The sequence below is a fragment of the Roseofilum capinflatum BLCC-M114 genome, assembly GCF_030068505.1.
Taxonomy (GTDB): domain Bacteria; phylum Cyanobacteriota; class Cyanobacteriia; order Cyanobacteriales; family Desertifilaceae; genus Roseofilum; species Roseofilum capinflatum.
Window position 1 is genome coordinate 73829 of record NZ_JAQOSO010000084.1, and the last position, 99012, is coordinate 172840.

The window sequence follows — 99012 nt, forward strand, 5'->3', positions numbered from 1 at the left end:
TTCCCCGGATTGGAGTTGGGTTAAAATGTCTTCTTCGTTCTGAGTTTCTCCTAAGAGAAAAGATTCGGCAGCGTCTAGGGAAATTTCCCCGGATTGGAGTTGGGTTAAAATGTCTTCTTCGTTCTGAGTTTCTCCTAAGGGAAAAGATTCGGCAGCGTCTAGGGAGAGTTCCCCGGATTGGAGTTGGGTTAAAATGTCTTCTTCATCCGATGTTTTTTCCTGAACCAAGGATGCAGCGCTCGATTGATTTCCTTCCCCAAATCTGATATTAATCAACTCGGCAACTTCCGGTTGATGGAAGGTAATCTCATGCATGGCAACTTCTTGGGCAATGAGTGGGGGGAGTTTGCCGCGAAGTTCTGCGGTGAGATGTTCTTTGAGGGTGATGAGGGATAAACGGGGTTTTTCGGCGATCGCCTGCGCCATTTTTTGTGCATAATTTAATACTTTCTTTCGGGGCAAGACCGGAAACCCAATTCCGCGCTCTGCCAACTGCTTACCCCGATAATTCTCGGCCGTATACATCAGTTCTGCACCCAAACCCCCGCCCAATTTGTGGGGGACAATCAAGGTACATCCCATGCCTGGGGTAAACCCATATTTCATAAAATTGGTGGTATAAATACTTTCTTCACTCAACACCACCAAATCGGCATATAATCCCAACACAAAACCGCCGCCAATGCCATGACCTTGCATGGCTGAAATAACGGGCAATTTACAATCGAGAGCAATTCTAAAAAAATCTAAGTCATCAAACTTAATTTCCCGTCGATGAATACGAATGAGTTCTTCCTTTGTACCTCCAGAACAAAAATAGTTATCATAACCAGTTAAAATAACGACCTTGTAGGTTTCATTTTGGGCAATTGCACCAAAACACTCATAGAGTCCGTTAATCAAGCCGTGGGAAAAGGTATTGCGGTACTCCTGGTCTCTCATGGTGATTTGAACAACACCATTGCCCAATTCGGAGAGTTGAACGACTCCTGAATTTAGGTTTGCCATGGAAACACCCCCTCTTTAACATAGCGTCTAATGGTTTCTTGAATCTGGCGATCGCTCACTAACCCGGAAATCGTATTTACGGCTAGATCCTTGGTTTCATCATCCATAATCCACAGCTTTTGAGTATACTGCTTTAACCGTTGAATTCCCTCAGTCGGCAAATATTTCAATCGGCGAAAATATTGGCGTACATTCTTTTCAGCATCGGGGCTATATTCATCCACCAAACCCCATTGATGAGCCTCTGAGCTAGAAATTTCCTGGGTCGTTAATGCCAAACGATAGGCTTTATGAAATCCGACTCTGCGAATCAGAAAAGGCAACACACAAGCGGGTAATAGACCAAATAATAATTCAGATAACACAAACGTGGCAGTTTCATCGGCAATCACCAGATCGCTGGCTGCCACAAAACCCACTCCACCGGCTTGTACTTTTCCCCGTACCAATGAAATTACAACCTTACTATTTTCGGTCATGTAGCGGCAAATATTATAGTAGTTTTCGGAACTTTCCTTGGGGTCATCAGTTGGGTTTTCTGCAACCTCTTGGAAATCCATTCCAGTACAAAAAACATCTGGTAAGCCTTCCAAAACAATAATCTTAATCGACTCTTCTTGTTCCGTGGCTTGCAGAGCAGATAATAATTCTTCAGTCAGTTGGCTATTAATCGTATTTTGAGCTTCGGGACGGTAAAGCTGAATGCGCTTCACCGCCGGTTGATACTTGATTTTTAGGGTTTGGTAGTTCATGATTACACCCACTCATATTCCCGGTGAAACTCTTTAATTTGTTTGAGGACTAAGCGACCTGTGCCCTCAAAATTTTGCCAAACTTCTGGGAATAATTGATAATCTAACTGTACATTCCGAGTGCCAAACGCAACTAAACCACTATCGCGCAATAACTTTTCATATTGGTCAATATTTAAAGCGTATCGGTCAGATAAATGGGCCGCCATCCCCCGTTTAGATTGCAATTGTTGAGCTTCAGGGGTTACCACACCACTATAAAACTCGGAACAACATCCGGAACCATAGGAAAATAACCCAATGCGCTTAGGACTATGAAATTCTCCATTGTCAATGGTGCTGGCTAGGGATAACAAAATGGTGGCAGCAAGGATATTTCCCACCTGTTGACAATAGATTAAGCCCGGCATCACCCGACGTTGAAAATCGGCTTCAATAGCGGGTGGTTTTGCTCTTTTAAACTTCCGCATCATGCTCCGATGCGCTCCTTTAACCATTCCCCCAAAGGGAGCATGAAAACTGAGATAGCCAAAGCTGTTTTCATAATCCACATCTTCGACCCGTTCTTGATATTGAAGATAGGCATTTTCACAGCAATCTAAAAAGGAAAGGAGAGATAAATCTGCATCTCCGGCTTCTGAATCTGGGGTGGGTCTACAGGTGTCCATGACTTCATAACCATAGTAGCCATTACAGCCTATATCGACTTGAAAAACTTTGGGGTTATCGCTCACTAAAATAGCAACCGCGCCAGAGCCATTACTCGGTTCTGCATAGGAAGCATCATCACTAAGTCCTTCTCCTCCTTCTTCGATAATAAATCGGGAGAGGTCTGTGGCGATCACTAAGGCTTTGGCTCCGGGAGAAGTTTGGGCTAAAATAAAGTTTAAAGCCATCTGAAATCCAGCCGTACTGGAATAACAGGCTTGCTTGAGTTCAAACATGCGACAATTGCGATTGAGTCCTAGATAATCGTGGATGTAGGTACTCATGGATTTACCGAAATCAATCCCGGATTCGCTGCAAGTAATGACTAATTCGATCCGTTTTTTTTCTGAGTCTGTTAACTCATCAATAATGGGTTTGGCGGCATTGACGGCAAAGGAAACTGGGTCTTCATAGGGCATGGCCACACTCTTTTCTTTCATGAGTAAATTCTCGAACCGAGTGGGGTCTAAATCTCTAGCTTTCGCTAAAATTGCTACATCTAATTGAGCGGCTCCTCCATAGATATTTAGAGCTTCAATACCAACTGATTTCATGGGTTTTCCTAGGACTTTTGCAATGATTATACTATATCGTTTGTACTTAGTGAAGATGATATTAGTCAGTTAACGATCGCCCAAATTTCTACTATTGAATATTCATAATCTCCTATTTCACCTCCTTGTGGCCAAAAACGATCGCCGCATTCATGCCGCCAAAGGCAAAACTGTTACTGATGGCGTACTTGATTTCCGCAGGTATAGCAGCCTCGGTTACCCAATTCAAATTGGGGTCAATGGGATGAATCAGATTGTGAGTACCATGACAGCGCTGTGCTTTCAGTTGTAGCAGAGTGGCGATCGCCTCAACAACCCCTGCACCGGTTAAACAATGGCCGGTTAAGGACTTAGTGGAATTCACTAAAGCATGGGATAAACCAACACCTTTTAGGGCGGCTGCCTCCGTTCTATCTCCCAGGGGAGAACTGGTTCCATGGGTATTTACATAATCAATTTGTTCGGGTTGCAAATTTGCCATCGTTAACGCTGCCTGCATCGCTCTTTCTTCTCCCGCTTGGGAGGGGTCAGTGGCGCGATTGCCATCTAGGGCTAATCCCCAGCCTAAGAGGGTTCCATGCACCTTACAGCAGTTGTCAAGATCCCCCCAACCCTTACTAAGGGGGGCAGTCGTGAAAGTCCCCCTTTCTAAGGGGGATTTAGGGGGATCGGCGCTCGCAATCTCCTCTGCTGTAATCTCCCGCAGATTCGCCCGCTCTAGCACCAACACGCCGCAGCCTTCTCCATAAATAAATCCATCATGGTCTTGGTCAAAAGGGCGACAGGCTAACTCTGGCCGATCGCTAAACTTATCGCTGCCCATGGCTCCCAAATTTCTCAATCCCTGACATTCCCAGGATGACAAATCAAACAGCGCTCCCACAGCAATACTGACATCGGTTTCCCCCGTGAGAATCTGACGGGCGGCGTGGATAATGGCTAAGGCTCCACTGGCTGAAGCGCAACCGACGGTATAGCCTTCGCCTCGGATGGGAAAACATTGGGACAAAATGCCCACCATATCCGTATCCCACACCGTTAAGCCATAAGTGGGGCGGATAAATTGAGGTTTAGATTGATACTTTTGCCAGAGTTCCTGCTGCGATCGCTGCTGAAAATTGGAGCCACCCACCACCAAGCCGATCCGTTCCGGGTTCACGATTCCAGAACTAATAGCTGTCTCTAATTTCGCATCCTGCCAAGCCTCAGAGAGCGCCAACGTTGCCACCTGGGAACTCCAACTCGCTGTTCGCAACAGTCCCCGATGCTCCGGGAGCTTGGACTGGATATCGAGATCCGGCAATTCCGCCCCCAAAAACGGCTCTGCTCCTTCCCTTCCAGGGCGTTTCAGATAGCCAAACGCCGTTTTCTGTTCAAACAGAGCTTGAGTAAAATCGGGAATGGTTTGGGCGATCGCCGTTAAAACCCCCATTCCCGTAACATTTATTCGAGTCGGCAACTGCACCATTAGATCAATTAAAAATTAAAAATTAAAAATTAAAAAATTTCAGGTCGGCGACAGCCGAAGAAATTAGATCAAATTTGGTTAAACCCTTGTCATTGCGACCGAAGGGAAGCAATCGCTAAGATTCGGAGATAATCGAGATTGCTTCATTCCGCTTTGCTCCATTCGCAATGACATTGACAACACCCTACAACTTCGCCACAAACAAATCAGCCAACTCACCAATATTCTTAGCGCCAGCCAACTCCACACGCGGAATATTCAGATCCAAATCCTCCATCACCATCATCAAAATTTCCGCCCGATTCACCGAATCCACCCCTAAACTTTTCAAGCTATCCGTCGGCTCTAGGGGCGCATCTTCCAATTCTGGAGCCACTTCGCGGGTATACTTTCTAATCAAACTTAAAATTTTATCCTTATCCATAATCATCTCCTAAAGTTTAGCCTCTTGTTTTAAGGTTTGAATCATTTGATTGGCCACAGCAACTGATAGCTCTTTTCGAGCCACCTGATTTAAGATTGCTCGCAATTTCTGCCGCGCTTCTTCTGGAGAAGGTTTAGCCGCTACCGGAGCAGTTGCAGTAGCTATCGGCTTGACCTCTACTTGCGGTTGAGAAGGAGTCGGAGCAGGTTGGCTCGGCATCGGAGAAACCCTTGCTGCACTAGCCGAACCCGATCGCGAAATTTCTCCCCCAATATAAGTTGAAAAATCGAGCAAAGTAGGATAATCATACAACTTCGTGGCCTTGATATCCAAATTGTAAGTTTTATTAATCGTGTTAATCCATTCCACACCCACAATGGAATCTAAACCCAAATCAATAAACTTCTGATCTTCCCCAATTTCATCCAATTCCAGATACAGAGCCTCCGCTAACTGGGCTTTCAGCGTCTGCATAATTTCCCCACTATTCACTTGCACCGTAGGCGCGGGAGCCGTTGCTGGAATTGCTGGGGTTTCCGGAGTTGCCGGGGTTGCTGGGGTTTCCGTGGGAGCAACTCCCGTCTTGCCTAATTCCTGGCCAATATAAGCCGTAAAGTCGCGCAAGTTGGGATAATCATAAAGCTTAGTGGCCTTAATATTTAAGCCGTAGGTTTTATTAATTGTATTAATCCATTCCACACCCACAATCGAATCTAAACCCAAATCAATAAAGGTTTGATCCTCTTCAATTTCTTCCGGCTCTAGATAGAGCGCTTCCGCTAATTGGTGTTTCAGTTTTTCTTTTAATTCAGTCATATCAATAGAAGGTTGGGGAACAGCAGGAACAGCAAGAGTTACCGGTTTAACCGTTTCCTCAGAAGCCGGTTTCGGCTCTAGATCTTGTGAGCTTATCGGCAGTAGAGATAACTTGATTTTGCGAGAAACCGGCGCTTCTTCGGGAGAATTTCTTTGCCATGAAGCCACCGTTTCCGGAGCAATTAACCGCAGTTTTCCCTTCTCCGATTTAGCCGCTAGAACCGGTTCGGGTTTGGGTTTGGGTGCAGGTTTGGGTGTGGTTTTCGCTTCAGCTACCGGTTCAGAAACTACTCTATCTTTAAACTCTTGTAAATCTGTAATCCAATAGCGCCGTCTTGTCCAAGCATAGGTAGGTAAGGTCACTTTCTGATAACCATAACCTTGGTCAAAAGTCAACCAATCGACCTTAAATCCTTGTACATACAATTGGGCTAAACTTTGCAGCAACTGCACCCAATCCGGTTTACCGGGACGCAAACTAGGCAGCCAAGTTTTTTTCGACCCCATTAAACATTCCCGACCCATGCCCAATAAAATCGGTTTGGGGCCAATTTCTAGGAAGATTTCCACCTCCTGTTCTGCTAACACTTTCATGCTGGGATAAAACTGCACCGGTTGGCGAATATGATCGACCCAATATTGAGCAGTGGTAATACTAGAGTCCGCTAATTGTCCCGTGAGATTAGAAACCATGGGAATGCGCGGGGTTTGATAATTAATGCCTTTTGCCACCGCTTCAAATTCCCCTAACATGGGTTCCATTAGAGCCGAGTGGAAGGCGTGGGAAACTTGCAGCGCTTTGGTTTTAATTCCTTCCGCTTCTAGTTTAGAACTGATGGATTCTAAGGCTTCTTTTTCTCCCGAAATAACCGTACTTTCCGGGCCATTGAGAGCGGCAATACTGACTTTTTCCCCAAACGACTCCACTAAGGGACGGACGTTCTCCTGGGAAGCCATCACCGACACCATGCCACCTCCAGCCGGGAGTTGCTGCATCAGTCGTCCTCGTGCCGAAATGAGCTTGAGTCCTTCTTCTAAACTCCAGACTCCGGCAAGGGTTGCGGCTACATATTCTCCCACACTGTGACCCATGACCACATCGGGTTCAATGCCCCAAGATTGCCAGAGTTTGGCTAAGGCATATTCGATGGCAAATAATACGGGTTGAGTGTAGGCGGTTTGATTGATTTCTTCCCCGGTTTCGGTGTCTGGATAGAGAATGGAAAGTAGGGGTTTTTCCAATTCAGAATTTAATAGCTCATTGCATTCTTGAATTACCTGCTGAAATACGGGAGAGGTTTCATAGAGTTCCCGTCCCATATTGATATATTGGGAACCTTGTCCGGTGAATAAAAAGGCGATTTTTGGGCCGCGTGTAATGTTGCCTAACTGATTACGATAAACTCCGGGAAGATCGTCTTCACCGGACTGTAATTTGTGCAGTTTTTTCACACAGTCTTCTTCACTTTTGACCACTAACGCCAAGCGATGATTAAATTCGGTGCGTCCGGTGTTGGCGGTATGGCAAACATCGCCTAATTTAAACTCTCGATTCGCTAAATCTTGGTGATAGCGGCTGATGAGCGCGTCTAGGGATTTTTCGCTTCTGGCGGATAGGGTTAAAACTTGAGTGGGGCGCTTAAAGGGTGGTTCTTTCCCTTCGACTTTACCTCGACTCCGCTCGGTAACCACGCTCAGGGAACTGAGTTGGGGGGCTTCCGAGAGAATTACATGGGCATTGGTTCCGCTCATGCCAAAGCCACTAATTCCGGCAATTCTTTCCTGTTCTCCGCGTGCCCAAGGAACTGATTTTGCTAATACTTTGAGGGGCATTTTATTCCACTCAATCCGGGGATTGGGTTGCTTAAAATGGAGGTTGGCGGGGATTTCTCCGTGTTGTAGAGAGAGGATAATTTTAATCAGTCCAGCCACGCCAGCAGCCGCTTCTAAGTGGCCCACATTGGTTTTAACTGCTCCCAACATCAGGGGGTTGTCTTTGTCGCGATTTTGACAGTAAACTTCATCTAATGCCTTGACCTCTAAGGGGTCACCGAGGGAGGTTCCTGTACCGTGACATTCCACATAACTGACCTGTGAGGGGTCAAGTTTGGCACTTTTCAGCGCTTGGCGAATCACCTTTTTCTGCGCTTGTTGGTTGGGAACGGTGAGGCCGCTACTGGGGCCATCATGGTTGATGGCGGAACCGCGAACTAGGGCTAAAATGCGATCGCCATCCCGAACCGCATCCCTCACTCGTTTTAATACCAACATCCCGCAGCCTTCTCCGCGAGCATATCCATCTGCACTCGCGTCAAACGTCTTGCAGCGACTATCGGCAGCTAAAGCCCGTCCCTTACAAAATCCATGGGTTACGGAGGGATGGAGCATCAGATTCACCCCTCCCGCCAGGGCCAAGTTACATTCCCCTAGGCGTAAACTTTGGGCCGCCAAATGTACCGTAACCAAAGACGATGAACAAGTGGTATCGAGGCAGAACGTCGGCCCTTGCAGTCCCAAAACATAGGCAATGCGACCGGCAGTAATATTCATGGCCGTCCCAGTTCCGAGATAAAAATCCGGTAACTGATTCACGGAGATATCCGAGCCGACTCTAGCGTAGTCATTAAAACATTGACCCACATAAACCCCGGTCTCCGTATTTTTCAGGCTTCTGGGGGCAATTCCCGCATGTTCTAAGGCTTCCCAACTCACTTCCAAGAGCAGGCGCTGGGAAGGGTCCATTTTCGCCGCTTCTAATCCGGAAATCCCGAAAAAGGCGGGTTCAAATTGATCTACCTTTTGCTCTAGGAAATACCCTTGACGGACATACATTTTCCCCGGTACTTCTGGGTCTTCGTCATAGTAGCGGTCAATATCCCATCGGTCTTTAGGAATCTCACACCGGGCATCTTTGCCAGTTTTGAGCATGTCCCAATAGGCTTCTGGACTCTCTCCCCCTCCCGGAAATCGGCATCCCATGCCTATAATGGCGATCGCCTCGCTTTTGGATTCTTCAATTTGATTCAGTTTGGCGATCGCCTGGCGAACCGCTACGAGAAGGCGTTGTTCTTTAGAAAGTTGACTGTCCATAAATTTTTAATTTTTAATTTTTAATTTTTAATTGATAAGTTGATAGAGTTCGGTTAGGGCTTGGTCAATTGAGCGGTCTAGATCTTCTCCTGATAATTGGCTAATTTCTAGCATTAACTGCTCCGTGTCAATCTCAGAAACCGCTTCTTCGGATTGAGTTTCCACCGCTTCGAGTTTGGGAATCACCCCATCCACATAACCGGCCAATTCTTGAATATTGGGATACTCAAATGTGGCCGTTGAGGACAGGGAAATGCCTAAATCGTTTTGGATTTTTTGGGCTAAATCAATGGTCATCAGGGAATCTAGACCCAGGTTAAAGAAGCCCTCTTCCGGGTCGGGCAAATCTTTGGGTCGCCTCAAAACCTTGGCCACCGTGGTGGTGAGATAGTCCAGAAGCATCAGGTGGCGGCGATCGCCCGATGCGGCTTTTACCTGCTCTAAAAATTCCCGTAACCTCGGGCCAGAGGACGTGCCCAGATTTGCCAGATCGAATTGACCCGCAATTTCAGCCAGCATCGGAGGCAATTGATTAATCCCCATTTGGGTCAGGAATTGGGGCCAGTTCACCGGGAAAACAGCCATCTGCGTAGGTGCAGGTGTAAGGGCGGGTTCACTCAATTTTTGGTCTTCCGTAGGGGCGGGTTCACCCAATTTTCGGTCTTCCAAGCGAGATCCTTGTGTTTCATGTCGCGAAGCGAAACCCGCCCTTACAGAACCCATTCCTAATAATTCCTCAAATGCTTGCAGACCTTGTTCCGAGGGAATCATTTGAATCCCTTGATCTGCCAAACGATTTTGTTGCTGGGCCCCCATGCGAGCGGCCAGACCAATATTGGCCCACGGCCCCCAGTTAATACTCAGTCCCGGTAATCCTAGACTACGACGATAGGCGGCGATCGCATCTAGAAAGCCATTGGCAGCCGCATAATTCCCTTGACCGGGGGAACCCAACAGGGACGTAATAGACGAGAAACAGACAAAGAAATCTAACGGCAGATCTTTAGTAAATTGATGTAAATACCAAGCTCCCGCCACTTTCGGAGCCAACACTTGGGTAAACCGCTCCCAAGTCATTTGTTGCAACACCCCATCATCCAATAATCCAGCCGCGTGAATCACACCCTTGAGTGGGGGCAACTTTTTAATCTGCTTAAATAGATCGGCCACATCGGATTCTTGGCCCATATCGCCTAAGATTACGGAGACCGTGACCCCGGTTTCTTCTATGTTCTGAATCGTTTCCTGGGCAAGGTTGGAAGGGTTGGAGCGTCCGGTTAAGATCAGGTGTCCTGCTCCGTTGCTGGCTAACCATTGAGCCAGTTCTAAACCCAGCGATCCTAATCCTCCCGTAATCAGATAAGACGATTCTGCGGCCTCCGTAGGGGCGGGTTCACCCAATTTTTGGTCTTCCAAGCGAGATCCTGGTGTTTCATGTCGCGAAGCGAAACCCGCCCCTACAGAACCCGCCCTTACACCAAACGATAATTGGGTGAAACCGCCCGTACTGTCTACCTGTCCCCTCACCATCCGCATCACCTGACGCTCTCCATTGCGATAGGCGACCTGATTTTCTCCATCTGCGCTTCCTGAGCGGAGTCGAAGGGCGGATAACAGCTCTGTAATTAAATCCGTTTCTGGACTCTTGGCACTGGGATCTAAATCCACACAGCGACAATTGAGTTCTGGATGTTCCATGGGAATGACCTTACCCAGACCCCACAACAGCGAAGATAAGGGAGCGACTAGAGATTCTTCTCCCACCTGCTGCGCTCCTTGGGTGATCAGCCAGAGGGGGGGCAAGTCATTGACTGATGGGGAACTTTGCAACAGGTGCAGAATACTGGCACAGGTTAGCTCTTGCATCTGAGCCATCCCAGGAGATGGAGATTTACCGCGCTTTTTCTTCTTCGGCAGTCCATGGGTTTCGGCTAAACTCCACAGATGCAGGATGCCCAGTAGGTTCTCCTCCTGAGCGCGAACCCCATCCAACCATTGGCGAAAGTCTTCTACTGCTGTTGGTTGCAGTTGATAATGATGGTCGTCGATTTGCTGATAGCTGTCTCCGGGATAGGCGAGAATGGCGCTGTATCCGTTTTCGCTGAGGACTTTCGAGAGGCGATCGCCCCAAGTCTGATTGGGCGCTAACACCAAATAGGTTCCCGTTTTCTCCTGTGTCTCCACAGCCGGTTCCGTTACATCGGGGAGCGCCGCACTGAGCGCAGCCGAAGTGTCGGAGGGTTGCCATTGCACCTGATAGTACCACTCATCCAAATCCAAGCCGAAACTCTTCAACAGCAACTTACGGCTCAGTTCCCGGAAGTCAATACCGATATACTCCGCCACCACTTCACCGGTTGAAGTGAGTAAAACCGTGTTGCCGCGCAATTGTCCCGGACTCAGAAACTCATCAATTTTGGTGTAATACCACAATTGTTCATTTTTGTCAATAGTCCGCAAAAAACGAAAGCTGTCAGCACTTGTAAACGCATAGGCAGCCGGTTGCGTGGACTCTGAACCATTCTCAGACTCTTTAGAAACCGAAAGCAGCGCCACGGGCACAATTCCCGCATCCACCATTCCCGGATGGGGCCAATATTCATCCATCTCCGGATGACTCGATGGGGATTTGAGCTTAATTAACCCTTCTCCATCACCCAGATAAGCCTCTTCTGTCCATTGGAAGGTTGTGCCTAATGTAAACTGTCCGTCTAAGGGGTCAAGGACAGCCGAGTAATACTCACTACTGGACAAATGGCGCGGACATCGGGATTTAATCGCCTCTAAATCCATCGCTTCCCGGTTTAATTCTGAGGGTTTAGGCGCTCTGATCTTAGCTTTGGTATGCACAATCCAATCGGCGGACGGGTCACTTTCACTACCCGCAATGCAACTAATTAATTGATACTCATATTCACCAGGGTTACCTTGCAAGGCGACTTGCAGCGATCGCTCGTCATCTCCTCCCAAAATCTGCATAAACTCAATGTCATCTAAAACACAGGCTTCGCGCTTCAGAGAGTCTTGACCTGCCAACAAACCCATGACAATATGGGAGGCTCCCGCAACCACCACTTTGCCATAGTAGCGGTGATCTTTGACATAGGAGGGAAACTCCGGACTAAAGTAAGTTTGAAAACGCACCTGATCCGTCAACGGTAAGGGGAACTTTTGACCTAGGAGAGTGGGGGAATGGGGGAATGGGGGGATGGGGGAATGGGGGGATGGGGAGATATTGGGTAAACCCGCCCCATTATTTCCTCGGCTGGCGAAGGGTTCGATCCAATACCGTTCCCGTTGGAAGGGATAGGTGGGAAGTACGAGCTTTTTCCGGCTGTATTCGGCATCGAATTCTACCCAATCAATGTTTACGCCTTGCCCATAGAGTTCGCCTAAACTGGATAGCATCTGCTCCCAGTCCTCGACTCCCGAACGCAGAGAGGGCAACCAAGTCCTGTTCCTTCGACTCCGCTCAGGAACCTCTGGGGGTAAACATTTACGCCCCATGCCCAGGAGAATGGGTTGCGGCCCCACTTCGAGAAACAGGTCATATCCTTGTCGGTGCAAGGTTTGCATACTTTGGGCAAACCGCACCGGTTGACGCACATGATTGACCCAATATTGAGCAGTGGTAATACTGGCATCGGCTAGGGTTCCGGTGACGTTGGAGATTAAGGTAAGCTGCGGTTGCTCGTAGGTGAGTTCTTTCGCCACGGCTTCAAACTCGGCTAACATCGGTTCCATCAGGGGAGAGTGGAAGGCGTGGGAGACTTGCAGCGCTTTGGTTTTAATGCCTTCCGCTTCGAGTTTGGCGCTAATTTCGGCTAATGCGCCGTTGTCTCCAGAGATGACCGTACTTTCTGGGCCGTTGATGGCGGCGATCGCCACTTTCTCCCCATATCCACTCAACAATGGCTCAATCTTCACCGTGGAAGCCATGACAGAAACCATACCACCGCCCGCAGGCAACTGTTGCATCAACTGACCCCGCGCTTGAATCAGTTTTAACCCATCTTCCAGGCTGAACACGCCCGCAATGACCGCAGCCACATATTCTCCTACGCTGTGACCCATAACAGCAGAGGGTTCAACCCCCCAAGACTGCCAGAGTTTAGCGAGGGCATATTCCACCGCAAACAGGGCGGGTTGGGTATAAGCGGTTTCATCTATTGCAGATTTCTTGGGCTTTCTCCCCCGTTTTTTCTTATACAGATCGGGATACAGAACTTCGAGTAATGAGGGTTTTAGGTCGAGCAGTTCATTGCACTCATCCAGAGCATCCCGGAATACGGGAGAATTTTGGTAGAGTTGCAACCCCATATTTTCTGCTTGCGACCCTTGTCCGGTAAACAAAAAGGCGATTTTGGGGGCGGTAGGGGCGGGTTTCAAACCCTCCCCTACACCATCATCGAGGGATAATTTTTCCGCTAACTCTTGGGTGTTGGTTGCAGTCACAGCCAAACGATAGGGGAAAGGAGCGCGTCCCGTATTGGCGCTATAGCAAACATCGGCTAGATTGACATCCGGGTTCTGTTGCAGATAATTCTGATAATTGGCGGCTGCATCTATCAAGGCTTGCGGAGTCTTTGCAGAAAGAGCCAGGAGATGTGCCGGTCTGTCGAGTTCATTCTCTTCTTTCTCCACGGGTGGCGGTTCTTGCAGCACCAGATGGGCGTTGGTTCCCCCGACTCCGAACGAACTTACCCCAGCGCGACGGGGAAGCTGTTCGGTTTCCCAGGGAGACAAAGCAGTATGGACATAAAAGGGACTATTGTCAAAGTCAATTTGGGGATTGGGGCGATCGAAGTTTAGACTGGGGACTAGGGTCTGATGCTTGAGACACAACGCTGTTTTAATCAACGAGACTACACCAGCAGCCGTGTTTAAGTGTCCCACATTGGTCTTCACTGAACCAATGGCACAAAACTGTTTTTCGTCGGTTTCCGCAGAGAACACGCGGGTGAGTGCTTCTACTTCAATAGGGTCGCCGAGCTTGGTTCCCGTACCATGGCTTTCTAGATAGGATATCGTACTGGGATCGATATCGGCGATCGCCTGCGCTTCAGAAATGACGGCGGCTTGTCCTTCTACACTGGGCGCAGTATAGCCCAATTTTAACGAACCATCATTATTAATCGCCGATCCTTTAATCACCGCATAGATCGGATCGCCATCATCAATAGCATCTTGTAACCCTTTCAACAGAACGACTCCAACCCCATTGGCAAACACCGTTCCTTGTGCCTTCTCGTCAAAAGCACGACAATGGCCATCGGGAGATAACACCATCCCCTCTTGATACAGATAGCCCACTTCTTGGGGCACTTGAATCGAAACGCCCCCCGCTAAAGCCATGTCACATTCCCCATTGAGAATACTTTGACAGGCTAGATGAACCGCGACGAGGGAGGTGGAGCAAGCGGTTTGCACATTAATGGCCGGCCCGGTTAAATTCAGTTTATAGGCGACTCTAGTGGCCAAATAGTCCTTATCATTAGCCACCATCTGCTCAAAGGAACGACTGCTGAGGACAATAAAATCCTTTTCTCCTAAGTGGGACATCAGATAAGTCGGCAGTCCACTCCCCGCATACACCCCAATCGAGCCATCATAGACTTCTGGATTATACCCCGCACTTTCGATCGCCTCCCAAGAACATTCCAGAAACAATCTCTGCTGGGGGTCGAGTTCTTCCGCTTCCCTGGGAGAATAGTTAAAAAACTGGGCATCAAAGCGATCGATATCTTCAATTGAACCACTCGCTTTAACATAGTTTGGGTTACTGAGCAAGTCTTTTTCAATGCCCGATTTTAACAGTTGAGATTCCGATAAAAAGGAAATCCCCTCTACGCCATGTTTTAAGTTGTGCCAAAACTCATCGATAGTTTTGGCCCCCGGAAACCGCCCCGACATGCCAATAATGGCTATATCATTTTCATCAATGGGATAGTCTTCAGTTTGATTTAAGTCGCTGGTCATTTTAGTTTTTCTTTATATTTTTTCTATTGGTAGTTAGTAATTTTGGAATGGGGAGAAACCGGGTTTCTAGCAAGTTTGGCTCCTATCCGAGATTCTGGAAGAAACCCGGTTTCTAGTCTCCCCATCCCCCCATCAGGTCTATTCCCTTGCAGAAGCCCGGTGTTTCTTCCTGGCGCTGCTGCGATCTTTTTTGGCTTTGGCTTTTTCTAACCGTTTGGTTAACCGTTTTTCGTTGCTCACTTTTGCAGTTTTAGCCGCCGTTTTTTCTGATCCACTGCTGCTCATATATTCGCTTAGAGCATGGATGGTGGGATAGGCTAAAAGATCGACGACTTTTAAGTTCAGATTGAATTGCTCTTGCAATTTACTATAGACCTGAACCAACAACACCGATTTACCGCCCAATTCAAAGAAGTTATCATGAATACCCACGGTTTCCAACTGAAGCACTTCGCACCAAATTTTAGCAATGGTTTGCTCGATTTCATTGCCCTCTAGGGCGGCCGGACTGCTGGATTCTGGGGTTAGAGTTGCCAGGTTGCGGAGTTTCTTGCGGTCAATTTCGCCACTCTGGGTTAAGGGCAATTCCGGTAACTGAATGAGAGCGGAGGGGCTGATAAACGTGGGATGACCAAGGAGGTCGGGCACGTTCAAACCCTGTAAATGTAAGTCGGGAGTCTTAGACGTAAAATAAGCTGCCAACTGATGCAAGGTGTAACATTCCCCATGGTCATCCTGGGGTTGATGCTCCGGTGTCTCTAAAATATACGTGCCGTCGCCTTTCTCCGTGGCGATGAAGGTATGGGGGGCATCCTTGGCATTTTCCGGCATCTCTGGCAGTCCCAAGCGCTTACCCAGTCCAATGCGGGCGGGTTTGCCGGTGGCTCCTTTGGGAATCGATTCCATCCACACCAAACACTCCGGCAACCACTGGAACTCAATCTCTTTTTGTTGCAAAACAAACTGACGCAGAGCGGCTAAGGAAGGGCGCTTGGTTTCACCGGGAGCCAGGACAATGGCCGCGCCAACGACTTCTCCCCACAGTTCATGGGGTGCAGCAAACACCACCACCTGACCGACAGCCGGATGTTGTTGCACAATATCTTCAATCATCATCGGGCTGATCTTCTCGCCACCCCGGTTAATGATTTCCTTGAAGCGACCGACGAGATACACATAGCCGTCTTCATCGATGTAGCCCTTATCGCCCGTTCGCAGCCAACCGTCAATAAAGGCTTCTTCATTGGGGTTATAGTCCATCCAGTCGCGCAACTCGTACCCGGAGGTGACACAAGCGCCGCGTACCATGACTTCCCCTTCGGCGAAGGGGGGCAGGATCTTCAGTTTGGGTTTACCTTTGCCAGTTTCGTCTACTTCCCCGATAATCAGTTTTGGCCCAGCCGCTTGACCCACGGAACCCCGCCGAGACAAGCCCTTACCCACTTGGGGACTGCAAATGGGCATGGATTCGGTCATGGCGTAGGTGGGCAGAATTTCGCAGTTGAAAACCTCGGCCATGCGTTCGGCAATGGTAGGCAGGAGAGCCGCCGAACAGTTGCGGATCAGTTTCAGGGAATTGGGGGGAGGGCTGCCAGTTTTGGCGATCGCCTCTTCTGCATACTCTAAAATAGCCTGGTGCATGGTGGGAACGGCTGAATACCAGGTGGGTGCGGGTCTGCCATCCCCTGGCTTGAGCCACTCAAAGAAGCCTTCAACGCCGTTATCTGCGCCATAGAGTCCAGGGGTGCAAATGACACTCGCTCCCGCCAAGAAGGTGGCCAAAATATTCACGGATAAGCCATGAATATGGAACAGGGGCATAACGTTGATACAGGTGTCTTCTGGGGTAATGGCGATCGTGCGGCTGATGGTGAGCGAGCCTGCGGTGAGGTTGCCATGGGTGAGGGGGACGGTTTTGGGCCGTTTGGTTGTGCCACTGGTGTGCAAGACGAGGGCAACATCATCCCGGCTCGGTTTTTTCGGTGTGACGGGTTTGACTTTGGTCTTTTTGCTGGTGACTTCTTCTAGGGTATAAAGTCCGCAAACGTCGGGGTCGGGAATGAGTTCGATGACGCGCACATTCACGCTTTCGGCACAGGCTTTGAGTTTGTCGTTCTCAGTTTCTCCCCGTTTGAGAATCAGGGCAACGGCGCTTAGGTCTTCTAGTTCAAAGAGGACATGCTTTTCGGTTAAGGCGGGGTTGATGGGGGCAAAGACGCATTCTTGAGCCATGGAGAGGAAGGCTAGAGCGGCTTCCGGCCCGTTGGGGAGGGCAGAACAGACGCGATCGCCTAATTTAATCCCCAATGCACTCAGACTGGCATTTTCGGGCCGCTTCTGCACAAAGCTCTTGAGTTCTGCATGGGTGAGAGGCTGGCGGTTATCCGTGCTGAAAATGGCAGGGTTTTCTGTTCCGGGCAGTAAGTCCACCCAGGTGTCAAACTCCGTTGATTCAGCAATCTCATCAACTTCGCAGGTTTTGGGGGGGAGGGCGGGTTCACCAAGATCTCGTTTAGGAGACGAAGATGTGGGTAAACCCGCCCCTACATCCCCCGCGTCTTCACGGGCGACGGTGTAGGTGGTGCGGGGTTGGGTAATGACGGCAACTTGTTCGATGTCGGGATGCGATCGCAACTGTTCTTCCCAGCGAGCGATCACCTCAGCATCCAGGATTTCCAGTTGGCTTAAAGCGGCTTCATCTAAATCCCCAGATGGGGCTTTCGGTAGCGTAGAAACCGGCACATAGGCATCGGGCAGTAAAGTGAGAGCGGATTGATTCAGCGTAGAGCGGAGTTTATCCACCACAAACGGGTCATCGACGACTACATAGGCAATTTTCTGGTTATCTTGGAATAAAACCGCACATTCTTTAACCTCCGGTTGGGCAGTTAATGCGGTTTCTAGGAGCGATCGCACCTTCTCTTGACTATGAATTTCCCCTTTATGAGTCTCTAGTGCTGGAGAGAGGAGGAAGTTTTTCAGAGCAGTTTCTGGTGCATTGAGGGCCGTTTCCAACATGAGGAGATAGGAATCAATGAAACCAGAAATAGTCTCTTCAGTAAATAACTCAGAGCTATAGGTCAATGACCCTCTCAACTCCCCTTCAATCTTAATAAGTGTAAAAAATAAATCAATATCAGCCGGTAATTTCTCCTCAATAGATGTGGTCGTAATATTGTTATAAGTGGGCGCTTCTTCACCCACATCAATATAGTCAAAAAACAGTTGAAATAAGTTCTTATAGCTTTGATTTCCTGCTGGCTGAATGAATTCGCTCACATAATTGAGAGGAATATGTTGATGGGTATAACCTTCTAAAGTGGTCTCTTTAATATGAGCGAGTAAATTCTTAAAGGTCAACTTATCTTCAAGCTTGGCCCGCAATACCATGATGTCGGCAAAAAAACCGATCGCTTTTTGGGTTTTTGCTTGGGAACGACCTGATACTGGAAAACCGACAACAATATCTTTTTGCAGAGAATATTGATAAATAAGGAGATAAAAAACCGAGAGTAAAACAACAACCGGGGTAACATTATTCTCTTGAGCAAAATCCTGGAGTGAATTCGCAATTGAGGAGGGAGCTTGAAAATATTTTTGAATTCCTCTGGTTTGCACAATGGTGGGTTGAAACACATCGATCGGAACCGGATAGAAGCTAGGAGGATCGGTAAGTTTTTGCTGCCAATAGGCTAATCCTTTCTCTAAAACTTCTCCCTGTAACCATTCTCGTTGCCAACTTGCATAATCAGCATATTGAATTTCTAATTCAGGAAGAGGGTTGGCTTCTTTTGATAAGGTAGCATCATAGAGTTTCAACAACTCTTGAGAGAATAAATCTTGAGATAAACCATCGGTAATAATGTGATGAAATACGCAAATTAATACCGCTTCTTTTTTGCCCAATTGCAACAGAGTAACGCAAAACAGAGGCGCTTGGGACACATCAAACGATTGACGAATTGCCCGATCGACTTGCTCTTGAATAACCGCTTGCTTCTTCGACTTGCTTAGTTTTTCATAGGTTTCGATGACCAGATTGACCTCTAGACTCGGTAAAATATCTTGCACCAAACTCCCTTCAACCCAGGCAAACTGGGTTCTCAGGGTCTCGTGGCGTTCCACCATTTGATCTAAGCTATACTGAAGTTTATCGGCATCAATTTTACCTTCAATCCGCAGGGCTTGGCAAAGGTTCAGCGCTGCACTATCGCTCATGAGCTGGCTAACCATCCACAACCGCTCCTGCTGATAGGAGACGGGAAGTTTACCCTGCCTCTCCCTGGGAACCAGGGGAAGGGAATTTTCTGTGGATTTCTTTTGCAGAAGTTTTAACAGATCTGGCTTATTTTCCGAGAGCAGTTCTCGCATTTCGGCTGTTAAGGCTCCTTTGGGGGCGCGGATTTTCAGCTCATCCCCTTCGCAAGAGAGTTTGATGCCCGCACTGTTCGCTTTTGATAAAATTTCTGTGAGATTCATAGAGTGATTTCCTCCATATCTTCTTCTGGGCTATCTTCAGTGAGCGAATGGTCTACAGCGCTAAGTTGCTCTAATAATAAGTGCTGAGTGACCCATTGGGCAATCTCAAGAATACTAATTCCTTCAATCAGTTTAGGAATGGGAATATCGACCTCCAGTTGTCGCTGGAGTAGGTTGCGTAATTCCACCGCCATCAGGGAATCAAGTCCCAACATGGTGAGGGGTTTTTCAGGATCGATTTTTCCGTCTTTCATGCCTAAAAGATGGGCAATTTTCGGTTCGAGTAGACTTAAGAGCAGATCCTCTCTTTCCGCGCTGGGGACAGCTTGGAGTTGGTCGAGTAAGCGGTTTTCTTCGGCTTGGTTTTCTGCCTCGGTTTCCTCCTGACTTTCTTCATGGACGCGAGAGCTAAATTTCTCGAAGGTGGCGTGTTTTTGCTGCTCAGGCAGTTGGCGCAGGAAGTTGGGCCACTCCACGGGAACGACGGCCATTTGCGCTTCGCTGGCTGATAGGAGTTCGGATATGGCTCGCATTCCTTCTTCGGGGTCGAGCGATCGCAGTCCACTCTCTTCTAAACGCTGTTGCAGTTCTGCGCTTAAATTCGCGGCCATGCCCACTTTACCCCAGGGGCCCCAGTTAATGGTAAGCGCAGGTAACCCTAATCCTCGCCGATAATGGGCGATCGCATCCATAAAGCTGTTAGCGGCTGCATAATTACTTTGTCCGGCCGATCCAAACAGGGAAGCAATAGAGGAGAAGCAGATAAAGAAATCTAGGGGTAATTCTTGGGTGAGTTGGTGTAAATGCCAGGTTCCCAGGACTTTGGGAGCCATGACTTTGGTAAATTGCTCCCAAGTCAGGCTTTGCAGTAGTCCGTCGTCTAAAACTCCGGCTGCATGGATAATGCCTTTGAGTGGGGGTAAGATTTGGGCAATTTGCTCTAGGAGTTGGCTGTTATCTTTGGCTGTGGAAATATCCGCCGCCACGGTGGTAATGGATGCGCCCATATTTTCAAGTTGGGCAATTTTCGCTTGAGCCGTTTCCGACGGTGAACGACGGGAGGTTAACACCAGGTGGGTGGCTCCTTCCTTAACCATCCACTCGGCAATTTCTAAGCCTAATGCTCCTAACCCCCCGGTAATGAGATAGGTGGCTTGGGGTTTGATCGTCACTTCCCTGGGTTGTTCGGGTAGGGAAATGACCACTTTGCCGATATGCTTGGCCTGTTGCATATGGCGGAAGGCTTCTTTAATGTCTGTGCTGGCAAAGGTTTGGTGAGGCAGGGGGTTGAGGGTTCCGTTTTCCCATTGGGGAGCCAGAGCGTTGCCCAGTTGAGTGACAATATCCGGTTGCGCTGTCGCCACTTCTCCCAAGTCAAAGGGGAAGTATTGCACATCGGGGCGTTTGGCTTTGACTTCTTCGGCACTCCAAATGCCGATTTTACCAATTTCTACAAAGCGCCCCTTGGGGGCTAGGATCTCTAGACTTTTATCGATGAAGTCCCCATTCAGGCTATTGAGGACGACGTTAACCCCTTTGCCTTGGGTTTTGTCCTGGATCTGTTGGGCAAAGTCGAGGGTACGGGAGTTCATAATGTGGTGAATGCCCAAAGATTTGAGGAAGTCCCATTTTCCAGGGCTGGCGGTGGCGAAAATTTCGGCTCCGGCAGCTTGGGCAATTTGTACGGCGGCTTGACCGACTCCTCCGGCAGCAGAATGGATTAAGATCTTATCCCCAGCTTTGAGTTTTGCCAATTCCTGCAAGCCATAGTAGGCGGTGAGGAAGGTTAAGGGCAGGGTCGCCGCTTGGGTGAAGTTCAGGGGTTTGGGTAGGGGTATCACCCGGTTAGCGGGGGTGGTCAAGTAGCTACTAAAGCCATCATTGAGTAAGGTGGCCATGACGCGATCGCCGATTTTCCATTCGCTCACCCCTTCCCCTACGGCAACAATGGTTCCCGCACATTCAAAGCCAAAGGTCAATTCATCGGCATGGGTGATGCCCAAATGTTCAGCATAGTAGTCTTTGAGCATTCCCAAGGCGTTGAGAACATCGCGGAAATTCAGTCCGACGGCTTTCACTTCAATTTCGACTTCTCCCGCGACTGGGGCACGACGTTCTAGGGTTTCCCAGGTGAGGTTGTCGATGGAGCCGTATTCAGAGAGTTTCAGTTGTACCGGTTGCCTGTCGTGGCTCTCTGGCGTTTTCCGGTGTTCCAACCGCGCCACATAGCGCTGTCCCTGACGCAGGGCAATTTGATCGTCGGGGTTCTCACTGAGCAACTCGGCCGCTAAACCGGGAATACTGGACTCGATGGCGGTATTGGGATCGAGGTCAATGCGCCGACAGTTGAGTTTGGGCTGTTCGAGAACGAGCGATCGCCCCAAACCCCACACTGTTGCATACTGAGGTTGAGTAACTTCCGTAGCATCAAGAACGTTTTGAGTTCCTTGGGTAACCAGCGACAGCAGGGGGTTGATTTTCGCTTGATTGAGAGCTTGCACCAGATGGAGGATACTAGCGAGATGGGTAAGGGCGGGTTCACCCATTTTTTGGTCTTCCAAGCGAGATCTTGGTGAACCCGCCCCTACGCGGACTTCTGCTGTTGCCCACAAATGGACAATACCGGTCACATCGGGATGATCCTGGAGCAATTTTTGATAGTGTTCCTTCTCCGTCGGGTTGATTTGATAGTGGGGGGTTTTGAACTTGCGGAATTTTTTACCCGCCGAGATCCAAATACAGGTTTGTTCCTGGGGTTTGAGTGCTTTTTCTACGGCTTCGGCTAGTTGTCCATTGGGAGCAAAGACGAGCCATTTACCCGGTTGCGCTTCCGGTTGATATCTTAAGGGCATCTCTTCCCAACTGAGCCGGTAATAAATTTCGCCTAAACCGGGTTGCAAGCTCCGCAGGAGTGCTGAGGCCGTGGTGGCGACCAGGGTGAGTCCTTTGATCTCGACTAAGAGGGTTCCTTGGTCATCTGCTAGGTTAATGTTGCCTTTTCCGGTTTGAGGATCGAGTTCGGCGATCGCCCAGACCTTCGCCCCAGGACGATGATAGAGGGTAAGCTGGTCAATACCGATGGGTAGATAGGTAACATCGGGTTGGCTGCTCTCCATGGCTTGCCCCAGAACTTGGAAGGCCGCATCGAGCAGAGCCGGATGAAGATGATACTCTTTCAGGTCTTCGGTCACTTCCCCCGCCAGTTCAAGCTTGGCGCGGATTTTGCCGTCTCCTGTCCAGAGTTGCCGCACCCCTTGGAAGCTTTCGCCGTAGTCTAGACCCCTCTGTTGATACTGGTGGTAATGGTCTTGACAGGTGATTTCTGTGGTGCAAGTTTTTTCCAGTTCCTTGAGATCAACTTGACATTGAGAGGCTGATGTGCTATGCAGCAATTTCCCCTCGGTGTGCAATGTCCAGGTGGGATCATCTCGATCGGCCGAGGTGCTGTAGATCTGGAACTGGTAGCGCTGTTTGCTGATCGGGGTAACAAGGGTTTGTACCCGCTTAACCTCGTTTTCCGGGAGTAGTAAGCCCTGTCTGATGGTCACTTCTTCGACGACTAAGTGATGGGCATTGAAGAGTTCTTTGGCGCAGGCGATCGCCATTTCCAGGTAACCGGTAGCGGGAAAAATGGCGCGATCGAACACTCGGTGATCTTTGAGATACCCTGGAGAAGTTTCTGCCAGGTAAGATTCAAAGCGCTGTTGATGGTCAATTCCTGCTAACAGAAGTTTCTCCCCCAGCAAGGGATGGAGGACTTTACCGGTAATGAGGTTTTGTTTGGGTTGGATGGGTTGGGATTCGATCCAATACCGTTGGCGATCGAAGGGATAGGTGGGTAAAGAGATTTTTGTATACTGGTGTTCTGAGTAAAAGCTCGACCAATTCACGGAGCATCCTTGCACATAGAGTTCCCCTAAACTGGCGAGAATTTGCTCTTCTTCAGCAACTTGCGGACGCAGAGACGGCAGCCAACTGCCCACTCCATCGGCTACGCACTGCCGCCCCATGCCCAGTAAGATGGGTTTGGGCCCAATTTCCAGGAAGGTTTTACACCCCTGTTGCTCTAAGGTTGCCATGCTTTGGGCAAAGTAGACGGGTTGGCGAATGTGGGTGAGCCAGTAGTCGGCGCTGGCAATTTCTTGGGCGATCGCTTCCCCGGTAACATTAGAGATCAGGGGAATATTGGGTGAATGAAAGTCAATTTCTTCAGCAACTGCCCTAAATTCTGCCAACATCGGTTCCATGAGGACAGAGTGGAAGGCATGGGACACTTGCAGTTGTTTGGTTTTGATGCCCATTTTCTCACAGTGGGCAATAACTGCTTGCACAGCTTTTTGTTCCCCAGAAAGCACGATACTATTGGGGCCGTTGTAGGCAGCAATTTCTACCGGTTTTTTGGTCTTCACTTGCGCCAGCAGTTCGCTTACCTCCGACTCTGTGGCTAACAAGGAAACCATTTCGCCCCCAGGGGGAAGTTGCTGCATTAACCGCCCCCGCGCAGCGATCAGTTTCAGTCCATCTTCCAGGCTAAAGACTCCGGCGATACAGGCGGCCACGTATTCTCCCACACTATGACCCATGACCCAATCCGGTTGAATTCCCCAGGATTCCCACAGTTTAGCTAGGGCATATTCCACAGAGAACAAAGCAGGTTGAGTGTATTCGGTTTCGTGAAGTGTCTCCGCATACTTGGGGTTGTAAAGCAGGTCGAGTAAGGAGGGTTTTAGATAGGGTTTGAGGAGTTTGTTGCAGGTCTCTAAAGTATCTTTGAATACGGGTTGACTTTCGTAGAGTTCTTTACCCATGTTGGGGTACTGAGAGCCTTGTCCGGTGAAGAGGAAGGCGATCTTTGGGGCTTCGCCAAAAGCTTTCCCCCGAATAACGGCGCTATTATCGGGCTGTTTGAGGAAGAGGTTGAGTTGCTGTTGTAGTTCTTGGGGGGTTTTAGTGGCGATCGCCAATCGTTCCGGAAAGTTAGATTCCCGCCCTTGATGCAGGCTATAACAGAGGTCGGCTAAAGATGTTTTCGGATTCTTTTTCAGATAAGTTTGATAGCTTTTAACCAGGTTCTCTAGGGACGTTTTGCTGTGGGTCGATAAATTGAAAAGATGATAACCCGATGAAGGTTTTACCAAATGTTTTAAGGGGTTTCTCGCCCGACGAGGAGCTTCTTCGACGATCACATGGGCATTAACTCCACCAATGCCAAAGGAACTGACTCCGGCTCGACGGGGGATTTTTTTACCGGATTCAGTTTTCAGTTTCTTCCACTTCTGGGTTTTGTCAATGATATAAAATGGACTATCTTGAATTTTGATGCGAGGGTTGAGTCCATTGAAGTTGACAATTTTAGTTAGTTTCTTATGTTGAAGCGATAGCAGAATTTTGATAAATCCGGCGATTCCTGATGCTCCTTCTAAATGGCCAATATTGCTTTTAACCGCTCCTAAGCCACAGTAGAACTTTTGGGCTGGTACTTTATATTCCTGGTACAGTTGCCGAAAGCTGCGTTTGAGGGCATTGATTTCAATGGGGTCTCCTAACGGGGTTCCTGTACCATGGGATTCGATGTAGGAAATGGTGTCTGGGGAAATATTGGCTTTACTATAGGCAGTACGCAGGACTTGGGCTTGGGCGTAGACGTTGGGCGAGGTGAGTGTCCGCGCTTTGCCTCCATGGTTAACTGCACTACCTTTGATGACCCCATAAATACGGTCTCCATCGGCGATCGCCTTATCCAAGGGTTTCAATAAGACCATCCCGGCCCCTTCTCCCCGTACATATCCATCAGCGTCTTGGTCGAAGGTTTTGCATTGACCTGTAGGAGACAACATGCCTTGTTGACTCATTTGTACATAGGTGGTTGGAGTAAACAACACACTAATTCCACCTACCAGAGCCATTTCACATTCTGACTCTTTAATGGCATTCATCGCATAATGAATGGCCACTAAAGAACTGGAACAGGCGGTATCTATCGGTATGCTTGGCCCATGAAAATTAAAGAAGGACGAAATCCGATTGGGAATCATACAACTCCAAGTGCCTGTTCCACTATGTCCCTCAATTTTTTCTTGGTTCTGATTCATTAAGAGGATTGAATCATAGTTACAAGCACCAATAAAAACACCGGTCTGACTTCCCGATAACTCTCTAGCCGAATAGCCAGCATCTTCTAGACAAGACCAGCTTAATTCTAATAACAGTCTCTGCTGTGGATCGACGTTCTTGGCTTCCCTAGGCGAAATGCTAAAAAATTGAGTATCAAAGTCTTCAATCCCTTCTACAAACCCCCCCCATCGACTGATCGTTTTATTCGGCTCTTGCGGCGTAGGAGAATAATATTGATCGACATCCCACCTTTGCTTTGGAACTTCAGTAATGCTGTTAATTCCTTTCTCTAAATTTCGCCAAAACTGATTGTAGTCGTTGGCTCCTGGAAATCTACAGCTCATACCAATGACAGCAATTTCAGCAGACTTTCTATTTTTTCTATATTTCATCTGTTTTGGGGTGAACACGATACAAGATCAGACCAACAAAATCAATCAAAGCCTCATCCTAGAATAGTAGAGATTAAGTTTAATCCAGGATGAGGTTGACGTTAGTTATAGAATAAGAAAATATAGATGAATGTATTTTTTCATTTTGATATACCCTGATTTTTGATTCCATAAAACCCTAATTCCATTCGATCGATTAATCGTAGAGAATTTGATTTTACTCTCTAGAATTTAATTCTTGATCGATTGGGATTTTAGTGTACCATCTTATTATCAAGTATGGACTTCAGAACGCCGGGAGTAAAACCGTTTATGCTTGTCTTCTTTCTATACTTTGACTTTCTCCATAGATGGGTACTTGCTTGAGTGCCAAGCTCAAGGGCTAATCTATCATAAACATTAGGATTTTGCAAGAACATGAAAATTGTATTGGTTTGTACAGAAAAATTACCTGTACCTTGTGTTCGTGGTGGGGCAATTCAAACGTATATTGATGGTATCTTGCCTTATTTAAGCAAAGAACATGACATCACTGTTTTTTCCGTAACCGATCCGAATTTACCGGAACGAGAAGTCAAAAATGGTATTCGATATGAACGATATGCACCAGGGGATTCTGAGGCATATTACCAAGCAGTCGCTAACTTTGTGGCTAAAGAAACTTTTGATTGGGTTATCTTTTACAACCGACCGAAGTATTTACCCTTAGTTGCCGATGCCGCACCTCAAAGTCGCTTTCTTTTGAGTATGCATAATGAGATGTTTCATGCTAAGAAAATCACACCTGAACTGGCTCATCGCTGTTTAAGTCGAGTAGAGTCAGTGGTTACAGTAAGTCAATTTATTGCTGATGGAATTGCGGATTTATTTCCCGATTATCAGCATAAGCTCAAACCTGTTTATGCGGGAGTGGATCTCAACCGCTTTCAACCGCGATGGTCATCCGGACTGCAAGAGCGTCGGTCAAGTTTGTTAGCTCAACACGGCCTAGAAGATAGAAAAGTAGTGCTTTGTGTCGGTCGTTTAACGGATAAAAAAGGGCCGCATATTTTACTCAATGCTTTTCCAAAAGTCTTAGAACAACATCCTTCTGCTGTGCTTTTACTCGTTGGTAGTAAGTGGTACGGTAAAAATGAGGAGAATGGCTATGTCCGCGATCTGAAAAAGCAGGCAGGAAAATTGGGTGATGCAGTCCGTTTAACGGGTTTTATTTCACCAGATCGAGTTCAAGATTATTTCCTTTTAGGTGATATTTTTGTCTGTGCTTCTCAGTGGCAAGAACCCTTGGCTCGCGTTCATTATGAAGCGATGGCGACGGGGTTATGTATTCTAACGACAGTGCGGGGTGGAAATGCAGAAGTGATCATTCCGGAAAAAAATGGCTTACTGGTGACGGATTACGAAAATCCCGATGCTTTTGCCCAGCCGATTAATTACCTGTTATCCAATCTGGATTTAGCGGAAGATATGGGGCGTAATGGCCGGCATTTAAGTGAGATTAATTACAGTTGGTCTAGGGTTTCCTCGGATATTTTGCACGTCCTAGAAAAGCCTTTTGTATAAACTCATTTTAATCAAGTTCTGTACATTGGAGACCATTCTATCGACGATATCTTGTAGGGGTTTTCTCCGGAAAGCCCCTACAGCTTGGAAAGAGCTTTGGCAAAATCGTTGTAAACATTCCGAACCCATTTTATGGTTTGTTTTTGTTCGGATTTTTTTTGCTTCTTTTTGGCTTTTCGACTGTAAATAATTTCTGGTTCTCCACCCAGTCCTTTCTTGCTTCTCAAGACTATAATTTGAGTAATTTCCCTGGGAATTTTGAGTTTAGGGTTTAATTTTAACTTGGGTTTGTTTTTTGACTGGATCTCGATTAGGGGAATATCGGGGGATCGAGAAGGTTCAGGGGGTATCCAAGTGGCTCCTTGGATGGTTCCAGGGTTGCTGTTTTCTGTGAGGTCTTGAATCTGAGTTCCTGATCCTTCATTCAGGGGCCAATACCCGATTAATCCGGGTTCATTACCGAGCAAACGGTGCTGACATTGGGTTTTAATTTCTGGGTGGGTTCGGGGTTGATTCCAAATGCGAATGTCGGCGATGTATCCTTTCAATCGGGTTTTACCAAAGAGTCGTCCGATTTGGAAGGGGACATCACTGGGGGGGTTGATGGGATCGGATAGGGGTTGGGAACCTTGGGGTTGAGCATCGATATAGAGTTCAACTTGCTGACGATCGATGACTAAGGCAAGATGATGAAATTGGCGATCGCCAATCTTCATCGAAGGTTGCCAAACGGCGGGAGATTCTGAGTATAAAAACTTGATTTGCTCGCGATTCCCTTTTAAGTTCTGATAGAGCAGGCCATAATTATAGTTATACTGACGAGTTCCTCGACCGAGAATATAATATCGGCTGCCTTCTTGCGGATCGGTGAGTTTCAACCAACATTCGATCGCCATCGGTTCAGTCAGATTTAACTGACTGCTATTACCACAGTCAATATAATCGTCTTTGCCGTCAAACTCTAGGATGCTTTCAGTGGGGTAAGGATAGTCCAAATTTTGGGTCATGAAATGGGTGGGTGAGGTTGAATGGGAAAAAGGTAATAGGGAACAGACCTTTGTGTACCTATTACCTTATTACAGCTCAGGGACTAGAGAAAGGGACTAGAACAGTTTTTCCCAACTCTTAGTTGTGTTTTTAACTAAATCCTTGATCCAACCATTCTTTTTCTTGCGATTCGATCGCTTATGCCGTTCAACGTAAGTGTGAGTGGCTTTATCTTGCCGTTTAGCGACCTTACGCACGACTTTCTCGACAGGAGAAAGATATTTGTTTTGCTTTTTGCGTTTCTTGCGTTTTTTCTTCTGTTCTTTGCCGTAGATAGTTTTGGGTTTGCCTCCCAAATCATTGCTACCTGTCAAAATAGTGACGCTGATTACGGTTGTGTCAAAGTCTAGATCTACATCAAGGTCTTGGGAGCGATCGGCTTTGGGTTGGACAGTGGCAGGGGTTACCGGAGCGATCGCCGCAGTTGGTGCAGTGGCTTGAGGTGTTGCGGTTCCTTGAGCATCTGTTTGCAGGAAATACAGGTCTTGTTGTTCCCAGGTTCCTCCGTAAAGGATGGCTGTACTCTGTTTGGTGCGATCGCTGATTTGGTTATTCCCTTCATTCAGAGGCCAATACCCGACTAATCCCCCTTCTTGACCCGTCAACTGATATTGACGCTGGGTTTGGATCTGTTCTGCTGACCGCTCTATATTCCAGATGCGGACATCAGCCACTTTTCCTTGGAAGTGGAAGATTCCCCCCTCTCCTGAATGGGGACGTTGAGCGCCGATCCGCAAGGGGAATGTGCTGGTTTTCCAGTCTATGGGTTGACTGGTTTCACATTGAGCTGCCAATGCTCCATTGACATACATCTCATGGGTTTTTCCGACTCGCTTAATGGCGATATGTGACCATTGGTGTTGAAGGACGGTTGATTTCAACAGATAACCCTGTTTTCCTTCCCACAGTAGGGTATTGCCCGGCTGGTCTGAGAACATGAAGGCAAGGGTGTTTTTGTCTTGAACGAGTCGAAATTGATAGGCACTGACTCCATGTTTTTCCGCAGACAGAATTACCCCCGATTGTCCGGTACTGTATACCCACGCTTCTAGGGTGAAGGGAGTTAGACCGAGGGAGAGTTGAGCGTTGGTTTCGATGTAGCTGTTGCCATCTAAACTGAGGATCGCTTGGGGTTGGGTGGGAACATCCATGAGTGAATCAATCTGTAGACCTTGACCCCCTTTTGACGGCAAATATTGCAGCAGTTCGCGTTCATCTCCCGTTAGTCCTAAGTGGGTGAGGTTGGCCATGGGGCGATCGCCAGCGAATCCAAATTCTACCGTTTCCTGTTCCCAGGTTCCGCCATATAGAGTAGTGTTGCTGTTTCCAGTGCAATCGCTCACTTCTCCATTGCCCTCATTCAGCGGCCAATAGCCGACTAACCCCGATTCTTGTCCACTTAAACCCCAATTTTTTTGAATCTGGATTTCTTCTGGCGATCGCTCTATATTCCAAATCCGCACCTCAGCGACTTTACCCTTAAAGTAAAAGATTCCCCCCTCTCCTGAATAGGGACGTTGAGCGCCAATACGCAAGTTTACCGTGCTATTTTGCCAATCAATGACTTGCTCGGTTTGACATTCGCTGGCCAGTTTTCCATCCACATACAGTTGATAGGTGGTTCCGATCCGTTTGACTGCAATATGTGACCATTCATTCTCAGCCACCGTGGACTGTAATAAATATCCCTGTTTACTGTCCCAAAGGAGATGATTTCCGGGGCGATCGGAGAACATAAAGGCGATCGTATTCTTCTCTTGAACCAGTCGGAATTGATAAGCACTGACTCCATGTTTTTCCGAGGAGAGAATCACCCCTGATGCCCCCGTGCTATAGACCCAAGCTTCCAGGGTAAAGGGTTCAGTGCCAAAGTTGAGCTTACAGTCCGTTTCAATGTAGTCACTTTCTCCATTGAAACTCAACACCCATTGAGAATGCTCCTCTCTAGTCGGAACTGCTGGTTTCATTTCCACTCCATCCTGTTGCCAAGTCGCACCATGAATCGTACCTGGTTCAATCTTACCCGTGCGATCGCCAATCGTCTCTCCTGTACCTTCATCCAACGGCCAATAAGCGACCAATCCATCTTCATTACCCACCAAACGGCGATCCATAGCCGCTTGAATCTCTTCAGCCGTTAGCGCTTTATCCCACAACCGAACATCACTGAGTTCTCCACAAAAGTATTTATCCGCACTTCTACTGCGTCCTAGAGTATAATTCTTAAATATCGTTGGCATTGAAGCAATTGCTTTAGAGTATTGCAATTGGCCATTCAAATAGGTTTTGACTTCATTGCCATCATAAGTAATTGCTAGATGTTGCCATTCTAATTGGACTTTCCCCATGCGAACCTGAACATCGCTATGATAGAAGCGATAATAACCATTCATCACATCGATTTGGAAAGAATTACTAAATGGAGGATCATCACAACTGTTTATTAAACTGGCATAATTGACCTGCTTTTGACTAGCCTTAGCCCACAGTTCAACCGAAAAAACCGGCGTTTCCCACTCCGGAATATACATGACGATATAGTCTTCATCCCCATCAAACACCAAGGAAGGCCAAGAAAGTGTTAATTGACTCATAAGCTAACATAACTCCACAGAACATGGTAAATTTTTTAACGGTAAAATCCTTGACTTACGCCCTACTATGGGAAAAATCCATATTCTTTACGCTCTAGAATAGAAGCAGAGGCTGATAACATTCTAATCGTTAGCAGCATAGCGATCAATATAGCAATCCATCCAATATAGGGAAGGATCATAATCTTATGAACGAAATCCTCTAAAGCTGAATTGTGAATCCATTGAATCACTGGGAAATGGTATTGATACAGGAATGTATACAATACGAATATAGCTCCAAGACCTACCGCATAGGAAAAAGACCGGAAAATAACCGCTAGAGCCAAAGCATAAGGATCGGCCGTTAATTCAAACGGTGTAGTCCGTTGTCGCAGCTCAGGCAGAATAATATTATTGTACTCATCTATAATATTAAACAACTGATTCAATGAAGCTCTAATCACTTGAGGTTCTAAACTTTTCCTAAATGCTCGGCGATCGGCTTGTTTTTTATACTTATCAATCAGCTTAAAAATATTGAAATTTGGAGTTATATACTGAAGAGAGCCATCCAGCGTCAAGAACGATCGCGTGATTTTCAGAAAGATCCAGTTACTCGGTGTACCATATTTGATTTGCACTTTAGACACTTCACTGGTAGCTCCCCCAAAGGATTTTTCCTGATAGTCTACCCCTTTCAGTCGTGCCTTAGATGCCCAAACCTCTATTCCTTGCGCCATCTCCGATCGCACTCTGGGCATATTCACCCTAGGTACATCTAAGGCAAACCGGATATAATAATCAGAAGCCTTAGCAAAATCCTCTTCTGCCAATCCATTAATATAATTCAGATATTTAATTCTTAAATCTCTATCTAATCTCCCAATACTACCCATATCAATTAAGGCAAACTTTGTATTCCGCAACAAGATAATATTACCTGGGTGGAGATCGCCATGATACAAATTATCTTCAAAAATTTGTCTATACAAGGATAAAAACAGCCTTTCCCCTAGCTTTTCCGTATCCATATTGTTTTCTACTTCCCATTGTTTGACTTTCTGTGGATCGGCTTGAGCAACTTTGATATAATCAGACATCAATACACCGTCAATAAATTCCATCACCAACACTCTTCGTCTCGAATACTTATCATAGATTTTAGGTACATAGATTTTATGGGCCTTCAGAGACTTACGCATCCGGCGAGTATTCGAGGCTTCATAGCGATAATCTAATTCTTCTCGAAATGTTTTTTCTAACTCGATAATGGCTTCATCTAATCGCAAAAAAGTAGCTATATTGAATCGGGTTAATAGATTCACTAGAACTTTAATTAAGTTGAGATCTCTCTCAAATGATTCTTTAATTCCTGGACGTTGTATTTTTACAACCACAGGTTTCTGCTCATTCCGCAAAACTGCTTTATGAATTTGGGCAATAGAAGCGGCTGCGAGAGGATCGTCATCAAAATATTCAAATACTTTTTCGACAGGTTGACCCAGTTCTTCTTCAATTGTGGCGCGAACTACTTTTGTCGGAAATCCCAAAGCTTCAAACTGTAAACGGCGTAACTCATCACAGACAACTTTAGGAAATAAATCGGTTCTTAAAGCCAAAACTTGTCCAGCTTTTACCCAAAATCCACCAAATTCTTCAAATATTTCCCGTAGGTCATTCGCTGTTTTTTGCAGGTCAGACTGTCGGGTAATCCGTCGAATTTGTATGCCTAAAAAATAAACTAGGAAGCGTCGGATAACGTAATAGATAGAAAAGCGGCGGGTTTCTAGTTCAGCAACAACTTTTACTTTTTTTTTGCTTTTCGCTTCAATTAGCGGTGTAGGGATATCTTTACGTTTAACCATCCTTAACAAGGGTAGAGATGCTCAGGTCAATAGTTAATAATCCACCCAGAAACCATAGTAACATAGTTTTTGGGTGGATTAACAGCCACACATAACTTTTATTGACAAACAGAAAATCTGTGTAAATACTTGAGAAAAAGTATTTACAGACTAAAATTTGTTGTCTGATTTTTTGGGAACGATCACCACAATAGGCTGTGCATTCTCTTCAACTTGACCAGAGTCTTTTAACTCATCAATAGTTTTGGCAAGTTTTTTGAACAGTTTACCTTCTCCACGTTTTAAATCTTCGATATCATCCTTTTTGGCACTAGGCATTTCAAGGATGATTGTGTTTGCAGTTTGTGCTTTCGGCATAGATTTGTCTTCCTAGGTATTGAAAGAAATGGTTTTAGAGGGTGGTTTTAGAATTCAATAGCTTCCGGATTCTTAAGAACTTCAATTAGCTTAATGAGACTTAAGCTAATTGAAAGACGATCAAAGAACTAAAACTAGAACTTAAGTAGCTTACTAGCTGCTTTAGTATAGTTTTTCGGAAGGTCTTTTATCCATCCATTTTTTTTCTTCTCATTGGACTTCTCATGGCGATCGCGATACTCACTTGTTGCTTTATCAAATTGCTTCGCCATTTTGAAGACCATCTTTTCAGGCCCCTTTAAGTCTTGTTTTTTCTTTTTCTTTTTCTTTTTCGGACTTCGCCCTTCGAGAGTATGAACTTCACCACCAAAATCTTCATCGCTCTCAAGGACGACTACGCTTTTCGCTTTTTCAGCCATGTTTTTTACTCCTGTCAATACAGTTGTTGGTTGAGGTAAAAGTTGTCGCCAGTCCTTTGAGTATAACACATCTAGCCACGAAGATCAAGTTTTTTGGTCTCTCGGCCATCAGAATTTGCCGCTATCTTTCTTCTTCTGAACGATAAAGATAACGGGTTGGGCATTTTGACTAACTTGATCGGCTTGTTTGAGCTGTTCCATAACACTGGAGATGCTCCTCAACAGCTTGCCTTCCCCACGCAATAAATCATCTACATCATCTTTCTTCGCACTACCATAATTGACAATCACAGTGTTTTGAGTTTGAACTTTGCTTTCTTCAACTTTCATCTTCGATGCAACTTGGGCAGTGAGTTCTGCTCTTCTTGCATCAAACTCTGTGAATTGGTAGTGTCTACTATAACGCCAGACATGCTGAAAAAGAACTTGTAAGACGAAATTGATCAAGCGAACAACCTGTCCTGTAGATAATAATTCCTCTAATTCATCAGGTATGGGAAATAGAAACAAGTTGACATCAACACCACAAATTTTACTGATGATGCCGTTTAAAGATTCTTTCAGTAACTCTTCTGAGCTGGCATTATTAGTAACAACATCATCGAGAACGGCTCTGACTTCCTCAGAAAATTCTTTAACCAAATCTGTCACATAATCTTTGGTCACATCTCCGACAAGTGGAATACTTTGGAGTTGCAGAATAATAGGATAGGCCATGAACTCTGTACAAACATCTAAGACTACCTCTTTTAGGTCTGAATCGTTAGGTAGATTATCAATCATGAAACCAGGATTAAAATCACTGGCAAAACCTTCGGTAGTGCGTTTTATATGAGTATAGTTCTGATCTTGACTCGATAGCTCTAAGGCTTTCAATGCAATATCGACTGCTAAAATCGGAGGAATATCGGGTGTATAAATTCTGGGAATTTTTCTGAGTCCTTCAACTGCCCAAACGTTAGGAACGATATCCATCTGATTCCACAGCCTTTCGGTTTTATCCCCTAAAGTTTGGTCATAATAACGAGCAAATGCTTCATTTCCTGGAGAAAAACCGGCTAAAGATACAACTTTTATGTTAGTTGTGTGTTTAGCATCCCACTCCGCCTGTCGATCGACTAAGGATAAGGCAAGAGATGGAGCCATTGCACCGGCAAGACTGTGACCTGCAACGGTAATTTCTACAGGTTTGCTTGCATTCATGGTGATTTCTCTGAGATGATCGAAGAGGAGTTGATCGCCATCCCACATGGCTGTGGTTAAATCTTTTAGAGCTTTGGTAATTCCAGCCGAAACAGCCGGTTCACCGTTGTCTTTGGTCAGTCTTTCTGCTGTCTTCCAGGGTTGGCCTTGATTCCACGGGGAAGCGGTGGCCACATTGACATCCTCAAGCAAGAGGTTTTGTAGAGAGAAGGGATTGGTTCCAGCTAGAGCAATGACATATTGATCGAGATCGGGGTTATCCATGTATTTAGCTATATACATGGTATGGTCATTAACATTTGAGGAGGACGATCCTTTCTTAATTTGGTAAACAGCACATCCCCAGGTCAGTTGCCATGTACCGATGAGACTGCGAATTTGCGGATCAGCAAAATTGGCTTTGACCGCTTTTGTAGCAAAAGTCTGTAAATATTCTTGAGAACCAAAGTAAGTTTTGGGAATAGAAATACAATAAGTCAGCCAGATTAGGCAAAGAATTTTTTGCTGCCAACTATATTGACTGGACATGGTGTTACCTCATTATAGGTTGATTAATGACGCTGATGTTATGATTTTTGTTCTTATGTCATCATAATGATAGCCATGATACTGAAGAATTTTTCAGTGTTAGCTTTCAGCTTTTCTTCGGTTAGCCTGGGATTCCGATTGGAGAATAGCCGATCGCTGAGTTAGAGTCAAGAGTTTTTGCCAAAAATAACAAAACTGTAACCCTCACTACTTTAAAAAAATCATGGATAGAGATCTACTTTTTCAGTGCCTTCTGGGTAAAAACCAGCAGACTAAAGTAAAAGAAGAATGGCTTAAAAACTTAGAGCAAGAGAATCCAGATCAGTGGTTAAAGTTTGATTTTACTCCAGATAAACAAAAATGCCAATCGGAGCTTAAAATTGAGTTATTCAAAGCGTTAGTGCCAGATATTCTATCCGTTTTTTCCTCTGTTTCTCCTGAAGGTCTGTATCAAACTTTATGGGAGTTTTGGTTACCTTTGGCACTGTGGTTAGCAGCATCTCAAAAAGAGCTGAGGCGACCTCTGATTCAAGGCATTCTAGGCGGTCAGGGAACGGGGAAGACTACGTTAGGCGCTGTTCTGAACTTGATCTTAGCAAAACTGGGCTATACATCAGCGAGTTTATCTTTGGATGATTTATATAAAACCTATCGGGATCGGCAAATTCTCAAGGCTCAAGACCCCCGTTTTGTTCGCCGAGGGCCTCCAGGAACCCATGAGGTTGAGTTAGGGATTGAGGTGTTGCAACGGTGTCGTAATGCCCAGTATCCGGTGGAATTTCCTCGATTTGATAAGTCGGCCTATGGGGGAGAGGGCGATCGCACAAAACCAGAGATCATTACGGATGCCGATATTGTCTTTTTTGAAGGGTGGTTTGTTGGGGTACAACCCATTTATCCCGATCGGTTTGCCTCTGCTCCTGCTCCAATTCATACTGAGGCGGATCGAAACTTTGCCCAAGAGATCAATCAACGATTATATGAATACTTACCTTTGTGGAAATGCTTAGATCAATTGATTATTTTATCGCCCATTGATTATCGTTGGTCTAAACAGTGGCGATGGGAAGCAGAACAGGAAAGGATGGCAACTGGGAAAGGGGGCATGAGTGAATCGGAAATCAGTGATTTTGTGGATTATTTTTGGCGGAGTTTACATCCTGAACTGTTCATTATACCCCTGACCCAGAACTCAGAGTTAACGGATTTAGTGGTGGAAATTAATCGAGATCATTCTGTGGGTCGTATCTATCAACCCAGGGGAGAGGGGGGAAATCTTAAATGATTATGAACTCCCGTGGGTGTTAAGAACAACTGACAGATCGGATAGGGGGACAAATTTCAACGCTAAGATAGAATATTTGGGATGACCTGTAGAGAACGGAAAGTTATGCAAGTTCCCGAATGATCCTGTGTCTTTTTAATCGAGAGGAAGCAATTGTGAGTCCAGAAACTTTAACCCCAACGGATGCGCCCCAGGTTACAGAGAGTGCTTACGATCCATCGGAGTTTAACCAGTATGTGATGTCTACTTATGGGCGGTTTCCGATCGCCCTCAAACAAGGAAAAGGCTGCTTGGTTTGGGATACTCAAGGTCGCGAATACTTAGATTTTGTAGCCGGAATTGCCACCTGTACCTTGGGCCATGCCCATCCCGCTTTAGTAGAAACGGTAACCCAACAGATTAGCAAGCTCCATCATGTCTCCAATCTGTACTATATCCAAGAACAGGGGGATTTAGCTAAATGGTTAGTCGAGCATTCTTGTGCCGATCGCGCCTTTTTCTGTAATTCGGGGGCAGAAGCCAATGAAGGGGCGATTAAATTGGCCCGCAAATATGCCCATACGGTATTGAACATTGAAGACCCAGTAATCCTGACGGCAAAAGCAAGTTTTCATGGTCGTACCTTAGCCACGATTACCGCAACCGGCCAAGCCAAGTATCAAAAAGGGTTTAGTCCCCTAGTTCCAGGCTTTGCCTATGTGCCCTATAACGACTTTGAAGCCGTCAAAGAGGCGATCGCCTCCCTGGATAGCTCAGAGCGGCGCGTGGCGGCGATTTTACTTGAAGCCTTACAGGGTGAAGGGGGCGTGCGTCCAGGAGAATTGGAGTATTTCCTGCGCTTGCGTCAGTTGTGCGATCAAATGGGAATTTTACTGATCCTGGATGAGGTGCAAGTGGGCATGGGACGCACGGGCAAACTCTGGGGTTACGAGAATTTGGGCATTGAACCCGATATCTTTACCTCAGCTAAGGGGTTAGCGGGCGGTATTCCCATCGGTGCGCTGCTCTGTAAGCAGTTCTGCGATGTGTTTGAGCCGGGAAATCATGCCAGCACGTTTGGCGGTAACCCCTTTGCTTGTGCGGCAGCCCTGACGGTGTGCCAAACCGTGGAGCAGGATCGGTTGCTTCAAAATGTACAAGAGCGGGGCGAACAATTGCGGAAAGGCTTGCGGGCGATCGCCACCAAGTATCCCCAACTGATTGCTGAGGTGCGCGGATGGGGGCTAATTAATGGCATGGAACTGCAAGCGGAGATTCCCTTAACCTCCATTGAAATTGTCAAAAAAGCGATGGAACAAGGGGTGCTACTGGTTCCCGCAGGGCCCAAGGTGGTGCGGTTTGTGCCGCCGTTGATTGTGTCTGCGGAGGAGATCGATCGGGCAGTTGCGGAGGTGGAAAAGGCGATCGCTAGTCTTACCTAAACCGAATCACCCGTAGGGGCGAAGGGCCCTTCGCCCCTACAGTTATGTATAATTTTGATTATTATGGAAGAACTACCGAAAATCAAATTTCTGCAACAGCCGACATCTGAGGCTTGGGTTGAACAGGCGATCGCCAATCTCAATACCATCCTCCTAGATCATTCCCACTGCGAGCGCAAAGCAGCCGGAGTCGCTCTAAACCTGATGTTTCGCTATCCCTCCAGTCAGGTGCTGGTGAGGAAGCTAACGGCGATCGCCCGTGAAGAACTCGAACACTTTGAACAAGTCAATCAATGGTTAGAGCGCCTCAATATTCCCCTCGCTCCCCTCTCGGCTCCTCCCTACGCTGCCGGATTAAAAGCCCAAATTCGCCCCACTGAACCGGAACGAATGCTCGATTCTCTGTTGATTTCTGCCCTCATTGAAGCCCGTTCCCATGAGCGTCTCGGACTGCTCGCCAACCACCTGCCCCAACCCCAACTCGCCCAATTTTATCGCTCTTTGATGGCTTCTGAAGCTCGCCATTATGGGGTCTACTGGATCTTAGCCACCACTTATTTCGATCCGGCGATCGTCCAAGCTCGCCTAGAAGCTCTGGCGCAAGTTGAAAGTAATTTACTCTCTACCTTGCATCCAGAACCGCGCATTCATAGTTAATATCCAGTCCAATTAAATACCCTAATTAAAAAATCCAGGGAGCAAGATGCTCCCACTCCAGATTACCAATCATCGTAGGGTGGGCAGGACGAGGGAGCGACATCATTCAAATTCGACAAACAGACCCTGCCCACCCTGCCCGCTTCTTAACCCATTAACCGGATTTGATATATAGCAAACCTAAATTCTATAGCTAGTCTAAATGAGTCGTGCAACTGGAAATGCCCTCTCCCTTTCATGATGACAGATTCAAAAACCCTATATCCCTAAAATTTCTATAGCCTTTTCGAGTAGCTCATCCGGATCAAAAGGCTTTGTCATATATAAATTCGCCCCCACTTCCTCCCCTTTTTTCTTATCAAACTCTTGACCTTTTGCTGTTAACATGATAACGTATATTTTTTGTAAATTTAGTTTCTTTTTAACCTGATAACACACATCAAACCCATTCATTCTGGGCATCATCACATCTAAAAAGACTAAATCGGGCTGTTGTTCCTGGATCAAACCCAAGGCTGTTTCTCCATCTCCAGCCGATAACAGTTCCACTCCTTCATCTTCTAATTCCTCTAGGGTTTGTTCTAGAAGGATTCTGATATGAGTTTCATCATCGACAATTAAAACTTTTTTGCCCATCACTAATATAAGACCTCAAAGATTTCCACGGTTTGAGCTTTACCTTTAACGTTCACTAATCCTACCTCTTTGAAATTAAACTGGTCAACTGTGCGATCGTAGATGGTGCGATCGACTAAAATTTGCCCTCCTTCAGCCATGGATTGCAACCGAGATGCCGTATTCACTTTATCCCCAATTGCCGTATAATCCACATGCTGACGAGCGCCGATATTACCCACGACAACCTCACCAGAGCTGATACCGATACCCGTTTTGAAGTTGTCCCGAATCCAAGGAACCGGTATAGATTGTAGACACTGTTGCATGGCGATCGCCGTTTCAATCGCTTTCTTTTCACTCTCTGCCAACGGAGCAGGTGCGCCAAACATACAGACAATCATATCCCCCACGAACTTATTCACCGTCCCCCCATAGCTAAAAATCACATCCACCATATGAGTAAAATAAATATTCAAATATTCCACCATGGTTTCCGGTTCCAGCATTTCGCACTGAGCGGTAAAATCACGAATATCGGAAAAAAGCATAACCAGCTCTTTTTTCCCCGTTTTCAACAAGCTTTCTTCCTTATTCTCAATAATCGCTTTCACCAACTGGGGAGACATATACCGCTCTAAATTACTTTTGATCCGTTCCTCTTGCAACTGATAATTATGCAAGCGAGCGTTTTCCATTGCATTAGCCGTTTGAGAGGCTAAGGCAGTCAGTAACTTTAAGTCTGCGGCTCGATAATTAATGGGTTCAGAATGACCGATCCAAATCACCCCAAAAGCCTCATGACGACTTTTGAGGGGGGCACAAATCAAGGCTTGATTAAAGCGATCGCTTTCCGTTAACCGTGAATCATGTTCTACATCATTAATGACTTCAGCCACGCCTGTAGTTAAAATATAACCCACGATTCCATCATCTATGGATAAATCTCGTGAAGGAGAATCACCAAATTTTGCCAGAGTTTTAAATCTCTGATGTTCAGGATCGACTAATAAAACTTCACCCTGGGTAGACTCAATAATATCTCGTGCTTCTTTGAGTACCAACTCAGCAATTACTCCCATATCTAAGCAAGCACTCATATCCTCAGAAATACGATATAAGAGATTAATTTCCTTGTATCGTTCTAGGGTTTCATTAACTAAGGATTTTTGAGAGAGCGTCTCATTCACCAGATGATTTAATAAACTGCATACGGCAGAACTTCCTCGATCTCCACGCACCCAACCAATCACTTCTCCTTCAGCTTTGATCTCATATTCTTGAGGAAAGAACGGTAGGGCGCTACCCATTAACAAATTCCTCTTTCGATCAAAAACACCGATCTTTCCGGGACATAGATCGATCCACTCTTGAATTAGGATTTTAGTTTTTGATTTATTAATTAATGACTTCAGTTTAATTACCATTCTGCATCGGGGGATTCTCTAATAACAAGACAATGATTTGATCGTTACCTTTTTGAAAGTTTAAGGTTTGTACTAATTTAGAGCTATTAGACATATTAACATCAGTAATGACCAAATCAGGATGGGCTGCAAACAGTGCATCTTCCGTATTCATCACCTTCATTTGATACCCCTGAGATTGAAGGAGATGCGATAACATTTGTGTGTTTGAAGATTGTTGATCGAGAACTAAAACTCGTTTAGACGAGTATTTTTGCTCCAGTAGCGTCTGCACCCTCTGTAAAAATTGCTCTGAGCTTATGGGTTTGGTGAGATACTGATCCACCCCAATACGATAACCTCTTTCGGAGCGATCGTCAGCCGAAATCATCAGAATGGGAATCTGCATGGTTTCCGGATCGTTTTTGAGAATGGCAGCGACATCAAATCCATTCAACTTTGGCATCAAGACATCTAAAACGACTAAATCCGGTTTTTCTTGTTTAATTTGGGCGATCGCCTCCTGTCCGTTTGCTGCTTGTCGCACTTCATACCCTTCTATATCCAAATGCTGACTGAGCAGCTCTCGAATATTGGCATCATCATCAACCACTAAAATCACCCGGTCTTGTTGCTGCTGATCCTCTGAATCTTCCGTACACACATGGGTTAATTTTTGCACCAAATGTTGCCAACCCATATCCCCATGGCTTTCTGGCATAGGCAACCAAAAGGCAAAGGTACTGCCCACACCCATTTGACTTTCAACCCAAATATGTCCCCCATGATGCTCAATAATTTCCTTACAAATGGGTAATCCTAATCCCGTTCCTTTCGGTTTATTAATCAAGGTATCCCCCACTTGCTTAAACTTCTCAAAGACTTTGGGTAAATCCTCCTCAGCAATGCCAATCCCGCTATCTATGACTTGCACCAGCACCGTTTCCCCTTGCTTTTGTGCTTTACAGGTGACGGTTCCTTGCTCCGTAAACTTAACGGCATTAGAAATCAAATTAATGACTACCTGCATTAATTTATCTTCGTCTCCGCGAATACTGGGCAGATTCTCGTCAACATCAACCACTAATTCCACTTGATTCTGATCGAACAATGAGGCTGTTGCAATTGTTGCTCGTTCAATCAGTTGGGCGATCGCCACCGGTTCATCTTTCCAGTCCACCTTCCCCGCTTCCATCTTGGCGATGTCCAAAACATCATTGATTAAAGCCGTTAATCGCACCCCTTCAGAAACAATAATATCTAAGTTCGTACTGACTTGATTAACCGCCCGTTCCACTTTTTTATCCGTGATATCAATCTTCGGTAAGAGAACATCTTCTAGTTTTTTCCTAATCAGCTTCGCAAACCCTAAAACCGAAGTCAAAGGCGTTCTCAATTCGTGGGAAACCGTCGAAATAAACTCAGTTTTCATCCGATCGACTTCCTTATCTGCGGTAATATCTCTGACCAAGAAAACACACCCTAAAAATTGTTGACCTAACTGGGGATCGGTTTTGGAAACTCCTGTGGCCACAATTTTGCCAATCCGATTTTCTGATAAGTCAATTTCTGACTGAAAAATATTTTCAGGATTTTGTTTGACCTTGAATCCTAATTCAGAAAAAATACCGCCAAAAATATCTTCACTATTTCTGTTGAGCAAACTTCCCGTTTCTAAGTCAAACAACTTAAATAAAGCTTGGTTCGTTTGCGTGATTATTCCCTCAGCATTTGTGACCAACAAACCATCAGCAATATTATCAATAATTGAAGTTAAATTTGCTAAAGTTTCTTGTAGAGATTGAGTGGCAGATTCCACCTGATTTTCTAAATCATTTTTAGATTCTTGCAGTTGATTAATCATCTGATTGAACGCCTGTGCTAAAGTCCCGATCTCATCTTCGGTCAGCACCGGCGCTTGTGATTTTAGGTTACCCTCACGCACTTGAATTGCTGTTTCCGTAATGCCTAGAATCGGTTGAGTAATACGACGGGAAATTAGATAAATAATAATTAATAAGAATAAAGCAGCACTTAAGCCAATTTGCAAAATTTCCTTTAATAGTCTTTGGGCAGGAGCAAAAGCTTCTGCCTGACTCATTTCTGCTAACAAGGCTAAATTTTGATTTTCCATCCAAACATAAGCGCCAATTACTGGAGTGCCTTGATAATTTCTATAAAGACCTACCCCATCAATTCCTTCAGTGGCTTGTTGAATTCCAAAGCTATTGACTTCTGTTAATTCCTCTGAATTTTCCGAGTTTTCACTCTCTTCTTCTTCTGGAGTTTCTTGCTGAGAAATAAATACATTGCGATTTCCTAAGCGACCAATCAGATAGGTTGCACCGGTTTCACCTAGGCCAGTTCTTTCGCGAATAATATCATCAATCCCTTGTAGATCGAGATCGACCGCTAAGACCCCCAGACGTTGACCGGATCGATCGAGGATAGGGGTAGCAAAGGTAATGGCTGATTCGCGAGTAATGGGGGAAGTATAAAAGGTAGGGATAACAGTGGTAGATTGATCTTCAGTAAAATAGGTGGTGGTTGTCCCTAATGGTTGATAGGTTTTTTCTTTGGTTTTGTTGGTCGATAAGGCAACAATTCCTCCTGTCGTTAACAGAGAAATTTCTTGTAAACTGGGTTTAACCTGGGCAAATTCTGCCAATTCTTGAGAGATACTTGTATAGGCAATTAAGGTATTGAGTGTGCTTAAGGTTAAGGGAGTATCCGGGTCTAGGTTTTGATCGCTCTGGAACTCGGCGATCGCCGCTTCTGTGCCACTGCCATAAACACCGTCGATCGCGCCTTGATAATACCCCAACTTTTTTAGCTGCTCTTGGGCAATTACGACATCCTTGGGATCTGAATCGGTGGTGAGAGGGGAAGATTCAGAGCTTGACCGGAGTAAATATTGCCCTTGGTTGAGAAGGGTGGAGGATTTGGCTAGTAGTAGCACATCTTGGTACTGGGTTTGCACCCAATCATCCAATTGATATTCTTTGAGGGACGTAGCTACCTGTAAGCGATTATATACTGAGTCTCTCAAGGAATCTCTCGCCCTAACATAGGCAGCGATCGCCACTACACTAACTGTGACTAAGGACAAGAGCGAAAAAGAAGTCACCAACTGAGACAGGAGACTTTTTCGGAGAAACTTGAGCATCAGACTTCCCTCCAAGAAAAGTTAGGAGCAATGTACCTATGTACCAGGAAAGTTACTGCCAATCCTGAAAAATGGTTTTAATCGCTGCGATCGCCCGATCGGTTGCATCTTGAGCTGACAAATCCTCAGTCACCATCTCAGTAATCACTTTCCCCCAAACATTCTGGTTTTGCACCTCACTATAAGCCGGATTCAAAGCTTGTGCAAAGGGACGAGTCCGATAAAATTGTTGAGAAGCAGTTGAAATGTGTGGATCGGTAGAATCTTGCCAAAACGGATCTTCCAACAGTTGAGGCATCACTGGGAAAAAGCGCCCTTGAGACCCTTGAATATAGAGTTTTAGATTATCCGGTTCAATCAAATAGGATAAGAACTGCTTCGCTTCATTCTTATATCTTGAAGATTCAAAAATTACTATTTGTTTAATCGAAACTACTGAATCCATTGGATCGCCATTCGGTTTATTGGGCCAAAGAGTTGTGAACAGTTGCTCCTCATACGTGATTTTATCTTGTCGTTGCGAGCCAGGGATAGAGAGGGTAGGATTAATGGTCATCAACGTAGAACGACTCAGAAAAGTTACATTATTATCCGCATTTCCCCAGTCGATCGCTTCTGGAGGAACATATTGTTGTTGATAAAACTGGGTATAAGCCTCTAGTGCTTGTGTAATTCTCTCACGAACTGAAGCGTTGTCTACTTGCAAGTCCCCCGCTTGACTGACAATTTCGACATCAAAAGCCGCCAAAAATTGCTCGAACACAAAGAAGGTATCCGAGGCTGAAGCAGACATGGGTAACCCCATACTATAAAAATTACTTTGCCCTTGATTTCGTATGGACTCTTGGGCCGATTCCCAAAACTGCCAAAATTCATCCCAATCTTCAGGAATCTCTTCTTCTCCTATACCAATGGAAGAGAGCAACGGTTGCCAATAATGGATATGATTCGTGGTTTGAGTGATGGGTGCAGAATAATAGCTCCGTTGTCCCGTTGTTTCGTTTAAGTATTTAACCGCATTCAGAATGGTCGGAGTATAGAAGGATTGGGCGGCTTCGATCACATCGGACACATCAGCCAATTGATTATTCCAAGCCAGTTTAGGAATAAAGGTTAAATCGGCATCATGACTATACAGAATATCGGGAGGATTACCAGCCGCGATCGCCCGTTCAGCCTCTTGCAGAATATCTCCTTCACTATAAAGGGTCAGTTCCACCGGTAACCCACTATCTTCCTCCCATTGTTGTACTAACCGACGGATAGCCTCCGTTTCCTCTGGATAAAAGCCCTGACTCCACCAAATCCGAACACTATCACCCCCACTACTGGTCACTGTCGTCTGAGAATCTGGCCTTTGACCACAGTTTGTCAACGTCAGACCCAGTAAAAATAGAGATAAATTTGTAAACTGCCGCCGTTTCATAATTTGATTCCAACACTACTCATGCATAGGCAAGATCGATGCCATCATAGCGTATCATGCTCCCTTCAAAACGGCTGATCGTCTGTCTCTATACAGATTTCTAATTCATTCCTGATTTTAGCTATTCTTTATACTGGTGAAACCCAAATATTTAGTATAAACATTGAGCCGTAATCGATAAGCGATAAACTGAAGGATTGTTCTCAGGATCAATAATGTAAAATAAATCTTTTTTGGCTGTCTCATCCACTTCCCTCGCTGAAAAGGCCAGACGAAAAAAATAGCTGTTGGCAATTCGTTGAGCAGTCACCATACCCAATAAAGCAGCTTCAGCCTTATCAAGAGTGACCTGGATCTGGTGATAGCGATCGCCTAAAATTACTTTTCCTTCCGTTACCCCTAAGCCACACATGGAAGAAACCATTGAAGAAACAGTCCGATGGTGATCGAAACACTTATCATCTAACGGAAACCTTTCTAGCTGGTTTCCACCATTATGAGTGGCAAAACATAAACTGTCTAATTCAAACGCCTGGGGATTTAACATAACATATCCACAGCGTAAATAACCCATAATATCTTTCGGAAAGTCCAACTCATACCCTAAATCGACTTGATCGGAGGTTATCCCGATACCCACCTGTTTTTGAATCGTCCCTAATTCAGTTTTTATACGACCTGTTACCCAAATTTTTTGTTCATCCGCATCAAACTGTATCACTGGATTAACCGGTTTTAAATCATCAATACACCGACTTCCAGGAGACTGAAAGATTAGATGACCACAAAAATGCTCATCCACCCAATCAATATCATCATAATAACCATGGTGTAACGTGCCACATAACCAATTGGAAGAAACCCTCTTAAACCATAATCGATCGATAAATAAACCACGATCGCAATTAAGCCGTAGTTTAATCGTCTCTGTTTCCAAGGTTAACCACCGATTTAGGCGCTCTACCTTTAACTGAGGAGGTAAAGCACTATGCCAATGTCCAGACTTTAACTGAGGAGTCACAAAAACAATTCCTAGCTCATTTGCTAGGCTTCTTAACCTCTGGTCATAATCGATCAAGCGTTTAGCAGTAATATGAGTGCGAAAATCGCTACTCCATAGATAACATAACTCCTGCCAAACTGGATCGGTATAACTGACTCGATCTTTGAGATAATTATAAATTGACCAACATCGGCTATTAATCTCTAAATCTGTCCCCGTGACTGCCCATCGAGTAATATTATACTTTCTTTGTTTTTTAACGGGAATTGGATCTTCTGAAGACTCCAAAGATAAATCATGACCTCCTAGAGAGGATGATAATCTCTCTAATACATTGCTGACAGGAATAAACTCAAATCGACCATCTGCTTGTAAGTTCTTAAATAAATCAGATATTTTTTGCCATTCATCTGCTTGAACTTTGGCTTCAGTTGTGTAGCGACCAGGACGGAAGTTAAACACTTCGGCATCATTGCCATATACCATTAATACTCGGTCTTTCGTTTCCAGATGACTCACTAAATACTCATCCACATATTCATACTTTTCTAATTCGCCATGAATATATTGCTGGAATTTTTGAAACGCAATAGAATTATTCCAAATAACGGGGATTTTTTCGCCCATCTGACTACAAGCATATTGAGGATAATAACGCCATTCCGGTTTCCATTCTGCATGATATCGATAGGGATTATTCCATTCCATAACAATCCCTTGATATCCTGCTCTTAAGTAATGAGAAACTAAACTAGCAGAATACGCTTGTTCGTTCACTAAGGCTATTTTTGGACAAATTCCTAAGAGTTTCTCATAGACTTTATGCCCCCAGTATAGATTGGCAGTATTCACTTTTTCGGGAACAATAGGGCCAATAATTTGGGCATATCCACTGCCAATTAATTCACACTTCCCTTCATGAATTAAACTTCTTAATTGATCGATCCATTGAGGATCGAGTTCAGCCACTACTTCTAGGGTATAACCGGTCGCTTCAATGGCTACAGGTAGATTCAATTCAGACGCTAATCTGAGAACTGGCCAATAACACCGTTCCAGGACTAGGGGACGCTGCTCTATCTCAATTGATGAAAAGGCAATATTGAGATGAAAGAGAACCATCAAGGAGAGACAATGAGAAGATTCTGCTGGATCAGAGGTTAGAGGGTTTGTAGGCGATCGCTTCGAGGGTTCGGAAACCATGGTTTTTTCTATACAGAAAATCAGGGAAAATTGGCTAATGAGAAAGAGTTAAACAGGGTCCCCTCCTATCATGCAGTTTCTTGTTGCTATTATAGCTGAATTATACGATTGATTTCAGAAGAATTCCGGAAATTTTGTATCTTTGGTGCTATCTTAAACCAGATAACCTTCAGTCCTCAACGTTTATGACTCAAGTTTCTATCTTTCGGTTAGGGATTATCGGATTAGGTAAGGTCACCGAGTATTATTGGCCGGCCTTAGATCGGGTAGAAGGTTTGACGGTGGTTGGAGTTAGCGATCGCGATCGCCAGAAAGTCGATACCTGGAATCATCATTATCCCAATACTCCTGCCTTTACTCATCTTCACGACCTGTACGAGCAAGTCAATCCTGATGCTGTCATCATTGCCACCAGTTCCCCCAGTCACTATACCGTAGCCCAAGAAGCCCTCTCCTGGGGGAAACCCATTCTCTTAGAAAAACCCGCCACCTCGTCCCGAACTGAGTGGGAAACCTTAATTAAGCAAGCCTCCCAAGCTCAGGTTCCCCTGGCGATCGCGTTTCATGCTGCTTTTGGCGCTGAGGTCTTATGGTTTCTAGAACATCAACCCGAATTAGAGACAACTTACGGCCCCATAACGGGATTTTTTGCCCATTTTTATGATCCCTATTGGGTCGAGGGAACCTTAAAACCTCATGCCCATAGTCTGATTTCGAGTTGGATGGATTCCGGAGTCAATGCCTTAAGCGTAATCAGCAAACTGGTTCGCGCTTTAGAACCAACCGAATCCTATTTTACTCCAAATTTAACTCCCTTTAATGAAGTGATTCATAGTCAGGTCGGATTTAAATTTTCTACAGCAGAAAATAATTGTGCGGGTCGAGGATGGATCGAAACCCATTGGGGGTTAGGAATAAAAAGTAAAACCACTCACTTACAATTTGCCCAAACCGGTCATCAACTGCTTTTAGACCACGATCGCCAAAGACTGATCTTAACCGATCCTCAAGGAGCGTCCAGTATTCTGGCTGATTGTGCCACCGAACACCCCCGCATGGTCACCCATTATCAAGGAGTTTTTGAGGACTTTTATCACCATTTACAACAAGGAACCGATAATTTAGAGTTTGCCCAAACTGTACATCATTTATTATATTCAGCTTACGAAGCTCCCCACAATATTCAATTGAAACAGCAAATCTAAGCGCCAAATAACCATACCCAAATGGGCAAAGTACATAACAAGACAATCGAGCCAAGGGCTAAACTGGTTACGGCTAGATCCTGGTCTAGATGGTAGGCTTGGGCAATCACCAAAGTCGCAAAGGAAGGAGGCATTGACATTTGTAGCACCATCACTAATCGGGGAGGGCCATCGATACCAAAAAACATTAATCCTGTTCCTACTACCAGGGGAACCAAGAGCATTTTAATTAATAAACAAGTCGAAGCTTTTTTGAGCTTGCCTAGGGTTTTGAGTTCACTGAGCTTAATGCCAATTAACACCAAAGAAATCCGCACAACTGTCCAAGCGGCATTATATAAGGTGGTTTCGACAGTATCCGGAAGGGGAACATAGCGAAATCCTAAACCGAATAAAAGGCTCCAAAATGCCGGATTATTGCGGGTGGCTTTGAAGGTTCTTTGCAGAACCGATTCTTCCTGCTTATCGCTACTGCCAAAATGGGATGCAAGGGCAACGCCAACCACATAAACAGCGATCGCCGATCCGAGCAGATCGTAAAATAAAGCCCAGCCAAAATAGTCTTCTCCCACCAACCCCAAAACACAAGGAAATCCCAGGTAACCCGTATTGCCACACATCATCGCCAGCATAAAGCTGCCTTGGGTGGGTTGACTCCATTTACTCTCGCTTGCCGGTACATTTTGAGGCCCTTCTAGGGCTGGATTTAAGCCCCGTGCAATGGATCGCAACCGTTCATCACTCACCCCCAGATCGATCCAAGTCCAGGCAAAGGCTGCCCCCACCGCGATCGCGATCCAAGCCGTTAACGGTGCAATCCAAATGCCCCCCGAAAGATCCGTTTTCCGCAGAAACGCCACAATACTAATGGGCACGCCAAACATAAATAAGGTTTTCCCTAAATAAGCACTAATATTCTTGGGTAAAAGTGTACCAATCAGAAATTTGCTGATACTCCATCCCAGTAGCGTCCAGCCAATTAAAGGAATATAGAGCTTGATTAAGTTTTCAACTAAGGGACTCATGATCGCTTAAAATTTTGGTGAACATATCAATCTATACAGCCGTGAGACAGCTTTACCGTAATTATTTAATTCGAGATTGGCAACCGAGCGATCGCCAAGATGTTGCCACTCTCATCAGCTCTGTTTTAGCCGAATATGGTCTCGCTTGGGAACCCCAAGGAACAGATCGCGATGCTCTAGAAGTCGAAAGCGCCTATCTACAAACCGGGGGAGAATTTTGGGTGATTGAATCAAATCAACAACTCGTCGGTACAGCAGCCTATCATCCCATCTCCAAAGGGCACAAAGCCGTAGAAATTCGCAAAATGTATCTTTTGCCCTCCGTGCGCGGACAAGGACTCGGCTCTTTTCTCCTGCAAACCTTAGAATCCAGGATTCAAGCTCAAGGTTATGAACAAATTTGGGTCGAAACCGCCTCCATTCTCCAAGAAGCCATTTGGCTCTACGAACGCCGGGGATATGAACAAGCCACCGGAGTCCAAACCCCTCGCTGCGATCGGCTCTACATCAAAACCCTCTTGAACTAACTTAACATTCTCCCAGTCCCCCATCCGGCACAATAAAAACCTGTACCCACCCTCTTAAACTTCTTTCAATGACCACAGCCGGACTCACTTCTACCCTTATTAACAGCATTCTCTCCATTAAACCCCTCGCCACCTTCGCCAAACACCAAGCCCGGCAAATGATCATTAAACGCGCCGAAAAAATCGGCGTACCTTGGCGAGCAGAAGTCCAAACCCTGCAAACCCTTGATTGGACTCCCCGACTGCAAACCATCCAAAACCCCAACATCAGCTACCCCGACTATTACCTGCAACCCTTCCATGCTTACGACAAAGGAAATCTCAGTTGGGAAGCCGCATTAGAAGTCGAAGTTGCCGCTAAAGCCGTTCATGCCCAACTCTGGAAAGATGCTGGAGCAAAAGGAGACGAGCGCTTACGCCAAACCTATCATCAAATTCTGCTAGAACAGATCACCCCTGCACCCCAAGATATCCTCGATGTGGGCTGTAGCATTGGCATGAGTACCTTTGCCCTCCAAGACATCTATCCCAACGCCACCATCACCGGACTCGATTTATCCCCCTACTTCCTTGCCGTAGCTGGATATCGAGCCGAACAGAGACAGAACCAGCAAAAAACGCCCAACCGTTGGATTCATGCCCGCGCAGAAGAAACCGGACTGCCTGACACTTCCTTCGATCTGGTTTCCCTCTTTCTAATTTGCCATGAATTACCCCAAGCAGCCACCCAGCAAATTTTCCGCGAAGCTCGGCGGCTGTTACGTCCCCAGGGTCATCTGGCGATTATGGATATGAATCCCCAATCCGAAGTGTATCAAACCATGCCACCCTATGTGTTTACCCTCCTCAAAAGCACGGAACCTTGTATGGATGAATATTTCACTTTAGATATTTCTCAAGCCTTAATCGATGCCGGGTTTCAGACTCCCACTATTCAACCCAACACCATCCGCCATCGCACCATTATCACCCAATGTGCAGAATAAGAGATCTATAATTAAGACCCTAGGTAAACCCAGAAGATTTTTGAGTATGTCCAACAGCCATATTTTTGAAGAAAAAGCGATTAAGTTAGGGATGATCGGAACTCTAGGTATGGCAGTCCTGGGGTTTGGATTCTCTATTCTAACCCAGTCAGAAGCCATTCTTCTGGATGGTTTATTTTCATTAATCAACTTTATTGTCACCTTTTTGTCCTTGCATGTTTCCCGTTTAATTCGGCGACCGGATGACCAATATTATCCCTTTGGGTATGCCATTTTTGAACCCATTTTTAACATGAGTAAGGGATTACTCATGTTGGTAATTTGTATCTTTGCTCTGGTTTCCGCCATAAGTGCGATTGTGGATGGGGGATATCCCGTATCTGCTGGCATAGCCATTTGGTATGCTTTAATTGCAGCAACCGGCTGTATGGCGATCGCCGTTATTCAACGCAAGCTTGCCCAAAAAAGTGGCTCTCCCTTATTGGAAGTGGATGCGAAAAGCTGGTTTATCGATGGCTTACTCAGTGGAGCCGTCGCTTTAGGGTTTATTATCGTCATGTTTGTGCAAAAAACGCCCCTGGCTCCATTTACTCCCTATGCTGACCCCACCTTGGTGATTATCCTGGTTCTAGCAGCAGGTTCTATGCCCATAGGTATCATTAAATCCAATTGGTATCAAGTCGTGGGTAGAGTCGATGAGAGCAATCTTCAGGCTCAAGTTCTCAGGTTAGTCAATCCCATTTTAGAAACAGAATCAATCACAAACTATCATATCCGTCAAGGTTGTTTGGGGCGATTAGTTTATGTACAATTCTATTTCGTTTTTCCCTCAACTCAAGAACTTCATTTAATGGAACAAGATCGTCTTCGCACTCTCCTTTATAATACATTGAGGGCAGAGTTTCCTTATCTTGCTGCCGATTTTATTTTTACCACAGATCCAATTTGGCTCAGACGGGCTATTACACCAGACGATCGTCAGTATTAAACCTATATTGGTTTAGAAAGTCTGATTGAGCCAGTCATTTGTCTATTAAGCATCATTGTTTCTTTAACAATACCTTCGCCAAAACCAAAAATGCCTTGATTCATAGGTTGGGTTGAGGAACGAAACCCAACAAACCTGATTCTTTCGTTAGCGATAAAACTCCGTTTTCGGCTGTCGCCGACATGAAACGCTTCGCGATCGCGGGCTGTAACAACGGAAATTCGTTAGAATTTCCAAGAGTGACAGAAGAGGGCTATTCCCCATTCCCCATTCCCTTAACTCGCTTTCACTCGCATCAACACCTGTCCAAACTCAACCGGTTGGGCATTTTCCACCAAAATTTCCACCACCTCTCCAGAAACTTCCGCCTCCAGCTCATTCATCAACTTCATCGCCTCAATAATACACACCGTATCCCCCACCCGAATGCGAGCGCCCACCTCTGTAAATGGCGGCTCATCCGGAGCTGGAGCGCGATAGAACGTACCCACCATCGGCGACTTAATCTCTTCTAACTTTTGCTCTAGAGGAGGAGGAGACGGTTCACTCGCTGGAGAAACGACTGGAGCCTGTTCTGTAGGGGGAGGAACTGGAGTTTGGACGACTGGGGGAGAGACTGCAACCTGAGATACACTCTGTAGAGTTCCCGTTTCTCCCTTACGAACCGTCAACTCAAAGGTATCACTCTTTAAGGTCAATTCAGCAATATCTGTTTGACCTAAAGTAGTAATTAATTCACGCAGTTCGTCAAAGTTCAAATTCACAGTTTCTTCACCCTTTCTCTAGATGTTTAGAATATAATATGGCAACCACAAAGGCGATTATTTTTCTCTACCTAAATAGCTATCGTCGCGGGTATCGATTTTAATTTTTTCACCAATAGAGATAAATAAAGGAACCATCACCTGAGCGCCCGTTTCCACAGTGGCCGGTTTCGTTCCTCCTGTGGCTGTATCTCCTTTCACCCCTGGGTCAGTTTCAGTCACTTCTAAAACCACCGAATTCGGCAATTCGACTTCTATAACTTGCTCGCCCCAAGAGACGACATTAACATCCATACCTTCTTTGAGATACTTAACGCGATCGCCAATTTGATCTTCATTCAGGCGACTCTCTTCATAGGTCTCCATATCCATGAACACAAACTGATCCACATCTCGATAAGTAAATTGCTTTGTCCGCTTCTCCAGATTCGCTTGAGGAACCGTTTCACCGGCGCGAAATGTGCGCTCAACCACACTTCCGGTTTGAGCATTCTTCAGCTTAGTGCGTACAAAGGCAGATCCCTTACCTGGCTTAACGTGCAAGAACTCGACCACCCGCCACACACTGCCATCAAGTTCAATGGTCACGCCCGTTCTAAAATCATTGCTCGAAATCATAAAACGCTGGGTTGATATAGATTATGCGATCGTTGGCATCCTATTTTAACCTCCGTTGGGCCATTTCCCGATCTTCTTTTTCTTTAGAGAGGGGAAGAGGGGCTGATGGGTGATGGGTTCTTCCCCATCTCCCCATCTCCCCATCCCTAACGGGTGACTCTAGGCAAACGATGCTTAAAGCTACATAAAATTTCCCAAGAAATCGTTTCTAGAATTGTGGCCCAATGATCGGCAGTAAACTGATGGCCTCCATCTTGTCCTAAAAGGGTGACGACTTCACCGACTTGCAGATCTTGAACATTGCTCACATCAAGCATTAATTGATCCATGGTGATGGCTCCCACTTGGGGAATGCGTTGCCCTCGAATGCCGACTTGTAGTTTATTGGAGAGGTTGCGGGGAACACCATCGGCATAGCCAATACCGACGACGGCAATCGTCATATCCTGGGGCGCAATATATTGATAGCCATAACTCACTCCTGTACCCGCAGGAATTGTTTTAATTTGAGTCACTCGCGCTTTAACTTGCATGACGGGTTTGAGGTTGAGAATTCCTTGTAGATGGGGCGCGGGATAGAGTCCATAGGTAGCGAGTCCGACGCGCACCAGGTCATAATGACAGGTGCGATCGCATAAAGTAGCCGCAGAATTGGCTAAATGGAGTTTCGGTAACGGTAACCCCATGGCTTGAATTTCGGCGATCGCCGCTTCAAAGCGCTGATGCTGTTGGTTCATAATCTGGGGATCTGGACTATCGGCCGTTGCCAAGTGGGAATAGACGCTGCCAATCTGGAGATAGGGAAGATGGGAAACCCGTTGGTAAAATTCAGCCCCTTCTTGCCACGAAATCCCTAAACGGGACATTCCCGTATCCAGTTTTAGGTGAACCGTGAGGGTTTGTTGCAGTGCGCTCAGGGTTTCCGAGACAATTAAGGCTTGTTTGGCACTACAGAGAGTCGGTTGTAACCCCCAATGGGCGATCGCCTGGATTTGTTCAGGAGTATTAACCGCGCCTAAAATCAGAATCGGGGCTTCGATTCCCGCTTCCCGTAATTGTATCCCCTCTGGAATAGTTGCCACTCCTAACCAACTTGCCCCCGCTTCCAGAGCCGTTTCTGCAACGGCGATCGCCCCATGACCATAGGCATCAGCTTTCACAACCGCCATTAACTGGCACTTCTGGCTCAAATGCTGTTTCAGTTCTCGCACATTATGGGCGATCGCCCCTCGATCGATTTCCACCCAAGCCCGTTCTCGTAAAGGAACACTTAGCCCGCTCTCTGGTAACGATGAATCCTTCCATTTCAGGTTGACCGACGATGTTTGATTATGCATATCTACTCCCACAGACCACACCAAATTTATCCCACACTGTATCCGGAGTTCCGGATTCCTACAAGAGGAAATGGGTGAGGATGAACTCAGGATCTTAACCCCGGAAAAAAATTTGGGATCGGGGGTTGACAGATCCAAAAACCTTAGTTAGGATAATTAAGGTGAATAAAACAAGCCCCCATCGTCTAGAGGCCTAGGACACCTCCCTTTCACGGAGGCGACAGGGATTCGAATTCCCTTGGGGGTATAGAGAATATCATAAAAAGGAGAGAGTCGTAAACAGCTCTCTCCTTTTTGCGTCAGATGAGTCAACAATCGATTACCAGGGACTACTAATCATCGTAAAGGCAGCCCAATAATAGGGAGCAGAAAAATCCCGAATCTCCTCATCCGTTAATTCTGGTGGCAAAGGAACAGAACCACGGGAGAGCAGCAGGCGATCGCCTTCAATTTGAATCTCCCCTCGCAGCATTTTTAACTGGGCTTGTCGTAGAGCCTCTGCCTTCGTCGGAGCCGTTCCTAATTGCCGATAAAATTCACCCATCAGAGCCAACGTGGCCGAATCATTGACATTCCACAAACTTCCTAGAGCCGATTTTACCCCTGATTTCAGAGCTAACCCAGCAAAACCCAATTCTGCGCGATCGTCGCCGATCGCCGTGCGGCAAGCACTCAGTACCAGTAACTCTAAAACCGAATCCCCCCAATTCACCCCACCCATCTCATTTAACCCCAGTTTGCCATCCCAAAATTGAATATAAGACTCCTTGGGTTCACCCGGACGGAATACCGCATGGGTGGCTAAATGCACCACATTCGGTTGTAAAGAGGCAATCTCTTGCTCTAACTTATAACGGGTAAACTCTTGATTGAGAAAAGAGTGTCCGTCCCATTGGTGTTGGGGCGATCGCTCAACCCGCAGTTCCTGCAAAATCGTTTCCAATTCCGTCGGCACAGCAGGGAGAGGATTGAGTTCTTCAAACTCAGAAGCCCCCATAGCCAGAATATCTCCAGGCTGAAAATCCACATACTCCGCCTGAATTAAATTGAACGCTGGAATCCGAGTAGAACTATAGTTCTCTAACAGGAACTGCTCGCCATCGTAAAGGGCTGATAACGGTAGACTTCGCACTCCATTCCCCAAACAAAACAGGATGGTATCAATCCCTTCAGCTTGCAAATAATCGGCCTCCAACGGTTCGATTATCCATTCATGAAGCTGCTTGGCTGCTCGCAAACTTCCTAGAGTCGGTGAACTGTGTATTTCTAGATGAAACCGAGTGACTACACGACGCAGAACGTCATCGGGAACTTCATACAAGTCTCGGACGACCGGTTCTCCTTTTGAGGTAATTAATACCAAGTGTAGATGATCGCCTTTAGGAATCACCCAGAGAACAGCAGGATTCGTTCCCGTTTCTTCTCCAATTCGTGCCAAAGTTAAAGCAATGTCTTCAGGAGGTTGGGTGACCTCAGCGAGATCTTCACCAAAATAGGTCTCAAATTCTTGTTCTAAACCCCGTTCCATAGAGAGAATTTGATCGCTCAAGGTTTGAGCTACTGCCGGTAGAGCGCTCAAACTAGCAATAGCCAACGCCAACCCGTAACCGGTAACTCTCCTGAGCCAGGGCGCAAACCTTGAAAAGTTGGTATCGATTGAAAGGGTTTTAATCAAGTGTGACATACATAAATTGTTAATTGTTCTGCTTTTACGTCCGAGTAACACCATTCCCTATTCCCTGGAGCTGCTATATTGCTGTTGCAAAAGCTCTGTTGCTCGATCGCTCGGCAAAGGTTTAGCCCAGAAGTATCCTTGACCCAATTCACAGTTGAGCAACCTCAAGGCTTCTGCGTCTTCTTGGGTTTCCACTCCTTCGGCGATGATATCCATACCTAAAGTATGACCGAGGGAAACAATCATGCGAACAATCTCCCGGTCTTCGTGACTCGCTCCCATTTTCTGTACAAATGACTTATCGACCTTGAGAGTATCAATGGGAAAACGACGCAGGTGACTTAAAGATGAATACCCCGTGCCAAAATCGTCCAGGCCGAGTTTACAACCGAGAGATTTAATTCGCAACATCAAATCGATCGCCTCTTCCACATCTCCCATCACCATACTTTCGGTAATCTCAAATTTAAGATTTGACCCCTCAATTCCCACTTCTCTAATGATTCGCGCCAGGTCTTGAGATAAATTGGGTTGCTCAAATTGGCGACCTGAGAGATTAATACTAACCATGGGCGGATGTTGGGGACATAGCTGTTGCCAGTATGCAGCTTGATGGCAGGCTTGTTGACAAATCCATTCACCCAAGGGCAGAATCAATCCGGTTTCTTCCGCTAAGGGAATAAACTTAAAGGGAGAAACAAAGCCTTGGCGCGGATGTTGCCAACGGATCAGCGCTTCAAATCCGGCAATTTTTTCAGTTTTCAGGTCAACAATCGGCTGGTAATAGAGGACAAATTCCTGAGCAGCAATTCCCTGACGCAAGTCGCTTTCCAAGGTAAAGCGATCGACGACTTCTTCAAGCATTCCTGCCGAAAAAACTTGGTAGCGCTCTTTTCCCAAGGCTTGAGCGCGATACATAGCTGTATGGGCATCCCGGAGTAAGTTTTCCGGGGTGTAGTGCTGCTCCCTTTCGGTCATGGCAATGCCAATACTGAGGGTAATGGCGACGGATTGTTGATGGAGGAAAAAAGACTCTGACAAGGCCTGTTGCAGGCGATCGGCCAAGTAAGTTAATTCCTGTTGTTCTGAAGACTGAAGGATTACGGCAAATTCAGCATGACTCACCCGTGCCAGTTGGGCCGAGCGGGGTAAGGCTGCCTTTAAGCGCGTGGTGACCTTGAGTAATAGACGATCGCCTATCAACGGCCCTAAACTCTCATCAATCCTCTCAAAGCGATCGAGGCTCAGAAACATTACCCCTACAGTTGAGGGCATGTTTAGGGTGCGAGTGAGCGATCGCCCTAGATGATGCAAAAATGCTTCTCGATTGAGTAATCCGGTTAAGGAGTCATAGTGGGTGACATGGAGCAACCGATACGCTAGGGTTAAGCCAAAGGCTGCTACCAAGGCCAAGCCTGGCTCAACCACGGGAATCCAGATGGTTGTCAGGGTAAAGAGTCCCCACCCCACTGAGCCAATAATGGCCAGTCCTAGCATGGCAGACCCTGCTAAGGTTAGAGGATGGGGCGATCGCCAAGCCAGCAAGGTTCCCGTAACAATCCAAACCCATAGCCACAGCAGTTCTACCCACTGCGGCCAAAAGCGAAACCGCCGTTCTCCACCCAAGGCAATATCCAACAGTTGACTGGTGATTTGGGCATGGATCGTCACCCCAGACATCTGGAAAGTGTCCTCATCGGCGCTATAGGGGGTGTAGACCTGATCTTTTAAGCTGGCGGCGGCTGTCCCCACCAACACTACTTTATCGCGCACCCAGGCTGGATCGACCTCCCCTGAAAGCAATTGGCTCAAAGAGAGGGTAGGAGCGACCCGCCTCCGGCCTCGGTAGTCGAGTAGTATTTGATAGCCTCGTGTATCTGCGGTTTGATAGCCTCCCGATGTTGGCTCTAAGGGAATCAGGGGAATTTCTCCTAGAAACAGGGCATCAGAGCTATAGCGAAAATGAATGTCATTGGGTTTGAGATAAGCCAGACTCACCCGCAAGGCAAATGAATAGTAATCTTGTTCTGGCGTAGGCACAAATAACAGTCCACGCCGAAGTACGCCATCGATGTCTAATGTTAAGTCGTTAAACCCAATTCGCTCTGCTTCAACGTTGGGTGGGGCTGGAATGCCGCCGACAATTTCAGTAATAGCAATTAAGTTAGGCGCTTGCAGTTGAGTTTCTAGCTTAGAAGTTCCTGGTGGTGTGGGCAGATCCCGATACAGATCGAGACCAATGACCCTCGGTTGGTATGTCTGAAGTTTGGCTAAAGTTTGGGCTAAAATTTCATCGGATAAGGGCCATCGATAACGATGTAAATCTTCTTCGGTGATGCTCACAATCGCCATCCGTGGATCGGGAACCGCATCGGCTTCCAGGCGTGTGAAGCGATCGAAAACTGCTAACTCTAACAATTCTAGCCCCCCCCATTGTTGGAGTCCAACAAACAGAGTGGTCAAAATCGCACTGGAGATGATCACAGAGTGCCCCATCACCCGAACGATATAGGGCTTGGTGCTAGTTATGGCTAAACCGTTTTTTGCCTTGAGCTTCCCCATGGTGAAGGGTTACCCTATTGCATTTCATTCGCTACGGATTGCTCGATCAACATTTCCAGTTCTAGAGCTTGCAAAAGGTCGATCCATCGGTTCTGAACATCGGGGTTTTCTGGATACTGTTGCTGTAACTGAACTAGGCCTGCGATCGCATCATTCCAAAGTTCAGAGTCTTGATAAGAGTCTATCTGAGCCAGACGAGTATTGAGATTAGCTGCTTCATCAGTGTCTACAGGTAAGTCTGAAGCGACTTGGCGCAGCCATCCTGATAACACGATACTTTGGGAGGGATCGGCCGGATTGCAAGCGAAGGCGAAATACCAGCGATAGTCTTGACCCACTTCTAAGGTTCCTTCTGGTAACTGAATGCCGAGCAACTGTTGGGTATTTTCGGTTTCTGTTGTCGTTTCGTAAACGGGATTTCCGGCTTCATCCTGCAAGAAAAATTGCACTGGATAGGAACTCTCAAGAGGGGGAATTGCAAAGTAGAGGGAGGGACGAGAGCTGGCAGTCATCCCCAGGTTGTTGGTTGGGTTCAATGCGATTAGAGATTTAGCTTTGGCTGCACAGGCGCTGCGAGTCCCTCCTCCAATGCGCCGCCCTGGGAATTCAGCACGATCGCTGGGGATGTCTTCTGCTAGGGCAGGGGCGATCGCCAAGGGTGAGAACAAACTAATTACCAGACTTACTGATGAGGCAATTTTTTTCAAGCTACTGGTTAAGGAGATCATCATATCTAGGTGATTCAACTTCTGAATATTTCTGAAAACATGACATACAACTCTTGAGATCTCACCGGATTAAAAAGATAGTTTAATAAGTTATTTTACTTATTTTTTGCGTTAAATAACCGGTGATTTGCATAAGTTGCGATCTTTAAGATAACTTTTTTTTCCCGAGTTAGGCCAACCGTACAGCTACGGATATTAGCATAAAATTTTCATAAAGATCCAGGAATACAACCGAGTCTAAATCCCCATCAATCGTCACTTTCGGGTTCAGTTTCAGAAGATTTCAGTGCTTTGAGTTGGGTTTCGAGTTGTTCAATGCGCTCTAGTAACTGTTGATTGGTTTCTTGTAGTTGTTTGTGCTGACTGCTCAGATAAGGATCGCTCTCCCACCAGTTAATGCCAATTTCTTTGGCTTTATCTACGGAAGAAATTAAGAGGCGAATGCGAATATTAAGCAGTTCCGTTGAACCGACAGAAACGGAGATATCACCAGCAATAACGACCCCTTTATCTAGCACTCTTTCGAGGACATCAGCAAGGGTGGAACTTTGGCTTGAGGTTATGGGACGGGAGTTAGCAGGCACGGGAATAGGGGAATGGGGGAATAGGGAATGGGAAATAGGAAAAACTGAGCTTTTCCCTGATCTTGAATCGCCCCTTGAATTACTGGGCAATATATTTGCGCTCTTCATTGAGCCGGATTTTGCCTTGTTCCATTAAATGGCGCAAAATATTCACGGTTTCTACCCGATTTAATCCGACAGCACTTTCGATATCAGAAAGCTTGGCTCCTTCACTTTGGTGTAAGAAGGTGTAAACTTTTTGCGCGGGTTGAGAAGGTTCGGGTGCAGCTAAGGCAGGAGTCGGAGAGGGGAGAGCGCTTTGAGTCTTGAGACTCTGAGGATCAAATAGGGTCTGAATGACCCGGTTTGCTCCTGAAAGGTCTAAGTCGGTACGCGAGAGCAGGATATCTTCGCAGATTTCCTGAAAGGCTTCTTGGTCAAGAGCGATCGCAATTTCATGTTCATGGCAAATTTTAGCGATCATCAGTCCCGATCGCAAACCGATAGTTTTCTGGTTTCCCGTTTTGTGCTGAAACGCCATCACAATATCGACGATAGTTTGCGCCTCTTCTGGAGTAATGCCGATTTTTTCCACTAAAATAGCCGTTTGGGTTTCAGCTTCTGGGTCAGGCATATTCAAGGTTACCAGACGGTCTAATAGCGCATCTTGGGTAGCATGAACTCCACAATATTCTTCTGGGTTGCTGGTAAATATGGCCCGAAATTGGGGATGAACCCGGATATATTCAGTGCGGCTATTATTAGGGGGAAGAACCAGCAATTTTTCTTCTAAGGTCGATAACAGGACATTATTGACCTCTGGGCGGGAGCGGTTAAACTCATCGTAAACCAGGGTAAACCCTTCTTTGGCCGCTAGAGTCAGTCGGGAGTCTACCCAGTTTTTCCGCAGTTCGTCTTCGAGTTTAATCACGCTGTGGATATAGTTATCGACCACTTTTTTACGGGTGTACCCAGATTGGTTGCCGATCAGATCTGAGGTTTTCAGTTCATCGTCCCCAAAAATCAGCATAATGGGACGACTGAGTAAATCTGCTAAGTGTAAGGCGAGGGTCGTTTTTCCCGTTCCGGCGGGGCCGCGCAAATGCACAGAAAACCCAGACTGAAGATAGCGTAGGGCGCGGTTCGTCAGTCGCTCGATGGTGGGCGTATTGACAAAGCCCCTAGAACGGGCGTTGAGTAAGGTGGGCATGGGGAGTTAAGTTAGAGTACAGAGTACAGGCGATCGCGCTGAGTCACCATGCCTTTTTTGATCAAGGATCTCAGAGTATCTACTGCTTGCACGCGGTTAATCCCTAGGGCTTCTTCAATGACCGTTAATCGCGATGAGGGTGACTTGCGTAAGAAATTATAAACCTGTTCTTCTTCCGTCGATAGATCGTTTACATTTTTTTTATCCCCTTTTTCCGTCACCGGTTCCGGGGCTGGAGGTGGACTGGGAGGGGTTGCTGCTGTGGGCGCAGGTTTGGGCGCAGGGGCAGGTTAGGGGGCTGGAGCTGCTTGGGGTTTAGCTTTTGGCCGCTTGGTTTTCAACGCCGGTTTGGGTTTCGCGGCTGGTGTAGCAACCGCCACAGGTGTATCGCCCCACACAGCTTGGTAGAGGCTCTGGCGATAGTCTCGCAAGCTCTGGATAAAACTATCGAGTTCTACTTGCAGAGCTTGGGCACTTTCTTGGTGCTGTTGACGAGTGCTAGAGAGAGTTTTTTTTACCTCTGTTTGGCGAATCTGGATCTCGGCTATCCGCTCTTGGCGCTGTTGCTCTAGCTGTTGACGATAGCTGTCCATTTGCAGATGCAGATCTTCGATAAACTCGGCTAGATCTTCCTGAAGTTCCCCATAGCGCTGTTGACGACTTTGGCGAGCGACGCTCAAAAAGTTTTGGGTTTCCGTTTGCAGGCGCTCCATGGTCTCCTGGAGACTTGTGGCTACCTCATCGCTCATCAGAAACCGTTCTGTGGTTGCAGTTTCTAAAAAATCTTCGATTTCTTCTCGTAATTCTTGGGCGTAGGTTTGCAGATCTGCCTGTTGCTGCTGCCCTCTTAAACGCCGATCCGCTTCAGCTTGGGCTAATTCTGTCCGAAACTGCCGCAGGTGGTCTTGCAGTTGGGCTGTTGCTGCTTGACGTTGGTCATTTAGGTTCTGTATCTGAGTTTGGACTTCCTCCGAACGCTCGCGTGTTTGGGTTTGGCGTTCTTCTCTTTGCGATCGCCACTCATCTTTAAGCGCCATAGTCTTTTCTTCCCCCTTCCCTAGAAGCTTTGTTTCTCAGACCGCAGTCCTGTACCTGGTTTAACACTTCCTCAGAGGAAATAGAAAGGAGTTCCTATTTCCCCCAAGATGGAAATACCTTATCGAAAGCCAGTCTAATCCTGAGACTAAACTGCCGGAACAGCCGCTTGAGCGGTTAATCCAACTGCTTCGGCATATTTAAGGTAAGTTTCAACTGAAGCAATGACCACACGGGCTTCAATGGCCAGCAATTCAATTCCCACTAAGGAGACCCGAACCCAAGCATCAACCACAATTCCTTTATCGAGGATGCGATCGACCACTTCTCCGAGACTCGATGAAGAGTTTACTTTTTCAACAGCCATAATAATTTTCCCCTGTTTTGATTGGGCAATTGGAGGTGCAGAAGAGCCAAGTGTATACCTATCAGGTGAGGATATTTTTGATCGATCGCCAATGTATCGATCTCTCCTTGCCTGACTTTGGCTCATAGTCTTCTATTTTATCGGAAAATGGAGTCATCTTAGTCAAATCTTGCCTACACTTTACTTAAATTCATCTTAATTTGAGGAGGCTCCCATGACTCGTGCCCTCAATCCTCTGGGTACTCCACCCAACGCTTGGCAAGTCAATGCCGATACTGCCGATATTACCCGTCCTCCCATTTCTCCCCAACCCATTACCCTCACCACAGCCACCAAAACCTTGCGGTTAGATTTGGCTAAATCTGCCCTATTGGTGATTGATATGCAAAATGACTTTTGTCATCCCCAGGGTTGGTTAGCCCATATTGGGGTCGATGTTTCGCCCGCGCGATCGCCCATCGATCCCTTAAATCAGCTTTTGCCCCGCTTACGCGCTGCCCAAGTCCCCATTATTTGGCTTAACTGGGGCAACCGTCCAGACTTACTCAATATCAGCGCCGGGTTAAGGCATGTGTATAATCCGACTGGCGAAGGCATTGGATTAGGCGATCGTCTACCGGAAAAAGATGCACAAGTCCTCACCGCAGGCAGTTGGGCTGCCGCCATTGTAGAGGAACTCGTCCCCCAACCGGAAGACATTCACATCGCCAAATATCGCATGAGTGGCTTTTGGGATACTCCCCTCGACAGTATTCTCCGCAACCTCGGCAAAACCACCCTCTTTTTTACCGGAGTCAACGCCGATCAATGCGTTCTCTGTACCTTACAAGATGCCAACTTTCTCGGCTACGACTGTATTTTAGTTCAAGACTGTAGCGCCACCACCTCACCCCCCTATTGTTGGGAGGCCACCCTTTATAATGTCAAACAATGTTTTGGCTTTGTCTGTCACAGTGAAGCAATCATCCAGGGAATTGAACCCGATTAACGTTCAGCTTCTATTATTCTTTACTGAAAGATTATGAATAAGCATCATTGTATGATTCCGGTGGTCAAATCTCCCACCGAATACCAAGCCTATCGCATCAGTCCTCAAGACAGCAATCGGCTGGCGATCGTCTTCGATCCTACCATGTCTGATTTTTCCCTAACCTATTGTATTGAAATTTTCGATCCAGGGGGTAAAACCCCTCCCAACCGCCATCAATTAGCGGTAGAAATGTTTTTCATCTTAAAAGGAGAAGGATTAGCCTATTGTGACGGCAAAGTAGTCAGCATTCAAGCCGGAGATAGTTTAATGGTTCCCCCCACCGGAACCCATATCATTGAAAATACAGGAAAAGGGCGTATGTACGCCCTCTGTATTATGATTCCTAATGAAAATTTTGCCGAACTCATTCGCAGTGGCACGCCTGTAGAATTAGATGCAGAAGACTTTGAAGTTTTGCGCCGTTCCGATCGCGCCAAAGTTCTAGTTAATAGTTGTTAATTGTTAATTGTTAATTGTTAATTGTTACAGCGCTTCAACTTCTTTCAAATTCTGGGCACGCAATTTATGAAACTGAGGATTCAGGGTAGCCGCAGTGCGCCCTGTTAATGTCCATAAAATCGACCGGCTCACGTCCCTGGCAATGCTCAGGGGTGATTCTCCTTCATCTGAAGATGGCACTTCTATGGGGGTAAAAGCAATCCCTTGACTGCCTAAAATAATCGTAGCGATCGCCTTCGATCGGGGCATATGAAAATCGGAAGTAATTAGATAAACATGGTCAATATCTTTGGACTTCAAATCATTGACCAATGTAGAAAAATTAGTTACCGTATCAACCGCCTGATAATCCAAGTGAAACTGTTCTTCCGAAATTCCCGCAGCTTTGAAGGCTTGAGTCGCTTTTTCGCGCCCCACACCCGAAGAAACCCAAATTTCTAGGGGCTGCTCTTGCTGGGCAGCAAATTGAGCCGTAAAGGGTTCTCGTTCATGATTGCCCCCCAACATTAAAATAGCTTCGGGTTGGGGAGCTTTCTCTAAAGCTAAGGTGGTTTTAATTTTAATCCAAGTGCCTAATCCAGTTACATAAACACCCAATAAGAGCAATAAAAGGCTGACAGATTTTTTAACGTTTGCTTTTGTGAAAATAGAGGCCGCTCTCAATTTTCCCCACTCCCAATCTGAAGTCAACGCCTCTAGAGACCAATTGGGGCAAAAAATGTTCCTCAGTGGGATGATTTTCGCCAGCAGTCAGAAGCTGGTTTTCTGCAAGAAACCTGACTTCTCAGACCCTTTCAACCAGACTCTTCTGCATCCTTCTCCATGCTCTTCTCAATCGGTTTCTGCATCTTTTGATTTCTGTTGAATTGGCGCTCCAACCAGTAGAAATCCATAAGATCGACCGGGTTACATCTCTAGCCGTAGTCAAAGGAGATTCGGCATCCTCAGAGGATGGCACTTCTATGGGGGTAAATGCGATGCCTTCAGAAATGCCTAATGACAGCAATACAAGGCTGATGGATTTTTTGAGGTTGGCTTTCGTGAAAATGGGGCGCATGGCTCTTAACTAACCCAACCGATTACCCTAAGTCTACTCCTTAAAGATCCAAACCGTTGAATATGGATTCCGCAACTCTGATGGTGTTTTCGGTTACAGTCTAGGGGGCCATACTCATCAACAATGGAAGATTCAATCTGATAACACCGCTGAATTCAGCTCGTGACGGTGATACCCTACCTTGTATATGAAACCTCGAATTATCGTTTGTGGTCTTGGACGTACTGGATATACTATATATTCCCTGCTTAGACAACAGGGCGCTGTGGTGATTGGCATCTCGACCAAACCGGTTCCTGGCGAAAACACCAATATTATTGTGGGCGACTTGCGTTCAGCCTCTACCCTTCTCAAGGCTGGAATCGTGAAAGCCGACACTTTGGTGATTTCCAGTAATGATGATGGGGAAAATTTGGCGATTTTGGTGCAAGCGAGGATCTTAAATCCCCAGATTCGGGTGATTAATCGCTTATTTAATACTAATTTAGGCGATCGCCTCGATCGCACTTTACCCCAACACACCACCATGAGTGTGTCTTCCCTAGCTGCACCGGTATTCATGTTTGCGGCATTTGGCAATCATGCCATTGGCCAACTGAAACTCTACAACCAAACTTGGCCCATCTATGAAGAATATATCGATGCCAATCATCCTTGGCGAGGAACGAGCCTAACAGCTCTGTGGGAAAATCCTCATCGAATGCTGATCTACTATCTCCCCCACCATGGTAAAACGGATCTCGTCTCTGGGGTGATGCAAAACCGAGAATTACAAATCGGCGATCGCCTCATTTTAGCCACTGAACCGAGTCCCAAACTCTCCTCAACCTCAATTCTGGCTAAAATTCGTAAGTTTATGACCTACCTGCGCCAATTTCAACAACATTTTCAATCCTCAGTTCTGGTTACCCTACTGCTACTTCTAACCATTTTGCTTGCCACGTTCACCTATACCACCATTAACTGGGAAGTTCCGGTTGTTGATGCCCTCTATTTTTCCGTGGGCATGATTACCGGTGCAGGGGGACAAGAAGAAGTGGCTGAACAAGCTCCTGCTGCGATTAAAGTCTTTACTGCCTTGATGATGCTCATGGGAGCAGGCATTGTCGGTATTGGTTACGCTTTGCTCAACGATTGGGTTTTGGGGACTCGGTTTCGCAAACTTCTAGAAACTGCCCCCATTCCCCAACAGAACCACTATATTGTCTGTGGTTTAGGCGGTATTGGTATGGAAATCGTCCGTCAACTCCATGCTAAAGGTTATGAAGTGGTGGTCATTGAACCCGATACCAACTGTCGGTTTCTGAATGCGGCTTATGGCTTGAAAGTGCCTGTCATTCTGAGTGATGCCTGTTTAGCGACCACCTTAGAGACGGCCAATATTCAACGGGCAGAGAGCCTATTTGCCGTCACTAGCAATGATACGATTAATCTGGAAATTGCCCTGAGCAGTAAGGGATTAGTGCCCAAATTACCGGTAATTGTCCGGAACCAAGACCCCCATTTTGCCAAATTATTTCAACAAGTTTTCGATCTCGATTCGGTTCTCAGTCCCATTGATTTAGCCGCTCCTTCCTTTGCGGCTGCTGCCCTAGGGGGGAGAATCTTGGGTAATGGGATGACGGGTAAAAGTTTGTGGGTCGCTCTGGCAGCATTAATTACGCCCAGTCATCCATTTTGCGGTCAACAGGTGAAAGACGCAGCCATGCAAGCGGATTTTGTGCCCCTGTATTTGGAAACCAATTATCATCAGGTCGTCCATAGTTGGGAGTTATTAGAGACCCTATTAACCCCTGGAGATGTTTTGTATTTGACGATGCCAGCGACCCAACTCGATCAGTTATGGCGGGTAAAATCCTCTTCAGGGGGGATTCGGGGGAATCAAGACACATCCGATCTAGAAATGGAGAATGGCTATCCTTTCCGGAGAGAGGGCGATCGCTATAAGCTAGAACAAGAATGATTGAGGAATGGATATGCTCCTCTCCAAAGGCTTTGAAATTGAAATGTACACGGGGACTCCCCAGGGTGAAATCGTGGGGCTTTCCGATCGCATTGTGGCCGATCTGAATGGTTTTGTGCGCGAACCCGATAGTCGTAATGTGGAGTACACCACCGCTCCCTTATGTCGTTATGAGAGTTTGTTGTGTGAACTGGTTCAGCCTCGACAACGGTTACGCCAATATTTGAAAGGGTTAGGAGACTATACCCTGATTCCGGGCAGTACCTTATCTTTGGGTGGGGGCGATCGCTTTTATCGCTCCGATCCTAAGAATCCTTACCATGGGTACATTGAAAAAACCTATGGTACGAAGGTGGTTACCGCCAGTATTCATATTAATATTGGCATCGCCGATCCGGAAGTTTTAATGCGGGCTTGTCGATTGGTGCGCTTAGAAGCTCCCCTCTATCTGGCTTTGAGTGCCTCTTCTCCCTTTTTTAATGGCCAGGTGACGGGTTCCCATTCCACGCGCTGGCAGGTGTTTCCCCAAACCCCTGAGTTTGTGCCTTTGTTTGAAAGTCATCGCCACTATATTGATTGGACTCAGGAACAGTTGGCGAAAGGGACAATGCAAAATGTGCGTCATTTGTGGAGTTCGGTACGTCCCAATGGCGATCGCCGTCCCTATAACCTGAATCGTTTAGAATTGAGAATCTGCGATCTGGTTACCGATCCGATCGCCCTTTTAGGGATTACTGCCTTGTTAGAGGCTCGGTTATGGCAACTGATTGGCGATCCTGGCTTAGACCCCCTCTTGCTGTGTGACAATCGGCAAGGGTTGGTCGCTCTAACTACTACCAATGAAGAAGCGGTCGCTCAATCAAGTCTGGATGCATCGTTAACCCATTGGCAAGATGGACGCTCGATTTTAGCCAGGGAGTGGATTGAAGAACTCTACGATCAGGTTTGGCCGGTGGCCAAACAAAAAGGCTTTAGTTGTTTTCTTTCTCCCGTGAAAAAGATTTTGCGCCAAGGCAATGAGAGCTTACGTTGGTTACAGGACTATCAACGCTATGGTAATCTGGAGCAGGTGATGCAACAGGCGATCGCTCACACTGAACGAGAAGAACAGGAAATGGCCGATCACCTCTGTCATCCCTTAGTGGCTTAATCTTTGTACAACAAATAATGGCTTCCTTTGAGGCTGGGTCAGTGTTCAGTTTGATTAAAATTTCTGATACGATCAAGGGTCATGGTTAGGGTCGTTCTGGTTCATCCCCAAATTCCTCCCAATACCGGGAATATTGCCCGAACTTGTGCGGCAACTCGTACCCCCCTGCATTTGGTGGGGCCCCTAGGCTTTGAAATTAGCGATCGCTATCTGAAGCGGGCTGGACTCGATTACTGGCCCTTTGTCGATCTGACCTATCATCTAGATTGGGACACCTTCACCACTCATCAACTGGCTCAAGGAGGACGGTGCATCGGTTTTAGTACCTCCGGAACCAGCAACTATATTCATTTTGCCTTCCAAAGTAATGACTGGCTGCTCTTTGGCAGTGAAACCCAAGGCTTACCTCCAGAAGTTCTCGGTTATTGTGATTGTGTAGTCAAAATTCCGATGGATCAACCCGGAGTGCGAAGCCTAAATCTCTCAGTCAGTACAGCTTTGGGGCTATTTGAAGCCCGTCGCCAACTGGGTAAACTGGATCGACTTTAGGGGATTCCCGTGGGGGACTTCTCCGAAAAAGGGGGGTCAAACCCTGATGCTTTCAGAAGCGATCGCATATAAAATTCTGGACAATTCAATAAGAAATTTCTATCAGCACTTTCCCGATAGTCTGCCCAAGTGCCGAAACCCTTAAAGAATCTAGAAAAAGAGTAAGGATGACAATTTGCCAACTCAAAGCTAGAATCATTGAAACAAAACTTAACGCTTGTCAGATTTAAAAAAGCAGGGTAATCTTGCCTAAGCCTATTAACTGTCTGTGATCTTGATCGACTAACTCAAGTGTTTCAAATCACCAAAGTTAGGTTATATTAACTCAGACACTGTTAAGCGCTCGTCTACTAGGAGGTCGTTCTTTGAAACGAGCAAATTCCCAGAAAGATAATCAATCGGTTCTGCTTCCAACCGCTGTATTGCAAGCGGAATTAGGTCATTTGAAGCAGGTTTCCCCAGATAGCAACCGCAGGGTGTGTACATCGGCGGCCATGATTGGCTTGGCTGCGATTTCTATGGGTTTCCCAAACCTATTATTCCCAGAAGGTCAGCAAGCGGCTAGAGCGGCAGAACCAGCAGCGCTTGACCCCAATCAGACTACAGATCATCGAGCCTCCCAACCGAGTTTAACCGGTGGTGGAATCTCAACGACAGTAGCTTCTCCAGGGTTCAATGCTGTTCCTGCTTCTCTGGGAAATTCGCCTGTGATTTTCGGAGATACAGGGGTGACGACAGAGGAAACCTTAAATCCAGCCTCAGCCCTGGTCACATCACAGCCTCCCGCGCCGGTAAGCTTGTTGGAGGACACCCCGCAATTAAGCGATCGCACCCAAAACCAAGAGGCGATCGTATCCTCGCCCCTAGTTCTAACCCCAGGACAGGGCCAAGAATCCGCTCAAAACACGCCCGTAGCTCAACCAGAAGAGCAAAAGCAGGCAGCCTTAGATGAGGCGGTTAACTACTTAAAAGTATTAGAGTCAGTTAATCCAGAATCTTCCCGAATAACGATTCTCCCCTCTGGAAAAACCACCCCCAAGGTACAAGACTTGTCGGTAGAGGAATCCTCAGTTCCCTCCCCCTCTCCATCGGTATCGGTCATTCCCCAGGAAGCCACACAAGCCAAGTTGGAGAAAGTGGGAGCAGTCAAACCCTCTTGGGAAAATCGGCAGACTCAGCTCGCACCTGAATCAGCCACAACCCTTGATCCAGATTGGACAGTTAAGGCAGAAACTGCGCCAAAAGTACAAGTAAACGCGGCTCCAGAGAAAGTGACTCTGGAACTCTATCAGGTGGAATCAGGAGATACGCTAGACACCATTGCACAAAACCATGGTGTGGAGTCATCTACCCTGATTCAAGCCAATCAACTGAGCGATCCCGACAAACTCGAAGTGAATCAGTCCTTAGCCCTGCCTCGCTTTGAAAGCTCATCCTCAGTTATCCCTTCAACAGAAGTGGAACCCTCCCTCACTTGGAAATCCTCTGGAGAACTGCAAACGTTACAGGAGTTTGATGGCACAGCCAAACCCTTGACTGAGTATCCATCAATCCCCTCAACTGAGACATTGCCGAGCCAACCTCTGGCTCCCCTAACATCTGTGGCTCCAGCCCTAGAAGAAGTTGAGGTTTCTCCGGAAACGGCAGAGAAAGAAACTGACGTTTCGGAATTTTCTGCCCAAACCAAAGAGCAGAGTAAGGACATCCCCTCAGTGGATGTGGGTTCAACTCAGATAGAGCCAGAGCTACCGAATTTACCGACGATTCCCTCGTTAGATTCGACTCCTATAGCTTCTACATTTAATCTGAACAATTCTGGTTTTCCTCAAGCCAGACTCCATCAGGTACAGAGAGGAGAAACCTTGGATTCGATCGCCCGTCGCTATGGCGTAACGCGATCTGAGTTAATCCGAGTGAACCAAATTACCAATCCCAATTTAATTCGAGTCAATCAAAACCTGAAGATTCCTAGCAGCAATGCCTTAGACTCGACAACTGCTACAGCTCTAATCCCAGGGAACAATAACACCCAGATTAGTTCGGCTGACCTAAATCCTCGTCAACCGGTGGCTTTAGTTGATTTGAGTCCCTCGTCATCTGCGAAGCAATTCACGACCTATTCTGATGGCAATAGCTCCTCCTATAGTACCTATGTGGAAGGGCTAACGACGGAGATTAATCAGCTTCGTCAACAGTATCAAAATCAACCCGCGAGTGTCACTCTCCCTCGGACTCAACCCTCAACTCCAGTGACTCCAGTGGCTTCTCCTGCACCTGTAGAACCGGTTAATCCTGAATTTGCTCCTTCTAGCTCTAGCGCTAGTGGCAATTTGGAAGCTGAGTTACAGCGCTTACAGGAGCAATATCGCTCGTCCAGCCCTTCGGCTCCAACCGATCCAACTTCTGGAGGCGTGCAAAATGTAGCGGTGGCTCCCCTGGGGCCAGATGCTTACGACCCCAGTAAGTTGCCCATTGGAGAAATGGTTTCTCCGGAAGTGCCGCCGTTGGCTCCCAGTGAACGCTATTTACCTGGCGATCGCATGAATGGCTATATCTGGCCAGCTCAAGGTGTTTTCACATCTGGATATGGTTGGCGGTGGGGGAGAATGCACCGAGGTATCGATATTGCTGGGCCCATTGGCACGCCAATTTTTGCGGCAGCTCCTGGTGTAGTCGATTATGCTGATTGGAATTCCGGTGGGTATGGCTATTTGGTAGATATTCGTCATCCGGATGGCAGTTTGACCCGCTACGCCCACAATAATCGCCTCTTAGTTCGCAAAGGGCAGAGAGTTCGCCAAGGTCAGCAAATTGCAGAAATGGGAAGTACCGGTTATAGCACTGGGCCTCACCTGCACTTTGAAATCCATCCGGCTGGACAGGGCGCAGTTAACCCGATGGCCTATTTGCCTAATCGTTAAACTCAATCCAACAGATAGGGAAGAATTTTCCCTATCTCCCTTGCTTTTTAGGGAGAGATTGTGTTAGGATAGTGAAGTTGCGATTTTGGCTCGGTAGCTCAGTTGGTTAGAGCAGGGGACTCATAAGCCCAAGGTCGGCAGTTCAAATCTGCCCCGAGCCATCAAACTATTGAATAGTCTCCAAAATCGTCTGTATCCCTTGGATATAGACGGTTTTTATGGGATGGAAAATTTAAATTAGGGAAAATTGGCAAAAAAAGGAGTCATAACGACTATGAGTATGATATGATTCGTAACAATATGTAACGGAGAAAGCAGACATGACTCAATCAGAAGGATGTATCCGCGTTGGACAGGCTGCCCCTGACTTTACGGCAACCGCAGTGGTCGATCAAGAGTTTAAGACCATCAAACTATCTGACTATAAGGGTAAGTATGTGGTGATCTTCTTCTATCCCCTAGACTTCACCTTTGTCTGTCCGACTGAGATTACTGCCTTTAGCGATCGCTATGAAGAATTCAAGAATCTAGGAACCGAAGTCCTAGGAATTTCTGTAGATAGTGAATTTTCTCACTTGGCTTGGATTCAAACTGACCGTAAATCTGGCGGTGTTGGCGATCTGAACTATCCTCTAGTTTCTGATATCAAAAAAGAAGTGAGTGCGGCTTACAACGTCCTCGATCCCGATGCAGGAATTGCCCTCCGGGGTCTGTTCATCATCGATAAAGAAGGTGTGATTCAACATGCCACCATTAATAACTTAGCCTTTGGTCGCAATGTTGATGAAACCTTGCGCGTACTGCAAGCCATCCAGTATGTTCAATCTCACCCGGATGAAGTTTGTCCTGCGGGTTGGAAACCAGGTGAAAAAACCATGAACCCCGATCCCGTCAAATCCAAAGTTTACTTCGCTGCTGTATAAAATATAAAAAATACACTTCAGAAGTCAATCAACCAGGTACACTAAGCGTACCTGGTTGTTTTATGGGGAATAGCAGTATCTAGTATGGTCAGTCATCTCTGGGGTTCAGGAAGGGTCATCCTGGTAACGGGGCCAGCGCGATCGGGTAAAAGTGAATGGGCGGAAACTCTAGCCGAACAGAGTGAAAAACCGGTGATTTATGTGGCGACTGCCCAACGCGATCCCACGGATGAAGAATGGCAACAGCGCATTGCACGACATCAACAGCGAAGACCTGGACAATGGCAAACGAGGGAGGTTCCCAGGGCGTTAAGCCAGTGTCTGGAAGAGGGTGAGTGTGGGGAATGTTTATTGGTTGATTCTTTAGGTACTTGGTTAGCCAACTGTCTGGATCTAGAGGATGAGGCTTGGTTATCGATGGAGCAAGAGTTTTTATCTCAGGTCAAACAAACGCAAGCGGATCTGATTTTGGTGGCTGAGGAAACGGGATGGGGCATAGTTCCAGCATATCCATTGGGGCGAACTTTCCGCGATCGCCTAGGAAACTTAATTCGTCATGTGGGAGCGATCGCAAATCCGGTGTACCTAGTCACAGGTGGCTATGCCCTCAATTTAACGGTGTTAGGGACTCCATTAACCCCCAATCTTTAGACTTTTGTAACCTTTGATAGATCAATTTCCATCTTTTGATGGGCATCGGGTACGGGGAAGAGAGGTTAAGATGGGAATATGTGATCCGCTCGTGTAACCTCACTAGCATCACCGACTATCAGTGACCTTCCCATTAAAACGATGAATGAACTCATTATTCCAGTTGTGACCATTCATAAGCTGTATTCAGGTTAGATTATTTATGGCATCCGCAAACGAAGTTAAAAAATATTTAGCTCATTGGCTTCAATTAGGGCGAAAAATTTACATTCATAATGGGGATCGGAGTTTATCACCTTCTCCAGTGATTGAAGGATATCGCTACAGTAAGGCTTTTGAAGAGTGTTGGCAAACCCTAGTTTCTGATGAATCCGGGGACTGTTATTTAGAAGATACCGATCAAACGATTGCCGAATTGTTGACCCCAAAATGGGATATTATTCTCTGCTGTCGTTGCGTCATGCCCATTCCCATGACCGTTGGTAGCATGGAGACTAAAACTTGTCCTTGTATTAATCTCTCAAGTTGGCCGAATTTGGATTTACCTTTACCGCGATCGCCTGTAGATAATCAGGCTATGTTGAGTCGCATTGGTCAAAGGCTGACCCAAGCGAGTGAAAAACCGATTCCTGCCGAGCAAGCCGTTTTAGAGCCAGGTGAAACCCCTGCCCCAGTCAGCGATCCGAACAGTGAATTATTGAATCAGTTACCTAAATGTAAATGTTCTAATCAAGTGGCTTAAGTGAGTAATGAGTAATGAGTGATGAGTCATGGGCAAAGTTCTGATTTGGATGATCTGGTTGGTTTATGTGATTTATCTCTTGTTTTCTGACCTGCCCCCCGGCCCTTCGTTATTGCATATTAACTCAGAATTATTGCAAGAAGTCTGGGATTTAAGCTTAAATTTTTGGTTGATTACGCCCCTAGTTTTACCGGAATCTGCACCGGTTTTACATCCTGCCTTAGAAGGGTTGTTTAATATTGTGGTGGCTTGGGCCTTATTATTATGGGGGTTTCTGGTGGATGGTCGGGGGCAACGGTGGCCGATGTTTCCCTTTTTAGTGGGGATTGCTTTTCTGACGAATGTGTTTTATCTGCCTTGGTTAGGGATTAGACGCACGAATCCGGAATTGGGCGATCGCCCCCTATCGCGATTAGAACAAGTTACAGAAAGTCGCGGTTGGAGTATATTCTTAAGTGGAATTGTGTTTCTTTCCGTCAGTTGGGCCCTGTTTGCGAGGCCAGAATTTGGGGATATGGGGGAACGGTGGCAAGCCTTGATCGAGATTATATCCAGCGATCGCCTGGCGTATTCCTTTGCGATCGATTTACTCTTCTTTTCCCTGTTTCAATCTTGGCTTGTGGGCGATGACATGAAACGCCGCCAATGGCATAATCCCACTATCCTATGGGTCACTCGCCTGATGCCCTTTTTTGGCTTAGTGGTCTATTTCCTCCTGCGTCCTCCTCTGGCGATCGAGGAGAAAACGGCTTCACTGGAGGAAGAACGAGTTTAAGCTTACTGAGACACGGTTGTAGGGGCGAGTAGCCCCTCGCCCCTACATATACCGATATTGTAGATAGATAGTGGTGTCTACTGTTCTATCTTCTAGCTCGACAACGTGCGCCGTTTGGTCACCATGCGATAGGTGTGGATCAGATCGCCAACTTGCCAAGTGGTAAACTTATCCACTCCGATACCGCATTCAAAGCCAGCATTCACTTCTTTTACGTCATCCCGTTCCCGACGCAGGGAATCGAGGAATCCTTCGTAAATCACGTTTTGGCCACGAGTTACCCGCAAATTACAGTTACGGATGGCTTTACCGGAGAGGACATAACATCCAGCCACCGAGCCTTTGCCGATCGCAAATACGGCTCGGACTTCGACCTGGCCGAGTTCTTCTTCCACCAGTTCTGGATCGAGCAGACCTTCCATTGCCCCTTCAATATCATCTAAGAGGTTATAGATAATGTCATATTCCCGTACATCCACCCCAGTTTGATCGGCGGCTGCACGAGCGCCACTGGCAAAGGTGGTATTAAAGGCAATAATGACGGCATTGGAGGCAGCCGCTAGATCCACGTCGGTTTCGGTGACTTCACCGGCTGCGGCGAGCAGAATACGCAGTTGGACTTCATTTTGAGGCAGTTGTTGCAAGGAGCCGAGAATGGCTTCTACCGATCCTTGAACATCGGCTTTCAAAACGAGGTTGAGTTCCTTGAGTTCTCCTTCTTGGACTTGGGCACTGAGGGAGCTGAGGGTAACACGACGGGAAGCAAGGGCTTGTTGGAGACGGGTTTCCCGTTGGGCATCCGCACGAGAGCTGGCGATCGCCCGCGCTTCTTTTTCATCAGCCATACATTCAAACTCATCCCCGGCTGAGGGCAGTTCACTCAGGCCTAACACCTCAACGGCAAAGGAGGGGAGGGCTTCTTCGACTCGTTCGCCTCGGTCATCGACCATGGCGCGGACTTTACCCATAGTCGCTCCAGCAACTACGGCATCCCCCACACGCAGGGTTCCATTTTGCACCAACAAGGTAGCTACAGGGCCTCTGGATTTATCCAAATGGGCTTCAATAATCGTGCCTCGTGCCAGGCGATCGGGGTTGGCAGACAGTTCTTCTACTTCGGAGACCAGAAGCAGCATTTCCAACAAGCCATCTAAGTTTTCACCCTGAATGGCGCTCACCGGAACCATAATGGTATCGCCGCCCCACTCTTCGGGAACCAAGCCATGTTCCATCAACTCCTGTTTAACGCGATCGGGAGAAGCCCCTTCCTTATCAATCTTGTTAATGGCAACCACGATGGGCACTTCTGCCGCTTTAGCATGGCTAATGGCTTCAATGGTTTGAGGACGAACCCCATCATCGGCAGCTACCACTAAAATCGCAATATCAGTAACCTTGGTTCCTCTGGCCCGCATGGCCGTAAAGGCTTCATGACCCGGCGTATCTAAGAAGACGATTTGCTGGGTTTTATCGTCATGATCCACATCCACATGATATGCCCCGATATGTTGGGTAATGCCACCGGCTTCTGAATCGACAATCTTGGTTTTGCGAATCGCATCCAAGAGCGTGGTTTTCCCATGATCCACATGGCCCATAATCGTGACCACTGGGGGGCGACGATGGAGATGTTCCAAGTCTCCTTCTTCGAGCATCTGGGTTTTCTTCGCTTCCGATTCGGCCGCTGGTGTTTCCACTTCGACACCTAAATCTTCGCTCACCCAGATCGCTGTTTCCAGATCTAAGGTTTGGGTGACGGTGGCTGCAATGCCTTTATTGAATAAGCGTTTAACCACTTCGGTTTCGGGAACTACCAATAGAGTTGCCAATTCCCGCACCATTAATTCACCTTTGAGGGTGATGATTTCAGGTTTCTCGGCTTTCTCTGGCCCTTTATTGCCCATCCGTCGGTTTCTATTATTATCCCTCTGCTGACTCGGCGATCGCTTCTTAGTGACTGGGGTTCCTGTCGGTTTAGGAGAAGAAGTCGAAGGGCCTTTCGGTTTAGCCGGACGCACCAGGGATAGGCTCACTTCTGTGGAGCTATCACCGTCTTCATTCTCGTCATCGAGATCGTCGTCTAAATCATCCTCAATAATATGAGGACGGCGTTTTTTGGTCACCCCTTTACCGGATTTAGCATTGGACTTTTGCCGATCGTCATCATCTTCTTCCTCTGACCGTTTCTTCACTTTTTTGGTGGGTCGAGGCATCGGCCGTCTTAATTCTAATTCCAGTTCTTCCTCTGGTTCTGAGTTTTCCAAAGGATCGATCAGGAGATCTTCGTCATCTGAGTTGTCAGTTTTACCCTTGGTCGATTCTCCCGGTCGCACTGGACGGGGGCGCAAAGGATCGGAGAGCTTCTCTTTCTGAGTATCGGGTTTCGAGGACTTTTTCGATTTTGTGCCCACAGCAGCCCCATCACCCGATCCTGAAGAGCGTTGTTCTTTTTTACCCCCGCCAGATTTTTCCGCTTTTCCACTGTCTTTGTCTTTGAGGATAATCGGTTTGTTTCCTTGAGGTTTCTTCGGGTCGCTACTTTCAGATTTAGACCCGTTTCCAGATCGCTTCAATCGCGGGGGTTTAGGTGATTTATTCGGTTTGGCCGGCTTGGCTGCTGGCGCAGGGGATGGACTAACGGTTTCCTCAGACGTTTCTCTGGCAGTGTTGTCATCCGTTTTTGCGGTTTTCGTGGGTGGAGTTGGGCGCACCGGAGGGCCAATCAGTTCGGTTTTTTGATCTGCATCAGACATGGATGGAGTTGGAGTTGTATCCCTAGATGGTGACTCGGAGGAGGGTTGGGCACTCTCTTGGGCTGCGGTTTTTTCCGCTAGACCCGGAGAAACCGCAGGTTCTTGGGGTTGGGGATCGGGGTCAACGGGAGGAGTGGGTGGAGATGATTTCAGGGCCGGTGAAGGTGAAGGTCGCAACGGAGGAGATTGCAGGGAAAGGGAATCGTCTGATGGGTCACGGGGGGCATCGGTTGCTGATGGAGTCCCTTTGTCTGCCTCAGAGGAATGTCTACGAACTTCTAGGATTTGTTGTTTTTTCTTCTTAATGGGTTTTTCGCTCCCCTGGGATTTGGAGCGATGATGAGTTGGTTTTCCCGTTGAGGTTTCGCTGGGGGGATGTTTTTCAGCCCAAGCACGAATCCGCTCTGCTTCAGATTCGGATATGGTACTGCTATGGCTTTTGTACGTGATATTCAATTGGTCGCAAAGATTTAAAACGTAATGATTGTCCAAATTCAATTCCTTGGATAGCTCGTATATTCTGACTTTGCCGTTGTTCATCCACACTTGCCTCTTTTGTGATATCGACTGGTTTTACATAGTGGCCTGCCTTTCGACGACAACTACAGGGGTGGAAGCGATCGCCACTTAGGGGATTTACGCTTCTTTCTTTAATCTTGCACAAATCGTTAAACAACTGGAGAGATTGTTATGATTTTTAGAAATTTCCTATCCAGAAGATTAGCGATCGCCCTTTATGACTCTGATTTTGCCCTGGGCTGTGTAAGTGAGGGGTCATCAACTTCCTTTAAACGAGACCAGAGCTTCTCATAAATCGATGGGGCAACAGATGCTTTGAGCGATCGTCCCAATCGATTCTTTTTTTGAGCCGCTTTTAAGCAGTCTGCTTGGGGACATAAATAAGCCGAGCGCCCCATGCCTTCATCCAATTGGATCTCATCATCCGGATAAACTCGGACAATTCGCCAAAAGGCTTGTTTGCGATCTACTTTTCGGCAACTGACACAACGGCGTTGATTCGGCTCCATTTTCTTGCCCTCACTTCACCTTAACCCCTAGGGATTATGCCTTCTCTTCCTCGTTTTCCTCCTCTTGTGCAACGATCTCCTCCTCTTCTAATTCTACTAATTCTGGGACTTCTGAGGCATCTTCCTCCGGATCTAAAGCCTCTTCAACGGATCTGGGGGCTTCTAAAGATTCCTCATCCGATTCCTCTAACGCTTCATCCGATTGGCCTTCAGCTTCATGGCGAGCTTCAATAATCGCCGCCATCTTCTGATGTTCTGCGGTTTCATCATAAAGCGCTCCATCTTTAATATCAATTTTCCAGCCCGTTAATCGAGCCGCTAAACGGACATTTTGCCCCTCCTTACCAATGGCTAAACTTAACTGATCTTCGGCAACCAACACATGAGCTTGGCGAACTTCTGGGTCAATTAAATAAACTGCATCTACCCGTGCAGGACTCAAAGCATTGGCAATATAGGTAGCTGGATCGGGAGACCAACGAATCACATCAATTTTTTCTCCCCGAAGTTCATTCACGACCACCTGTATCCGCGATCCCCGCGCTCCAATACAAGCGCCCACTGGGTCTACATCCCGTTCTAAGGTATCCACAGCAATTTTTGTGCGAGGCCCCACATAGCGCGAGGGAGGATTGGCTTCTCTGGCTACAGCCACAATCCGCACCACTTCATCCTCAATTTCTGGGACTTCATTTTCAAACAAGTATACCACTAAACCGGCATCGGCTCTGGAGACCATCAACTGGGGGCCGCGATGGGAACCCGATCCCACTTTTTTCAGGTAGACCTTAAATGTGGCATTGGCGCGGTAATTATCATTGGGTAACTGTTCCCGTTTCGGTAACTCGGCCTCCACTTCGGGCTGTCCATAACCACTGGTCACTGCCAGAATTACGGATTGCCGTTCAAACCGCAACACCCGCGCTTGTAGCACTTCTCCTTCGAGGTCTTGAAACTCTTCTTGAATCAGCTTACGCTGTTGATCCCGTAATTTTTGGGCTAACACCTGCTTGGTCTGAATCGCTGCCATGCGCCCAAAGTCCCCTTGATCTGGGGTAACATCCAATACAACGGTTTCACCAATTTGGGCTTCATCGACCACTTCTTGCACTTCTTTGAGGGAAATCTGATGATCGAAATTATCCACTTCTTCCATAATCACCTTTGTGCAGAGAATCCGAAACCCTTCTTCATCGAGATCGAGTTCTACCTCAAAGTTATCAAAATAGTCTTCCTCAAAGGTTTTGAGGTGTTGCGCTTTCCGATAGCGTTCATAACCCTTCATCAGGGCTTCTCTCAGGGCTGCTTGAACTGCCGTTTTGGGTAAATTTCGTTCTTTGCTGATACTCTCAATTAAGTTTTTGAGTCCAGGCAAGTTAACCATTGACATTGTTAATTCTTGTCCTTTGTTCTAGGTAAATTTAGGATTGCTATCAGGGGTCAAGTTGGGAGTTAACAAAACTCAACCGAACGAATCACATCGCGAGGGATAGCAATATTACGTCCTTTTTGGTTCAGATACACTTGGGTTTCATCTCGACGATTGAGCGTACCTTGCCATTGGGATTTTGCCTTATAGGGGGGATCGGTGATCACGATCACGGGAAATCCCTTAAAGGCAATAAAGTCGCGGTCTGTGGTTAGGTGTTTGGAGATTCCGGGACTGGAGATTTCCAAGACATAGGATTGGGTAATCAGTTGACTCTCCTCTAGGGCTGTGTCTAGGAGATGGCTCATTTGTTCGCACTCATCTAATCCAGTATCTCGATCGGGGTTGCGAATATCAACCCGCAATACCGGTGGATTTTGGTTGGTTTGGAAGGTAGCACCAACGACTTCTAACCCCAGTTTTTGGGCGACTGGGGTAGCCAACTCCAGGATTTGTGGAATTAAAGGATGAACCATAACACACCATGTACTGCCATAAAAAAAAGCGGGTTAGTTCCCACTCAAGCGTCTGAGACTGGTTTAGGGGGCGATCGCCCCTAGTCATAGACTGGAGATCGCCTCACCCTTGGGTGAGGGGTCTATTTTCTCTTCCCGATCTCAGTTTTCAGGGTTTCAGGAGAAACAATAGACTTTCTTCAATGCCAAGCTGAATCTTCTATGCATTGATCGAACTCACTTGATTTGGGAGCGGGGAGCTTCAGTGCCTTTTCCCAGTCAAGCACAGTCGCTCCTAATTATAATCTATTTTCTCGCTCCCACGCTAGAGCGACTGCTGTTTTGGTCGATGGGATTAACGTTTCTTGCCTTTTTCCAGACGTTTGGTTTCTTCTAAAATGTTCTCAATGTCTTCTTCTCCGAGGCGTTGTACATAATTAATCTTAAATTCTTCTAAGAAGTCGTTCACGAGAGATTCGAGTTCTTGGGTGGTATGTTTTTGTTGCAACTCAGCACTGAGAGATTTACCAAAGCTTTCTGCCAATTGGCTCATTAGCTCTGCTCCCACTTGGTCATTTTTAATCGCTTCATAGAGGTTTTGAGAGCCTTCAGCAATCAACCGGGAAAGTTGCTCGGAAATCTGTTGGCTCAATTGATGGGGATATTGGGATAATGCTGGAATACTTTTGACGTTTTGATAGAAGGGGGTGGCTTCAGCCACTTGCTCGATATTGTGGTTGATGATTTGTTGAATTTGCGGTTGTAGTGTGGGCAACACTTGGCAAATAATTACTTCGGTTAAGCGATTGGTAATGGCTTCAATTTCATTAATATCATTGAGATCGATATATTGACGGCTTGCTCCTTCAAATAAATCTCTTGCGAGGGAACCACTCCGGACTTCATTTTGCAGTTGATTAATGACCCGAATAATAATGACTTCAGTCAGTTCACCGGCAATAGTGGCGACAAATCCTCGACTCAGTTGGGCGCGAATGGGTTCTAAATTGATCAGTTTGGCATGATGTAGGCGGATGGTGACCGGAATAACCCGTAACCATCGAAAGAAAGGCAAAAACAGCACAATATCATACCATCTCCAGAGCATGGCATCGGTGAGGGTAATGGTATCGTATTTGCGAGAAATGTATAAACTGCGAACTAAGAACTCGACTAAGAATATAATAGTAAAGGGAAAATCTAGGGCGGCAAATAGATTGGTCTCTCCCCCCGTTTCATCAATGGAACGATAGTAGTTGGTTGCCATCAATGGAGCGATTTTAGTATTAAAGAGTTCAACTTGATTTTCAGAACTGTTTAATAAATTTTCTGAAGTCCAAAATTGGTTAAAGGCATCTTTTGCAGATTCTTCATCCATATGATCTCGCGCTCGATTTTTGATCTTTTCCAAGGTTCCGCTTTTATCGGCTCCCTGGAAGGGATTTTCATCGATCATTTGTTCGCTCAATTGTCGCAATTCGGCTAAAATTGCTTGAGATGCGCTAGAGCCATAACCTGTTTTTTGACCTTCTTTTTGGAGTTCTTCAACGACTTCTAAATAATTTTCTGTATCTCGGTTGGGTTGGATGCCTTTAATGGGATCGTACCAAGCGGTTACTGGAGAAGAATCGATGGAATCGGAGAGAATGGGCGCTTGAATAATAAATCCTACGAAAGGAACTTGAATGGTTCCTTGCAGCCAAAAGTTACGCAGTTGGATATAACTGATATCAAAGGCAACTAGGGCTAAGTTAAAGGTGGCGATCGCCGCCATAATGCGTTCATACCAGAGGGCGATCGCTCCCCGTTTTTTTTTCGATACTTTTTCCAAACTGCTCATACTGCAATTGTTTTACTACCAGTTAAGGCACTCAGCACGAGGGAGCAACTTCTTCCAGAATGGTAAACCGGACATGATTTAAGGCTAAATCTCCCACGGAGAGCTGTTCTCGGTCTACAGGCTTCCCATCTAACCGAATGCGCTCGAAGGGAATTCCTTTGCCGATTTCAATATGATACCAGGCTAACCCCATAAAAAACCGGGATAGGTGATTGCCATCTTCCATATCATCGGGATTGGATTCCATGGGAACCCAGCCGATACTGGGGATATAAAATTCGAGCCAAACATGGTTATAATCTGGCTCTAGGGGAACGCCTTTGTATTCAGGACTGGCGGGGCATTTGTAGCGCCCGATGGTACGGCAGGCAATGCCATTTAAGCGGGCGAGAGCGAGTAAAACGCCTACATATTCTCCGCAAGATCCGGCTCCTCTGGAGAGGACAACATCGGGGGTTTCGATTTTGGTGGTCAGTCGATAGGAGAGCTTATCATAAGCATAATTACGCAGGGCAATCATGCGCCGTAAAAAGTTGGTTTCTCCAGCGACTGCTTCTTGAGCGGCTTCTCGGACGACTTGTGTCTCCATGGCCAGATTATCATCATCAACCAAGTAGCGCTGCTGTAACGCTGGCTCTAGGGGCGGGATTTTTTCCACATCCAGGGGCACAAGGCTATATTTAATGCTGTAAACTTCGATTAAGGCTTTCCAGCCAAAAATCCGCTTTTCGTAGGGTTTTAGGTGATCAAAGTTAAAGACGGCGACTTTTTGTCCATCTTGAATTTCTTCGGTAAAGTCTACACCGATCGCCTCGATGGAGCGGATTTTTTGTCGCGCAGTTTCTGAAGGTAGAGCGATACGCCATTGTAAGTTTTTTAATTCCAGAGGATCGAGGGGAGAGAGTTCTTCGACATAGGACATCTCGATCAGATAGCCGTTGGAGAGACCATAATAGCCGTCGGCATTATAAGAATAGTAGAGGGGATGAATAAAGGTGCGATCGCGCCAGGCTAACTCCAGGGGCGGATCGGAATTGGGATCGTCGCGAATAAAGGGTTTTTCGCTGGCATAGGAAACATAGAGCAATTCTTCTGAAGTGGTCGGATCGGTATAAAAAACCAACCCGGTGGGGCTATCAAAGGGGGTTAAAAAACTAAACTTAATGTCCCCGGTTGCCCGATCCATACAATAAACGGTCTGTTCTTCCTTGTCAGCGACCCAAAGTTCTTCATTGCGGATGGCTAGACTTTCGACTCCTACTCCTGGGGGACGCAGTTGGGTAATCATGCGCCCTTTATCGTTCAATACTTGGATATAACAGCCTTCCTTACAGGAGACATACACTGTTGTTCCCCACACGGCGATCCCCTCAGCGCGGAAGGGTAGAGTGGCTAATAAGCGGGGTCGGAAATCTTCGAGAGAACAGGTATAGACACTGTGATCGCGGGTAAACCAGAGGGTATTTTCCCACATGGCTAAACCGTTGGCATATTTGATTTCAGGCAGTTCATTGGGGTTTAGGATGGTTGTATTATCATTTTGGGCATCAATCTGGAGAAGATAACCGCGTATGGAGTCTAGGGAAAGTAACTTAGACTCATAAGAGGCTAATCCTCGGAGATCGTAAACTCCTATGGGTCGAATAGTGCGGTGAATCATGGTGATTGTGCTGCGCCTTGGTAATCGGTCAGTTAATCGGTTCAAAGTACCATATTAGGCATATTCTGCTTGTAATGGAAATTTATGACTAGACAAGCGCTATTTTTGGTTAATACTCACTCACGACGGGGAAGGCATTCTCGCGAGGAGGCGATCGCCTATTTAGAGCATCAGGGATTTAAGTTATTGGAGGTTTCTCCTTCAAATTATCAAGAATTACCACAAGTGATTCGCGAGTATGGCCCCCAGATGGATTTGGTGATTATTGGTGGGGGGGATGGGACTCTGAATGGGGCGGTGGATGCTCTGGTGGAGATCCAACGACCTTTGGGTATTTTACCGATGGGAACGGCGAACGATCTGGCACGAACGCTACAGATCCCGTTGTCAATTCCGGCGGCTTGTCGGGCGATCGCTACGGGAAAGTTGCATCAAATTGATTTAGGCTGGGTGAATGGCAAGTATTTCTTTAATGTGGCGAGTTTGGGCTTGAGTGTGAAGATTACGGATGGCCTGAGTCACCAATCTAAGGGCCGTTGGGGGATTGTTGCTTATGCGCTTTCTGCTCTGAAGGTGTTGGCCCAATCTCGTTTGTTTGATGCGGAAATTAAGGAAGGTGAGCGCTCCCATCGGGTGAAAACGATTCAAATTGCGATTGGTAATGGGCGCTATTATGGAGGGGGTATGGCGATCGCCCATGATGCGGCGATCGACGATCAACGCCTCGACCTCTATAGTTTAGGATTAGAGCATTGGTGGCAAATTCTGGCTATTTTTCCTGCTATTTATCACGGACGCTATCATACTCTGCCGGGGGTTTTATCCCTTAATGGTACGGAACTGCATGTTTACACTCGCCATGCTCTGCCGATCAATACGGATGGGGAAATTACGACGACGACTCCGGCTCACTTCCGGGTTATTCCCAAAGCTTTATCGATTTTTATTCCGGAATCGAAGCCTCAACCGGTTCATCAAGGCTGGGTTTAGGCGATCGCACTCTATCGCACTCTATTGCCGTGACAACCCTAAAATGGTGGGTTACGGCGGATTGATAGATTGCTGTCAGAGTCTAGGTTTTAGCCGCCTAACCCACCCTACGCTAATGCACATTTTTAGCTGTGTCACGGCACTATGGGCGATTTTCCTTTTCTAAGTTCTCCTGTGCTTTGTCTCGACAGGTTTGTAAAACGGGATCGTTGGGTTCCTTCTCTAAGGTGCGATGGCACACTTCTAGAGCTTCCTGATAGCGTCCTAAATTCAACAAGGAAATGGCCTTGTTTTTCCAAGCTGGATAGAAATTTGGCTGGAGATCGAGCGATCGCTCAAAGCTGGATAAGGCTAATTCAAATTGCTGTAACTCAAAGGCTGCCATTCCCCGGTTATACCAGGTTTGTTCGTCGTCAGGATTCAGGGTTGTGGCTCGATTGTAGGCGGCGATCGCCTGCTCAAATCGTTGTGACTTAAATAATAGATCTCCCTTCATACCCCAGGCGATCGCCGACTGGCTATTTATATCAATCGCCCGATCCAAATAGGCGATCGCTCCCCCTAAATTCCCCTGTTTCTCCTGCTTTACACTGGACTTCATTAGCGCCCTGACCTGTAACTCCTGTAACACATTTTCTGGGTTACTCTCCTCAATCCCCATCTGCTTGGCCAACTGTTGCGCCATCTGCGGTCGCAATTGCAACAAACGCAACACCCCTGACAAACTATTCAAAGAGGGTATCACAGAGGGGAACTCTGGACTCGGTTCAGGAAGTTTCTGGACTGGTTTAGGACTCTCTTTCGGCTTCGTTGGTTGCTCAGGAGGTCGAGAGATAGGAGGTTTCTCACTCACCGGAGGCGGCATATTCACCGGTTCTTTCTCCACCTCTAGAGGCGGCTCCTTCACCTCCGGTTCTTCCTCCCTCTTCAGTTCTTCTCCCCTATCCGGTTCCCTAGGGCGTTGTAACAGGGCTGATCCAATCTCACCGGCAAGTTGCCCCAAAGGTTCTGGATAAACAGCTCTCAACTGCACCATCCGTTCAGCCAACTCCAGATTCGGGGCACGAGAGCCTAAAACTCTTTCACCAAAGCGCTCTAGCCATCCCAACCACTCCCTTTCAGTCGTCCGCTCTTGCCATTGCCGGAAAAAATCCCGAATTTCTGCCTGTCCCCATCCTTGGTTACTGACTCCTTCTAGAAGCTCATGAAACAGGAATTCATAGTGGGTATAGCTCAGGGGAGGGCCTACCGGTGCATCCGAACCCGCCGATGGTGGAAAACCCCGCAACTTTTGCCACAGGGTTTTCCACCATCGTGCTAAACGGGCAAAGAGACTCCGCCATAATTTCCGCCAATCTAGCATCAGTAATACAGCCGTTTTCTCTGTTATAGGTACGTCACCCTACGTCCCCTGCCTGTCGGCAGACAGGGCAGACAGGGTTTACTCCTAACGCTTCGCCAGCTTTTTGCTTACTTTCCGCAAGCGCACTGTTTCCGGCGTAACTTCTACCAATTCATCCGAGCCAATATATTCCAAAGCCCGCTCCAAACTCATTTGTACGGGAGCTTGCAATTGTACCAGTTCATCGCCGGTCGAAGAGCGCATGTTGGTGAGCTGTTTAGTTTTACAAACATTTAAGTCCAAATCTTGGGGGCGGTTATGTTCGCCCACAATCATGCCTTTATAGACTTTCGTTCCGGGAGTAATGAAGAATACGCCCCGGTCTTCCGCGTTTTTGAGGGCATAAAAGGTGGCGGTTCCTTCTTCAAAGGCGACTAAGACCCCATTGCGGCGGGTTTCCACGTCTCCTCCTAGGCCACGATATTCAAAGAAGCTATGATTCATAATCCCTTCGCCACGGGTGAGGCGCATAAATTCACCTCGGAAGCCAATAAGACCCCGTGCAGGAATCACAAATTCCAGTTGAGCGCGGCCGTTGCCTCCCATTTGCATATCTTGCATTTCGCCGCGACGCTGGCCGAGTCGTTCCATACACCCGCCTACGGATTCTTCGGGAACGTCCAGAATGAGACATTCGTAAGGTTCGCAGGGTTGGCCGTTGACTTCGCGATAGATCACTTGGGGTTGGGAGACTTGGAACTCGTATCCTTCGCGACGCATGGTTTCAATCAGGATACCCAGATGCAGTTCACCGCGTCCAGAGACGAGGAAGGAATCGGGGGAATCGGTTTCATGGATACGCAGAGCGACGTTGGTTTCTAGTTCTCGGAAGAGGCGATCGCGCAATTGGCGAGAGGTGACAAATTGTCCTTCTTGTCCTGCAAAGGGGGAGTCATTGACCGAGAAGGTCATTTGCAAGGTTGGCTCATCTACCTTGATTAAGGGCAGCGCTTGGGGTTCATTGGGACAAGTAATGGTTTCTCCAATATTGGCATCACTAAACCCAGCGACAGCAACAATATATCCGGCTGAGGCTTCTTCCATGTCTACCCGGCTGAGACCCTCAAATCCCATCAGTTTAGAGATTTTAGACTTGACCATTTCCCCGTTATCTTTGACTAGAGCGGCTTGTTGGTTGGCTTTAATCGTTCCATTGTGGATTCTACCAATCACAATCCGACCGAGGTATTCTGAGTAATCTAGGGTCGTTACTTGTAGTTGTAGCGGTTTGTCCGGATCGCCAACCGGCGGGGGAACGTGATGTAAAATCGACTCAAACAGGGCTTGCATGTCCTGGCTTTCGCTTTCTAGGTCTTCTTTGGCATACCCTTGGATTCCCGAAGCAAATAGATAAGGAAACTCACATTGATCGTCATCTGCGCCCAGTTCTAGGAATAAATCTAAGACTTTATCGATCGCCCCATAGGGATCGGCTTGGGGCCGATCTATTTTGTTCACCACCACAATCGGACGCAGGCCTTTTTCCAGGGCTTTTTTCAGCACGAACCGGGTTTGAGGCATGGGCCCTTCATTGGCATCTACAATCAGGATACAGCCATCTACCATCCCCAAAACTCGCTCGACTTCACCGCCAAAATCGGCGTGGCCTGGGGTGTCAACGATATTAATTAGGGTATCTTTATAGTGAACCGCAGTGTTTTTAGACAGAATTGTAATTCCCCGCTCCCGTTCCAGGGTGTTAGAATCCATGACACAATCGGGGACTTCTTCTCCTTCGCGAAAAATACCCGATTGCTTGAGCAGAGCATCCACAAGAGTTGTTTTGCCATGATCGACGTGGGCAATAATGGCAACATTGCGAATGGGAAGAGACATATATATTTAAGGGCCGTTAACTATAGATTTCAGCGTAATAAACATTACGCAATATATCTTAACAGTAAAAATCCCCCTGGGTCAAGAGGTTTCTGCGAGTAGACTGGAACGGCATTCCCTCTAGACTACCGTCCTAATTTTTGTCGGATGCGAGCGATAAATGATTGGGTTTCGGGTAATTTTAGGGGGAGGCAGAGGAGAACAAAAATCCCTAAACCGATGGAGCCGGAAATGGAGAGTTGCAGGAGATGGAAGAGAAAAGTGGGGGTTGTCCAGAGTTGTTCTAAGGTGTCGTTAACAAACCACGCGAGGGAGGAGGCGATCGCACTCACTAGGGTCAAATTCAGTATCGGAATCATCCACCCTTGCCAGAGTAAACCCTGAATTTTCCGATCCAACAAAATAATCATTGCCACCATGGAAAACAAGTTAACGCCCACTGTGGCCAACACCAAACCCGGTGCGCCAAAAGTTTGAATCAATACATAATCTAACACCCCATTCAAGACAATACTAATAACACTGATCCGAAAAGGGGTTTGACCATCTCCGAGGGCATAAAAGACACGCACTAATACATCTCGGCCTAAGTAAACAAACATGCCGATGCCATAGGCTACCAGTAAGCTAGAAACAAACTGGGACGCTTGCGGGTCAAAGGCTCCGCGCTCGTACACCACCCGCACGATCGCATCACTGAGGGCAATCATCAACCCCCCCAAGGGTAACATCGTCAGGGCGGTGAGAATCATCCCTTGGCGGATGCGCTGCTTCAGTTCTGGCCAATTTTCCGGTTCCGTAAGCCGGGAAAAGACCGGTAACAGGGGAACCAAAAGCATATTGGAGAGAATACCCAGAGGTGTTTGTACCAATAAGCCCGCATAGCCCAAGGCTGAGGCGGTTTGGGGGATGAAGGAAGCAAAAAAGAGGTCAGTATAAACATTAATCTGCATCATGCCAGAAGAAAGGGTCGCCGGGCCCAACACCCGCAAGATTTGACCGACTCCCGGTTGGCGAAACTGAAACCTGAGTCGCAGGGTTCCTAAACCCGATCGCCATTGCACTACCAGTTGGGCAAACCATTGGATCGCTGCACCTCCAAGGGTTCCCCAAGCCAACACTTGCCCCCCGATGCGAGCATATTCGGGGTTGATGATATCGGAGCCAAGTTGCAGGAAGAGAGCGCCTAAACTGGCTAAAATGGTCAAACTAGAAAACAGGGGACTAATGGAGGGGAGAAAATATTGATCTCCCGCGTTCAATGTGCCAAATCCAATCCCAATCCACCCTGCTAGGAGCGCCAGAGGAGCCATGATCCGCAATTGTTCTACGGCGATCGCATGAATCTCCATTCCTTCGGGCGTTTGCAACAGTCCCGGAGCCACCAAATTGATCAGGGGATCAGCTGCTACCACTAAAAACAGGGTAACCGGCAGTAAAATCAGACTGACCAATGTTGTAATCGTTTCAACCAACGGCGCAGCCTCTTCCGGTTTACGCTTGGCTAAAGCACTGACAATGGCACTATGAAACGGGCCATTGATTCCCCCTAAGAGGATAAGCAGAAAACCGGGAATCACATAGGCATAGGTATAGGCATCTACTGCCGGCCCCACTCCAAACGCCGCCGCGATCGCCTGTTGACGGACTAAACCCGCCACTTTACTGACTAAGGTGGCGATCGCCACTAAACCCGCAATTCCCGCTAAAGAGCGAGATGATTTAGAAGAATCAGGCATTTTGGTAATGGGTAATGAGCATTCTGTCTAGCCCTATTCTTCCATATTTAATAAGACTTTTAAGGCCCCTTTTTGTTGAGCTAATTTAAACCCTTCCAGTCCTTCGCTGAGGGGATATTCTGCCTGAATTAAACGATGAATATCAATGCGATGGTTTTCCAGTAGAGCTAAGGCTTTATCAAAGGGGCCGCATCGCGATCCAATGACCGTGATTTCATTGACCACCAGGGTAGAAGCATCGAAGGTGAGCTTCCCTGCATACGTGCTTTTTAGGACAAGGGTTCCCCGTGGACGAAGGGCACGAGCGGCGATCGCAAATCCTTGGGGGTTGCCCGTACATTCCACGGTGCGATCGAATGTACCCTCTTGAACATCATCCGCAAACCCTACGGAAATTCCCAGAGCTTCTAAATTGGCTAACTTCTCCCGATGACGACCGATCGCCAACAGGTTGCATCCAGTGAGCGCCAAGCTTTGAGCCACCAACTGTCCTAATTTGCCATCTCCAACCACTAAAACCCTATCCTCTGGAGTAATCGATACCTGCTCTTGAATTTCTAAAGCAGCAGCTAACGGCTCCGTAAATGTGGCCGCATTCGTCTCTACCGTATCGGGAACCGGATGTAAATTTTTAATTGGCAAACTTAGATAATCGGCAAACGCTCCATGGCGATTGACAATGCCTAATACTGTCCGGTTTTCGCAATGGGTGGGTTCTCCCCGCCGACAGAAGCGACAGTCTCCACAACTAGCATTGATTTCCCCCACTACTCGTTGATTCACCCACTTTTCTGGCCCTTCTGCTACAACACCGACAAACTCATGACCGAGAATCCCCGTGTAGGGATAGTATCCGCGCAGTAGCTCTAAATCCGTATTACAAATGCCAGCACGCAACACTTTCACTAACGCTTCTCCTTCTGGAGGAGTGGGGGTAGATAAATCCGTTCGCAGTTGGAGTTGTTGGTTTTCCAGCCAAATTCCTTTCATAATCGCGGGTGGGGTTAACAAATTGCTATCATCGAGTTTCTATCATCATATCTATCATCATATCTATCATCATATCTATCATCATAACTGTATCTCCCCATTCCCCACTCCCCTCACCCTAAGCGGAGTCGAAGAGCATTCCCGACTATTTAACAATCACGGGGGTTCCCAACTCTGTCCAGTTAAAGAGCCATTGGGCATGATCGACGGCAACATTCACGCAACCATGGCTGACGGGTGTGCCAAATTGATGATGCCAGTACGCGCCATGGATGGCATAGTGACCAGAATAGTACATGGTATAGGGAACATCGGGCAAATCATAGCCATCTCCTTGCATCCGAGCAACGTCATGTTTGGATTCGATGGCAAAGCTGCCTCTGGGGGTTTCATGGTAGGCTTTTCCGGTGGAGATAATGACGCTGTAGATGGGAATGGAGCCTTCCCAAGCGGTGAGGCGCTGGGTGGCAATATTCACTTCTATCCAGCGTTGGCTGGAGTTTTTCAGGGTTTGAACCTGCTCTTCTAGGGTTGGGGTTTGGGCGAAGGTGGGGATAGGTTGGATACCTTGCGCTCCAAGCATAATGAGGGTGAGGATAGGGATAATTGCTTTCATGGCAGTGATGCAGAGTCGATCGCTATTCCTATTTTGCCTGAAGACCTATGTATCATCCATGCGTAATTGTGCTAGAAGTTGGCGAGTGTTGTCTGAAATTGCCTGCCAATTCTGTTGTTTGACTAGGGATGGGGGAAAGAGTTGGCTGGATAACCCGACGGCGATCGCCCCGGCTTTAATCAGATCGGGGGCATTGTCTAGGGTAACGCCTCCGGTGGGAATGAGGGGAATATGACCTAAAGGGCCATGTAAGCTTTTAAGATAGTGGCTTCCACCAATGGCTTGAATGGGAAAGACTTTGACGCTACTGGCTCCGGTTTGCCAAGCGGTGACAATTTCGGTGGGGGTAAGAGCGCCGGGAATGATGGGAATATGGGCTTTGATGGCTTGTTCGATCAGGGGGGGATGGGTATGGGGAGAAAATAGAAATTCTGCACCACAGGCGATTGCCTGTTGCACGTCATTGCTAGTCAGTAGGGTTCCTGCGCCGATGGTACAGTGGGGCAGTTGTTGGCGCAGTAGGGCGATCAGATCGGCGGGGCGATCGCTATTCCAGGTAATCTCAATTAAGCCCATGCCTCCTTGAGCCACTGCGTGAGCGAGTTGCATCCCCAGTTTCAGATCGGGAGAACGGATGACGGCGATCGCCCGATAATTCTGTAGTAAGTCTAACCACCGTTGCTTGTACATATCTCTCAAATAGACAAAAAAAGAAACAAGGCTCTTAAAATAGCCTTGTAATTGAGTCATGGGTTGGAAACTGGAGTTAAGTCGTCGTTGTTGGTTTAGTTCTTCGCCGTACTCCAAGGGCTACAGAGTTGGAGAATTAGACCACAACCGATGATTTTAAACAAATCTAATGCCCAATATCCCATTTGCATGGGCATCATTTCTGAGGGCAGCGATCGCACGGTTTCAAAGAAGGTTAAATTCAGTCCCATGGCACTCATTTGTGGGGTTAATCCATAGGTGTCTACCAAAGCGACCGCTAATAAAATGACTGATACGATAATAGCAGTGTGGCGTTTTGCTTCTGATAGTTGATGTTGATTTTCTAAAACGAGCAAGCCCGTTAAGGTTAAGGCAGCGCAGATAATTTCTACACGGTTAAACACCCAAAAAATAGAATAGCCTGCTGATGCAAATCCGGGTTGAGTCATCATTCCGGCACTATACAAAATGGGCATAATTACCAGATCGACGATCAGGGTTGCACTTAGCCAAAACCCTAGAGCGCCTAGGAGGATTTGTTGCCAGTTCAGATGTTTTTGATTGCTTCCAGATAGAGTTGCCATTTCGTTTCCCTCTTACACTCTCTACTTTTATGTTCTACCGAACTTTGGACTCAGTTGCTCGATAGTGCAATATTTATTTATATCTATCGGATCGGGTTAACGATTTTTGGAGGGTTTACTTCAAATAATGTTAAGAAACGTAAAGAAAAGAAGGGGCGAAAGTTCAGGTTAGGAGAGGGGTGGGCCGAGATTACTGGAGCGAATAGGAATGTTATAGTTAGGGTAATCGGTAATGGGTAATCGGTAATGGGTAATTGGATACAGCATTATAAGCTATTAATTCTTCCGTTTAGTCTTTTGGCCTTCACTGTGGGCGATCCTACCCTTTCCCGATCTGCGCCAATGTATGCGGTTACTCTACGAGATGGAATTACAGCCTTTGCCGGACAACCCCGGTTAATCTCCGTGACGACGACGAACAACTCCATTCGTGCTTGGAGTGCAGCCTATTACTTTACCATCGAACTGCCAGAGGATGCCACTGAACCGCTTAAGAAGCTGGAAATCAGTCAAACGCAAGGCTTTGATGTACCTCGATATGAAGCTCAACGAACCAGGGTTTTTGCAGGCGATCGCCGCAATCGGGGGCGATCCTTTACAATAGAAGAGGTAGCGATCGCAGAGCGCACGATTACCCTAACCTTAGAGGAACCCATTCCCCCTGGAACCCAATTTACCCTCGGCTTATATCCGGTTAGAAATCCCAATACCACTGGCGTATACTTATTTGGCGTAACTGCGTTTCCTCAAGGAGAAAAGCCCCAAAAAGCGTTTCTGGGATTTGGCCGACTTCACTTTTATCACCCCTATTTTTAGCTAAGGTAAGGTGCGTTAATAAGCCATCTTACTCGGTTTGTAAGTATAAGTTACTGCGAATATCGACACTCTGCTCTGTCCCATTCGGCATTTTTTAACGTTTCTTTAACAATTAGGGGTAACGAGTGCATTTTCGCCAAAACTCAATCATGATAGAAAAATATGGAACGGCTTGATGTGCCGCACCTCTCCATTTTAAAACCCTGCTTAAACCCTCGTATAAGATAACCAACAAATGACCATTCAAAAATCTCAACCCGATCTCCAAGACTCAAAACACCTGTGGGGACTAACAGCTACGGAAGTTGAAGCCAGTCGCCAACAGTATGGACTGAATATCCTCACCCCACCAGAGCAAACCCCTTGGTGGGAACTCTATCTAGAAAAGTATGAAGACCCTATTATTCGGATTTTAATTGTGGCGGCGCTGTTGGCCATGACCATTGGTTTTGTGGATGGAGAATATCTGGAAGGTCTGGGAATTTTGGTCGCTATTTTTTTAGCCACTACCGTTTCCTTTATCAATGAGTATAAAGCCACTCAAGAATTCAATATTCTCAATCAAGTTAATGATGAAGTTCCGGTAACCGTTGTCCGTAATGGTGTTTTTAGTAAAGTCCCTAAAAAGGAGATTGTGGTTGGAGATGTGGTGTTACTCGAAGCCGGAGATGAAGTGCCGGCCGATGGTTTGGCGATCGGTGCGGTGTCGTTTCAGATTAATGAGTCCAGCTTGACGGGGGAAACTCTCCCGGTGAACAAGGTCACTTCTCACCAGTTAGAGAAACTGACGGTTAGTTCTACGGCCTATCCTCCGGATCAGGTGATGCGCGGCACTATTGTGGTGGATGGCCATGGAATCATAGAAGTGATTGCCATTGGTGATCAAACGGAAATTGGTAAAACGGCACGAGCGGCGGCTGGGCCAACTGATGAAAAAACCCCCCTGAATCAACAACTCGATCGCCTCAGTCAGTTGATTGGGGTGTGTGGGTTAGTCATTGCCGTGTTAATTGATTCGGCCTTAATTGTGCGGGGGATTTTTGCCGATGAGTTTAATCTGAGTGGCCAACAGTGGTATGTGACCAGTTTAGTGATTGTGAGTGCGGCGATCGCCTTAATTAAGGTGTGGTTGCCGATTCTCTATGAAGGCTTGACCTTGATTAAACCCCAAATGCAAGCGCCAGAATGGTTAGAAGATGAAAGTTTAGTCCAATGGCTGAAAAGTTTGGCGATCGGGGTGTTGGTTTTAGCCGGAGGATTGGGTCTAGGTTGGCTATTAAATTGGGTTCCTGAAAGCCCCCAAACTTGGATTACAACAGAAGCAGCCACTGCCCTACTCACCTATTTTATGATTGCTGTAGCGGTGATTGTGGTCGCGGTTCCTGAAGGCTTACCCCTGAGTGTGGTGCTGAGTCTGGCTTATAGTATGCGACGGATGACCCGACAAAATGCCCTGGTGCGACAAATGCAAGCCTGCGAGACCATTGGCGCAACCACAGTGATCTGTTCGGATAAGACCGGAACCCTGACGCTCAATAAGATGGAAGTGAGTGAGGCCTGTATTGGGGGAGACTTAGATCTGATTGCAGAGGCGATCGCCATTAACAGTACCGCCAATTTACAGCGCAGTTGTAACCTGAATTTAGGCGAAGAAGAAGTTACCTCCATTGGCGATCCCACGGAAGGAGCGCTGCTGTTATGGTTAGATACTCAACAGCGTAGCTATGAGCAGGAACGGGAAAGTTTTCGCACTTTAAACCAGCTAACTTTTTCCCCAGAACGTAAATATATGGCGACTGTGGGCTATTCTCGCCATCGGGAACGCCCGATTCTTCATATTAAAGGAGCGCCGGAAATTGTTCTAGCCCAATGTAGCTATAGGGTGACCGAAAAAGGGGTGCAACCGATTCCCAGCCATAGTGCGATCGCCGAACAGATGAAAACCTACGAAGCCAATGGTATGAGGCTCTTAGGCTTTGCCTATCGAGATAACTTAGACCACTGCTCTCCCGAAGAGGACATCGATATTGAGCGCCTGATGACTCAAGGCATGATTTGGTTAGGCTTTGTGGCTATTGCTGACCCCATTCGCCCCGATGTTCCCAGAGCCATTAAAACCTGTCAACGGGCTGGTGTTGGGGTGAAAATCGTCACGGGAGATAATCCCAACACCTCCAAATATATCGCCCGTCAAATTGGCTTAGTCACCGATGAGGATGGCCCGGAATGCTTCTTAACCGGTCAAGACTTTGCCCAACTCGACGATCGCCAAGCGCGGGAGGCTGTACGCTCCTTAAAAGTCCTCTCCCGTGCCCGTCCTGCGGATAAACAACGGTTGGTAAAACTTTTACAAGAGAATGGGGAAGTTGTGGCTGTTACCGGAGACGGAACCAACGACGCGCCCGCCCTCAATCAAGCCCAAGTGGGGTTAGCCATGGGGCAAGAAAGCACCTCCGTAGCCAAGGAAGCCAGTGATATTATTATCCTAGATCACTCCTTCAAGAGTATTGAAAATGCGGTCATGTGGGGGCGATCGCTCTATCAGAATATCCAGAAATTTATCCTCTTTCAACTCACCATTAATGTCGCTGCCTGTGGTATAGCCCTCCTCGGCCCCTTTATCAACATCAATTTACCCCTAACCGTCACCCAACTGTTATGGGTCAACCTAATTATGGATACCTTTGCCGCCCTCGCCCTAGCCACCGATCCCCCCAATCCCATGGTGATGCGTCATCCTCCCCGCAACCCCAAAGCCTTTATTATCAGTCCATCGATGGCCAAACAACTCTTATCGGTGGCCTTTGTCTTCCTGATCTTTTTTGTCGGCTTTCTCCTCTATATTCAGCAAGATGGAATCGTTGACCCCTATGAACTCTCCCTCTTCTTTACTACCTTTGTAATGGTCAACTGGTGGAATTTATTTAACGCTAAATGCTTTGGCTTAAAAGATTCCGTGTTCAAAAATCTCAAAGAGAATCCTGGCTTTATCATCATTTCTGCGGTAATTGTCTTTGGACAGATCATTATTGTTCAATGGGGCGGCGGCTTCTTTAGAACAGTTCCCCTTTCTTTGTACGATTGGTTAGTTATTTGGGGTGGAACCTCCATTATCCTTTGGGTAGGAGAGCTAGGGAGATTATTGGCTCGTCTGCGTACCCAAATGGGCCAAAGTTAGGGGTCTATAATTATGAATCACTGATATCAAAAACCTCAATCGGCCCGATCTTTAAAGCTTTAGATCAATGACTCAATTCGACGAAAAGTTTCCCTTAAACTCAGTTTTCCAACCCTTGATGGAAAAGGTGGGGTTTAACTCTTGGACAGCCTTAAGTCAGGCTTCAGGAGTCTCCATGAAACAATTACGGCGTATCCGTCAAGGTAAGATAGAAGATCTGAAAATAAGTACACTGTTGCAGTTAGCAACTGCCTTACAAATTTCTGCCCCAGAATTGTTGTCTGCTGTGGCGAAACTTCCCGATCCGGTCACTGAGCTAAGGCAAGAATACGATCGCCTGCAACGGCAACTCGAACAACAACCTCAAGAGTTAAAAGAGGGCTTTGAGCGAGAGAGCTTAGACCAGTTAGAGTCTTGGTTACGCTATTGGCCGATCGCCGTGGCTAAGGTGGAACAGGATGCCAATATCAAGCCCGTAAATTTGGTAAAATTAGTCACGCCGGTTGAGCGGTTGGTGCAAAGTTGGGGACTAGAAGCCATAGCAGCAGTGGGCGATCGCCTTCCCTACGATCCCCAATGGCATCAACTCACCCAAGGAACAGCCGATCCAGGCACGTTGGTAACAGTGGTTGCCCCCGGATACCGCTATCAGCACAAGTTGCTATTTCGGGCAGAAGTTTCGATTCATTAAAAATTCAAAATATAGCCCTTTCTGCTTCGGGTCTAGGTTCTAGAAGATAAAGTCATTGCCAGCGCCACCGGTAATGGTGACACTTGGTAGATACTGCTTATCCTGTGTTGAATAAACGGTTATTGCATCAAGTTGAAACATAGATGATACAGCAGTTTTCGCTGTTATGTGGGACATCTTGATCCCCCTAAATCCCCCTTAAAAAGGGGGACTTTCCTATTCCCCCCTTTTTAAGGGGGGCAAGGGGGGATCTTTTCCTACTGTCCACCGATACAGCGCAAAGCGCTGTATGTAGAATAGATAAAATTTAAGTGATTAGACTATTTCTCGTTGCATAACTCATTTAGACTAGCTATATAAAGAATTGTTTATAGCAGCACTCACCTATGAATCTACTTTGGAAAGGACTGTTAATTGTCGTCATTCTCGTAGCTAGTATTATTTTACCAGCCCAGGCGATTTCGATGCGGGAATTTCCCCATCAGGTTTGGGATCAAGAGAGTGCTACCCCCCGGTTAATCAGTGCGGTGGATGAGTCTAGGAACTTAGAAGACGTGGCGCAGGAAGCGTTTACAGCAGCGAATCAAGGGGATTTTGCCACAGCAGAAGCGGATTGGACGCAAATTTTAGAGGCTTATCCCGAAAGTGCCGCCGCTTGGAGCAATCGGGGGATTACCCGTGCGAGTCAGGGAGATTTTGAGGGGGCGATCGCCGATTATAATGAAGCGATCGAACTGATGCCTACCGTTGCCGATCCCTATCTCAACCGGGGAGCCGCCTTAGAAGGGTTAGGACGCTATACAGAAGCGATTGAAGACTACAATCATATCCTGGAGATTAACCCCGATGATGCCCAGGCATACAACAATCGCGGTAATGCCAAAATGGGCTTACAAGACTGGGAAGGGGCGATCGCCGATTATAAAACCTGCAACGAACTTGCCCCTAACTTCGCCTTTG

General features: G+C 46.7%; 69 protein-coding genes, 2 tRNA genes and 1 pseudogene. 26 read left to right on the plus strand and 46 right to left on the minus strand.

Features of this window, described 5'->3' with window-relative positions; all coding sequences use genetic code 11:
• Positions 1 to 255: 255 nt before the first annotated feature.
• The 9 genes and pseudogenes from PMG25_RS15635 to PMG25_RS15675 all read right to left on the minus strand — a co-directional run.
• Positions 256 to 1008, minus strand: a pseudogene (locus PMG25_RS15635) (polyketide synthase); the annotation flags it as partial.
• A complete protein-coding gene (locus tag PMG25_RS15640) occupies positions 996 to 1760 on the minus strand; it encodes an enoyl-CoA hydratase/isomerase (protein ID WP_283767830.1) in 765 nt (254 codons plus the stop codon). The gene PMG25_RS15640 and the pseudogene PMG25_RS15635, both read right to left, overlap by 13 nt.
• Before the next feature lie 2 nt (positions 1761 to 1762).
• Positions 1763 to 3022 carry a hydroxymethylglutaryl-CoA synthase family protein gene (locus PMG25_RS15645; protein ID WP_283767831.1) on the minus strand — a complete coding sequence of 420 codons (1260 nt, stop codon included), beginning with the start codon at positions 3020 to 3022 and terminating at the stop codon, positions 1763 to 1765.
• Positions 3023 to 3134: 112 nt separating this feature from the next.
• Positions 3135 to 4490 (minus strand): beta-ketoacyl synthase N-terminal-like domain-containing protein, encoded by a 1356-nt coding sequence (locus PMG25_RS15650; RefSeq protein ID WP_283767832.1) that lies wholly within the window; start codon positions 4488 to 4490, stop codon positions 3135 to 3137.
• 184 nt (positions 4491 to 4674) lie between these two features.
• Positions 4675 to 4914: an acyl carrier protein gene (locus PMG25_RS15655; protein WP_283767833.1), complete on the minus strand. Its 240-nt coding sequence runs from the start codon at positions 4912 to 4914 to the stop codon at positions 4675 to 4677.
• Positions 4915 to 4923: 9 nt separating this feature from the next.
• Positions 4924 to 8820 (minus strand): type I polyketide synthase, encoded by a 3897-nt coding sequence (locus tag PMG25_RS15660; RefSeq protein WP_283767834.1) that lies wholly within the window; start codon positions 8818 to 8820, stop codon positions 4924 to 4926.
• Between the two features lie 27 nt (positions 8821 to 8847).
• The gene (locus PMG25_RS15665; RefSeq protein WP_283767835.1) at positions 8848 to 14799 is read right to left on the minus strand and encodes a type I polyketide synthase; all 5952 of its coding nucleotides are present in this window, start codon (positions 14797 to 14799) and stop codon (positions 8848 to 8850) included.
• 138 nt (positions 14800 to 14937) lie between these two features.
• Positions 14938 to 19278: a condensation domain-containing protein gene (locus PMG25_RS15670; RefSeq protein ID WP_283767836.1), complete on the minus strand. Its 4341-nt coding sequence runs from the start codon at positions 19276 to 19278 to the stop codon at positions 14938 to 14940.
• Positions 19275 to 25784, minus strand: coding sequence for a type I polyketide synthase (locus tag PMG25_RS15675; RefSeq protein WP_283767837.1), 6510 nt, complete (start codon positions 25782 to 25784; stop codon positions 19275 to 19277). Before PMG25_RS15675 ends, PMG25_RS15670 begins: the two co-directional genes overlap by 4 nt.
• 417 nt (positions 25785 to 26201) lie before the next feature.
• Here PMG25_RS15675 and PMG25_RS15680 point away from each other — a divergent pair, with 417 nt between their 5' ends.
• Complete coding sequence (locus PMG25_RS15680) at positions 26202 to 27347, plus strand: glycosyltransferase family 4 protein (protein WP_283767838.1); 1146 nt, start codon at positions 26202 to 26204, stop codon at positions 27345 to 27347.
• Between the two features lie 77 nt (positions 27348 to 27424).
• Here PMG25_RS15680 and PMG25_RS15685 read toward each other — a convergent pair whose 3' ends face one another.
• From PMG25_RS15685 to PMG25_RS15710, 6 genes are all read right to left on the minus strand, one after another.
• On the minus strand, positions 27425 to 28354 hold the full coding sequence (locus tag PMG25_RS15685) for a LamG domain-containing protein (protein ID WP_283767839.1): 930 nt from the start codon (positions 28352 to 28354) through the stop codon (positions 27425 to 27427).
• Between the two features lie 96 nt (positions 28355 to 28450).
• Positions 28451 to 30988, minus strand: coding sequence for a LamG-like jellyroll fold domain-containing protein (locus PMG25_RS15690; protein WP_283767840.1), 2538 nt, complete (start codon positions 30986 to 30988; stop codon positions 28451 to 28453).
• 65 nt (positions 30989 to 31053) lie between these two features.
• The gene (locus tag PMG25_RS15695; RefSeq protein ID WP_283767841.1) at positions 31054 to 32835 is read right to left on the minus strand and encodes an ABC1 kinase family protein; all 1782 of its coding nucleotides are present in this window, start codon (positions 32833 to 32835) and stop codon (positions 31054 to 31056) included.
• 150 nt (positions 32836 to 32985) lie between these two features.
• Positions 32986 to 33192 (minus strand): DUF6200 domain-containing protein, encoded by a 207-nt coding sequence (locus tag PMG25_RS15700; RefSeq protein WP_283767842.1) that lies wholly within the window; start codon positions 33190 to 33192, stop codon positions 32986 to 32988.
• A 134-nt stretch (positions 33193 to 33326) separates the two neighbouring features.
• Positions 33327 to 33611: a DUF6312 domain-containing protein gene (locus PMG25_RS15705; protein WP_283767843.1), complete on the minus strand. Its 285-nt coding sequence runs from the start codon at positions 33609 to 33611 to the stop codon at positions 33327 to 33329.
• 108 nt (positions 33612 to 33719) lie between these two features.
• A complete protein-coding gene (locus PMG25_RS15710) occupies positions 33720 to 35342 on the minus strand; it encodes a DUF6200 domain-containing protein (RefSeq protein WP_283767844.1) in 1623 nt (540 codons plus the stop codon).
• Positions 35343 to 35565: 223 nt separating this feature from the next.
• Between PMG25_RS15710 and PMG25_RS15715 the strand changes: the two genes are divergently transcribed.
• The 3 genes from PMG25_RS15715 (at position 35566) to PMG25_RS15725 (ending at position 38705) form a co-directional block, all read left to right on the plus strand.
• Complete coding sequence (locus PMG25_RS15715) at positions 35566 to 36627, plus strand: hypothetical protein (protein ID WP_283767845.1); 1062 nt, start codon at positions 35566 to 35568, stop codon at positions 36625 to 36627.
• A 155-nt stretch (positions 36628 to 36782) separates the two neighbouring features.
• Positions 36783 to 38048, plus strand: coding sequence for an aspartate aminotransferase family protein (locus tag PMG25_RS15720; RefSeq protein WP_283767846.1), 1266 nt, complete (start codon positions 36783 to 36785; stop codon positions 38046 to 38048).
• Between the two features lie 63 nt (positions 38049 to 38111).
• Positions 38112 to 38705 carry a MiaE family protein gene (locus PMG25_RS15725; RefSeq protein ID WP_283767847.1) on the plus strand — a complete coding sequence of 198 codons (594 nt, stop codon included), beginning with the start codon at positions 38112 to 38114 and terminating at the stop codon, positions 38703 to 38705.
• A gap of 258 nt (positions 38706 to 38963) precedes the next feature.
• Here the strand turns inward: PMG25_RS15725 and PMG25_RS15730 are convergent, their stop codons facing one another.
• The 5 genes from PMG25_RS15730 to PMG25_RS15750 form a co-directional block, all read right to left on the minus strand.
• A complete protein-coding gene (locus PMG25_RS15730) occupies positions 38964 to 39341 on the minus strand; it encodes a response regulator transcription factor (protein WP_283767848.1) in 378 nt (125 codons plus the stop codon).
• Positions 39342 to 39343: 2 nt separating this feature from the next.
• On the minus strand, positions 39344 to 40630 hold the full coding sequence (locus tag PMG25_RS15735) for an adenylate/guanylate cyclase domain-containing protein (RefSeq protein ID WP_283767849.1): 1287 nt from the start codon (positions 40628 to 40630) through the stop codon (positions 39344 to 39346).
• Between the two features lie 106 nt (positions 40631 to 40736).
• A complete protein-coding gene (locus PMG25_RS15740; RefSeq protein WP_283767850.1) occupies positions 40737 to 43892 on the minus strand; it encodes an ATP-binding protein in 3156 nt (1051 codons plus the stop codon).
• A 52-nt stretch (positions 43893 to 43944) separates the two neighbouring features.
• On the minus strand, positions 43945 to 45318 hold the full coding sequence (locus PMG25_RS15745) for a sugar ABC transporter substrate-binding protein (RefSeq protein WP_283767851.1): 1374 nt from the start codon (positions 45316 to 45318) through the stop codon (positions 43945 to 43947).
• 151 nt (positions 45319 to 45469) lie between these two features.
• Positions 45470 to 47524 (minus strand): hypothetical protein, encoded by a 2055-nt coding sequence (locus PMG25_RS15750; RefSeq protein ID WP_283767852.1) that lies wholly within the window; start codon positions 47522 to 47524, stop codon positions 45470 to 45472.
• Between the two features lie 185 nt (positions 47525 to 47709).
• Here PMG25_RS15750 and PMG25_RS15755 point away from each other — a divergent pair, with 185 nt between their 5' ends.
• The gene (locus tag PMG25_RS15755) at positions 47710 to 48729 is read left to right on the plus strand and encodes a Gfo/Idh/MocA family protein (RefSeq protein ID WP_283767853.1); all 1020 of its coding nucleotides are present in this window, start codon (positions 47710 to 47712) and stop codon (positions 48727 to 48729) included.
• On the opposite strand, the gene PMG25_RS15760 is transcribed toward PMG25_RS15755, so the two are convergent.
• The gene (locus tag PMG25_RS15760) at positions 48726 to 49754 is read right to left on the minus strand and encodes an AEC family transporter (RefSeq protein ID WP_283767854.1); all 1029 of its coding nucleotides are present in this window, start codon (positions 49752 to 49754) and stop codon (positions 48726 to 48728) included. The two genes, PMG25_RS15755 and PMG25_RS15760, sit on opposite strands and share 4 nt — an antisense overlap.
• Before the next feature lie 14 nt (positions 49755 to 49768).
• Between PMG25_RS15760 and PMG25_RS15765 the strand changes: the two genes are divergently transcribed.
• From PMG25_RS15765 to PMG25_RS15775, 3 genes are all read left to right on the plus strand, one after another.
• Positions 49769 to 50281: a GNAT family N-acetyltransferase gene (locus tag PMG25_RS15765; protein ID WP_430540972.1), complete on the plus strand. Its 513-nt coding sequence runs from the start codon at positions 49769 to 49771 to the stop codon at positions 50279 to 50281.
• A gap of 68 nt (positions 50282 to 50349) precedes the next feature.
• Positions 50350 to 51267: a class I SAM-dependent methyltransferase gene (locus tag PMG25_RS15770; RefSeq protein WP_283767855.1), complete on the plus strand. Its 918-nt coding sequence runs from the start codon at positions 50350 to 50352 to the stop codon at positions 51265 to 51267.
• Positions 51268 to 51313: 46 nt separating this feature from the next.
• The gene (locus PMG25_RS15775) at positions 51314 to 52255 is read left to right on the plus strand and encodes a cation diffusion facilitator family transporter (RefSeq protein ID WP_283767856.1); all 942 of its coding nucleotides are present in this window, start codon (positions 51314 to 51316) and stop codon (positions 52253 to 52255) included.
• Between the two features lie 275 nt (positions 52256 to 52530).
• Here PMG25_RS15775 and accB read toward each other — a convergent pair whose 3' ends face one another.
• The 3 genes from accB to alr all read right to left on the minus strand — a co-directional run bounded on the left by accB (position 52531) and on the right by alr (position 54974).
• The gene (gene accB, locus PMG25_RS15780) at positions 52531 to 53019 is read right to left on the minus strand and encodes an acetyl-CoA carboxylase biotin carboxyl carrier protein (protein ID WP_283767857.1); all 489 of its coding nucleotides are present in this window, start codon (positions 53017 to 53019) and stop codon (positions 52531 to 52533) included.
• Positions 53020 to 53076: 57 nt separating this feature from the next.
• Positions 53077 to 53637, minus strand: a complete 561-nt coding sequence (gene efp, locus PMG25_RS15785; RefSeq protein WP_283767858.1) for an elongation factor P — start codon at positions 53635 to 53637, stop codon at positions 53077 to 53079.
• Between the two features lie 146 nt (positions 53638 to 53783).
• On the minus strand, positions 53784 to 54974 hold the full coding sequence (alr, locus tag PMG25_RS15790) for an alanine racemase (protein WP_283767859.1): 1191 nt from the start codon (positions 54972 to 54974) through the stop codon (positions 53784 to 53786).
• A 174-nt stretch (positions 54975 to 55148) separates the two neighbouring features.
• On the opposite strand from alr, the gene PMG25_RS15795 reads away from it, so the two are divergent.
• Positions 55149 to 55221: transfer RNA gene (locus PMG25_RS15795), tRNA-Glu, on the plus strand.
• A gap of 72 nt (positions 55222 to 55293) precedes the next feature.
• Here PMG25_RS15795 and PMG25_RS15800 read toward each other — a convergent pair.
• From PMG25_RS15800 to gvpA, 8 genes are all read right to left on the minus strand, one after another.
• Positions 55294 to 56658, minus strand: a complete 1365-nt coding sequence (locus tag PMG25_RS15800; protein WP_283767860.1) for a CHAT domain-containing protein — start codon at positions 56656 to 56658, stop codon at positions 55294 to 55296.
• Positions 56659 to 56706: 48 nt separating this feature from the next.
• Positions 56707 to 59211 carry a putative bifunctional diguanylate cyclase/phosphodiesterase gene (locus PMG25_RS15805; protein ID WP_283767861.1) on the minus strand — a complete coding sequence of 835 codons (2505 nt, stop codon included), beginning with the start codon at positions 59209 to 59211 and terminating at the stop codon, positions 56707 to 56709.
• A 14-nt stretch (positions 59212 to 59225) separates the two neighbouring features.
• Positions 59226 to 59942, minus strand: a complete 717-nt coding sequence (locus PMG25_RS15810; protein WP_283767862.1) for a DUF928 domain-containing protein — start codon at positions 59940 to 59942, stop codon at positions 59226 to 59228.
• Positions 59943 to 60187: 245 nt separating this feature from the next.
• A complete protein-coding gene (locus PMG25_RS15815; protein WP_283767863.1) occupies positions 60188 to 60523 on the minus strand; it encodes a gas vesicle protein in 336 nt (111 codons plus the stop codon).
• 79 nt (positions 60524 to 60602) lie between these two features.
• Positions 60603 to 61712, minus strand: a complete 1110-nt coding sequence (gene gvpN / locus PMG25_RS15820) for a gas vesicle protein GvpN (RefSeq protein ID WP_283767864.1) — start codon at positions 61710 to 61712, stop codon at positions 60603 to 60605.
• 11 nt (positions 61713 to 61723) lie between these two features.
• Positions 61724 to 61933 carry a helix-turn-helix domain-containing protein gene (locus tag PMG25_RS15825; protein WP_283767865.1) on the minus strand — a complete coding sequence of 70 codons (210 nt, stop codon included), beginning with the start codon at positions 61931 to 61933 and terminating at the stop codon, positions 61724 to 61726.
• A gap of 69 nt (positions 61934 to 62002) precedes the next feature.
• A complete protein-coding gene (locus PMG25_RS15830) occupies positions 62003 to 62749 on the minus strand; it encodes a coiled-coil domain-containing protein (protein WP_283767866.1) in 747 nt (248 codons plus the stop codon).
• 146 nt (positions 62750 to 62895) lie between these two features.
• On the minus strand, positions 62896 to 63114 hold the full coding sequence (gene gvpA, locus PMG25_RS15835; protein ID WP_271944488.1) for a gas vesicle structural protein GvpA: 219 nt from the start codon (positions 63112 to 63114) through the stop codon (positions 62896 to 62898).
• A gap of 214 nt (positions 63115 to 63328) precedes the next feature.
• Between gvpA and PMG25_RS15840 the strand changes: the two genes are divergently transcribed.
• Together PMG25_RS15840 and PMG25_RS15845 are read left to right on the plus strand one after the other, a co-directional pair.
• Positions 63329 to 64102 carry a cysteine hydrolase family protein gene (locus PMG25_RS15840; protein ID WP_283767867.1) on the plus strand — a complete coding sequence of 258 codons (774 nt, stop codon included), beginning with the start codon at positions 63329 to 63331 and terminating at the stop codon, positions 64100 to 64102.
• Positions 64103 to 64135: 33 nt separating this feature from the next.
• The gene (locus tag PMG25_RS15845; protein ID WP_283767868.1) at positions 64136 to 64603 is read left to right on the plus strand and encodes a cupin domain-containing protein; all 468 of its coding nucleotides are present in this window, start codon (positions 64136 to 64138) and stop codon (positions 64601 to 64603) included.
• A 24-nt stretch (positions 64604 to 64627) separates the two neighbouring features.
• Here the strand turns inward: PMG25_RS15845 and PMG25_RS15850 are convergent, their stop codons facing one another.
• On the minus strand, positions 64628 to 65293 hold the full coding sequence (locus PMG25_RS15850; protein ID WP_283767869.1) for a YdcF family protein: 666 nt from the start codon (positions 65291 to 65293) through the stop codon (positions 64628 to 64630).
• Between the two features lie 161 nt (positions 65294 to 65454).
• On the opposite strand from PMG25_RS15850, the gene PMG25_RS15855 reads away from it, so the two are divergent.
• The 10 genes from PMG25_RS15855 (at position 65455) to PMG25_RS15900 (ending at position 75334) form a co-directional block, all read left to right on the plus strand.
• The gene (locus tag PMG25_RS15855) at positions 65455 to 65673 is read left to right on the plus strand and encodes a hypothetical protein (protein WP_283767870.1); all 219 of its coding nucleotides are present in this window, start codon (positions 65455 to 65457) and stop codon (positions 65671 to 65673) included.
• Between the two features lie 174 nt (positions 65674 to 65847).
• A complete protein-coding gene (locus tag PMG25_RS15860) occupies positions 65848 to 67623 on the plus strand; it encodes a potassium channel family protein (protein WP_283767871.1) in 1776 nt (591 codons plus the stop codon).
• Between the two features lie 13 nt (positions 67624 to 67636).
• Positions 67637 to 68773: a glutamate--cysteine ligase gene (gene gshA, locus PMG25_RS15865; RefSeq protein ID WP_283767872.1), complete on the plus strand. Its 1137-nt coding sequence runs from the start codon at positions 67637 to 67639 to the stop codon at positions 68771 to 68773.
• An 81-nt stretch (positions 68774 to 68854) separates the two neighbouring features.
• Positions 68855 to 69322, plus strand: coding sequence for a tRNA (cytidine(34)-2'-O)-methyltransferase (locus PMG25_RS15870; RefSeq protein WP_283767873.1), 468 nt, complete (start codon positions 68855 to 68857; stop codon positions 69320 to 69322).
• A gap of 365 nt (positions 69323 to 69687) precedes the next feature.
• Entirely contained in the window at positions 69688 to 72243 is a 2556-nt protein-coding gene (locus PMG25_RS15875) for a peptidoglycan DD-metalloendopeptidase family protein (protein WP_283767874.1), read from the plus strand.
• A gap of 87 nt (positions 72244 to 72330) precedes the next feature.
• A tRNA-Met gene (locus PMG25_RS15880) sits at positions 72331 to 72404 on the plus strand.
• A 159-nt stretch (positions 72405 to 72563) separates the two neighbouring features.
• Complete coding sequence (locus PMG25_RS15885) at positions 72564 to 73166, plus strand: peroxiredoxin (protein ID WP_283761355.1); 603 nt, start codon at positions 72564 to 72566, stop codon at positions 73164 to 73166.
• 84 nt (positions 73167 to 73250) lie between these two features.
• On the plus strand, positions 73251 to 73817 hold the full coding sequence (cobU, locus tag PMG25_RS15890; protein WP_283767875.1) for a bifunctional adenosylcobinamide kinase/adenosylcobinamide-phosphate guanylyltransferase: 567 nt from the start codon (positions 73251 to 73253) through the stop codon (positions 73815 to 73817).
• Between the two features lie 202 nt (positions 73818 to 74019).
• A complete protein-coding gene (locus tag PMG25_RS15895; RefSeq protein WP_283767876.1) occupies positions 74020 to 74559 on the plus strand; it encodes a hypothetical protein in 540 nt (179 codons plus the stop codon).
• Positions 74560 to 74587: 28 nt separating this feature from the next.
• Complete coding sequence (locus tag PMG25_RS15900) at positions 74588 to 75334, plus strand: hypothetical protein (RefSeq protein WP_283767877.1); 747 nt, start codon at positions 74588 to 74590, stop codon at positions 75332 to 75334.
• A gap of 92 nt (positions 75335 to 75426) precedes the next feature.
• Here the strand turns inward: PMG25_RS15900 and infB are convergent, their stop codons facing one another.
• The 6 genes from infB to PMG25_RS15930 all read right to left on the minus strand — a co-directional run bounded on the left by infB (position 75427) and on the right by PMG25_RS15930 (position 84499).
• The gene (infB, locus tag PMG25_RS15905; protein WP_283767878.1) at positions 75427 to 78627 is read right to left on the minus strand and encodes a translation initiation factor IF-2; all 3201 of its coding nucleotides are present in this window, start codon (positions 78625 to 78627) and stop codon (positions 75427 to 75429) included.
• A 194-nt stretch (positions 78628 to 78821) separates the two neighbouring features.
• Positions 78822 to 79115 (minus strand): YlxR family protein, encoded by a 294-nt coding sequence (locus tag PMG25_RS15910; RefSeq protein ID WP_283767879.1) that lies wholly within the window; start codon positions 79113 to 79115, stop codon positions 78822 to 78824.
• 34 nt (positions 79116 to 79149) lie between these two features.
• Positions 79150 to 80505, minus strand: coding sequence for a transcription termination factor NusA (gene nusA, locus PMG25_RS15915; RefSeq protein ID WP_283767880.1), 1356 nt, complete (start codon positions 80503 to 80505; stop codon positions 79150 to 79152).
• Between the two features lie 62 nt (positions 80506 to 80567).
• Positions 80568 to 81020, minus strand: a complete 453-nt coding sequence (gene rimP / locus PMG25_RS15920; RefSeq protein WP_283767881.1) for a ribosome maturation factor RimP — start codon at positions 81018 to 81020, stop codon at positions 80568 to 80570.
• Positions 81021 to 81354: 334 nt separating this feature from the next.
• Positions 81355 to 82839, minus strand: coding sequence for a hypothetical protein (locus PMG25_RS15925; protein ID WP_283767882.1), 1485 nt, complete (start codon positions 82837 to 82839; stop codon positions 81355 to 81357).
• Positions 82840 to 82870: 31 nt separating this feature from the next.
• A complete protein-coding gene (locus PMG25_RS15930) occupies positions 82871 to 84499 on the minus strand; it encodes a transglutaminase-like domain-containing protein (RefSeq protein WP_283767883.1) in 1629 nt (542 codons plus the stop codon).
• A gap of 84 nt (positions 84500 to 84583) precedes the next feature.
• On the opposite strand from PMG25_RS15930, the gene PMG25_RS15935 reads away from it, so the two are divergent.
• Positions 84584 to 85489, plus strand: a complete 906-nt coding sequence (locus PMG25_RS15935; protein WP_283767884.1) for a lipid kinase — start codon at positions 84584 to 84586, stop codon at positions 85487 to 85489.
• A 142-nt stretch (positions 85490 to 85631) separates the two neighbouring features.
• Here PMG25_RS15935 and PMG25_RS15940 read toward each other — a convergent pair whose 3' ends face one another.
• The 7 genes from PMG25_RS15940 to PMG25_RS15970 form a co-directional block, all read right to left on the minus strand.
• Complete coding sequence (locus PMG25_RS15940) at positions 85632 to 86852, minus strand: tetratricopeptide repeat protein (RefSeq protein ID WP_283767885.1); 1221 nt, start codon at positions 86850 to 86852, stop codon at positions 85632 to 85634.
• Positions 86853 to 86936: 84 nt separating this feature from the next.
• Entirely contained in the window at positions 86937 to 88727 is a 1791-nt protein-coding gene (gene typA / locus PMG25_RS15945) for a translational GTPase TypA (protein WP_283767886.1), read from the minus strand.
• Positions 88728 to 88852: 125 nt separating this feature from the next.
• Positions 88853 to 90466, minus strand: coding sequence for a murein biosynthesis integral membrane protein MurJ (gene murJ / locus PMG25_RS15950; RefSeq protein WP_283767887.1), 1614 nt, complete (start codon positions 90464 to 90466; stop codon positions 88853 to 88855).
• A 33-nt stretch (positions 90467 to 90499) separates the two neighbouring features.
• Positions 90500 to 91456: an MDR/zinc-dependent alcohol dehydrogenase-like family protein gene (locus tag PMG25_RS15955; RefSeq protein ID WP_283767888.1), complete on the minus strand. Its 957-nt coding sequence runs from the start codon at positions 91454 to 91456 to the stop codon at positions 90500 to 90502.
• A 145-nt stretch (positions 91457 to 91601) separates the two neighbouring features.
• Positions 91602 to 92072, minus strand: coding sequence for a L,D-transpeptidase (locus PMG25_RS15960; RefSeq protein ID WP_283767889.1), 471 nt, complete (start codon positions 92070 to 92072; stop codon positions 91602 to 91604).
• A gap of 45 nt (positions 92073 to 92117) precedes the next feature.
• On the minus strand, positions 92118 to 92762 hold the full coding sequence (locus tag PMG25_RS15965) for a bifunctional 4-hydroxy-2-oxoglutarate aldolase/2-dehydro-3-deoxy-phosphogluconate aldolase (RefSeq protein WP_347178852.1): 645 nt from the start codon (positions 92760 to 92762) through the stop codon (positions 92118 to 92120).
• Positions 92763 to 92857: 95 nt separating this feature from the next.
• A complete protein-coding gene (locus tag PMG25_RS15970) occupies positions 92858 to 93367 on the minus strand; it encodes a DUF4149 domain-containing protein (protein WP_283767891.1) in 510 nt (169 codons plus the stop codon).
• A 246-nt stretch (positions 93368 to 93613) separates the two neighbouring features.
• Between PMG25_RS15970 and PMG25_RS15975 the strand changes: the two genes are divergently transcribed.
• From PMG25_RS15975 to PMG25_RS15990, 4 genes are all read left to right on the plus strand, one after another.
• The gene (locus PMG25_RS15975) at positions 93614 to 94183 is read left to right on the plus strand and encodes a DUF2808 domain-containing protein (protein WP_283767892.1); all 570 of its coding nucleotides are present in this window, start codon (positions 93614 to 93616) and stop codon (positions 94181 to 94183) included.
• A gap of 235 nt (positions 94184 to 94418) precedes the next feature.
• A complete protein-coding gene (locus PMG25_RS15980) occupies positions 94419 to 97361 on the plus strand; it encodes a calcium-translocating P-type ATPase, PMCA-type (RefSeq protein ID WP_283767893.1) in 2943 nt (980 codons plus the stop codon).
• Between the two features lie 67 nt (positions 97362 to 97428).
• Positions 97429 to 98052 (plus strand): helix-turn-helix domain-containing protein, encoded by a 624-nt coding sequence (locus tag PMG25_RS15985; RefSeq protein WP_283767894.1) that lies wholly within the window; start codon positions 97429 to 97431, stop codon positions 98050 to 98052.
• A gap of 386 nt (positions 98053 to 98438) precedes the next feature.
• A partial coding sequence (locus PMG25_RS15990) for a tetratricopeptide repeat protein (protein ID WP_283767895.1) occupies positions 98439 to 99012 on the plus strand: 574 nt, incomplete at its 3' end.

What these genes read in the sequence shown, in the direction of transcription:
- PMG25_RS15640 (WP_283767830.1), bottom strand. Translation starts at nt 1,760, where the DNA reads ATGAACTACCAAACCCTAAAAATCAAGTATCAACCGGCGGTGAAGCGC.
- PMG25_RS15645 (WP_283767831.1), bottom strand. Translation starts at nt 3,022, where the DNA reads ATGAAATCAGTTGGTATTGAAGCTCTAAATATCTATGGAGGAGCCGCT.
- PMG25_RS15650 (WP_283767832.1), bottom strand. Translation starts at nt 4,490, where the DNA reads ATGGTGCAGTTGCCGACTCGAATAAATGTTACGGGAATGGGGGTTTTA.
- PMG25_RS15655 (WP_283767833.1), bottom strand. Translation starts at nt 4,914, where the DNA reads ATGGATAAGGATAAAATTTTAAGTTTGATTAGAAAGTATACCCGCGAA.
- PMG25_RS15660 (WP_283767834.1), bottom strand. Translation starts at nt 8,820, where the DNA reads ATGGACAGTCAACTTTCTAAAGAACAACGCCTTCTCGTAGCGGTTCGC.
- PMG25_RS15665 (WP_283767835.1), bottom strand. Translation starts at nt 14,799, where the DNA reads ATGACCAGCGACTTAAATCAAACTGAAGACTATCCCATTGATGAAAAT.
- PMG25_RS15670 (WP_283767836.1), bottom strand. Translation starts at nt 19,278, where the DNA reads ATGAATCTCACAGAAATTTTATCAAAAGCGAACAGTGCGGGCATCAAA.
- PMG25_RS15675 (WP_283767837.1), bottom strand. Translation starts at nt 25,784, where the DNA reads ATGAAATATAGAAAAAATAGAAAGTCTGCTGAAATTGCTGTCATTGGT.
- PMG25_RS15680 (WP_283767838.1), top strand. Translation starts at nt 26,202, where the DNA reads ATGAAAATTGTATTGGTTTGTACAGAAAAATTACCTGTACCTTGTGTT.
- PMG25_RS15685 (WP_283767839.1), bottom strand. Translation starts at nt 28,354, where the DNA reads ATGACCCAAAATTTGGACTATCCTTACCCCACTGAAAGCATCCTAGAG.
- PMG25_RS15690 (WP_283767840.1), bottom strand. Translation starts at nt 30,988, where the DNA reads ATGAGTCAATTAACACTTTCTTGGCCTTCCTTGGTGTTTGATGGGGAT.
- PMG25_RS15695 (WP_283767841.1), bottom strand. Translation starts at nt 32,835, where the DNA reads ATGGTTAAACGTAAAGATATCCCTACACCGCTAATTGAAGCGAAAAGC.
- PMG25_RS15700 (WP_283767842.1), bottom strand. Translation starts at nt 33,192, where the DNA reads ATGCCGAAAGCACAAACTGCAAACACAATCATCCTTGAAATGCCTAGT.
- PMG25_RS15705 (WP_283767843.1), bottom strand. Translation starts at nt 33,611, where the DNA reads ATGGCTGAAAAAGCGAAAAGCGTAGTCGTCCTTGAGAGCGATGAAGAT.
- PMG25_RS15710 (WP_283767844.1), bottom strand. Translation starts at nt 35,342, where the DNA reads ATGTCCAGTCAATATAGTTGGCAGCAAAAAATTCTTTGCCTAATCTGG.
- PMG25_RS15715 (WP_283767845.1), top strand. Translation starts at nt 35,566, where the DNA reads ATGGATAGAGATCTACTTTTTCAGTGCCTTCTGGGTAAAAACCAGCAG.
- PMG25_RS15725 (WP_283767847.1), top strand. Translation starts at nt 38,112, where the DNA reads ATGGAAGAACTACCGAAAATCAAATTTCTGCAACAGCCGACATCTGAG.
- PMG25_RS15730 (WP_283767848.1), bottom strand. Translation starts at nt 39,341, where the DNA reads ATGGGCAAAAAAGTTTTAATTGTCGATGATGAAACTCATATCAGAATC.
- PMG25_RS15735 (WP_283767849.1), bottom strand. Translation starts at nt 40,630, where the DNA reads ATGGGTAGCGCCCTACCGTTCTTTCCTCAAGAATATGAGATCAAAGCT.
- PMG25_RS15740 (WP_283767850.1), bottom strand. Translation starts at nt 43,892, where the DNA reads ATGCTCAAGTTTCTCCGAAAAAGTCTCCTGTCTCAGTTGGTGACTTCT.
- PMG25_RS15745 (WP_283767851.1), bottom strand. Translation starts at nt 45,318, where the DNA reads ATGAAACGGCGGCAGTTTACAAATTTATCTCTATTTTTACTGGGTCTG.
- PMG25_RS15750 (WP_283767852.1), bottom strand. Translation starts at nt 47,524, where the DNA reads ATGGTTTCCGAACCCTCGAAGCGATCGCCTACAAACCCTCTAACCTCT.
- PMG25_RS15755 (WP_283767853.1), top strand. Translation starts at nt 47,710, where the DNA reads ATGACTCAAGTTTCTATCTTTCGGTTAGGGATTATCGGATTAGGTAAG.
- PMG25_RS15760 (WP_283767854.1), bottom strand. Translation starts at nt 49,754, where the DNA reads ATGAGTCCCTTAGTTGAAAACTTAATCAAGCTCTATATTCCTTTAATT.
- PMG25_RS15770 (WP_283767855.1), top strand. Translation starts at nt 50,350, where the DNA reads ATGACCACAGCCGGACTCACTTCTACCCTTATTAACAGCATTCTCTCC.
- PMG25_RS15775 (WP_283767856.1), top strand. Translation starts at nt 51,314, where the DNA reads ATGTCCAACAGCCATATTTTTGAAGAAAAAGCGATTAAGTTAGGGATG.
- efp (WP_283767858.1), bottom strand. Translation starts at nt 53,637, where the DNA reads ATGATTTCGAGCAATGATTTTAGAACGGGCGTGACCATTGAACTTGAT.
- alr (WP_283767859.1), bottom strand. Translation starts at nt 54,974, where the DNA reads ATGCATAATCAAACATCGTCGGTCAACCTGAAATGGAAGGATTCATCG.
- PMG25_RS15800 (WP_283767860.1), bottom strand. Translation starts at nt 56,658, where the DNA reads ATGTCACACTTGATTAAAACCCTTTCAATCGATACCAACTTTTCAAGG.
- PMG25_RS15805 (WP_283767861.1), bottom strand. Translation starts at nt 59,211, where the DNA reads ATGGGGAAGCTCAAGGCAAAAAACGGTTTAGCCATAACTAGCACCAAG.
- PMG25_RS15810 (WP_283767862.1), bottom strand. Translation starts at nt 59,942, where the DNA reads ATGATGATCTCCTTAACCAGTAGCTTGAAAAAAATTGCCTCATCAGTA.
- gvpN (WP_283767864.1), bottom strand. Translation starts at nt 61,712, where the DNA reads ATGCCCACCTTACTCAACGCCCGTTCTAGGGGCTTTGTCAATACGCCC.
- PMG25_RS15830 (WP_283767866.1), bottom strand. Translation starts at nt 62,749, where the DNA reads ATGGCGCTTAAAGATGAGTGGCGATCGCAAAGAGAAGAACGCCAAACC.
- gvpA (WP_271944488.1), bottom strand. Translation starts at nt 63,114, where the DNA reads ATGGCTGTTGAAAAAGTAAACTCTTCATCGAGTCTCGGAGAAGTGGTC.
- PMG25_RS15840 (WP_283767867.1), top strand. Translation starts at nt 63,329, where the DNA reads ATGACTCGTGCCCTCAATCCTCTGGGTACTCCACCCAACGCTTGGCAA.
- PMG25_RS15845 (WP_283767868.1), top strand. Translation starts at nt 64,136, where the DNA reads ATGAATAAGCATCATTGTATGATTCCGGTGGTCAAATCTCCCACCGAA.
- PMG25_RS15860 (WP_283767871.1), top strand. Translation starts at nt 65,848, where the DNA reads ATGAAACCTCGAATTATCGTTTGTGGTCTTGGACGTACTGGATATACT.
- gshA (WP_283767872.1), top strand. Translation starts at nt 67,637, where the DNA reads ATGCTCCTCTCCAAAGGCTTTGAAATTGAAATGTACACGGGGACTCCC.
- PMG25_RS15870 (WP_283767873.1), top strand. Translation starts at nt 68,855, where the DNA reads ATGGTTAGGGTCGTTCTGGTTCATCCCCAAATTCCTCCCAATACCGGG.
- PMG25_RS15885 (WP_283761355.1), top strand. Translation starts at nt 72,564, where the DNA reads ATGACTCAATCAGAAGGATGTATCCGCGTTGGACAGGCTGCCCCTGAC.
- cobU (WP_283767875.1), top strand. Translation starts at nt 73,251, where the DNA reads ATGGTCAGTCATCTCTGGGGTTCAGGAAGGGTCATCCTGGTAACGGGG.
- PMG25_RS15895 (WP_283767876.1), top strand. Translation starts at nt 74,020, where the DNA reads ATGGCATCCGCAAACGAAGTTAAAAAATATTTAGCTCATTGGCTTCAA.
- PMG25_RS15900 (WP_283767877.1), top strand. Translation starts at nt 74,588, where the DNA reads ATGGGCAAAGTTCTGATTTGGATGATCTGGTTGGTTTATGTGATTTAT.
- infB (WP_283767878.1), bottom strand. Translation starts at nt 78,627, where the DNA reads ATGAACAACGGCAAAGTCAGAATATACGAGCTATCCAAGGAATTGAAT.
- PMG25_RS15910 (WP_283767879.1), bottom strand. Translation starts at nt 79,115, where the DNA reads ATGGAGCCGAATCAACGCCGTTGTGTCAGTTGCCGAAAAGTAGATCGC.
- nusA (WP_283767880.1), bottom strand. Translation starts at nt 80,505, where the DNA reads ATGTCAATGGTTAACTTGCCTGGACTCAAAAACTTAATTGAGAGTATC.
- rimP (WP_283767881.1), bottom strand. Translation starts at nt 81,020, where the DNA reads ATGGTTCATCCTTTAATTCCACAAATCCTGGAGTTGGCTACCCCAGTC.
- PMG25_RS15925 (WP_283767882.1), bottom strand. Translation starts at nt 82,839, where the DNA reads ATGAGCAGTTTGGAAAAAGTATCGAAAAAAAAACGGGGAGCGATCGCC.
- PMG25_RS15930 (WP_283767883.1), bottom strand. Translation starts at nt 84,499, where the DNA reads ATGATTCACCGCACTATTCGACCCATAGGAGTTTACGATCTCCGAGGA.
- PMG25_RS15935 (WP_283767884.1), top strand. Translation starts at nt 84,584, where the DNA reads ATGACTAGACAAGCGCTATTTTTGGTTAATACTCACTCACGACGGGGA.
- PMG25_RS15940 (WP_283767885.1), bottom strand. Translation starts at nt 86,852, where the DNA reads ATGCTAGATTGGCGGAAATTATGGCGGAGTCTCTTTGCCCGTTTAGCA.
- typA (WP_283767886.1), bottom strand. Translation starts at nt 88,727, where the DNA reads ATGTCTCTTCCCATTCGCAATGTTGCCATTATTGCCCACGTCGATCAT.
- murJ (WP_283767887.1), bottom strand. Translation starts at nt 90,466, where the DNA reads ATGCCTGATTCTTCTAAATCATCTCGCTCTTTAGCGGGAATTGCGGGT.
- PMG25_RS15955 (WP_283767888.1), bottom strand. Translation starts at nt 91,456, where the DNA reads ATGAAAGGAATTTGGCTGGAAAACCAACAACTCCAACTGCGAACGGAT.
- PMG25_RS15960 (WP_283767889.1), bottom strand. Translation starts at nt 92,072, where the DNA reads ATGAAAGCAATTATCCCTATCCTCACCCTCATTATGCTTGGAGCGCAA.
- PMG25_RS15965 (WP_347178852.1), bottom strand. Translation starts at nt 92,762, where the DNA reads ATGTACAAGCAACGGTGGTTAGACTTACTACAGAATTATCGGGCGATC.
- PMG25_RS15970 (WP_283767891.1), bottom strand. Translation starts at nt 93,367, where the DNA reads ATGGCAACTCTATCTGGAAGCAATCAAAAACATCTGAACTGGCAACAA.
- PMG25_RS15975 (WP_283767892.1), top strand. Translation starts at nt 93,614, where the DNA reads ATGGGTAATTGGATACAGCATTATAAGCTATTAATTCTTCCGTTTAGT.
- PMG25_RS15980 (WP_283767893.1), top strand. Translation starts at nt 94,419, where the DNA reads ATGACCATTCAAAAATCTCAACCCGATCTCCAAGACTCAAAACACCTG.
- PMG25_RS15985 (WP_283767894.1), top strand. Translation starts at nt 97,429, where the DNA reads ATGACTCAATTCGACGAAAAGTTTCCCTTAAACTCAGTTTTCCAACCC.